Here is a 114,711-nt window from a genome sequence, read left to right as displayed (position 1 = left end):
TCGAGCGGTCGAAGGGGTGGCCGTGGACGAGGACCAGGGGGGCCGGAGGGGTGAGCGGCTGCCGGGAGGAGACGGGGCCCTGTATGGGGCCTTTGTCCTCGTACGCGAGGAAGGGTGCCATGTGGACGACCCTAGGCGGCTCAACTACTCGGTGCAATAAGATCTTTGCTCTCGGTGCAATCCTCAGGGGGACGGACGATGGGTGACTACCGGCGGATCGCCGACCGGATCGCCGACGACATCGCCGAAGGGCGGCTCACGCCGGGCCAACGGCTGCCGCCGCAACGGGTGTTCGCCCGGCGCAGGGGCATCGCCCCGTCGACCGCCGGCCGCGTCTACGGCGAACTGGTGCGGCGCGGGCTGGTCGTCGGCGAGGTCGGACGCGGCACGTTCGTACGGGCCGCTCCGGTGCGCCGGGGCGGGCAGGCGCTCGTCGAGCCCGGCGAGGCCGCCGCACCCGTCAACCTGGAGCTCACCTACCCGACCGTGCCCGGGCAGCCGGAGCTGCTCGCCCCCGTTCTCGCACCGCTGCTGCGGCCCGACGTGCTGGCCGAGGCGCTGTCACCGGCACCGGCCACCGGCACCCCGCAGGCCCGCGCGGCCGCGGCCGCCCTGCTCGCCACCCCGGACTGGCGGCCGGCCCCGGAACGGCTGGTGTTCACCGGCAACGCCCGTCAGGCCATCGCCGCCGCCCTGGCCTCCCTGGTCCGGCCGGGCGGCCGGGTCGGCGTGGAGCAGCTGACGTATCCGCTGGTCAAGGAGATCGCGGGGCGGCTCGGCCTCACGCTGGTGCCGCTCGCCGGGGACGCGGCCGGGCTGCTCCCGGAGGCCGTCGCCGCCGCGCACCGCTCGGCGCCGCTGTCCGCCCTCTACGTGCAGCCGACCCTGCACAACCCGACGTCCCACACCACGGGCCGGCCCCGGCTGCTGCAACTCGCGCAGGTCGTGCGGGACTTGGCACTGCCGGTGGTGGAGGACCGCATCTGGTCCTTCCTCCAGCAGCCCGGTGACGTGCTCGCCGTGCACGCCCCGGCCCTCACCCACGTCGTGGACAGCCTGTCCAAGCGGGTCGCCCCCGGGCTGACGGCCGGTTTCCTCGTGGTGCCGCCGCACCGGGTGCCCGCCGTCGCCGACGCCGTGCGGTCGGGCGGCTGGAGCGCGGGCCGGTTCGCGCTGGAGGCGGCCGTGCGCTGGGCCGCCGAGGGCACCGTGGCGCGGCTGGTGGCGGACAAGCGGGCCCAGGCGGTCCGGCGGCAGCGGATCCTCGCCGAGGAGCTCGCGGGCTTCGCCGTACGGTCCGCCCCGGCGTCCTGCTTCGCCTGGTGGGAGCTGCCCGCGCCCTGGCGCGCCGACACCTTCACGGCCGCCGCCGCGGCCCACGGCATCGCCGTCACGCCCGGGCCGGCCTTCGCCGTCGCCCCCGGGCACACGCCCGACGCCGTCAGACTCGGCCTCGCGTCGGCCGCGGAGCCGGATCTGCGGCGGGCGCTGCGGACGCTCGCGCGGCTCGCCGCGCAGCGCGGCGGGGACCGTACCGGCCCGTGAGCCAGGCGCCGAGCGCGACCGCCAGGCCCAGGGCGCACAGCAGCCAGGACACCGTGCGCAGCGTGGCCGTGAGGGCGTCGTAGACGACGCCCGCCGCCGGGCGGTGCAGCGGGTCGGGCAGGTCGGCGAGGGTCAGGCGGCGGCCGACCGCGACCGCGAGCACCAGCAGCGCGCCGCCCAGGGCCGTGCCGAGCCCCAGGGCGGTCACCGCGCGGCGGCGGCAGGCGGCCAGGGCGATCCCGGCGACGGCCAGGACGGCGGCGGTGAGCGGCAGCCAGAGGGCGGCGGTGTCCAGCACGTGGTACCCCTTGCGCAGGCGGTCCGCCTCCTCGGCCGGGAGCAGCGCGATCCGGGTGTGCGTGACCGGGATGCGGTGGGCGAACGGCACGTGGTCGTCGGTCAGTTGCTGTTTGACGCGGGCGAGGACCGGAGCCGGGTCGACGGTGACCGGGGCGCCGTGCGCGCCGTCGTCGCGCAGGGCGCGCACCACGGCGTCGTGGACGGTCCGGTTCGTCGCGACCCAGGCCGCGCGGAACGTCTCGGTGCGGGTGAAGGAGCGGGCCGCGTCGTGCACGAACGGGGCGAGCGCACCGCGCAGGGACCCGCTGTCGAGGTCGTGCGCGGTCTCCCGCAGGACGCCGTCCCCGAGGGCGTCCGCGACCGCGAGCCGCACGTCCGGGTCGGCGGACAGCGGGGCCATCGCCCGGACGTAACGGCCGGTGTCGGTCAGGCCGTGGGCCGCCCAGGACGCGACCGCACCGAGCGGCAGGAGCAGGCACGCGAGGGCCAGCGCAACGGCCGACAGGGCGTTCCGCAGGCGTGAGGGCGCCTGCGCGGCGGCGGGCGCCCGGTGGGTCTCGGGCACCCTTCCAGGCAAGGCGCCCCCGCCCCGGCCCGCGACCGCTGCACCGGCAGCCGGTCGTGCCCGCCGGGCCGGGACACGGCCCCACCTGCGCGAAGGGGCCCCGGGCGCGCCACCGCCGGGCACACCCGAACGGGTGGCCCGGCGTCGGCCGGAACCGGGACGTCAGCCGCGGGAGGCGGCCATCGGATCCTCACGGGTGAAGAAGCGGTAGAAGTTGATCAGCAGGACGCCCACCCCCGTGACCAGCCCCACGCCGGCGGAGCTGAGCACGGACAGGTTGCTCTGGCTGGCGAGGAAGCCGGCCGCGCAGCCGGCGAACACGAACCACACCCCGGCGTGCGGGATGGGTCCCAGCCGTGCCGACATGCGCCAGACGACGGCGAACACCACGGCGAAGACGAGCGCGGTGACGAAGCCGAACAGCAGGTTCCAGCCGGTGATGGGCCCGCCGAAGCGCCGGTTCGCCGCGGCCCAGAAGCCGTAGATCAGCCCCAGGGCGACGGGCAGTCCCACGTTCATGGCGGCGTGGGTGCGGGCACTGAGCACGTCGGGCCTGCGCCGCTGCCGGGTCATCCTGCGTGGAGCGGGTGCCGCATGAGCCATGAGAGCTCCTCTCTGTCCCTGCCCCTGCCTCCAGGGCACACCGGGGCGCGACCCCGGGCAACTCGGCGGGCGGAGCGCAACGGGATGCGGCGGGTGCGGGGCCGTGATTCGCTGATGCCGTGAGCCGCCAGCGCACGGGGCACGGCCCGTTCGACCGGTACGCCCGGGCCGGCCGCGGGGACGTCGTGCGACGGCAGGAGCTGCTGCGGGTGCGGGGGCGCAGCGTGGCCTGGGTGCCGCCGCTGGTGCTGCTCGTCGCCATCCTGTTCGGCGACTGGAACACCACCGGCGACTTCCGCATGGTCTCCTGGATCGTGCTGGTGCCGGGCATCGCCGCCGCGCTCTGCGGTGTGTGGGGCACGGCCGTGTTCGCGCTGCTCTCCCTGGTCGCCTACGTCCTCGCCGACGGGGCCTGGCCGCACGAGTACCAGGCCGGACCGGCCGACTTCGTCCTCGTGGCCATCGGCGGCGCCCTGGCCGTCCTGGCCTGTGTGGTCCGGGTGCGCGACGAGCACCGCGCGCTGCACCTGGGCGACGTCACCGACACCATCCGCCGCACGGTGCTGCGCCCGCTGCCACCGGGCTGGGGCGGGCTGGACCACGCCGGTGTCTATCTCACCGCCGACGCCCACGCCCGCGTCGGCGGCGACTTCTACGACATCCAGCCCGGCCCGCACGGCACCCGCGTACTGCTCGGCGACGTGCAGGGCAAGGGGCTGGGGGCGGTGGAGGCGGCGGCCGCGCTGCTCGGCACGTTCCGGGAGGCCGCCTACCACGAGGCGGACCTGGTGACGGTCGCCGAGCGGCTGGAGACGCGGATGCTCCGGCACCGCCGGCACACGGTCGCCCTGGGCCGCTCGGACGGCGACCGGTTCGCCACGGCCGTCCTGCTCGGCTTCCCGGACGACGACCCGACGGCCGTGGATCTGATGCTGTTCGGCCACGAGGCGCCGCTCGCCGTCGGCCCGGGCGGGGTCCGCCGCCTGGCGGCCGAGCCCGGGCTGCCGCTCGGCCTGCGGGACCTGGCGCCCGGCCCGCCCCGGGCGCGGCGCGTGCCGGTCACCGCCGGGGAGACGCTGCTGCTGGTGACGGACGGGGTGAGCGAGGCCCGCGACGGCACGGGGGCGTTCTACCGGGCGGCCGAGGAGGTCGCCCGGGCCGTCGCCGAGGACCCGGGCGTCGCCGAGCCCGCCCGGCTCGCCGCGTTCGTCCGCGACGGCACGCTCCGGCACGGCGGCGGCCGCCTCACCGACGACACCACGATCTTCACCGTCCACCGCCGGCCCGCCCCCGAAGTCCCCCGCTCCTGACGTCCCCGGCGGGCGCGGTGGCGGGGGCGTGGGGATGCCCCGGGAGGCGGACGTTCGTGGTCCGCTGCCCCTCCGTGCCGTCGCAGCGGTTACGGTGCTGCCGTAGGCGGGCGACGCGAGGGGGAGGGACGATGCCGGGAACCGTGCTGCTGCTGGCGGCCTCGCCGGTGGGCCGAGGGCGTCTGGTCGACGCCGCCTCCGTGCTTCCCGTCCTCGCGGCCGTGCCGCCCGCCGTGCTGGCCGGCACCGACACCGCCAACGTCGTCGAACTCGCCGACCCGCTGGAGCCGCAGGCCGTCCTCACCCGGCTGCGCGCGGCCGCCGCGTCCCCCGGCCCGCTCACCGTGTACGTCACCGGCCAGCTCCAGCTCGACCGCCGCCAGCGCCTGCCCCACCTGGCGCTGGCCCGCACCACCGCCTCCACGGCCCGCTACACGGCGTTCCCCTGGCACTGGTTCCGCGAGGAACTGCGGCTGCGGCCGGCCGGCGCCACCACCCTCCTGGTCGACCTGCACGCCGACGCCGAGACCTGGGAACTGCTGCACCGCACCCCCCTCGACTCGGGGCGCGGCAACGCCGTCCACGGACGTGTCGCGCCGCCGCCGTCCCGGCGCACGGTCGCGGCACCCGCGTACATGAAGGCCGTCGCGACGATCCTGCGCAGCGGATTCAGGCCGCCCGCCGGGCAGTTGCACGAACAGGCGCTGGCGCGGATCGCGCCGGAGAGCGCGGGCCGGGACCTGGTGCTGGACACGCCCGGCCCGGTCGGCGGGGACCCGCACGCCGCCCTGGCCGCCGCCGTGCAGGCCGGCCGGCACGCCGACGCCGACGCGCTGGCCGCCCGGCACGAGCAGGCCGCCGTCGCCGCACACGGGCCCGCCTCCGAGGAGGCCCTGCACTGGGCCGAGGTCCGGGCCGATGTGGCGATGCTCGCCGGGGACGCCGCCCGCAGCTGCCGCACCTGGCTGACCGTCGCGACCACCCGCCTGAACGCCGGGCAGGCACCCGACGCCCCCGCCGTGGAGTCCGCGGCGGACCGCGCCCACCACCAGTGGGGGCAGATCCGCGACCCGCTCCGCGCCCGCGAACTGGGCCCCGCGCTGGCCGTGCTGCGCAGCCGCGTGCCGGGCCGGCGCGAGGGGGCGCTCGACCATGTGCAGCGCCAGCTGCGGCAGTTGCAGACCCAGCCCTGAGGCCCCGCACGCCGTGTGGGCACGTCACGGGTCTGCCGCCGGGGCCGGGTCGGGTGTCATGATGGCGGGATGACAGAGGGGGACCGAGTGGCTGTCTTAGGCGTACGCGTCCGGCTGGGCGCCGGCGCGACCATGGAGGACGTCAGAGCGCTGCGGGCGTGGCTGGAGCGGGACGAACCGCTGCAGGAGCTGCTCTCCGGCGGGCACCTGCACATCGAGGAGCGGACCACGGCCGACGGGCCGAAGGGACGCCTCGGGCCGGACGTGGAGCTCGTCCTCCGACTGCTCGGCGACGTTGCCACGATCGCGGCGCTGACCGAGTACACCGCCCGTGCGGTGAAGACCTGGAAGAACAACCGCCGCAGGCTCCAGGGCGGCGAACCCGATTCGGACATCCGCCCGTTGGGGCCCGACGGGGAGTAGCCGGGTGAGCCGCTTCGACCCGCGCGGCAGAGCGAACCGGGCGCTGCTGGCCGGCGTGTCCGAGTACGACCACACGGCACCCGACCCCCAGGGGGTCAGCGGACAGCTGCCCGCGGTCCGGCACAACCGCAAGGTGCTGGAGGACGCCCTGCACCGGGGCGGGGTCTTCCGCGCGGGCGAGATACGGGTGCTGGCGTCCCCGGCGCCGGACGACTTCACCGGCGAACTGCGCCGCGCCGTCCGTGAGACCGACGGTGTGCTGCTGCTGTACTTCGCCGGGCACGCCGTCGTCACCGACACCTCCGTGCACCGACTGCACCTGCAGATGCGCACCGCGCGGATGGTCGCGGGCGAGGAACTGCCCGGCGCCGTGAGCTTCGCGGGCGTGCTGGGCGAACTGTGCGCCCCGGAGAGCCGCCCCGAGCGGGTCCTGGTGATCCTGGACTGCTGCTACGCGGGTAACGCCGCCGAGATCTGGCACCGTTTCGAGGCGCCGCAGGAGCGCAAGGAACGGGTCCTGCTGCTGATGAGCGTGCAGCCCAACCGGTACATCCTGGGCGGCGACGCCGACGGCCCGACGCCGTTCACCCACGAGGTGGCGCGCTTCCTCGACGAGGGCGGGGAGGTGTGGCTGTCCACGCTGTATCCGGCGCTGAAGCAGCGGATGGCCGCGGCGGGTTACCGGGCGGAGGACGACGACCTGCAGAAGCCGCAGGCCCTGGCCCCGCCCTGGAACCCGGACGCCGACGTGCTGCTGGCAGCCGGACCGGTCCCCGCACCCCCCATGCCGGACCCGGGCCCCCACCCCGCCCCGGGCCCCGGCCGCGACCCGGGCCCCCACCCCGCCCCCGGCCCCGGCCGCGACCCGGGCCCTGCGGGGCCTCGGCCCACGCCCTGGCCGGTCAGGGCCGCCCGGGCCCTCGCCGGCCGGCTGGGCCGCACCGCGCTCACGCTGCTGCTGGCGCTGCTCGCCACCGGCGCCGGCGGCTACGGCCTCTACGCCCTGATCGGCGACTCCGGACCCTGCGGCCCGGCCCTGGAGCTGCGGCTGCTCGTCGACCCGGACCTGGAGCCGGCGCTGAACGCCGCCCGGGACGACTTCCTCGCGTCCGACGCCAACCGCACGGACGAGGGCTGCCGACGCAGCGGCATCACGGTCTACAGCGCGGCCGCCGCCGACGTGGTGACCGCGCTGGGGAAGCGCACCGACGCCTGGCAGAAGCCCCGCGAGGACGTCAACCCGCAGCGTGACATCGGCCCGCAGCCGGACGTGTGGATCCCCGCCACCCGCGCGACCGCCGAGCGGGCCGTCGTCGACGCCGCGCGGCAGGACCGCGTCTTCGCCGCGCTGGAGCCGGACACCGAGCCGTTCGCGTACTCGCCGATCGTGCTGGCCCTGCCGGACGGCCTCGACACGGGCATCGAGCGGACCGGGCAGTCGGTGACCACCCTGGTCGGCGCCCTGGAGGAGGCGGACCGGGCAGCCGAAGTGCACCGCCCGGACCCGGACTTCACCGACGCGGCCCTGCTGGCGACGGTGGGCCTGTACGGCGAGGACACCCCCGCCCGGGGCGCCGAGCAACTGCTCACGCGCGCCGGACGGCCCGAGCCGTCGGCCGTGCGGCTGCTGTGCACGCTGCCGGACACCGACGCCGTGGACAACCGCAGCGCGGCCCTCGTACCGGAGTTCCTGCTGGAGAGCGGCACCGGCTGCGACTCGGCCACCCGCGTCGCGCGCACCGCCGCCTACCCCGACGACGTGCCCCCGCTGGAGCCCACGTTCGTGCGGGTGCGCTGGGAGGACGGCGACCGGGACGCTCAGGCGCGGGACGACGCGGTCCGCCGCTTCCGGGCCTGGCTGACGGGTGCGGAAGGCCGGGCGGTACTCGGCGAGCAGGGCTTCCGCTCGCCCTCCGGTGCCCACGCGCTCCTCGACCCGGGCCGGGTCCCGGCGGGGTTCACCGCGTCCGTCCGTCCCGTGAAGTCGGCCGAGGCGGCGGCACTGGACCTCACCCTGGAGCGGTACCGCAGGGCCCACGGGAACGGCCGGGTCCTGTTCCTCCTCGACAGCTCCGGCTCGATGGCCCGGGTGTGGAAGGGCCCCAGCGGCGGCCCCGGCATCCTCGGGCAGACGCTGCCGGGGCTCGGCGGGGAGGACGAGTACGGCGTGTGGGCGGTGCACGGCACCGGCCGGAGCACCCACACCCAGGTGCTGGGCTTCGGCACCCACGCCCGCGCCGAGGCCGAGGACAAGCTCGACGCCGCACGCTGGCGGGACGCGGAGGCCGACCCGGCCGCGGCGCTGGCGGACGCCCTGGAGTTCATGCGCGAGCGGGGCAGCGACGACGACCGTCCCCAGCTCATCGTGTACCTCGGCGACGGCGAGGACGACGACCGGCTGACCGGCAAGGCCCTCGCCGACGTCGAGCAGCGGGCCCGCACCGCGGGCGTCCCGGTGGTGATGGCGTCCCTGAACAGCTGGGGCTGCGACCGGGACCGCCCCGCGCGCAGGATCGCCGACGCCGCCCGGGGAAGCTGCCTGGACACCGGTGACGACCTCGTGGCCATGGTGCACGACGAGGTGTCCCGCATCGGATCGGGGGAGGAATGATGGTCCGCCGCGTGACGGCCGCCGCCCTGTCCCTGCTGTCGCTCGTCGCACTCGCCTCCTGCACCGGCGGGGGCGCGCAGGAACAGCCGCCGGAGACCGACCCGCCCCGGATCGTGGTGGCCAGCGGGCAGGACGTCACCGGCAAGAACGGCATCCGCCAGCAGCTCATCGACGTGTGGAACGACCGCCAGGGCGAGCACGGCTACCGGGCCCGGCTCGTCGAACTCCCCGGCTCCGCCGACCAGCAGCGCAGCCAGCTGCTCGGCGCGCTCCAGTCGGGCAGCGCCGAGTACGACGTGGTGAACCTGGACGTGACGTGGGTTCCGGAGTTCGCCGAAGCCGGGGTGATCCGGCCGCTGACCGGTGCGGCCGTCGAGTCGCCCGGGGACATCATCCCGTCCGTGGACAGCACGGCCCACTGGGACGGCAAGCGGTACGCCGTGCCGTTCAACAGCGACGTCGGGCTGCTCTACTACCGCAAGGACCGGCTGCGGGAGATCGGCGCCTCGCGGACCGACCTGAGCGCGGGCGTCACCTGGGACGAGGTACGGGAGTGGATCAGCACCGAACCCCCGGACCCCGCGCCGGAGGACTTCGGGGACGGCTGGACCACCCAGCTCGCTCCCTACGAGGGCCGCACCGTCAACGCGATCGAGGCGTTCGCCTCGGCCACACCGGACTTCGCGCTCACCGACGACCGGGGCCGCTACGCCGCCGACGCCGCACAGCTGACCGCCGGGGTGACCGCACTGCGCGAACGCACCGCCCGGCCCTACACGCTGGAGGAGGCCGCCGAGTCCCGTGAGGCCGAGTCCCTCAGCGCCTTCGCCGAGGGCCGCGCGATCTTCCTGCGGCACTGGCCCTACGTCTATCCGGCGCTGCGCGAGACGTTCGGTGACGACCTCGGCGTGACGCAGCTGCCCGGCAAGGCGGTTCTCGGCGGGCAGAACCTCGCCGTCGCCTCCTCCGCGTCCGAGCGGCGGGCGGCGAAGGCCGCCGAGCTCATCGCGTTCCTCACCGATCCCGACAGTGAACGCTGCCTGCTGCGCGCCGGGTTCGCCGCGACCCGGACCTCCGCCTACCTCGACGCGGGCTCGGCCCCGGAGTGCCGGCACGTCGCCGCCTCCGCGGAGACGCCGTCGGCGTCACCCACCGGCGAGAGCGCCGAGCGCACGGTGCCCGACCTGCTGCCGTCCGGGGGCAGTTACTTCCGCCACGTCCTGCGGCCGGCGCTCCAGGAGGCCGTCCACCGCCCCCGCACCCCGCTGTACGGCGCGGTGACCCAGACCCTCATCACCGGCCTGGACCCCTTGTACGACCGCAAGAAGGAACGCCCCTCCGACGCGGAGATCGGACGCCGCCTCGACGAAGCCCTGCGCGAAATCCTGCCGGACTGACTTATCCGATTCGCGCCACCTGTGCGCAGCCGGGCGATTACTCTCGGCGACGGAACGACAGGAGCGCCCCAGGGCGTTCGGACCCGGGGGTGACCGCTGCATGGCCAACGTCCGCCGACTCGACCCCACCGCGTCGCCGTTGGACTACTTCGGCTCGGAGCTGCGCCGCTGCCGCGAGGCCGCGGGGCTGTCCCAGAAGGAGCTGGGCGACTGCATCTACTGCACGGGCTCGCTGGTGGGCCAGATCGAGACGGCCCACAAGGTCCCGACGAGAGAGTTCGCGGAACGCGCGGACGCGGCCCTGATGACGGACGGCTGCTTCTCCCGGTTGGTGGGGCTGGTGCTGCGCAGCCAGTTGCCTACGTGGTTCCAGCAGTTCGCCGAGCTCGAGGCGCGTGCGGGGTTCATCTCGACCTATCAGGCGCAGGTGATCTACGGGCTTCTGCAGACGGAGGAGTACGCTCGGGCCGTGCTGGCCACCGGCCTGCCGGACAGGCTGGACGAGTTGGTGGCGGCTCGAATGGAGCGTCAGCGCATCCTGTTCCGGGACAAGCCTCCGGTCGCCTGGGTCGTCCTGGACGAGGCAGCCCTGCATCGTCCGATCGGTGGCCGTGAGGTCATGCGCAGGCAACTCGCACACCTGCTGAGCTTCGCCGACCGTCGCTGGGTGCGCATCCAGGTGCTGCCCTTCGACGCGGGGGAGCACGCCAGCCTCATCGGCTCGTTCACCAGCCTGCGCTTCGGAGACGACCCGGAGATCGTCTACACCGAGGACCTCATCTCCGGCCACATGACGGCCAATCCGGACACTGTCAGGGAAGCCGCCTTCCGTTACTGCTCACTTGCAGGCTGCCGCCCTCTCCGTGAAGGATTCGGTGCGACTGATCAGCCGCGTGATGGAGGAGCGTTATGGCGAGCAGCACGGATCTGACCCACGCGCGGTGGCGTAAGTCGTCCTACAGCGGAAACACCGGCGGCGAGTGCGTCGAAGTCGCCGAACTCCCGTCCGCCATGCTGGTGCGCGACTCCAAGGACCCCGGCTTCGGGATCGTCAGCCTTTCCCCGGCGGCCTACGCCGCCTTCATCGCCGCTGTGAAGTCATGACCAGCAGGCCTGAGTTCACCGTAGCGCGCTGGCGCAAGTCGTCCTACAGCGGAAGCAGCGGTGGCGAATGCCTCGAGGTCGCCGAGCTCGGGTCCGTCGTCGCCGTGCGGGACTCCAAGGACCCCGGCGTCGGGATGCTCAGACTGTCACCGGAGGCCTACGCCGCCTTCGTCGGTCACGTCGCTGTGGAGTGACGGCTGGGGGTGGTGCTCCCCCGCCCTCGCCGGGCCCGCGTTCGCGGCCAGCAGCAGCGTGGCCACGGCGACGAGCGCGGCGGTGAAGCCTCGGGCGTACCGCTCGGCGGTGCGTGTGCGTTCGAGCACGGCGACCTCGCAACTGGGGCGGCTCCGGTGACGGCAACGTATTAAGCATGTTCGACAATTCTGCTTAACACTCCGTTTAACCTAGGGGCTGTTCCGGCCGAACGGCAAGAGGCACAAGGGGAGTTGGCGTGGGGGAGCGTGACGACCCGGGGACCATCGGTCGCCGGGTGCAGCGGTTGCGTGTCGAGCGCGGACTGACCCAGCGGCAGCTGGCGGAGCCCGCGTACACGCCCGCCTACATCTCCACCCTGGAGTCCGGCCGGGTGCGCCCCTCCGACGACGCCCTGCGGCATCTCGCCGGCCGGCTCGGTGTCGCGTTCGACGAGCTGGCCACCGGCCACTCCGCCCGCCTCGTGACCGAGCTGCGGCTGCGGCTGACCGAGGCGCAGCGCACCCTCGCCCTGGGCGAGGCCGAGGCGGCGGCGGAGCAGTACACCGGGCTGCTCGCCGAGGCCGAGACGCACGGCCTGCCGGCCGAGCAGTCCGCCGCGCTGCTGGGACTCGGCGAGTGCGCCCTGGAGACGGGCGAGCTGGTGACCGGCCGGGGGTACTTCGAACGGGCCGAGGCCGTCCTGGCCGGTGCCCCGCTGCCCGCCCGGGTACCGGCCCTGCGCGGCCGGGCCGTCGCGCACTACCTCGCCGGTGAACTGCGCTACGCCGTCTACCTGCTGGAGTCGGCCCTGGACGAGCTGAACCGCGGCGGTCTGCACGACCCGGACGCCCTGTTGCTGCTCTACGCCAGCGCCATCGGCCCGTACATGGACATGGGCGCGCACGCCCGGGCCGCCCAGGCCGCCGAGTTCGCCCTGGCGCTCGCCCCGCAGTCCGGCGACCCTGCCCTGGTGGCCCGGATGCACCGGTCGGTGGCCCGCACCCTGGTCGCCGAGGGCCGTTTCGCCGAGGCCGACGCCTCCCTGGCCAAGGCCGCCGAACTGTACCGGGGCCTGCAGATCCGCACCGAGCTCGCCAACTGCCACTGGATGCGCGGCTACGTCTACGCCCAGGACGGCCGGCTGGAGCGGGCGGAGGAGGAACTGCGGGAGGCCCTCGGCATGCTGTCGGCCCGCCGCGCGGCCCTCTACAGCAGTCAGGTCGCCGTGGAACTGGCCGACGTGCTGCACCGGCGCGGCAGGTCCGCGGAGGCCGAGGCCCTGCTGCACGACGTGCTGGAGCACCTGACGTCCGAGCGCGGCGCCGTCCACTCCGCCGCCGCGCACCGGCTGCTCGGCATCATCGCCGAGGACGCCCGCCGCACCGAGGACGCCGAGGAGCACTACGTGCGCGCCCTCAGCCTGCTGGAGCGGGCCGGCGCCGCCGGTGACCTGGCCGACCTGTGCCGGCTGCTCGGCGACCTGCTGCGGCGCACCGGGCGGGTGGAGGCGGCCCTGGACGCGTACCGGACGGGCCTGGGCCACCGTACGGCCCCCGGCACCACCACCCTCGGGCCCGCTCCGGCGCAGCCCCCACTGTGAGGGTTTTGCCCCACCGGCACCGGGTAGTCGGGCCGGGATCGCGGGATGCGCGCACCGGCCCGGTGCCGGCGCGCGCCCGCCCGCGACCCGTCGACGGTGTGTGCCGCGGTGATCGAAGGAGGCGGTGGCCCGTGCGGCCCAGGCACGACCCCCGAGGCGCCCCCGACGGCGAACCGGGCTTCGGCGCGGGCGGTGATCTGGAGGTGGACGGGCTCCAGGCAGTCGACGCGATCGCCCGGGGCGTGCGCGGCGCCGAGCCCGTCGAGGTGCCGGGGCGACTGTGCCGGGTGGCCGTGGAACTGCTGCCGGTGACCGGTGCCAGCGTCTCGCTGCGCAGCGACGGCATGCCGGTCCAGCTCAGTGCCAGCAGCGAGGAGGCCGCGCACCTGGCGCACATCCAGGCCACCCTGGGGGACGGCCCGTGCCAGAGCGCGCTGGAGGACGGGGCGCCCGTGCTCGCCTGCGACCTGACGACCGGCCCGGACGCCGGCCGCTGGCCGGTCTTCGCCCAGCAGGCCACGGCGGCCGGGGTACGCGCGGTCTACGCGGTGCCGCTGGGCAACGAATCGGTGTGCGTCGGCACCCTCGACCTGTACCGCGACCGGCCCGGCGGCCTGTCCGAGCGGCAGCTGCACGTCGCCCGGATCGTGGCCGGGGTCATGACCGTGGCCCTGATGTCCCTGCCCCGCGGGGACGATCCCGAGGTCCCCGACGGTGAGGCCTGGCTGAGCGGGCTCGGCGCGGACCACGACGCGGTCTACCAGGCCGTCGGCATGATCATGGCGCAGCTCGGGGTGTCGGCCGACGAGGCGCTCGCCCGGCTGCGGGCCGACGCCTTCTCGCGCGGCCTCACGGCCCTCGACGCGGCCCGCGACGTGATCACCCACCGCAAACGCTTCGAGCAGGACTGAAGGACCCGCCGGGGGCCTCAGATCTGCGCCCGGCCCGACCTGCCCAGGTCGGCCAGCCGCTGCGCGCCGACCTGCACGGCGTGCCGCGTGACCTCCTCGTACACCTCGCCCAGACCGGCGTTGGTGACGGTGACGGCCTGCTCCCCGACGCGGACGCCCGCGATGTCGAAGGTGAGGTAGGTCAGTTCTCCGTCCTCCGTCTCACCGGCCAGGGTCACCCGCAGGGCCCGGCGGGCGTCCCCGGCCGAGGGCAGCGGCAGTTCGGAGACCTGCACCTCCTGGACGCCGCCGCGCGAGGCCGTCGCCGTGAACCGGCCGCAGCGCTCCGGCAGCGTCCCCAGCCAGTCGAGGGCGCGGTCGGCGTCCGCCGGGCGGTGGACGGCGACCTGGTAGCGCAGCTGGGCGTCGGTCTCGTCGTCGTCGAGCGCCGCCTCCGCGCGCGGGCCCCGGGGGGTGCCGAACAGCTCCTCCGTGTACAGGACGTCCAGCAGCCGCCGGCACTCCGCGTCCTCGGTGGTGCCCTTGAGCACGCCGTCCCGCCACGTCCGGGCGCCCCGCGTCGGCACCCACGGCTCCCCCAGGTCGGCCTCGGTGATCAGCGCGGCCCTGACCAGCGCCGCGGCGGGGTCACCACCGGGGGCGACGGGCTGCTTCCCGGCCGGGGACGCGGTGGTCGCCGACGGCGAGACGGTGAACCACCGGGGCCGCGGTTCCTCCTGGAGCGAGCAGCCGGCCGCGGCCGGCAGGACGGCCAGGGACAGCACGGCGAGCAGGAGGGCACGGGCGGCCGGAGAACGGGTCATCGGGTGCCTCCTGAGGGCGGGCCGGGGCTCGGCCGGGATCTTCGGTGCTCTCACGGCACCATCGCGCCCGCGCGTCCACCAGCGTGACGGTCCGTCCGGGTGAGGGACGGCGTGGGAGAGGCGCGGCGGCGGCACCGGCCCGGAAAACCCCTCGCCCCCGCACCGCCGTGCCTGTTACGTTCGCGCCATGCAGCGCGTCCAGCCGTTCCCGTCCGCCACGACGACGCCGGAGAGTGTCCCGGCGCGCTGACAGCTGACCCAGATGTCCGAAGCCCCGGGGCGAGTGCCCCGGGGCTTCGTCGCGTGGTGCTCGCTCCGCCCCCGACCCGGAGGAGCCCTCGTGCACGACCACCGCCGACTCGGCCGTGAACTGGACCTGTTCGACACCGACCCGCTGATGGGCGCCGGACTGCCGTACTGGCTGCCCGACGGCGCGATCGTGCGGCACACCCTGGAGGAGTACGTCCGCGACGCCGAACGCCGGGCCGGGTACCGGCACGTGTACTCGCCCGTCCTCGGCAAACGGGAGCTGTACGAGATCTCCGGCCACTGGGAGCACTACGGCGACGACATGTTCCCGCCGATGGACCTGGGCGCCGAGCAGATCCTGCTGCGCCCCAGCCTGTGCCCGCACCACGCCCTGATCTACCGCTCCCGCTCCCACAGCTACCGGGAACTGCCTCTGCGCATCGCGGAGTTGGGGGGCATGTACCGCTCCGAACTGTCCGGGGTGCTCGGCGGGCTGACCCGGGTACGGGCCATCACCCTCAACGACGCCCACATCTTCTGCACCCTGGAGCAGGCCGTCGAGGAGGCCCGCGCCGCGCTGGAGCTGATCGCCCGTGCCTACGCCGACCTGGGCATCAGCGCATCCCGCCACCGGCTCTCCCTGCCCGGCGAGGACGGCAAGTACGTGGCCGACCCACAGCTGTGGCGGCGGGCCACCGCCCTGCTCCGCGAGGTCCTGGACGGCTCCGGCATCCCCTACGAGGAGGCCGAGGGCGAAGCCGCCTTCTACGGACCCAAGATCGACGTGCAGATCACCGACCCGGCCGGACGGGAGGCCACCCTGTCCACCGTCCAGATCGACTTCCACCAGCCCGAGCGCTTCGACCTGCACTACATCGGGCCCGACGGCGGCCGGCACCGCCCGGTCATGGTCCACCGGAGCGTCATCGGGAGCATGGAGCGCGCGGTCGCCCACCTGATCGAGGCGCACGGCGGCGCCTTCCCGGTCTGGCTGGCCCCGGTGCAGCTGGTGATCCTGCCCGTCGGGGAGGAACAGGCCGGGCCCGCCCACGAACTGGCCCGCCGCGCCCTCGGCCTGAACCTGCGCGCCGAGGTCGCCGGTCCCGACCGGGGCACCCTCGCCGCGCGCGTCCGCGAGGCGCGGCTGGTGCCGTACCAGGCGGTGATCGGCGCCCGGGAGGCCGCCGCCGGGCTGGTGGCGCCCCGTCTGCGCGACGGCCGCCGCCCCGGCGCCCTGCCCGCCGGGGACCTGCTGCGCCGGATCGCGGAACGGGCCGGGGCGCGCGGGACCGGCCTGTGGGACGGGGATGAGGCGGGCCCCGGACGGTCGTAGGGTCGCCGGTGGAGGCTGGTGCGGTACCAGTGGAAGGAGCCCCGCCGTGACGGACGGTCAGCGCATCCCGGTGATCATCGACTGCGACACCGGCGTCGACGACGCCCTCGCCCTGCTGTTCGCGGTACGGCATCCGGCGCTCGACCTGCGGGCGGTCACCTGCGTGGCCGGGAACACGGACGTCGACGGGGTGGTCCGCAACACCCTGACCGTGCTGGAACGGGCCGGTGCCGGGGACATCCCCGTGGCCCGGGGCGCCGAGCGGCCGCTGATCGAGGCGCCCCGTTCCGCCCGGCACGTGCACGGGCACGACGGCATGGGCGACCTGGGCCTGCCGGCCCCCACCCGCGGGCCCGCCGGCGTCGACGCCGTCACCCTGCTGCGGCGCGAGATCCTCGCCTCCCCGCGGCCGGTCACCCTCGTGCCCACCGCCCCCCTGACCAACATCGCGCTGCTCCTGCGCACCCACCCGGAAGTGGTGCGCAACATCGAGCGGATCGTCTTCATGGGCGGCGCGGCGGCGACCGGCAACGCCACGCCCGTCGCGGAGTTCAACGTCTGGCACGACCCGGAGGCCGCCGCGATCCTGCTCACCGCCGGGGTGCCGATCACCATGTACGGGCTGGACGTGTTCACCCGGGTCGTCGTCCCGGCGGCGGACGTCCGGCGCCTGCGCGCGAGCGGCGAACCGGGCGCGCGGCTGGCCGGCGACCTGCTCGCCCACCGTCCGGCCCACTCCGGCAGCCGCCCCGACGACCCGGACGAGACGGCCGGCGGCCTCGGCGACGCGGGCGCGGTGTGCGCGGTCGCCGACCCGGAGGGCCTGACCACCCACCGCCTCCCGGTGGAGATCTCCCTCGCGCCCGGCCCCACGCGCGGCATGACCGTCGTGGACCGCCGCCCCCGCCCCGGCGAGTCCGAACTGCACGAGGGCATCCGCGAGCAGGCCCTGGTGGACGTCGGCCTGGACGTGGACGTGGAGCGCTACGTGAAGCTGTACCTGGCGACGGTCGAGGGGTGAGGGACGCCCCGGCACCCACACGGTGGTTCCTTTTTCCGGCATTCTGGACAGATTCAATGCTGTCGCCCGTATGCCTGCCAAGGAGACCGCGTGACCGATCGCTCCGCTCCCGACCTGTCGTCCCGCGACCCCTACTGGTGGCGGCAGGCCGTCGTCTACCAGGTCTATCCGCGCAGCTTCGCCGACGCCGACGGTGACGGCCTCGGCGACCTGCGCGGCATCACCCACCGCCTCGGTCATCTCGCCGCCCTCGGCGTGGACGCCCTGTGGCTGAGCCCGTTCTACCCCTCCGAACTCGCCGACGGCGGCTACGACGTCGCCGACCCGCGGGACGTCGACCCGCGGCTGGGCACCCTGGACGACTTCGACACGCTGGTGGCCGAGGCCCACCGGCTCGGCCTGAAGGTCATCGTCGACATCGTCCCCAACCACTCCTCCCACCAGCACGTGTGGTTCCAGGAGGCCCTGCACGCCGGGCCCGGGTCCCCGGCCCGCGACCGGTACGTCTTCCGCGACGGCCGCGGCGAGCACGGCGAGCTGCCGCCCACCGACTGGCAGTCCGTCTTCGGCGGCAGCGCCTGGAAGCGGGTGCCCGACGGACAGTGGTACCTGCACCTGTTCGCCCCCGAACAGCCCGACCTCAACTGGGACAACCCCGAGGTCCGCGCCGACTGCCGCACCACCCTGCGCTTCTGGTCCGACCGCGGGGTCGACGGGTTCCGCATCGATGTCGCCCACGCCCTCGTCAAGGACCTCGCCGAACCGCTGCGCGACCTCGGCCGGCCCGAGCTGAGCCGCGAGCAGGCCCTCACCGCGCTGCCGCCCGGCACGCACCCCTTCTACGACCGCGACGAGGTGCACGAGATCTACCGCGACTGGCGCAAGATCTTCGACTCCTACCGGCCGCCCCGGATGGCCGTCGCGGAGGCCTGGGTGCCGGGAGCACGCCGTGCGCTGTACGCCCGCCCGGACGAGCTGGGCCAGGCGTTCAACTTCGAGTACCTCCAGGCGAACTGGGACGCCGAGGAACTGCGGCGGGTCATCACCGACTCGCTCGACACCGCCCGGGCGGCCGGTGCCTCGGCCACGTGGGTGCTGTCCAACCACGACGTCGTCCGGCACGCCTCCCGCCTGACGCTGCCGCCGGACACCGACCTCAACGCCTGGCTGCTCTCCGGGGGCCACGCACCGGCCGTCGACCGGGAGGCCGGGCTGCGCCGGGCCCGGGCGGCCACGCTGCTGATGCTGGCGCTGCCCGGGTCGGCCTACCTCTACCAGGGTGAGGAACTGGGGCTGCCCGAGGTCGCCGACCTGCCCACCGAGGTGCTCCAGGATCCGATCTGGGAGCAGACGGGCCACGTCCGCAAGGGCCGTGACGGATGCCGGGTGCCGCTGCCGTGGACGACGACCGGGCCGTCGTACGGCTTCGGGCCGGCCGGGGCGTGGCTGCCGCAGCCGGCCGTCTTCGGGGAGCTCGCCGTCGAGGCGCAGGACGGGGCCGAGGGGTCGACGCTGGAGCTGTACCGGACGGCGCTGAAGCTGCGGCGCAAGCTGCTGGAGGGGGAGGAGCTGACGTGGGCTCCGGACGCCCCGGAGGGGGTGCTGCAGTTCGACCGCTGCGAGGGGTGGCGGTGTGTGGCGAACCTGTCCGGGGCGGTGGTGCCGTTGCCGGCCGGTGAGGTGCTGCTGAGCAGCGGGCCGCTGGAGGAGGGGCGGCTGGGGCCGGACACGGTGGTGTGGCTGGGCCGCTGAGCGCTCCGCGGGGTTGGCGGTGAGGGGGTGGGGGTTTGTGCCGTGGCTTGGGTGCGGCGCCGTCGTGGCTGGTCGCGCAGTTCCCCGCGCCCCTGGGGGGCAGCGCCGTGGTGGGTGGTCGCGCAGTTCCCCGCGCCCCTGAGGGGGCAGCGCCGTGGTGGGTGGTCGCGCAGGTCCCCGCGCCCCTGGGTGGTGGGGGAACTGCGTGGTTCAGTAGCGCACCGCTCGGGCTACGACCGTGTTGATCTTTCCGGACAGGTCGTGGGTGCTGCGGGCCGTGGCCGTGGCGGACTCGCCGGGCTGGACGTGGTCGACCGTCACGATGACCGTGTCGTTCACGCGGCCCCCGCCGTCGGTGAAGTTGATCTGGACGGCGTAGGAGCGGGCGCTGTCGTCCGTGTTGGTGACCGTGACCTCGGCGCGGGCGCGGCCGCCGGAGGTGACGGACGGGGCGGCGACCTTCACGTCGCCCTTGGCGTCGACGCCGTCCTGGATGTCGTCGAGGCGGCGTCCGGCCTCCGCCGTCGCCGACTCCACCGCCTCGGTGGCCTGCGAGGCGATCGACCCGACCGCCGACTCGGCCTTGCGGGCGGTGTCCGCGGGACTGTCGCCGCTGCATCCGGCGAGTGCGGCGGCGGCCAGGCCGAGGGCCACGACCGCCCCTCCCGTCGCCCTGCGCGTCCGGTGGCGGGCAGCCATGTCCGTCCTCCCTGGGGTGCGGGGGCGCAGCCGGGAGACCTGCGGGCCTCCCGGTCTCACGGCATCACGTACGTCCGAGGCCGCCGCCGCCGAAGGATCCGCTGGACCCGGGCGACCACCGGCGGGGGTTCTGGTCCTTGCCGGTCCTGGTGCTCGCGCGGTGCAGCTCGTGCGGCATGAGCCGCTGCCCGTCGCGCGTCACGACCGGCATGTCGTCGGGTTCCCGCATCTCCCGCGTCTCGCGGACCGGCCCGGTGTCGGGGAGGTGCGGCTGTTCGTCGGGGGCGGGGTGGTGGGTGTCCTTGTCCATCACCCGCATCCCGACCCGGACGGCCCAGATCAGCGCACAGGCCACGACCAGACCGGCGACGAAGGCGATGGTCACGGCGACCGCGTGATCTGACGACGCCGCCAGCGATTCATACGTTGCCGTATTCATGCTCCGATTATCACTGACGTAATGCGATAAAGCGCCCGGAATGTCCAGCCGCTTCGCGCTGCCCCCGTTCGGATCGTCCCGGGAGGCGCGGGGGCCGCGCGGGTGGCAGATTGCGGCCAGAGGAAGACCGGGCCGGGCCGTCGCGTCCCCGCGTGTGCCGCTCGGGAGCCCGGCCCGGCCTTCCTTCCGACCGGACGTGTGAGCGGCCCGTTCCCTTCGCCGGGAGCGGGCCGTCGTCCGCGCGGGCCCGGCGGGAGCGCGGATCGGCGGGATGCCGTACACGAGCGGCTGGAGTGCCTGCCTGTCGCGACGGCCTATAAGGTCGATCAGCCCTCTGCCGCGGCAAGTGCTGCGCGCTGCTGAGGCTCCGTAGGTGAAGGGGCAGGGGAAGGTCGTGGAACGTCGGACGCCGGCCGAGCAGGCATTGAGCCGTTCACATGTCACGGCTGACGGGGTGCATTTCGACGTTGTCCGCCTGGTGGTCGAGCACTACGCCAGCCGGAGTGCCACATTGACCTACCGGCTGACTGTCACACGTCCGGACCACCCGGCGGAAGACTGGGTGGTCGCCCTGCCCTGGGCCGACAACTCCTGGGCGGACGTTCTCACCTCGCGGGCTCCTTCCCCTGACCGCCTGCAACAACTGGTGCATTTGGTGCGTGCCCATCTGGAAGAGTGGTGGGACACCAAGGGCTACAACCGGCAGTCGGCGAAGCTGGGCCGGCGACTGACCTGACTGTCCGGTGCCGAGCTGCTACCGAGACTCACCGAGTGAGACCACGTCTTATTTGGGAGCGGGCCGTCACCGTTTCGGCTCGGTCCGTGGGTTTGCGGAACCTTTACCCGGGGGCAGGGCGTTGGAGGAGTGCGCGCGCTGAGCGGGTGCGCCAGGTGATGCTGACGAAGACCGAGGTGGCGGCAATGGCAGTGTGGGACCGGCTCAAGGACCAGGCGAAGGCCCTGCAGCAGGGGCAGGCCGGGCGCGGTGCGGCGCCCGCCGGGCACAGCGGCGGGCACAGCGGCGGGACGCGGTCCGGGGGTGGCGGCAAGGCGCAGCTGATCGGCCTGTTCAAGTCGCAGCTCGGCTCGCTGAAGAACGAGCTGAAGAGCGGGGCGTACCGGGACGCGAGCATGGCGATGTGCGCCCTGGTCGCGGCGGCGGACGGGCAGGTGGACCCGTCGGAGCGGCAGCAGGTGGAGTCCATGATCCTCGGCAACGAGGTCCTGCAGAACTTCCCGCCGGAGCAGCTGAGGCAGCGCTTCAACAAGCACGTCGACCAGCTGACGATGAACTTCCAGCACGGTAAGACGGAGGCCATGCAGGAGATCGCCAAGGCCGCGAAGAAGCCCACCGAGGCCCGGGCCGTGGTCCAGACCGGCATGGTCATCGCCGGTGCGGACGGGCACTTCTCCCAGGCCGAGGCGTCGGTCCTGCGCGAGGCCTGCGCGGCGCTGGGGTTGTCCCCGGCCGAGTTCCAGCTCTGACCTCCCGGCAGCTCGGGTGCGGCGGACCGCTCAGGGGGCGCGCAGGGCGTCCACGGCGAGCCGGGCCGCCGTGCCGATCACGGCGTCGGCGGCGGGCAGCAGCGCGGAGGTGCGGGCCGTGCGCGTGAAGACGGCGACGGCGTAGCGGCCCCCGTCGGGGTACTCGACGACGCCGACCTCGTTGCGCACGGTCGGCAGGCTGCCCGTCTTGCCCGCGACGTGCACATCGTCGAAGGGGAAGCCCGAGGCCAGCCGGTGCGGCCACACCTGCAGGCCCAGCACACGCCGTACGGCCGCGCCGTACTCGGGCGGGAACGCCTCGTCGCGCCACACGGCGGCGAGCAGCCGTGTCATGTCGCGCGGCGTGCTGCGGTTGGTGCGGGCGGGGTCCAGGGCGCGCAGCCGCGTGACGACGAGCGGGTCGGCCAGGGCCCGCGCGCCCTCGGGACCGGCGTCCTCCCGGATGGTGGTGAACAGCTCGCCGAAGGTGTGCACGGCGTAGGTGTGCGTCAGGCCGAGGCGGGCCGTGGTGCGGTTGACGGCGTCCAGGCCGACCCGGCCCAGCAGCAGGTCGGCGGCGGCGTTGTCGCTGACGGACATCATCAGGAAGGCCAGATCGCGTACGGACAGCCGGGCGCCGTCGAGCATCGCGGCCAGCCCCGTGGGACCGGCCGTGCGGCCCTGCGGCGGGCACTCGACCTGCTCGGTGAGGTCCAGCAGACCGGCCGCGGCCTGCTCGTACAGCGTGACGAGCAGGCACAGCTTGTGGACGCTGGCCGTGCACACCGGCCGGTCCGCCCCGGCGTCGAGCTGGGCACCGGAGTCGATGTCGAGGGCGTGCAGCCGGCCGCTGACCCCGGCGTCGGCGAAGGCCGCGTGGATGCGGGCGAGGGCGTCGGTCACAGCCAGTACTCCGAGGCCGGGCGCAGGTGCAGAGGGCGGGAGGGCAGATCCGGCAGCGCCCCGGCGGTGGTGCGCAGCGCGTGCGTGGCGGCCTCGGCGAACACGGCCACGGCTGCGTCCCCGCGCCCTTCCGGCCAGGCGACGGAGTGCCGCAGCGCCAGGGGCCTGCCGCTGAGCGGCCGCCACACCACGCCGGGGCCCGTGGTGGAGCCGAGGGCTTCCGCCTCCCGGCCGGTGCGGCCGGTGCCGTGCGGGTCCGCGCCGGCCCCGGGGTCGTGCGCGTCACGCGGGCTGAAGGCCACCGCCTCCGCCGACAGCACCAGGCCGCGTACGAAGCTCGCGCCCTGGGCGTGCCGGACGGCGGGCGGGGTGTAGCCGTTGCGGGCGCAGGTGGTCAGCAGGTCGTCGTGGACGGCGGGGGCTCCGGCGCGGGGGAAGAGGATCAGGTCACAGCCCGTGAGGGAGGCCAGGGGCACCTCGGGCAGTGCGGCGGCGGGCGCGCCGCCGGGCAGCAGGACGCCCAGTTCGCGGCGGAGCACCGGGCCGAGCTCCAGGCCCGAGACGTCACAGGGGTGGTGGATGAGCCCGACGTCCAGCTCGTGCGCGGCGAACCGCTCCAACTGCTGAGCGGTGGGCAGTTCGTGCAGCTCCAGTTCCAGTCCGGAGGCGGCCGCCGCGGAGAAGCGGGACAACAGCGCGGCGACGGTCTCGGCGGAGACGTCGGGCGGCAGCGCGGCCCGCAGCAGGCCCGTCTCGCCGTCGCGGATGCGGCGGGCCGCGGCCATCAGCGCCTCGGAGCGGGCGAGGACCTCCCGGGCCTCGTCGAGCAGCAGCGCCCCGGCCTCGGTGATGGTCACCTGCCGGCTCGTGCGGTCGAAGAGCCGGACGCCGAGGTGGCGCTCCAGACGCTGGATGCGCTGCGACAGCGGTGGCTGGGCCATGCCCAGGCGGGCGGCGGCACGGCCGAAGTGTGACTCTTCTGCAACAGCCACGAAGCACTCCAGGTGCCGCACCAGGTCCACGAACAGCAATCATATCGACTGGATATTGATCCGACATCGATCACAGTCTTGGACAGGATCCCCGGCCGCTGTTGTGGTCTGCGTATGGACACTCATACCGACCACTCCTCCACCGCCCTCACCCCCGGCCGCCCACGTCCGCGGCGCAGGGGCCTGCGCGCCGTCACCGCCGGGGTGGTGGTGCTCGCCGTGACGGCGGGCGGTGCCTGGGCCGCCGGGATCGGGCCCTTCTCCCGGGACACCGGTCCCGACCCGGCCGCGGCCGAGCAGGCCCGCGCGTTCCTCGCCGACTGGGCGGCCGGCCGCGTGCCGGGCGCGGCGGAGCGGACGACCAGCCCGGACGCCGCCCGGCGCGTGCTGGACAGTTTCACGGGCGGTCTGGACATCGACGAGCCCGTGCTCGAAGCGGGGGCCGCGGCCGAGTCCGGGGACGGCACGGTCACCGTCCCCTTCACCGCCCGGATGCCCGTCACCGGCCTCGGCACCTGGACCTACAGATCCGAACTGCCGCTGCGCGAGCAGGAGGACGGCGCCTGGAAGGTCGACTGGAGGCTGTCCGTCGTCCACCCGCGGCTGAGCGGCACCGAGAAGTTCCGGCTCGAACGGGAGGACGGCGAGCCCCCCGAGGTCGCCGACCGGCAGGGCCGCAAACTGACCGCGGACGCGTTCCCCTCCCTGGCGCCGCTGATGACCCGGCTCGGCGGGGGAGGCGGGGACACCGGTGCGCGCGGGGCGATCCGGCTGGTCGACCGGACCACCGGGAAGGTGCGGCGCACGGAGGCCACCTTCGGCGCGAGGACGGTCCGGGCGGACAAGGGCCCGGTCCCGACCACCCTCGACGCCGGCTGGCAGTCCGCCGCCGAGGAGGCCCTCGCCTCCCACGCCGACGGCAGGAACGCCGCGCTCGTCGCCCTGCGCATCGACGACGGCGAGATCCTGGCCGTGGCCAACTCCCCCGCCGGCGGCTTCAACCGCGCCCTCTCCGGCACCTACGCCCCCGGCTCCACCTGGAAGATCGTCACCACGGGCGCCCTGCTGCTGAAGGACGCCGTCGCCCCGGACGACGTGGTGGACTGCCCCAAGTTCCTCACGGTGGGCAAGAAGTTCCAGAACGTGGAGCTCTCCGAGCACCCGGGGGCCACGTTCCGCAAGGACTTCACCGAGTCGTGCAACACCGCGTTCATCAGCCTGCGCGACCGGCTCGGCGACGGGGAACTCGGCGACGTCGCGCGCACGTACTTCGGGGTCGGCCAGCAATGGCACGTCGGGGCGCCCACGTACGACGGGTCCGTGCCGGTGCCGAAGGACGAGACCGAAAAGGCCGCCTCGATGATCGGGCAGGGCCGGGTGCAGGCCAACCCGCTGATCATGGCGTCCGTGACGGCGACGGCCGTGTCGGGCAGGTTCCGCCAGCCCTCGCTCGTCGCCGGCACGCAGGACACGACCAGGACGACACCGCTGCCGCGGGAGGTCGTCGGCCAGCTGCGCGAGATGCTGCGCGCCACCGTCACCGGGGGCACGGCGAAGGTGCTGTCCGGCCTGCCCGGCGAGGTCGGTGCGAAGACCGGCACGGCCGAGGTCTCCGACGACCAGGACAACAACGGCTGGCTCGTCGCCCACCGCGGGAACGTCGCCGTGGCGTGCGTCGTGGAGGAGGGTGTCACCGGCGGCGGATCGGCCGGCCCGATCGTCCGCAGCCTGCTTTCCGCGGCGCCGGGCGACCCGGAGTGATCCGCCCGCCTGCCGCCCGGCGCCCGGAACGGGCCCGTCGGGGCCCCCGAGTGAGGAGAGTCGCCGTATGACCGTCCACCCCTCGCCCTCCCCCTCGCCTCCCCCCTCCTCCCGTCGCGCCTTCCTGGCCGCCGCGGCCCTGCTGCCGCTCGCCGGGTGCGGTGGTGGCGGGGAGCGGGCCCCGGCCCGGCCGGACCCGTCCGCCACGGCCGGCCGCAGCGCCCCCGCGCCGGGCCGCCCCCCGGTCCGCCGGCTGCAACTGGCCGGACTGGAACGCGAGTACGGGGCCCGCGTCGGGGTCTGGGCCCTCGCGACCGGCACCGGCGAGAGCGCCGTCCACCGGGCCGGTGAACGCTTCGCGTTCTGCTCGACCTTCAAGGCCCTGGCCGCGGCGGTGGTCCTGCACCACCGCACCCTGCACGGCCTGGACCGGCGCGTCACCTACACCCGGGCCGACCTGCGCTCCACCACGCCCGTCACCGGCCGGCACGTCGACACCGGCATGACCCTCCGTCAGCTGTGCGACGCGGCCGTCCGCTTCAGCGACGGCACCGCCGGGAACCTGCTGATGCGTGAGATCGGCGGCCCGGCCGCGCTCACCGCCTACCTGCGCCGGCTCGGCGACACCGTCAGCCGCATGGACCACTACGAGCCGGACCTGCACGACGTGCCCCCCGGCGACCCCGGCGACACCACCACCCCGCAGGCGATCGGCACCGACTTCCGGCACCTCCTGCTCGGCACCGCCCTGCCCGCCCGGGAACGCGCCCTGCTCCTGGACTGGCTCTCCCGCAACGCCACCGACGTCGGCGCCCGCCGCATCCGGGCCGGGCTGCCCGCCGGCTGGAAGGCCGCCGACAAGACCGGCACGGGCGACTGGGGCCGCGCCAACGACGTGGCCCTCCTGCACCCGCCGCGCGCCGAACCGCTCGTGCTGGCCGTGCTGACCGACCGGCCGGGCCGCGCCGCCGAGCCCTCGGACGCCCTGGTCGCCGAGGCCACCCGGAGGACCCTCGCCGCCCTGGGGCACTGACCGCCGCCGGGGGCTATAACGGGGCCATGATCTATCACGTCGTACCGCACGCCGTCTGGCACACCGACCCCGGACGGCCGTACGCGCCGGCCTCCCTCGCCGAGGAGGGCTTCGTGCACTGCTCCCCGGACGAGCCGACGACACTGGCCGTGGTCAACGCCTTCTACCGGGACGCGCCCCGGCCGCTGCTGGTGCTCGCCCTGGACGAGACGCGGCTGACCGCGCGGGTGGAGCGGGAGGCCGCCGCACCCGCCCCACCGCCCGGGGTCTCCGGCGACACCCTGTTCCCGCACGTCTTCGGCCCGCTCGACCGGACGGCGGTCGACCACGTCCTCGAAGTGCGGTGGGACGACCAGGGACGGGCGGTGGGGCTGGGTACGACGGCATGATCGGGTGACCGATCATGCATCGCCACAAGGCTGACGACGTCCCCGGCCGTGAGGTCCATGGCGTACTCCAGCCGCTCGGCCCGCTCGTGCCGGACCGGCCGTCGCCGGCGGCCGGTGGCTGCCGTCAGCGTCCCGCGGTCCGCTCCCCGCCCGTGCCCGGGCGTTCCGTCGACGGGACGGGCCGGACCGCCGTGGGAGTGGCGGACGGGGCGCGGGACGGGTCCGCCGGGGTGGGCGGCTCCCCGGGGCCGCGAACGGCGGGGCGGGACGGCACGCGCGATGCGGCCGGACCGCGGGACTCGGCGGGCGCGGCCGAGGTGCGGGGGGCGCGGGACGGGGCGGGTGTCGGGGACGCCGAAGGGCCTGGGGACGCCGAGGGGCCGGGCGGCGTCGTTGCGGGACCGGGCGGCGCCATGGGGATCGTGGCCGGGGCGGCGGGGGCGTCCGGCGACGCGAGGCGCAACGGCAGGGCGATCAGCGCGGCCACCGCGCAGCACACCCCCGCGCCCGCCGCCGTGCGCAGCAGCCGCCGGCGGGCCGCCCTGCGCCGGACCGCGGTGAACCGGCCGGCGGGCGCGCCCAGGTAGTCGGGGGAGGAGGGCCGCAGCAGCACCGCGAGAGGATCGTCGCAGTCGCCCCGCTCGTCGCCCGGGTCGCCGTCACACCGTGTGGTCAAGGCTCCTCCTCAGGTGGACGCGCAGCAGTTCGCGGGCCGCGTGCAGATCGGCCTTGACGGTCCCTTCCCTGCGTCCGGTCAGCACGGACACCTCCCGGATCGGCATGTCAGCGTAGTAGTGCAGCAGGATCGGCACGCGCAGCCGCTCGGGGAGCGACTGCACCAGCATCCGCACCGACGGGTCGGCCTGCTCGGCGTGGGGGCGTACGGCGGCCTCCGTGGTGACGCGGTGCATGGCCCGGCGTTCGCGTTCCCGCTTGCGCCAGTGGTCGCGGACGAGGTTGGCGGCGGTGACGTAGAGGAAGCCGCGGGGCTCCTCCACCTTCGTCCAGCGGGCCCACAGCCGGGTGAAGGCCTCCGAGGCGATCTCGTGGGCCGTCTCGTCGTCGTCGACGAGGCGGCGGCACCAGCCGGCCAGGCGCGGGTAGAGGGCGGCGAACAGGTCGGACGCCGCCGTCTCACGGGACCGTTTCACCGCTCTCCAGGGGTGGGGGACTCGGTGCCGCTCAGTGCCGCGAACACGATCACGTTGTCGGCGTAGCCGTCACCGGTACGCGCGCCGCCGCACGTGATCAGCCGCAGCTCGGGGCGGTCCACGTCGCCGTAGACGTCGTCGGCCGGGAACGCGTTCCTTGAGACGGTCCGGACCGCGGTGACGGCGAACCACGCCGCCGTGCCGTTCTCCAGGCGCGCCACGATCCGCTCGCCCCGGCGCAGCCGGGCCAGGTGCCGGAAGACGCCGTCGCCGTACGGGCCGACCGTGACGTGCCCGAGGATCACCGACGGGCCGGTGCTGCCGGGGGTGGGGGAGTGCCGGTACCAGCCCGCGCGGTCGTGGGCCGTCACCGGTGGCACCTCCACGGTGCCGTCCGCCGCCAGGCCCAGCCGGATCACCGGGGTGTCGACCCCGATCGCCGGGATCCCCAGCCGGACCGGCACGGACCGGGCGAGGGCCCGACGGCGCCCGGCCGGCACCGGCGCGGACCCGCCGCGCCCCCGCGAGCCGGCTTCACCGGGGTCCGCCGGGCGGGACGCGCCGGACCCCGGCCCGCCGCACGCCGTCAGCAGCGACCCCGCGGCAGCGGTCGTGAACGCGCGCCTGGAGAACGCGGTCATGCCCCGCTCGCCCGGCGACGCCGTACGACGACGACCGAGCCGCCGCCGAGGGCGAGCAGAGCGGCGGCACCGGCGCCGACCGCCGTGCCGCCGCTCGCCGGGTCCGGGTCCGCCGCGACCCCGGTGTCGGGCGCGCCGCTCGGCACGACGGGCACCTGCCTGCCGGCCGGGGCCCGGGTCGGCGCGGGCCGCGCCGGGGTGGGGCGGGCCGACTCCGGACGGCTCGCCTCCGGACGGGCCGGCTCCGGGCGGGTCGTCGGCGCGGCGCTCTCGGCGGGCCGTTCCGACGCGGGCACCGGGGTGGGCGTGGCCCCGCCGCCGGCGAACGCGGGCCCCGAGCCCACCACGACGGCGGTGCCCGCGAGGACCAGCAGGCTGAGAACAGTTCGGCGCATGGAATCGCACTCCTTCGTCGGAAACGGTCGTGCGCAGAGACGAGGCACCGAGGAGTGGGGTTGTAAAGGAAAGGCAAAGCCGCCCGCGGGGGACGGGCGGCTCAGGGGTGGTGCCGATGGTTCAGCGCGGGGTCGTGCCGAGGAGGTCGTGCTTCTCGTTCACGCCGTTGCGGAGTTCGGCGAGGGTCGTGCCCGTGGGGGCCTTTCTCGGGGTGACGGGCGGCGGCTGGGTCTCGTCCGCGCAGGTCGTGCCGCGCGGCGGGACGGTGCCGTCGACGAGGTAGCCCGTCACGGCGTCCGTGGCGCAGGCGCTGCGGCCGAACGCGGTGTGCCCCTCGGCCCGGAACGTCAGCAGCCGGCCGTTGTCGAGCTGCCGGGACAGGGCCACGGCGTCCTGGTACGGGGTGTCCGGGTCACCGGTGGTGCCGAGGACCAGGAGGGGAGCGGACCCCTCGGCCCGGAAGGACCCGGCGTAGCGGCTGGGCTTGTCGCCGGTCCACTGGGCGCACGTGGTGGCGTGCTGGTGGTCGTAGAGCGGCGGGCCGTAGGCGAGGGCTGGGCCGAGCAGCGGGGCCGCCTCGGCGTTGCGGGTGACCTGACGCTTCAGCCGGGCCGGGCTGCGCGGGTAGTCCTTGTCGACGCACTCGACCGCGATGTTCGGGTTGAGGAAGTCGTAGCTGGCCGGGGACGGGGGCCGCAGCAGGAAGGACGTGGTGTCCCGCTGCTGGGCCTTGCGCAGGGCCTCGCCGAGGGAGGGCCAGATGACCTTGCCCTCGTTGATGTTGAACATCAGGCGGTAGACGACGGTGTAGCCGTTGGCCTGGCCGCCGTTGGCGGTCGGCACGGGGTTCGCGTCGAGGTCGGCCTTGAGCTTCTCGAACGCGGCCCGCGGGTCGCCGTCGCCGAAGCCGCAGGTGGCCTGGTCCGTCCGGCACCAGTCGAGGAAGCGGCTCATCGCGCCGTCCAGGGCCAGGTACTGGGGGCGGTCGTAGGCGTAGGGCCGGTGCGCGTAGTGCCGCGGGTCGTAGGCGCCGTCGAGCACCAGGGCGCGGACCCGCTCGGGGAACATGGCGGCGTAGACGGTGCCGATGTAACTGCCGAACGAGCGGCCGTAGTAGGTGAGTTGCTCCTCGCCCAGGGCCTGGCGCAGCAGGTCTATGTCGCGTGCGACGTACCCGGTGCCGATGAACGGCCGCAGCTCGCCGGCCCGCTCCTGGCAGGCGCGGTCGAAGGCTGCGCCCTGGCGCACGGCCTCGTCGTAGGCGCCCGGTCCCGGCACGCCCTTGGCGGCCCTGATGGCGGCGGTGTACGTCGCGTCGTCCCAGCACTCCACCTGCGAACTGCGGGCGACGCCCCGTACGTCGTACCCGAAGACGTCGAAGGAGTCCTTCAACCGGCCGGGCAGATCGGCGTAGTTGTTGCGGACGAAGTCGACGCCCGAGTTTCCCGGCCCTCCCGGCTGGAGGAACAGGGTGCCCTTCTTCAGGCCCTGGTCGGGGGCCTTCTTGCGGATCACCGCGAGGGTGAGCTTCCTGCCCTGCGGATCCCGGTAGTCCAGCGGCACTTCGGCGTTCGCGCACTCGAAGCCGCCCTGGCAGTCGGACCAGGTCAGGTTCGGTACGGCGGGCTGCGCCGGGGCCGGGTCCGGCTGAGCGGCCGTCGCCTGGACCCCACTCCCGGCGACGGCGAAGGCGGCCGCGGCGGCCAGGGCGATCCTGAGGCGGGGGACGCGTCTGCGTCCCCCGGGGCCGGAGCGGCCCGTCTTGTGGTCGTGTGTGGTCACTCTTCCTGTTCCCCCTCGGACGGACGCGCCTGCGGGCACGTCCGGATGCCGACGTGTTTCCGCCGCATGTCTAGCCCAATCCGAGCGGGTGCGCGACCGGATCGGGCAACTCCCGCAACGCCATCTGAGCTTTCATCGACCGGAGTTGAGTCGCCGCTCAGCCACGGGGGGACCAAGTCCGGCCGCCGAAGCGGTCGGTGGCCTCCAGCACGGCCCGGGTCGTGCCACCGCCGGACATGCCGTGCCCCTCGTCGCCGATCAGCACCAGCTCGGCGTCCGGCCAGACCTGCGCCAGCCGCCAGGCGACGTCGGCCGGACCGCTGATGTCCAGCCGGCCGTGGATCAGCACGCCCGGGATGCCGGCGAGCTTCCCCGCGTCGCGCAGGAGCGCTCCGTCGTCCAGGAACGCGGCGTGCCGCCAGTAGTGCGTGACGAGCCGGGCGAAGCGCATCCGGAAGCGCGGGTCCTCGAAGCGGGGGTCGGGCCGGTGCCCCGGGTGGGTGGACACGTGCACGTCCTCCCACCGGCACCACTCCCGCGCGGCCCGTTCCCGTACGGCCGGGTCGGGGTCGGCGAGCATCCGGGCGTAGGCGTCCACCAGGCTGCCGTCGCGCTCCGCCTCGGGCACGGCGTCCCGGAACCGGGCCCACTCGGCGGGGAAGATCCGCCCCATGTCCCGTGTCACCCACTCCACTTCACGGCGGGTGGTGTTCGTGACGCTGAACAGCACCATCTCCGAGACGGCCCTCGGGTGCCGCTGGGCGTAGGCGAGGGCGAGGGTCACGCCCCAGGAGCCGCCGAGGACGAGCCAGGTGTCGATGCCGAGATGACGGCGCAGCCGCTCGATGTCGGCGACGAGGTGGGGCGTGGTGTTGGCGGCGAGCGAGGTCGCCGGGTCGGCGGCGTCGGGGGTGCTGCGGCCGCAGCCGCGCTGGTCGAACAGCACGATCCGGTACGTCCGCGGGTCGAACAGCCGGCGCCAGAACGGCCCCGCCCCCGATCCGGGCCCGCCGTGCAGCACGAGGGCGGGCTTGCCCGCGGGGTTGCCGCAGGTCTCCCAGTGGACGAGGTTGCCGTCGCCGACGTCGAGCATGCCCTGCTCGTACGGCTCGACGAGAGGATGGAGCTCCCCGGTCATACCCCTGACCCTCCCGCGCCACGGTTGCTTCCCTGCGTGCGCTCGTCCCAGGCGGGAGGCGTATCGGTTCGTCGCGTCATCGCGGGGAGTCTCCCGCAGCCCGGAGGGGGTGTCGACTCAATTGCCGGCGGTGCGGCCGGGAGACCGGCCGGCCGCGCCCCCTACCCACTTTTTTGTGCGTACTTGGCAGGGCACTGCCGTCCGGGGAGCCTGGTGAGCGGCGGCCACCGGTGGTGAGGGCACGAGGAGGGACGGAGGTGCGCGAAGTTCAGGACACCGGCCGGCCGGCGTCGGTCAGCCGCTCCAGGCGGCGGTGGCCCCAGTCGGCCAACGGGGCCAGCGCATCGGAGAGTTCACGTCCGAACCCGGTCAGGGAGTAGACGGTCTTCGGCGGCAGCACGTCGTACACCTGCCGGTGCACCAGCCCGTCGGCCTCCATCTCCCGCAACGCCTCGGTCAGCACCTTCTCGGTGAGGCCGGGCAACTGGCGGCGCAGTTGTGCCGGCCGGTGCGGGCCCGACTCCAGCAGCCACAGCAGGGCCGTCTTCCACTTGCCGTCGATCACCCCGATCGCGGCGGTCACTCCGCACACGTCCGTGTCCTGGCGTCGTCGCGTCATCCGGACCCCGTTTCCCGTTCCGTTCCGTGATCCCCGAGGAGTTCCTCCGTGTCCACGTACAGCACGTCCGCCTCCCCCGCGCATTCCGGCGCCCGGCCCACCGCACCCGCCACCGTCACGGTCCTCGGTCTCGGGCCGATGGGCCGGGCCCTGGCCGGGGCGCTCCTGGCCGCAGGTCTGCGCACCACCGTCTGGAACCGCACCCCGGGACGCGAGAAGGACCTCGTCGAGCGGGGCGCGCAGAGTGCCGCGTCGGTGGCGGAGGCGGTGGCGGCCAGTGCCGTGACCCTCGTCTGCGTGGTGAACTACGACGCCGTCGACGCCGTCCTGCGCCAGGACGAGGCCGCCGCCGCGCTCCGGGGCCGTACGGTCGTGAACCTGACCGCCGACACCCCGGCCCGGGCCCGCGACACCGCCGCCTGGGCCGCCGCCCACGGCATCCGCTACCTCGACGGCGCGATCATGACGCCGACCGACACCATCGGCACGGCCGACGCGGTCCTGCTGTACAGCGGGCCGTCGGACCTCTACGAGGAAACGGCCTCCGTGCGGCGGGCGCTGGGCGGCAGCCACACCCATCTCGGGGAGGACGTGGGCCGGGCCGCCGCCTACGACATCGCCCTGCTGGACCTCTTCTGGACGGCGATGGCGGGGTACGCCCACGCGGTGGCGGTGGCCCGCGCGGAAGGCGTCACCGCGAGCGAACTGGCGCCCTTCGCCCAGGGGATCGGCGCGATCCTGCCGCCGCTGTTCGCGCAGACCGCCGCGGACGCCGACGCCGGCACCTACAGCGGCGAGGGCAACCCGCTGACCTCGGCCGTGTCGTCGATGGCCCACATCGTGCACGTCTCCGAGTCGCACGGCATCGACGCGGGCGTCATGCGCGCGGCCGAGGGCATGGCCCGCCGCACCATCGGTCTCGGCCACGGCGCGGACGGCTTCCTGCGCATCGCGGAGGTCATCGGGCGCCGGTGACGGCGGACGGGGTCGCCGCCACCGCCCCCTGCACGCCCGGGGCTGTGTGGCCGGCGCCCCCGCGCCACCGCGTGGGCCGAGTCGGCCGGTGTCAGCGGCGGCGGCGCCGGGACGGGCCGCCGCGACGGGCACCCTGGCCGGAGCCGGTGCGGGCGGGGCGGTTCTCGGCGGGCGGCGGGGTGAGGACGACCGGCACGCCGGAGGGCTCCCGCGCGCCGGTGATGCGGCTCAGCTCGGCCTCGTCCGGCCGGACCCGCGTGACCTGCGGGTCGATGCCCGCGTCGGCCATCAGCCGGTTCATCTCGCGCCGCTGGTGCGGCAGGACCAGCGTGACGACCGTGCCGGACTCGCCGGCCCGGGCCGTACGGCCGCCCCGGTGCAGGTAGTCCTTGTGATCGCCGGGCGGGTCGACGTTGACGACCAGGTCGAGGTTGTCGACGTGGATGCCGCGCGCCGCCACGTTGGTCGCCACCAGGACCGTGACGTGCCCGTCCTTGAAGCGCTCCAGGGTCTTGGTGCGCTGGGACTGGGTCTTGCCGCCGTGCAGCGCCGAGGCGCGCACGCCGACCGCCAGCAGCTTCTTCGCCAGCCGGTCGGCGGCGTGCTTGGTGTCCAGGAACATGATCACCCGGCCGTCGCGGGCGGCGATCCGGGTCGTCGTGGCGTGCTTGTCGTCGTCCTCCACGTGCAGCAGGTGGTGCTCCATCGTGCTGACCGCCCCCGCGGACGGGTCGACCGAGTGCACCACCGGGTCCTGCAGGTAGGTCCGGACCAGCTTGTCGACGTTGCGGTCCAGGGTGGCCGAGAACAGCATCCGCTGGCCCCCCGGACGCACCTGGTCCAGCAGCGCGGTGACCTGCGGCATGAAGCCCATGTCGGTCATCTGGTCGGCCTCGTCCAGGACGGTCACGCCGACCTGGTCCAGCCGGCAGTCGCCCCGGTCCAGGAGGTCCTTCAGGCGGCCGGGCGTGGCGACGACGACCTCGGCGCCGGAGCGCAGGGCGTGCGCCTGCCGGCCGATCGACAGACCGCCGACGACCGTGGCGAGCCGCAGGCGCAGCGCGCGGGCGAACGGGGTGAGGGCGTCGGTGACCTGCTGGGCGAGTTCCCGCGTGGGCACCAGGACGAGCGCCAGCGGCTGGCGCGGCTCGGCGCGCCGGCCGTCGAGCCGGGCCAGCAGGGCCAGGCCGAAGGCCAGCGTCTTGCCGGAGCCGGTGCGGCCGCGGCCCAGGACGTCCCGGCCGGCCAGCGAGTTCGGCAGGGTCGCCGCCTGGATCGGGAACGGCTCGGTCATGCCCTCGGCGGCCAGTGCGGTGAGCAGCGGCGCGGGCAGGTCGAGGTCGGCGAACGCCTCGACGGCCGGGAGCGCCGGGGTGACGGTGACGGGCGGGGCGAACTCCCGGCCGGCGGCCGGGCGGCGGCCACCGCCGCCGGAGCGGGGCGCGGGGGCGCGGCCCGGGTTCTTGCGGGTGCGGTGCCCGTGGTCCCGGGAGCGGGAGGGGTTGTTCCTGCGAGCGGTGCGGTCCATGGAAGGCCTTCCTCGATGCGGCACGTATCGGGGAATGCGCGACGGCGCCTGAGGGCCGCGGATTCGCAAGAGCGAGCCGGAACGGACGGAAAAGAACCGGGGCCCGCACCGCAGGGGTGCGGGCCCCGGTCAGGGCATGCGCGTCAGCGTCAGGCGGGAACGATGTTCTCGGCCTGCGGGCCCTTCTGGCCCTGCGTGACGTCGAAGGTCACCTTCTGGCCTTCCTGGAGCTCACGGAAGCCCGAGGTGGCGATGTTCGAGTAGTGGGCGAAGACGTCGGGGCCGCCACCCTCCTGCTCGATGAAGCCGAAGCCCTTTTCCGAGTTGAACCACTTCACGGTGCCGGTAGCCATATGAATCTCCCTTGAGGGGCAGTACTCAGATCCGCACCTCGCGGACCCGTAGTCGCCGAAATGATCACCCTGTGGAGAGATCCGAAAATCCTCGGAAACAAAAAGAGTGCTCGTCGACGGAGGTCGATAGAGCACTCGAAGTCTCTGGGAACCAAAACTGCAACGCCATCGAAGGTAGCACAGGCGTCGGCAGATGGCCCGGGATTGTCGTACCCGAGGCTGATCCGCAGCCCCGCTCCTACTGCGTATCGAGTACCGCGGATTGTCGGCAGCCGCACGACGACGGGACAGCGGGCGGGCGGACACGCTGGGCGGACGATCGACACCGGATGTGGAGACCTGCTGCCGTGGCTGAATTCCTGTATCGCGTGGGCCGTCTGGCCTTCCGGCGACGCTGGTCCGTCGTCCTGGTCTGGGCGGCCGTCCTGGCCGCCGTCGGACTGGGCGCCCTGAAGGCGCCGGGGCCCGCCGAGGAGGAGTTCTCGATGCCCGGCATCGAGTCCCAGCAGGCCTACGACCTGATCGAGGAGCGCTTCCCGGGCACGAGGGCCGACGGCGCGACCGCCCGGGTGGTGTTCACCGCACCGGACGGGCAGAAGGTGACCGCCGCCGGGCACCGGCAGGCCGTCGAGAAGGCCGTGCGCGATCTCGGCGACGGCGCCCAGGTCGCGAGCGCCGTCGACCCGTTCCGGGCCGGGACGGTCAGCCGGGACGGCTCGACCGCCTTCGCCACCGTCACCTACGAGGTCGGGGCCGCCGACCTCACCGACGCCAGCCGCGCCCGGCTGGAACGGGCCGTCGAGCAGGCACGGGACTCGGGGCTGACCGTGGAGGCCGGCGGCGACGCGCTCGCCACCGAGGGCGGGCCGGGCGGCTCCGCCGAGGTGATCGGCGTCGCCATCGCCGCCGTCGTGCTCCTCGTCACCTTCGGCTCCCTGGCCGCCGCCGGGCTGCCGCTGCTGACCGCCGTCGCCGGTGTCGGCGTCAGCATGGCCACGATCCTCGCCCTGTCCGGTGCCCTCGGCCTGTCCACGACGACCGGGACCCTGGCGATGATGCTGGGGCTGGCCGTCGGCATCGACTACGCCCTGTTCGTCGTCTCCCGCTACCGCGAGGAGCGCGCCCGGGGGCGCACCCCGCAGGAGGCCACCGCGACCGCCGTCGGCACGGCCGGCTCGGCCGTGGTGTTCGCCGGCCTGACCGTCGTCATAGCCCTGACCGGGCTGGCCGTGGTCGGCATCCCGATGCTCACCAGGATGGGACTGGCCGCCGCGGGCGCGGTCGTCGTCGGCGTGCTGGTCGCCCTGACGCTCGTCCCGGCGTTCCTCGGCCTGTGGCCCGACGCCGTGCTGAGCCGGCGGACCCGCCGTGACGGCCGCACCGGGCGTGACGGCCGGACCGGGCGTGACGGCCGGACCGGGCGTGACGGCCGGGCGAACGGCGGCACCCGCTGGGCCTCCTTGGTGCTGCGCCGGCCGATACCCGTGCTGCTCCTCGGCGTCGTGGGCCTCGGCGCGCTCGCCCTGCCCGCGGCCGATCTGCAACTCGGCATGCCCGGCGACGAGGCCAAACCCACCTCGGCCACCGAACGACGGGCCTACGACGCGCTCGCCGAAGGCTTCGGGCCGGGCTTCAACGGGCCGCTGACCGTCGTCGTGGACGCCCGGGACGCCGCCGACCCCCAGGGCGCCGCCGCCCGGGTCGCCCGGGAGATCGGCTCCACCGAGGGCGTGGTGACCGTCTCGCCGGCCCGGTTCGACCGGAGCGGGGACACCGCCGTCCTCTCGGTCGTGCCCGCCACCGCGCCGACCGACCGGAGGACCGAGGACCTGGTGACGACGATCCGGGACGAGCGCCCCGGCATCGAGTCCGCCACCGGCGCGAGCTACGAGATCACCGGCACCACCGCCATGAACATCGACATCGCGGCGAAGGTGCAGGCCGCGCTGGTGCCGTACCTGCTGGTCGTGGTGGGGCTGGCGATCGTGCTGCTGATGGTGGTCTTCCGGTCCCTGCTCGTCCCGCTGAAGGCGGCGGTGGGCTTCCTGCTGTCGGTGCTGGCCTCCCTCGGCGTGGTCGTCGTGGTGTTCCAGCAGGGGCACGGCGCCGGGCTCCTCGGCGTGGAGCAGACCGGCCCGATCATGAGCCTGATGCCGATCTTCCTGGTGGGCATCGTCTTCGGCCTGGCGATGGACTACGAGGTGTTCCTCGTCTCACGGATGCGGGAGGCGTACGTGCACGGCGCCTCGCCCGGCCGGGCCGTCACGACCGGCTTCCGGCACAGCGCCCGGGTGGTCGTGGCGGCGGCCCTCATCATGATCGCGGTGTTCGCCGGGTTCGTCGGCGAGAGCGACTCCATGATCAAGATGATCGGTTTCGGGCTCGCCTCGGCCGTCCTCTTCGACGCCTTCGTGGTCCGCATGGCGATCGTGCCGGCCGTCCTGGCCCTGCTCGGCGACAAGGCGTGGTGGCTGCCGACGTGGCTGGACCGGATCCTGCCCCGCGTCGACGTGGAGGGCGAGGCGCTCGGCCGGGCGTCCGCCGGCCCGGCCGCGGACACCGCGCCGGAACCGGAACCGGCGCGCACCTGAAGCCGGCCGGCCGCTCCCGGAGGCCCTGCCCGGGCCGCCCGTGGCGAAGGACACGGGCGGCCCCCGGGCGGCCGCGCCCCCGGACGGCCACGATGGTCGTCGGCCCACCCACCCGGAGAACCCCATGATCCTCACCCCGGAGCGGCGCTACGCGGATCGCCTCGGCGAGTTCACCGACCGCCACGCCTTCCTCGTCGACCTGACGACGGTGCTCGCGCTGATGGGCTGCGCCGCGTACGGCGGCTCGCTCACCCTGCCGGGCACGGCCCCGCCGGACCGGGACGAGGCCGCCACCGTCCTCATGGTCGTCTCCTGCCTGGCCCTGCTGAAGCACCGCGCCTACCCGCGCACCGGCGTCGTCGTCACCACGCTGTGCACGGTCGTCGCGGTCACCTTCGGCTACCTGGTCACCCCGCTGCTGCTGGCACCGGTCATGGCGGCGCTGTACTGGCTGGCCGCCTCCACCGACCCGCGGACCACGCGCGCGTACGGCGTCACCACCATCGTCGCGGTGATCGTGGCCGCCGTGTTCGCCGACTCCATGAACCACCTGTCGCTGCTGCTGCGGACCATCGGCCCGTTCTGCTGGCTGATGCTGCCCCTCGCCGCCGGGCAGGGCACCCAGGCGCGGCGGGCCCACCTCGCGTCCGTGCAGGCCCGGGCCGAGCACGCCGAGCGCACCCGCGAGGAGGAGGCCCGGCTGCGGGTCACCGAGGAGCGGGTGCGCATCGCCCGGGAGCTGCACGACGTCGTCGCCCACCACATGGCCCTGGCCAACGCCCAGGCCGGCACCGCCGCACACCTGGCCCGCACCCACCCCGAGCAGACCCGGAAGATCCTCACCGACCTGACCGGTACGACGTCCTCCGCGCTGCGGGAGCTGAAGGCCGCCCTCGGCCTGCTGCGGGACGACGGCGAGACCTCCGGCCCGGCCGGTCTCGAACCGTCGCCCGGCCTGTCCCGGCTGCCCGAGCTGGTCTCCGCGTTCGAGTCGGCGGGCCTGCGCGTCACCGTCACCACCGACGGCGAGCCGCGGCCGCTGTCCGCGGGCGTGGACCTGACGGCGTACCGGATCGTGCAGGAGGCGCTCACCAACGTCAGCAAGCACGCCGCGGACGACGACGCCCACGTCCGCCTCGCCTACACCGGCTCCCGCCTGCTGATCACCGTCACCAACGAGGGCGCCGGGAGGCCGCAGGCCGGCACGGGACGCGGCTTCGGCCTGGTGGGGATGCGTGAACGCGCCCGGTCCATCGGCGGTGAACTGTGCGCCGGGCCCCGGCCCCAAGGCGGCTTCGAAGTGACCACCGCGCTGCCGCTGCCGCCCGCCGCCCGCCTCCTGGAAGGAACCATCCCCGCATGAGCATCAGGGTGCTGCTCGCCGACGACCAGGCCCTGCTGCGGGCCACCTTCCGGATCCTCGTCGACTCCTGCCCCGACATGGAGGTGGTCGCCGAGGCCTCCGACGGGGCCGAGGCGGTCGAGCTGGCCCGGGCCCACCGGCCGGACATCGTGCTGATGGACATCCGCATGCCGGGCACCGACGGGCTGGCGGCGACCTCCGTGCTGTGCGCGGACCCGGAGCTGTCCGCGACCCGCGTGCTCATCCTGACCACCTTCGAGACCGAGGACTACGTCGCCCAGGCGCTGCGCGCCGGGGCCAGCGGCTTCCTCGGCAAGGACGTCACCGCCGACACCCTGCTGAGCGGCCTGCGCACGGTCGCCTCCGGCGAGGCGTTGCTGTCACCCGGCGCGACCCGCTCGCTCATCACCCGCTTCCTCACGGCCCCCGCCCCCGGCACCCACCTGGCACCCCCCGAGCGCCTGGCCGACCTCACGACGCGCGAACGGGAGGTGATGGCCCTGGCCGCGGAGGGGCGCTCCAACGCCGAGATCGCCGACGACCTGACCGTCAGCCCGCTGACCGTGCGCACGCACGTCCACCGCGCCATGACCAAACTCGGCGCCCGCGACCGCGCCCAACTGGTCGTCATCGCCTACCAGACGGGCCTGGTCCGAGCAGCACCCCCGAGCTGACCGCTCCGGCGTCCTCGCGTAGGCGGTCGGCTGACGGCGCCGGTTCACGCCCGGGGTGCGCGGAAGGCGACCTGGCGGCGGGTGGATGAGGAACGCGCCGGGGGGCGACCTCGGGTGGGGCCGGCGGCAGGGAAGCCGGGGGGAACGTTGCCGGGATCGGGCAATGTCCGCCGGCGCGCCGGCGTGTGAGCATGCGTTCACCACGGGGGAGCGGGACAGGGACCGCACGGGGAGGCGGTGAGCACGCATGGCCTGGTTTCTGGGTCTCGGTGTCACGGGGGTCGTCCTCCTCGTGCTGTCCCTGGTCCTGGACGGAGTGCTCGACGGCTTCCTCAGCGCCGTCGACGCCGTCGACGCGCTCGACGGGCTGCTGTCGCTGCCGGTCGTCGCCGCCTTCGTCTCGATGCTCGGCTTCTCCGGGGCGATCGCGCTGGAGACGACCGGGTGGGGCGTGGCCGGTGCGATCGGGGTCGGCGTACCGGCCGGTGCCGTCACCGGCTGGCTCGCCTACCGCCTCGGGCGGGCGCTGATGGACGACCGGTCCGGCGCGGCACCGCGTGACGACGACCTGGTCGGCGTCTCCGGCTCGGTCGTGACCGCGATCCCGGCCGCCGGCTACGGCGAGGTGCTGGTCCGGCTGTCGGGGCAGCCCGTCAAGCTCGCGGCCCGCAGCGCGGTGCCGATCGCCCGCGGCGCCGAGGTGTGGGTCGAGCAGGCGCTGTCGTCCACCGCGGTGACCGTGCGCGTCGTCGAGCGGTAGACGGGCCCGCTCGCCGGGCGCCGGACGGACCGGCCGCCCGATCCGCGGGCCGGAGGGCCCGCCGTCCTCCGCCGTACCCCACCGCTTCACCCCTAGCGCTTCCTCACACCACCGTCCACACGGGCGGGCCGAAGGGACCCGGAATGAGTTCTGTCGTCATAGCCGTCGCGGGGGTCGTCGTCCTCCTCGTCCTCGTCGCCCTGGTCGTCGTCAGCCGGTACAAGGTCGCCGGGCCCAGCGAGGCGTTCATCGTCACCGGGCGGCGCGGCAAGAAGGCCACCGACCCGGAGACCGGGCGGGTCTTCACCGACAACAGCGGCCAGAAGGTCGTGGTCGGCGGCGGAGTCTTCGTCGTGCCGTTCGTGCAGCAGAAGTTCACCCTCGACCTGTCCTCCCGGCACATCCCCGTCGCCGTGCGCGGCGCGGTCACCCTGCGCGGGGTGAAGGCCAACCTGGAGGGCGTCGCCATCGTCAAGGTCGGCGGCAGCGAGGACTCCATCCGGGCCGCCGCCCAGCGGTTCCTCATGCAGCAGGACGGCATCGTCGGCTTCACCCAGGAGGTGCTGTCCGGCGCCCTGCGCGCGATCGTGGGCCGGATGGCGGTCGAGGACATCATCCGCGACCGGGCCGCCTTCGCCGGGCAGGTCGCCGAGGAGGCCGAGGCCAGCCTGTCGGGGCAGGGCCTCGTCCTGGACGCCTTCCAGATCCAGGACATCACCACCGAGGGCTCCTACCTGGAGGACCTCGGCCGTCCCGAGGCAGCCCGGGCCAAGCAGGAGGCCGACATCGCCGAGGCCGTCGCCCGGCGGGCCGCCGAGCAGGCCCGGCTGAAGGCCGAGGAGGAGATCGCCGTCGCCCAGCGGACGTTCTCCCTGAAGCAGGCGGAGATCAAGGCGGAGACCGACGAGGCAGCCGCCCGTGCCGCCGCGGCCGGGCCCCTGGCCGAGGCGGCCCGGCAGCAGGAGATCCTCACCCAGCAGGAGAAGGTCGCCGAACGGCAGGCCGCGCTGACCGACCGCCAGCTCGACACCCAGGTCCGCAAGCCCGCCGACGCCCAGCGCTACGCCGCCGAGCAGGAGGCCGAGGCCCGGCGCGTGGCCAGGGTCAAGCAGGCCGAGGCCGAGCGGCTGGCCCAGATCGCCGCGGCCCAGGCCGAGGCCGAGCGGGCCCGGCTCACCGGTGAGGGCGAGAAGCAGCGCCGCGGCGCACTGGCCGAGGCCCAGGCCGTGGAGGGCCTCAAGCAGGGCGAGGCCGAGCGGTCCCGGCGCGCGGCGATCGCGGAGGCCGTCCGGCTGGAGGGCGAGGCCGAAGCGGCGGCGACCGGCGCGAGGGGCGCGGCGGAGGCCGAGGCGATGCGCAAGAAGGCCGACGCGTTCGCGCAGTACGGCGACGCGGCCGTCCTGCAGATGCTGGTGGAGGTGCTGCCGCAGGTGGTCGCGAAGGCGTCCGAACCGCTCGCCGCCGTGGACAAGATGACCGTCATCTCCACGGACGGGGCGAGCCAGTTGACGCGCACGGTCGCCGACAACGTGGCGCAGGGCATCGAATTGCTCGGCTCCACCACCGGGGTCGACCTCGCCGAACTGCTCCAGGGCGTCACCCGGAGGGTCAACGGCAGCGCCCAGGCGGTCACCGGCTGAACCGCGGCCACCACGGGGCGCGGAATGAGGCGCCGTCGGCGACCGGCATGCCGGTCGGGGCGGCGCCTCCCGTCCGGCCCGGCCCCGCCCCCTGGCAGAACACCTGAACGATCACTGTCCGTTGACGTGCGCTAGGATTCCGTCACGAGCCTCGTGCTCCGGTGAGCGCCGCCGCGCACAGTCGCCCGGCCGCTCGTTCGTTCGTCGCAAGGTGGTCGCCCGGTCCCGGGCCGGCTGATGAGGGGGCGTGACATGGGTCGTGTGATGCGCGTACGCGTCCACAACGCCGCCCGTGACGGCGTTCCCGATATCGACCGGGCCGTGTGACCCGCCCTTCTCCGGCTGAGGCGCGCACCCCGGTGACGACTGCCGCGGTGATCCGCCCGCTCCGCTGAAACGGCACGGCCCGAACGCCCCAGCGGCTCCACGGACTTGTCCGGCCGGTCCCGGCCCCGCCTCCCGGCCCGGCGTCCCGGACGCCGCCCCCGGTCCCCCGTCACCACCGGCGCCCGGCACACCCCCACCGCTCACCCACCGACGCCCACCGGCCGCAACCCCCGGTCACGCCACCGGCCCGCGGCCGCAACCGCAGCCGCACCGCGGTGGGGTGCGCGACGCCCGGCCCCGCGCCGGGCCCTCGCCACCCGCCCCGGCACAGACGCCGCAGACCCGATCACGGAGGTCAGACGCCCGTGCACGACACCACCGCCATGCTCGTCGAACTCGGCGCCATCATCCTCGCCCTGGGCCTGCTCGGGCGCCTCGCCGGACGCGTGGGCCTCTCGCCCATACCCCTGTACCTGCTGGCCGGACTCGCCTTCGGCCAGGGCGGCATCCTGCCGTTGCAGGCCAGCGAGGAGTTCGTCGCCACCGGCGCCGAGATCGGCGTCATCCTCCTGCTGCTCCTGCTCGGCCTGGAGTACAGCGCCTCCGAGCTCGTCACGACCCTGAAGACGCAGTACCCCTCCGGAGCCGTCGACTTCGTCCTCAACGCCGCCCCGGGCGCCGCCATGGCGTTCCTGCTGGGCTGGGGACCGGTGGCCGCCGTCGCCCTGGCCGGGGTCACCTGGATCTCCTCCTCCGGCGTCATCGCCAAGGTGCTCGGCGACCTGCGCCGGCTCGGCAACCGCGAGACACCCGTCGTCCTCGGCGTGCTGGTCCTGGAGGACCTGGCCATGGCGGTCTACCTGCCGATCCTCACCGCCCTGCTGGCCGGGGTGAGCCTGGCGGGCGGTGCGGTCACCCTGCTCATCTCGCTCGGCACGGTGGGCGCCGTCCTCTACGTGGCGCTGCGTCACGGCCGCCTGGTCAGCCGCGCGGTCTCCTCCGACAACGCCGAGATGCTCCTGCTGGTCGTCCTGGGACTGACCCTCCTCGTGGCGGGCCTCGCCCAGCAGTTGCAGGTCTCCGCCGCCGTCGGCGCGTTCCTGGTCGGCATCGCCCTGTCCGGCGAGGTCGCCGAGGGCGCCAGCAGCCTCCTCACCCCGCTGCGGGACCTGTTCGCCGCGGTGTTCTTCGTCTTCTTCGGCCTGCACACCGACCCCGGCGCCATCCCGCCCGTGCTGGCGCCGGCCCTCGCGCTGGCCGTCGTCACCACCCTGACGAAGATCGCCACCGGTTACTGGGCGGCCCGCCGCGCGGGCGTCTCGGCGCGGGGCCGCTGGCGGGCGGGCGGCACCCTCGTCGCCCGCGGCGAGTTCTCCATCGTCATCGCCGGGCTCGCCGTCGGGGCCGAACCCCGCGTCGGTCCCCTGGCCACCGCCTACGTCCTGATCCTGGTGATCCTCGGTCCGCTCGCGGCCCGCTGGACCGAACCCCTCGCCCTGCGCCTGACCCGCCGCCCGGCCCCTGGGACGGCCGTCGCGACGGCCACACCGGCCGGGGAAGCCGGACCGGCCGGGAAAGCCGGACCCGTCGGGGAAGCCGGACCGGCCGGGAAAGCCGGGCTCGTCGGGGAAGCCGGACCCCCCGGGCCCCCCGGACCCCCCGCAGGGGACGCCGCCACCGGGCCCCGGCCCGGTCACGCCCAGGAGGTCGCGCATGCGCACCGCTGACATCGCACGGCAGGAACTCGCCGCGACCGCCGAGGTCTTCCTCGACGGTTTCGAGGAGATCCTGCGGGACGCCTGTGCCACGGGCCGGCGCCTGACCCGCGAGGAGATCGAGTCGCGCCGGGCCCTCGGTGCCCGGGCGGCCGAGGCCGGGCACGGCTGGCGCGCCCTGGTGCGCGCCCACCTCGCCGTCGGCCGGACCTGCCGTCCCCCGGCCGCCGACCCGGACAGCGTCCTCGCCGTCGTCGAACAGGCGGTGGACGCCTTCGCCGACGGCTACGAACGCGCGCAACGCATCGTCGTACGCAAGGAGGAGGCCGCCCGGCGGGAGTTCATCGACGACCTGCTGCACGGGCGGGGCGACCCGGGCCAGCTGGCCGCGCGCTCCGAGCGGTTCGGGCTGCGCCTGTCCCGCGCCCACGCGGTCGCCGTGGCCGAGGCACCGGAGCCCTGCGACGAGACCGACCCGGTCGCCCGGCAGGTCGCGGGCGAGCTGTTCGCCCGGTTCGAGAACCGCCGCATCCTGTTCACCACCAAGGACGGGCGGATGGTGTGCATCGCACCCGGCGACCAGGAGGACGTCCTCACCCACTTCGCCCGGCTCGTGCACGCCGTCACCGGGGCCGGGCAGGTCGCCCTGGGACGGCCGCGCAAGGGCGCGGTCGGCATCGGTCACAGCTACGAGGAAGCCCTCAACGCCCTGGACGTCGCACAGCGCATGGGCTTCGACGACCCGCTGCTGCGCGCCGCCGACCTGCTGGTCTTCCCCGTCCTCGCCCGGGACCGGCAGGCCCTGATGGACCTGGTCCAGCACACGCTCGGGCCGCTGGAGCGGGCCCGCGGCGGGGCGCGGCCGCTGCTCGACACCCTCAGCGCGTACTTCGACTCCGGGTGCGTGGCCGCGGCGGCCGCCCGGCAGCTGTCGCTGAGCGTGCGCGCGCTGACCTACCGGCTGGAGCGCATCCACAGCCTGACCGGCAACGACGCCACCGACCCCGACCACCGCTACACCCTGCAGACGGCCGTCCTCGGCGCCCGGCTGCTCGACTGGCCGGCCAGGGAGCTGTGGACCGGGACGGTCCCCGAGTCATGACGGCGCGACGGCCGCCGGGCGCGGGACGCCGTGCCGCCGCGCGGCCCGGGGCTGGCCGGTTCGGCCGTTCCCGGGGACCCGCCGTCCTGGCACGCTGGCGAGCACCCGCGAACCGTCCGCCCACGTCCGGCGGACGGGCGGAGGGGACAATTCCCGTGCAGGAGCACCGGAAGGGAGTACCGGCATGATCGAGTGGAAGCCGCTGGGGGCCGGAGCCAGACCCGTGCCGCAGCCCGTGGCCACCCCGCTGGTCTGGGTCGGGGCGGGCGTCGGGGCCCTGCTGCTGGTGGCCGTGCTGAACACGGTGGCCGGGCCGGGCCGTGCGGACCTCGCGCTGGCCGCGCTGTCCCTGCTCGCCGCGGTGCTCGGCCTGTGCGCCCGGTTCACGGCCGCCCCGGGGACGGCCGTCCTGTGCTGGCTGTTCCTCAACGGGTTCGCCATCCCGCCCGCCGGTGTCCTCACCTGGGCCGGGCACCGGGACACCCCCTGGCTGGTCTGCCTGTGCACCGCCGCCCTGGTCGGCACCGGCCTGGCCCGTCTCGTGCACGCCCGGGCCGCCTACCGCCGCCTCGCCCCCGCCCGCCCCGGGCCCGGCGTCCGGGGCGCCGACGGGCCGTACGACGCCTGAGACCGTCCGGGCCGCTGCCCGGACGGCGGGCGCCGCCCAACCGCCTGCCCAGGGCCCACCCGAGCGCGGGAGCGCAGGCCACCGCCCCGTAAAGTGCCTCGGAGTCGTCCACCGAGCCCCGAGGTACCGAGCCGTGACCCGCGAACGCCCCGCCGACCCCGCCGCGCCGGCCGCCGTGACCGTCGTCGGGATCGGCGCCGACGGCTGGGCGGGGCTCCCGGGCGGCTCCCGTGCCGTGCTGCGCGACGCCGAGGTGCTTCTCGGCGGTCCGCGCCAGCTGGACCTGCTGCCGCCCGAGTGCGCCGGTGAACGCGTCGCCTGGCCCTCGCCCCTGCGCCCGGCCGTCCCCGGCCTGCTCGCCGCGCACGCCGGCCGCAGGATCGCCGTACTGGCCAGCGGGGACCCCATGTTCCACGGCATCGGACGCACCCTCACCGAAGTGCACGGGCCCGTCCGCGTGCTGCCGCACCCCTCCTCGGTGTCCCACGCCTGCGCCCGGCTCGGCTGGCCCGTCGAGGACACCGAGGTCGTCACCCTGGTGGGCCGCCCGGCCGCCCGGCTCGCCGCCGCCCTGCACCAGGGGCGGCGGATCCTCGTCCTGAGCGCCGGCGCGGACACCCCGGCCGAGGTCGCCGCCCTGCTGCGGGACCGCGGTTTCGGACCCAGCCGCCTGCGGGTCCTGGAGCAGCTCGGCGGACCGGAGGAGCGGGTGGGCGACGCCGTCACCGCCGACGGCTTCTCCCTCGCGCCCGGCGACCCCCTCAACATCGTCGCCGTGGAGTGCCGCCGCGCCCCGCACGCCCCGCGCCTGGGCGCCGCACCGGGCCTGCCGGACGAGGCGTACGAGCACGACGGGCAGCTGACCAAGCGGCACGTGCGGGCCGTCACCCTGGGCGTTCTCGCCCCGGCCCCCGGGGAGCTGCTCTGGGACGTCGGCGGCGGGTCGGGCTCCATCGCCGTCGAGTGGATGCGCACCCACCCCTCCTGCCGGGCGGTCAGCGTCGAGCGGGACCCGGTGCGGGCCGCGCGCATCGGGCGCAACGCCGAGCGCCTCGGCGTGCCCGCCCTGCGGGTCGTCACCGGCGCCGCCCCGGAGGCACTGGCCGAACTGCCGCGCCCGGACGCGGTGTTCATCGGCGGCGGGCTCACCGCGCCCGGACTCCTCGACGCCTGCTGGGCGGCCCTGCCCGTCGGCGGGCGGCTCGTCGCCAACACCGTGACGCTGGAGTCGGAGGCGCTGCTCGCGGACGCCCGCCGGCGCCACGGCGGCGAGCTGGTGCGGCTCGCCGTGTCCCACGCGGTGCCCGTGGGCGGCTTCACCGGGTGGCGGCAGGCGATGCCGGTGACCCAGTGGGCCGTGCGCAAGGACGCGTAGGAACCCTCCGACCCTTCCAGGAGCAGACAGATGACCGTGTACTTCATCGGTGCCGGCCCCGGCGCCGCCGACCTGATCACGGTGCGCGGCGCCCGCACCCTCGCCGCCTGCCGGGTCTGCCTGTACGCGGGCAGCCTGGTGCCGCGCGAACTGCTGGCCGAATGCCCGCCGGGCGCGCGCCTGGTGGACACCGCGCGGCTCGACCTGGACCAGATCACCGCCGAGCTGGTGCGCGCGCACGAGGAGGGCCACGACGTGGCCCGGCTGCACTCCGGGGACCCGTCGGTGTTCAGCGCGGTCGCCGAGCAGATGCGCCGGCTGGACGCGGCCGGGGTCCCCTACGAGGTGGTGCCCGGCGTGCCCGCCTTCGCCGCCGCGGCGGCCGCACTGAAGCGGGAGCTGACGGTGCCGACCGTCGGCCAGACCGTCATCCTCACCCGGATCGCCCAGCAGGCCACCGCCATGCCCGAGGGCGAGGACCTGGCCACTCTCGGCCGCAGCGGCGCGCTCATCGTGCTGCACCTGGCCGCCCGGTACGTGGACCGCGTCGTGGCGGAGCTGCTCCCGCACTACGGCGCCGACTGCCCCGCCGCCGTCGTCGCCTACGCCTCCCGCCCCGAGGAGCTGGTCCTGCGCGGCACGCTCGACGAGATCGCCGGGCAGGTGAAGGAGGCCGGGGTGCTGCGCACGGCGGTCATCATGGTCGGCCGCACGCTGGGCGCGGAGCACTTCCGCGACAGCCACCTGTACTCCCCGGAACGCGACCGCCACTCCTGCTGAAGCCCCGGCAGCCCAGGCCGCCCGGTGCCCGCCGGGGGGTCAGGACCGGCCGGGGTTCGGACCGGCCGGAGTTCAGGACCGGCCGGGACCCGGGCCCGCCACCTCGCTGCGTCCCACCACCGTGCCGGCCCGGTCGATGCAGATGACGTCCACCGCCACCGGCGCCCCGCGCAGGACGGCCAGTGCCTCGTCGCGGGCCGTCGTCGCGACCAGGTCGCCCAGCGGGACCCCGGCCGCGAGGCACAACTGCAGTGCGGCGAGGCCGGTGTTGGCGTCGGCGACCTGTGCGGCCAGCGCCTCGTCCGCCCCGCCCTCGCGGGCCAGCGACGCCAGGAAGCCCTTGTCGACCTGGGAGCGGGCCGAGTGCAGGTCCAGATGGCCCGCCGCCAGCTTGGACAGCTTGGCGAAGCCGCCGCAGATGGTGAGGTGGTCCACGGGGTGGCGGCGGACGTACTTCAGCACCGCGCCCGCGAAGTCGCCCATGTCCAGCAGCGCGTCCAGCGGCAGCCCGTACTCGGCGACGACCGTCTTCTCCGAGGTCGAGCCCGTGCAGCCCGCCACATGGGTGCGCCCCGCCGCCCGGGCCACGTCCACCCCGCGCCGGATCGAGTCGATCCACGCCGAGCAGGAGTAGGGCACGACGATCCCGGTCGTGCCGAGGATGGACAGCCCGCCCAGGATGCCCAGCCGGGGGTTCCAGGTGGAACGGGCGATCTCCTCACCGTGGTCGACGGAGAGCGTGATCTCCACGTCCCCGGTGCCGCCGTGCCGCCCGGCGACCTCCGCGACGTGGTCGCGCATCATCCGGCGCGGCACCGGGTTCACGGCCGGTTCACCGACCTCCAGCGGCAGGCCCGGACGGGTGACCGTGCCCACCCCGGGGCCCGCCCGGAAGACCACCCCGGACCCCTCGGGCAGCAGCCGCACGGTGGCCCGCACCAGCGCGCCGTGCGTGACGTCCGGGTCGTCACCGGCGTCCTTCACGATCCCCGCCATCGCCGACGCGCCGGTCAGCTCCTCCGCCGCGAGCGCGAACGCCGGGGTCTGCCCCTTCGGCAGGGTGATCGTCACCGGGTCGGGAAACTCGCCGGTGAGCAGGGCGGTGTACGCGGCCGTCGTCGCGGCGGTCGCGCAGGCACCGGTCGTCCAGCCCGGCCGCAGACCGGTGTGCTTGAGTTGGGCGCTGCGACCGCCCTCGGCCTCGCTGGTCATGGCTGGCTCTTCGGAAGGGACCGGACCGTCGTGCACGTACTCATCCTCGGTGGGACCACGGAGGCCCGCCGCCTCGCCGAGCTCCTGGCGGCCGGGGCGCCGCCCGGCACGCGGGTGACGAACTCGCTGGCCGGGCGGGTCGCCACGCCCCGGCTGCCGCCCGGCGAGGTGCGGGTGGGCGGCTTCGGCGGGACCGAAGGGCTCGCAGCATGGCTGCGCGAGCATGAGGTGGACGCGCTCATCGACGCCACGCATCCTTTCGCCGGGACGATCAGTTTCCACGCGGCGCGGGCCGCCGCCACCGCCCATGTTCCCCTGCTCGCGCTCCGGCGTCCCGGCTGGGTCCCCGTGCCGGGCGACGACTGGCACGAGGCCGGTTCCCTCCAGGAGGCCGCGGTGCTGCTGCCGGCGCTGGGCCGGCGGGTCTTCCTCACCACCGGCCGGATGGGCCTGGCCGCCTTCGCCGACCTCGACGGCCCGTGGTTCCTCGTACGGTCCGTCGACCCGCCCGAACCGCCGCACCCGCCCCGCATGGAGGTGCTGCTCGACCGCGGGCCGTTCACCCTGGACGGCGAACGCGAGCTGCTGCGCCGGCACCGCATCGACGTGCTGGTGACGAAGGACAGCGGGGGGACGGCCACGGCCCCGAAACTGACCGCGGCGCGGGAGGCGGGCGTGCCGGTCGTCGTGGTCCGCAGACCACCGGTCCCCGAGGACGTCCCGGTGGTCCCGGACGCCCCCGGGGCGGCCGCCTGGATCACCCGGCTGGCCGGACGGCCGGCCGGCGGCGAGCGATGACGGGATGCGGGACCGGGACGAGCCCGTCGCGTCATCGATGCTTCGCGGGACTGCCATAGCATCTGTGGATGCCATCCTTTCGCGCCCTGCAATGTCTCATCGCCGTGGCGGACACCGGCTCGATCACGCAGGCCGCACTGCTGCTGCATTCCTCGCAACCCGCCGTGTCCCACCAGATCGCGACACTGGAGCGCGAGACCCGCACGGCCCTGCTGCGTCGTGAGGCACGGGGGGTCAGGCTCACCGCCGCGGGACGGGTGGCGGTCGCGGACGCCCGGCGGGCGGTCGAGGCGGCCACGGCCGCCGTCCGGTCGGCGCGGGCGGTGGGGGAGGCCGGGGGCGGGTCACTGCGGATCGGCTGCGCGCAGAGCCTGACGGTCGCCCTGCTCGCTCCCGTGCTTCGCGACTGGCGCCGACGCCACCCGGACGTGGCCGTCTCCCTGCGTGAGCTCACCGTCATGGACGAGGCACTGAAGCTGGTCGAGTCCGACGACGTCGACGTCGCGGTGCTGCCGGACCCCCCGTCCGACCGTTTCCGGGTCACTGCGGTCGCCGAGGAGGAGATCGTGCTGGCCGCGCCCACCAGCCACCCCTTGGCCGAGCGGGCCGCACTGCGGCTGCGGGACCTCGACGGCGCACAGCTCGTGCACTTCACGGCGGACAACGCCCTCGGCGCATGGCTCGACCAGGCCTTCGCCCGGGCCGGTGCCCACCCGGAGGTGGTCATGCGGACGTCCGTCACCGTCGCGGCGCCGCAGCTCGCCGCCGCCGGGCTGGGCGTCGCGGTCTGTCCGGCGAGTGCGGTCGGTGCGGGCTTTCCCGGTGTGGTCCGGTCGTTCTCGCCGCGGTGGACCAGGCAACTGATGGCGGTGACCTCCGCCGAACCCGATCCGCTCGTCGCCCGGTTCATCGCGGGGCTGCGCCGTCGCGGGGTGCGGGTTCCTCGCGGCGTACGGACACAGCTCGACGGGACCGCCGCAGCCGCGGACGAGTGACCCGGGCACCCGCACCGCGGCTCCGGCGAGGCGGCTCCGAGTGCCGGCCACGACCCATCCACACTTCTTATGGCAGACCGTCGATTCATGAATGACTTCGAGGGAACAACCGCCGGACCCTGATCGCTGCACACCACATGGCCTTGCGCCCGCAGCGGGCGGAGGCGTCGTACACGAGAAGGGAGGCTTCCCATGGCACAGGCATTCGTCACGGGTGGCTCGGGTTTCATCGGACGCGCCCTGATCCGCCGGCTCGTCGCAGAAGGCCATACGGTCCGCGCCCTGGTCCGCAGCGAAGCGTCGGCCGACAAGGTCGCGGCCCTCGGCGCGCAGCCGGTGCGGGGCGAGGTGACGGAGGCGGCCGGCTGGCAGGACGCGGTGGCAGGCAGTGAGGTGCTGTTCCATCTCGCCGCCGAGACGGACATCACCGCCGACCGCGAGCGCCAGGAGAAGGTGACGGTCGGTGGCACCCGAGCGGCGGTGGAAGCGGCCCGTGCCGCGGGCGTCGCCACCTTCGTCCACTGCGGCAGCGAGTCCGCGCTCCTGGCCGGCGAACCGCTGCTGGACGTGGACGAGACCGCACCGCTGAGGCCGGACTCCGAAGCCGCCTACTGCGCGGTCAAGGCCATCGCCGAGCAGGTCGTGCTGGACGCCGACGCCCCGGGCTTCACGACCGTCTCCATACGGCCGCGGTTCGTCTGGGGCCCCGGCAGCAGCCTGACCGAGGGCCTGGCCGCCGCCGCCGAGGCCGGGCAGTTCGCCTGGATCGAGGGCGGCCGGCACACCACCGACGTCACGTACGTGGACAACGCCGTCGAGGGCTTGATCCTCGGCTGGCGGCACGGCCGGCCGGGCCAGGCCTACTTCGTCACCGACCAGCACCCGGTGATCCTGCGGGACTTCCTGGAGACGGTCTTCTCGCTCCACGGCGTCGACGTGCCCATTCCCGACATGGACGCCGACACCGCCGCCCAGGTGGTGCCGGTACCCGCCCGGTGGTTCGTCGGGCAGTCGTGCACGCTGCGTACCGACAAAGCCGTGGCCGAGCTGGGGTACCGGCCCGTCGTCGCACAGGCCGCCGGTCTCGCCGCCGTGAAGGAAGCGCTCGCCTCCGACGCCGCGTGAGGGCTGGCGGGGTGACACCTGGTCCTGGTGACCGCCCGGCCGAGTCGGGAGCGCAGATGCAGACGGGAGGACCCGGGTCCCCCACCCGCCCCGAGCCGGATGCGGGCGGGCACGAGAAAGATAGGGTGCGGTCGCGTGATGCGTCTTTCCGTTCTCGGCCCCGTCCGCGCATGGCGGCGGGACGAGGAGATCGACCTCGGATCTCCACAGCAGCGTGGCCTGCTCGCCCTGCTGCTTCTCCACGAGGGGCGCCCGGTGGAGACCGAGGCGATCGTCGAGGCCCTGTGGGGCGAGCAGGGGCCCCGAGGTGCTCGGGGCACCGTGCGCACGTACGTCTATCGTCTGCGCCCGGTCCTTGACGGCGTGGCGGTCATCGAATCGATCGGCAGTGGCTACCGTCTCACGGTGCGTCACGGGACATCCGACCTGAGAAGGTTCCGGGAGCTGACCGCCCAGGCTCACCGGGAGCGCCGCGCCGGCGCCGTGGCGCGTGCCGCCGATCTCCTGCGTCAGGCCCTCGCCACGTGGCAGGGACCGGCCCTGGCCGGTGTCCGGGGCCCCTTCTTCGAACTCGAGCGCGATCGGCTGGGGGAACTGCGGCTGGCTGCCCTGGAGGAGGTGTTCGACCTCGAACTGGAGGCCGGAGGGCATCCTGATCTGACGTCCGAGATCCGGGCGGCCGCGCGAGAGCACCCGCTGCGGGAACGGCTGCACGAGCAGCTCATGCTGTCGCTGTTCCGCGCCGGCCGCCGGGCCGAGGCCCTGGCCGCCTACCAGCACACACGGCGGCTCCTGCGCGAGGAGCTCGGCGTGGACCCCGGGCCCGCACTCCGCTCCCTCCACGACCGCATCCTGCACGACGACGACGATGCGCCCGCCCCCGCGGGCCGTGAGCCGTCCCCGGCCCCAGCGCCGGTTCCGGCTCAGCTCCCGGCGGACCTGGCGGTGTTCACCGGGCGCCGCGCGGAGATCGCGGAACTGTCCCTGATGCTGCGCGACGCCGCGCACGCCCCGGTCATCGGCCTCACCGGCCTGGGCGGGATGGGCAAGACCGCGCTCGCCGTCCACGTCGCACACACCCAGCGCCACCAGTTCCCCGACGGGCAGCTCTTCGCCGACCTCGGCGGATTCGCCGACCCGGCCGGCCCGCTGGACGTGCTCGGCCGGTTCCTGCGGGCGGTCGGGGTGTCCCGGCTGCCGGCGTCGCTGGACGAACGTGCCGCGCTGTGGCGTACGACGGTGTCAGGGCGCCGCCTGCTGATCGTCCTGGACGCGGCGTCCAGCGGTGAGCAGGTGCGTCCCCTGCTTCCGGCCTCCCCGGGCTGCGCCGTCCTCATGACCAGCCCGCGCCGCATCACCGACCTGCCCGGCATCCCCTGGCTGCGCCTCGGCGTCCTGCAGCCCGAGGACGCGTTGCACCTGCTCGCCGCCATCTCCGGCACCCGGCGCGTGTTCGCCGAGCGGGAAGCGGCCAGCCACCTGGTGCAGGCCTGCTCCTACCAGCCGCTCTCGGTGCACGTGGCGGCCGCCCGGCTGGACGCCCGGCCGTCGTGGACGATCGAACAGATCCTGGCCCAGCTCGACGACGACCTGCGCCAGCCGGTCGTCATGCACGAGGACTGCAAAATCGTCGACAGGCCGTTCCGCGAGGCCCAGGCGCGCATGGACACCCGCCACCGCGACGCCTTCCACCTCGCCGCCGTTCCCGACTGCGGCCGGCTGGACGCCGCCATGGCCGCGGCGGTGCTCGACCTGCCGGTCGACGAGGCCACCGCCGTCATGGAAGCCCTCGTGGACGCTCATGTGGTGGAGACCGGTGAGAACGGCGACTACCACTACCTCGGGCTCGTCAAGGCGTTCGCCCGGCGCCAGGCCCTCAACGGGCTGGGACACGAGCACGGCCAGCAGGCGCTGCACCGGCTGCTGCGCCACTGCCTGACCGGCCGGAACACCGTCGGCGAAGAGGACCTGCGCGCGCTGCTGGAACAGATCACCGATCTTCCGGACGCTCTCGCGGAGATGGTGACGCTCTCGCTGCCCTGACCGCGGCCCCGGCCCGTGCGCGAAACGGCCCGTCGACGCGCCGTCGACGCCACGTCGACACGCGTTCGATGCAATGCACGCATGCTCGATTCACTCACGCGCGCCGGTCTGGCAGCGCACATCACCGGGCCCGTCCTCGGGCCGGAGGACGAGGGGTTCGCCGCCGAGTGCGCGCCTTTCAACCTCGCCGTGACCCACCGCCCCTGTGTCGTGGTCGGGGCCGCGAACAGTACCGACGTGCAGGTCGCCGTCCGTTTCGCTGCGCAGCGGCGTCTGCCGGTCGCCGTCATGGCCACCGGCCACCAGGCGACACTCCCGGCCGACGACGCGGTTCTGATCACCACTCACCGCATGGCGCAGGTGAGCGTCGACCCCGAGACCCGCACGGCCCGCGTGGCGGCGGGAGCCCGCTGGCAGCAGGTGATCGACGCGGCGACCCCGCTGGGCCTCGCCCCGCTCAACGGCTCCTCACCGCTCGTGGGAGTCGTCGGTTACACCCTCGGCGGGGGCCTGAGCCCCACCATGGGCCGCGCTCACGGATGGGCGGCCGACCACGTCACCTCCCTGGAGGTCGTGACGGCCGACGGCGGGTTGCGCTTCGTCGACGCCGCGTCGGAACCCGACCTGTTCTGGGCACTGCGCGGCGGCAAGAGCAACTTCGGTGTCGTCACCGCCATGGAGTTCGCCCTCTTCCCCGTGCAGGAGCTGTGGGCGGGCGGACTCTTCTTCGACGGTGCCGACGCAGCAGCCGTCCTGCACGCCTACGCCGAGGTCACGGCCGGGGCCCCGGACGAGTTGAGCTCCTCGATCGCCCTGCTGCGCCTGCCGGCCCTGCCCGGCGTGCCCGCCTTCCTCGCCGACCGCTTCGCCGTGCACGTGCGCCTCTCCCACCTCGGCCCGGCAGCCGAGGCCACCCGGCTGGTCGCGCCGCTGCGGGCGGCCGCACCTGTCCTCGCGGACACCCTGGGCCCCCTGCCGTACGCGTCCTTCGCCCAGATCCACAACGACCCGGTGGATCCGGCGCCGTTCATGGAACGCACCGCGATGCTGCACTCACTGACCGCCGAGACCGTCGAGGAGATCCTGACCGCGGCGGGCCCGACGGCCGACTGCCTGGTGCACTTCGTCGAGTTGCGGCACCTCGGCGGCGCTCTGGCCCGCACCGCTGACAACGCTGTCGGGCACCGGGACGCCCGGTTCGCCCTCTGGGTCGTGGGCGTCGGGGCACCCGACGCCTTCACCGCGATGAATACCTACGCCGATGGGCTGATGCAGCGGATGCGCCCCTGGTCCACCGGCGGCCGCTACCTCAACTTCATGGCCGCCCAGGACACCGGCGTGTCCGACGTGAGCGCGGCCTACGACGAGGCCGACTACCACCGGCTGCGCAGCGTCAAGAGGCGCTTCGACCCGGACAACCTCTTCCGCCTGAACCACAACATCCCCCCCGAGGAACGCCCGATGGCCGACGACCGACTGCAGCTTCTCACCGACCACGCCGCGATCGCCGACGCACTGCACCGCTACACGGCCGGACTCGACCACGGCGACGCCGATCTGCTGGCCTTGTCACTGACCGAGGACGCCACGGTCGACCTGACACCGGCCACGAGCAAGATCGGCCTCGACTTCCCGGTGCTCAAGCCGCGTGACGCCGTCGTGGGAGCCCTCGTCCCGGCAGTCGGCCCGCTCGACACCAGCCACGTGATCAGCAACGTCCGCGCCGACGTGCGCGGCGACACCGCCCACGTGAACTGCTACGCCATGGCTCAGCACTACCTGCCGGGGGAAGGCCCCAAGCCGGACCGGACCCGCCACGCGCTGATGATGAACCGCTACGACGCGGACCTGATCCGCGACGGAGGCACCTGGCGCATCAGCCGGCTGACGATCGACAACGCCTGGTTCGAGGGCGACGAGACCGTCCTGCTGCCCGGCGACTGATCCCGGGGCGAACGGTCACGACCGGGTGGTGCCCCCCAGCCGCAGGGCGCCACCCGGTGCCGCCGGTCCTGCCACCGCTGTCTCCGACGCGGCCGCCCAGCCCGTTCCACGGGACCGCCACCGGCGGCCGACCACACCCGTGCCCTCGATACCCGCACTCCAGCATCCTCTTAGGAGCGTTCCGCGTGTCCACCACCCCCGACGAACCCCGTCCCCCTCGGCACTCACCCCTCGACAGCGTCCAGACCCGACTCGGAGCGCTCCTGCGGGACCTCCGCCACGGCGCGTGGCAGCCGACCCCCGTCGAGCACCGTCTGGCGGAGCTTCTCGCGCAGTCGGCCGCCGGTACCGGGTCGCTCAGCGCGGTCGGCGTCCGGGCCGCGCTGTGGGAGGGCTCGATGGCGGCCGTCCACGAGAACGGCGGACGCTTCGTCACCCTGCTGGCCGACCTGCTGCCGGTGATCGGGCAACCCGGCGCGGCCGCGCTGCACACCGCCGGCCTCGCACTCGACCTCGTCGAGTCCGTCACCCGGGCGGCACCGCGGCGACGAGCCGCGCTCCCGGCGCGAGCCTGCCCCGGTCCGAGCGGGGAGGGGAGCGACCGGCGCGAGGACTCACCGCCTCGTCGCCAGGACGGAAGACGCCTGCGCGTGGACGCGGCACGCAATCACGCCCGGCTGCTGGACGCCGCGGCACGCATTGCGCGGGAGCGCGGGCTGAAGCACCTCACCATGGAGGCGGTCGCCACCACGGCGGGTGTCGGCAAGGGCACCGTCTTCCGGCGGTTCGGCGACCGCGCAGGCCTGTTGCAGGCCCTGCTGCAGCGCTCCGAGGACGCATTCCGGGCCGCTCACCTCAGCGGTCCGGAACAAGCGGACTGCCGCGGCACGGCGATCGAGCAGCTTCGCGCCTTCGGGGTGGCCGCGATACGGCGCTACGCCCGGGAGATGGAGCTGCAGCTGGCCGCCGAGCCCTCCCCCGACCGGCGCTTCCGGCGCCCCTCTCGCCGCATGTACCACGAGCGGATCAGCATTCTGCTGGGCCTGGCCGCACCGGACGCGGACGCCGAACTGCTCGGCCACGCGCTGCTGGGCTATCTGGAGCCCGCCCTCCTGTGGCACCTGAGCGACCAGTGCGACGTACCGATGCGACGGCTGGAGGACGGCTGGCTCGAACTGGTCTCCCGGCTCACCCGGGAACCCCATGGAGGGCAGCACGCGACGGAAGGCGGCCTGCCCGGGCACGGTTCCCGGCCGGACGGTCCGGCGCAGGGGGACGCCCCGCGCCGTCCCGCACGCCCCGCTCAGTCCTCCGGGTAGCGGCGCGGCGTCCAGGTGATCTCCTCGCCGTCGCCCCGGCGCACCACGCGGGTCTGGGTGGAGCCGACCAGCAGGATCGTGCGCATGTCGACCTGCTCCGGGACGAGTTCGCCGAGCCGGACGACGCGGACCTGCTCGCCGGGGCCGCCGACGTCCCGGGCCACGACCACCGGCGTCTGCGCGTCCCGGTACTCCAGCAGCAGGTCGCGTGCCTTGCCCACCTGCCAGGTGCGGCTGCGCGAGCCCGGGTTGTACAGGGCCAGCACCAGATCCGCCGAGGCCGCCGCGCGCAGCCGCTCGGCGATGACCTCCCACGGCTTGAGCCGGTCGGACAGGGAGATCGTGGCGTAGTCGTGGCCGAGCGGCGCCCCGGCCCGGGCCGCGGCGGCGTTCGCCGCGGTCACCCCGGGCAGCACCCGCACCGGCACGTCCGCGTACTCCTTCTGCGACGCGACCTCCAGCACCGCCGTCGCCATCGCGAAGACCCCCGGGTCGCCACCGGAGACCACGGCCACCCGCCGCCCCCGCTGCGCGAGCTGCAGCGCGAACTCGGCGCGCTCGGACTCGACCCGGTTGTCGGAGCCGTGCCGCCGCTGCCCGGCCCGCACCGGCACCCGGTCGAGATAGGTGGTGTAGCCGACGAGGTCGTCGGCGGCGGCGAGCGCACCCCGCGACTCCGGCGTCAGCCACAGCGGCCCGGCCGGCCCGGTGCCCACCACCACGACCTCGCCCCGCTCCCGCGCGACGGGCTCGGCGTCCACCTGGCTCGGCAGCACCGCGACCGAGAAGTACGGCACCGACTCCGGGTCGACGTCGGCCAGTTCGGCCAGCCGCTCCCCACCCATGGTGGCCCGCTCGACGTACCGCGTCTGCTCCAGCCGTCCCGAACTCTCCAGCGCGCGGCGGACCTTGGGGAAGGTGCGGCCGAGCTTCATCACGACCGCCACGTCCGTCGCGGCGAGCCGGGCGGTCAGCTCGTCCTCGGGCAGCGTGCCCGGCAGGATCGTCAGCACCTCCTCGCCCTCGGCCAGCGGCGTGCCCAGCCGGGCCGCGGCGGCGGACACCGAGGTGACACCGGGGATCACCTCGGTGTCGTAACGGTCCACGAGCCGCTTGTGCATGTGCATGTAGGAGCCGTAGAACAGCGGGTCGCCCTCCGCGAGGACCGCGACCGTGCGCCCGGCGTCGAGATGGGCCGCGAGCCGCTCGGACGCCTCCGCGTAGAAGTCGTCCATGGCGCCCTGGTAGCCGCCCGGATGGTCGGTCGTCTCGGTGGTGACCGGGTAGACCAGCTTCTCCTCGATGTGGTCGGCCCGGATGTGCTTCGCCGCGATCGAGCGGGCGATGGACCGCCCGTGCCGGGCGCTGTGATACGCGATCACGTCCGCCCCGGCGATGACCTCGACGGCCCGTACGGTCATCAGGGACGGGTCACCGGGGCCGAGCCCCACCCCGTACAGCTTCCCGCTCACTCTTCCTCACTCGCGATCGCGTTGAGCGCGGCGGCGGCGATGGCGCTGCCTCCGCGACGGCCCCGGACGACCAGGTGCTCCAGGCCGGACGGGTGTGCGGCCAGGGCGTCCTTGGACTCGGCGGCCCCGATGAACCCGACCGGGACACCGATGACCGCGGCGGGCCGGGGCGCCCCCGCGTCGATCATCTCCAGCAGCCGGAACAGCGCGGTGGGCGCGTTGCCCACGGCGACGACCGAGCCCTCCAGCCGGTCCCGCCACAGCTCCATCGCGGCGGCGCTGCGCGTCGTGCCGAGCCGCGCGGCCAGGTCGGGGACCGACGGGTCGGACAGGGTGCACAGCACCTCGTTGCCGGCGGGCAGCCGCTTGCGGGTCACCCCGCTGGCCACCATCTGCACGTCGCAGAGGATCGGCGCCCCGGCGCGCAGCGCCTCCCGGGCCCGGGCCACCACCGCAGGCGAGTAGGCCAGGTCCCGCACCAGGTCGACCATGCCGCAGGCGTGGATCATCCGGACCGCGACCTGGCTGACGTCGGCGGGCAGTCCCGCGAGGTCCGACTCCGCGCGGATGGTGGCGAAGGACTGGCGGTAGATGGCCGCCCCGTCCTTCTCGTAGTCGTACGTGGTCACGGTGGTGTTCTCGCTGCTCTCGGTCGTCGGCATACGGCTCATGGGGTGATCGCCGCCAGTGCGGTGGCGAGGTGGGACGGGTCGTCCAGGGAGGCGGTGCGCGCCGGCCGGCCGGGGGCGACGGCGGACAGCTCGTAGCCGCCGCCGGGCGCGGCCACCACGTCGATCCGGCCGTCCGGCGGGTGCCCGCACCGGCGTTCGCAGCCCGACCAGTACAGGGGGAGGGCGGACCGGCCGGCTGCGGCCAGCGTCTGCGCGGCGTCGGCCCGTACGTCCGCCCGGGACTTGGCGCACCCGGGCCGGCCGATGCACGCGCCCACGCGCAGCCAGGGCGAGCCGGGCTCGGTGACCAGACCGGTGCCCGCCAGGCGGGACAGCGCGGCGGCCGCGTCGCCCGGTCCGGGGGTGGGCACGACCACACCCCGCCACGGCGTGAGCCGCAGCTCCCCGGCGGCGGCCTCCGTCAACTCCCGCCACTGCGCGGCCGTGAGACGGCCGAGCGGGACGTGCACGGACACGGCGGACCCGACGACCCCCGGCGGCGGCCCCGCGCCCTCGGCGGCCTCCCGGACCCCGTCCCGGACCCCGATGCCCGCCCCGGCCAGCCGGTCGCGGACCGCACGCAGCAACCCGCCCCGCCCGCCGGGCAGTTCGTCCACCCGCCACACCCGGGCCCCGCTCTCGCGCACGACCTCGGCGAAGGCCTCCGCCGCGAGCAGCGCGGCGCGCGCCGCGTCGTCCCCGGACACGTACAGCACGTCGTCGCCCGAACCCGGCGCGAGCAGCGCCCCGTCGCCGGGCACCGCCCGCACGGTCACGTCGGCGCCCAGCCCGGCCACGTCCCCGCGCCCGTCGTCCAGGGCGAACAGGAAGCGGCCCGACAGCGCGGTCGCGGACGCGCTCGCGCACAGCGCCGCGTCCAGCTCCGTCAGCCAGGGCCGCACGTCCCGCAGGCCCCGCCCGTCCAGTCCCGACAGCGGTGAGGCGACGACGTTGCGCACCCGCTCGTGCGCGTGGGACGGCAGCAGCCCGGCCGCGTCCAGCAGCCCGGCCAGCTCCGCGCCGCACGCCTCCCGCAGGCCCCGCAGCTGCACGTTGCCGCGCGAGGTGAGGTGCAACTCCCCGTCGCCCAGCCGTCCGGCCGCCTCCGCCAGGGCCCCGGCCTGCGCGACGGTGAGCACCCCGCCGGGCACCCGGACCCGGGCCAGCGCCCCGTCGTCCGCGTCGTGCAGCCGCAGCGTCCCCGGGCATGCGTCACCGCGGGCCCGTGAGGCCGCTGTGGCCTGGGGCGATGGACGAGGGGCAGCCGTGGACATGGCGGCGAGCATACCGACCATCACACCGGCTGTACGCTCTGCCCTTTTCCCCCGCCCCTTACTATGCTCGTCGGCGGATCATCAGGTCCGTCACCACCGCCACCACGGCGACCAGGGGAGGAAGCCCGGTGTGAATCCGGCGCGGTCCCGCCACTGTGAACCCGGCCACAACCCGGGCAAGTCAGGAACTCCCTTCTTCCGGCTCCCCCCTCCGCAGGAGCCGGGACCCCACACCACCACCCGGGGCGCGGACACCCCGAGGAAGGCCGACGCCGCATGATCCTCCTGCTGTCGACGTCCGACACCGACCTGCTCAGCGCCCGAGCGGCGAACGGCCCGGTGCCCTACCGCTTCGCCAACCCCGCCCGGCTGCCCCTGGAGGACCTGCCCGGCCTCCTCGACGGCGTCGACCTGGTCGTCGTCCGCCTCCTCGGCGGCGTCCGCGCCTGGCAGGACGGCCTCGACCTGCTCCTGGCCGACGGCCGCCCGGTGGTCGTCCTCACCGGCGAACAGGCCCCGGACGCCCAGCTGATGGCCGCCTCCACGGTCCCCGTCGGCATCGCCGCCGAGGCGCACGCCTACCTCGCGCACGGCGGCCCGGCCAACCTGGAGCAGCTCGCCCGCTTCCTGTCCGACACGGTCCTGCTCACCGGCCACGGCTTCGAGGCCCCGGCGGCCGCGCCCACCTGGGGCCCGCTGGAGCGCGAGGCCCGCGCCACCGACGGTCCGGCCGTCGCCGTGCTCTACTACCGCGCCCACCACATGAGCGGCAACACCGCGTTCGTCGGCGCCCTGTGCGAGGCGATCGAGGACGCGGGCGGCCGGGCCCTGCCGCTGTACGTGGCGTCCCTGCGGGCGCCCGAGCCCGAACTGGTCGACGCGCTGCGCTCCGCCGACGCCATCGTCACCACCGTCCTCGCCGCCGGCGGCACCAAGCCGGCCGCCGCCTCCGCGGGCGGGGACGACGAGTCCTGGGACGCGGGCGCGCTCGCCGCCCTGGACGTGCCGATCCTGCAGGCCCTGTGCCTGACCGGCTCGCGCGCCGCCTGGGAGGAGAACGACGAGGGCGTCTCCCCGCTCGACGCGGCCACCCAGATCGCCGTCCCCGAGTTCGACGGCCGCCTCATCACCGTCCCGTTCTCCTTCAAGGAGATCGACGCCGACGGCCTGCCCGCCTACGTGCCCGACCCGGAGCGCGCGGCCCGCGTCGCCGGCATCGCCGTACGCCACGCCCGGCTGCGGCACATCCCGGCCGCGGACAAGCGCCTGGCGCTGGTGCTGTCCGCCTACCCGACCAAGCACTCCCGCATCGGCAACGCGGTCGGCCTGGACACCCCCGCCAGCGCGGTCGCGCTGCTGCGCCGGCTGCGGGCGGAGGGCTACGACTTCGGCGACGCCGACATCCCCGGCCTGGTCTCCGGCGACGGCGACGAGCTGATCCGCGCGCTCATCGAGGCCGGGGGCCACGACCAGGAGTGGCTCACCGAGGAACAGCTCGCCCGCAACCCGGTGCGCATCCCCGCCGCCGACTACCGCCGCTGGTTCGCCACGCTGCCCGAGGAGCTGCGCACGGCGGTCGAGGAGCACTGGGGCCCGGCGCCCGGCGAGATGTTCGTCGACCGCAGCAGCAACCCCGAGGGCGACATCGTCCTGGCCGCGCTGCGGTTCGGGAACCTGCTCGTCCTCATCCAGCCCCCGCGCGGCTTCGGCGAGAACCCCATCGCCATCTACCACGACCCGGACCTGCCGCCCTCGCACCACTACCTCGCCGCCTACCGCTGGATCGCGGCCCGCGCCGAGGACGGCGGCTTCGGCGCCGACGCGATGATCCACCTCGGCAAGCACGGCAACCTGGAGTGGCTGCCCGGCAAGAACGCCGGCCTGTCCGCCGCCTGCGGCCCCGACGCGGCCCTCGGCGACCTCCCGCTGATCTACCCGTTCCTGGTCAACGACCCGGGCGAGGGCACCCAGGCCAAGCGCCGCGTGCACGCCACCCTCGTCGACCACCTCGTGCCGCCCATGGCCCGCGCCGACTCCTACGGCGACATCGCCCGCCTGGAGCAACTCCTCGACGAGTACGCCCAGATCTCCGCCATGGACCCGGCCAAGCTCCCCGCGATCCGCGCCCAGATCTGGACCCTCATCCAGGCCGCCCGCCTCGACCACGACCTCGGCCTGGAGGACCGCCCGGACGACGACGGCTTCGACGACTTCCTGCTGCACGTCGACGGCTGGCTGTGCGAGGTCAAGGACGCCCAGATCCGCGACGGCCTGCACGTGCTGGGCAACCCGCCCGCCGGAGCCGACCGCGTCAACCTCGTCCTGGCCATTCTGCGCGCCCGCCAGATCTGGGGCGGCACCACCGCCCTGCCCGGTCTGCGCGAGGCCCTCGGCCTGGACGAGTCCGCCGCGACCCGCACCACCGCCGACCAGGCGGAGGAGCAGGCCCGCGCCCTGGTCCAGGCGATGGAGGACGCGGACTGGGACCCGGCCGCCGTACCCGCGGTGGTGGCGGCCGGAGTCGACGCCGAGCGCGCCGAACAGGTCGCGGCCATCCTGCGGTTCGCGGCCGACGAGGTCGTCCCCCGCCTGTCGGCCACCACCGGCGAGATCGACCACGCCGTGCACGCCCTGAACGGCGGCTTCGTCCCCGCGGGCCCGTCCGGCTCCCCGCTGCGCGGCCTGGTCAACGTCCTGCCGACCGGCCGCAACTTCTACTCCGTCGACCCCAAGGCCGTCCCCTCCCGCCTCGCGTGGGAGACCGGCCAGGCCCTCGCGGACTCCCTCCTGGAGCGCTACCGCACCGACAACGGCGAGTGGCCCACGTCCGTCGGCCTGTCCCTCTGGGGCACCAGCGCGATGCGCACCGCCGGCGACGACGTGGCCGAGGCGCTCGCCCTGCTCGGTGTGCGCCCCGTCTGGGACGACGCCTCCCGCCGGGTCACGGGCCTGGAGGCCGTGCCGTACGAGGAACTGGGCCGCCCGCGCATCGACGTCACGCTGCGCATCTCCGGCTTCTTCCGCGACGCGTTCCCGCACACCGTCGGCCTGCTGGACGACGCGGTCCGGCTGGCCGCCTCGCTGGACGAGCCGGCCGAGGCCAACCACGTGCGCGCCCACGTCCAGGCCGACCTCGCGGACCACGGCGACGAACGCCGCGCCACCACCCGCATCTTCGGCTCCCGCCCCGGCACCTACGGCGCGGGCCTGCTGCAGCTGATCGACTCCCGCGACTGGCGCACCGACGCCGACCTCGCCGAGGTGTACACCGTCTGGGGCGGGTACGCCTACGGCCGTGAACTGGACGGCCGTCCGGCCCGGGAGGAGATGGAGACGGCGTACAAGCGGATCGCGGTCGCGGCGAAGAACACCGACACCCGCGAGCACGACATCGCCGACTCCGACGACTACTTCCAGTACCACGGCGGCATGGTCGCCACGGTCCGCGCCCTGCGCGGTACGGCGCCCGAGGCGTACATCGGCGACTCCACGCGGCCGGAGACGGTCCGCACCCGCACCCTCGTCGAGGAGACGTCGCGCGTCTTCCGCGCGCGGGTCGTCAACCCCAAGTGGATCGAGGCGATGCGCCGCCACGGCTACAAGGGCGCCTTCGAACTCGCCGCCACGGTCGACTACCTCTTCGGCTACGACGCCACGACCGGCGTGGTCGCCGACTGGATGTACGACAAGCTCACCGAGGCGTACGTCCTGGACCCGGCCAACCGCGAGTTCCTCCAGCAGGCCAACCCCTGGGCGCTGCACGGCATCGCCGAGCGGCTGCTGGAGGCGGAGTCGCGCGGCATGTGGGAGAAGCCGGACCCGGCGGTCCTGGACGCGCTGCGCCAGGTGTACCTGGAGACCGAGGGCAACCTGGAGGACGAGGACTGAACCGTCCCGACCGGCAGCCCCGTCGCCCGCGCCGCGCGTCCGCGCAGCGCGGGCGAGCTGCGGTCCGCGCGCGTCAGCGCACGGCCTGCACCGCATAGAGCGCGCCGACCGACGCGGCGAGGGTGCCGAGCAGGAGCCGCAGGAACCGCTCGGGCAGGCGGGGCTGGAGGCGGGCGCCGAGGTAGCCGCCGGTCAGGCCGCCCAGCCCGCAGGCGAACCCGAGCAGCCAGTCGGGCGCGATGTCCTGACCACCGGTCAGCGACAGCAGGGCGTACGTACCGGCGCCCACCAGCGAGGTCACGAAGGTCGCGGCGAGCGCCGCCGGGGCGACCCGGGCCACGGGCATGCCCCGGCCGACCAGCAGCGGCCCCAGCAGGGAACCGCCGCCGATGCCGTACACGCCGCCGACCACGCCGACCGCCACGGCCACCGCGCTCACCGACCGGCCGGACGGTTCCGCGTGCCCGCGCCGGCGGGCCGGGCGCAGCGTGCGCACGACGAGCCACAGCCCGAGGGGGAGCAGCAGCACGGCGACCAGGACCCGGAAGACGACCGGGCCGGGCAGCGCGAAGACGCGGACGAGCGCGCCGAGGACCACCCCCGGCACGGTCCCCGCGACGAGCCGCCGGGTGAGCGGACCGCCGAGCACCCCGTCCCGGCGGTAGCGCAGCAGCGCACCGGGGCCGGCGACGACGTTGTACAGCAGGTTCGTCGGCGTGACCGACGGGCTCGGCACGGCGAGCACGCTGAGCTGCACGGGCAGCAGGAACACCGCCCCGGAGACCCCGACGGGTGCGGTGACCAGCGAGATCACCACACCGGCCGCGAACCCCAGCGCTCCGGTTCCCCACTCCACCGCGCCTCCTCCACCGACCGTGCGGCCCGGGCCGTTCGAGCCGGGCCGCCCGGCCAGTATCCGGCCGCGACCGACTCCGCGCCGCCGCCGGGAGGAGGAGGCGTCGGACGGCGACCGCGTCCAGCGCCGGGTACCACCCGTCGAGCCAGCGGGCTCTCGCGCGCAAAAAAGACAGCCGCGGCCCACTGACGGACCCGTCCGGTCCGTCCGTGACCGCGGCTGCCGGGTGGCGCGGGGGGCGGCCGGTGCCCGGCCTGCGCCCGCCCGCGAAACCCCGGGTCTGCGGGGCGGTGCGTCAGCCGCCCACGTACCAGCTGAAGCCGCCGTTGTTGGCGGCGACCGCCAGCAGGATCAGCCACAGGACGACGTCGACGACACCGAGGATGATGCCGGCCTTCGCCATGCCGGCGCCGTTCTTGACCGACGCCTGGCGGCGGGCGACGGCACCGAAGACGATGGCCAGCGGGCCCAGGATGATGTTCAGGAAGAACAGGCCGACGATGCCGCAGCACAGGCTCGCGATGGCCAGGCCGTTGGTGCGCGATCCGGACGCGGCAGAGGAACCACCGTAAGTCGCCATTGGATACTCCCAGTTGTCGGTTGCACGGACCGAACGGGCCGCACTCTCCTCACTCTTGACGACATCCGAATGCCCCTGTGTGACGGTCCCATGTCCGTGAATCCGCAACTGTGAAGCTCCTGCGCGGTGATGGCGCCCCGCCGCGCCCGCCGCGCCCGTCGCGCTCGGCGCCAGCCAGGTCAGGCGCGGCGGCGCCCGGAGCCGGAGCCCGGTACGCCGCCGTCGAACGACCTCTCGGCGGAGACCCCCGAGGCGCTGACGGCCGAGGCGGTGGGCGGCGGCTCAGTGACCGCCCGTGAGCTCACCGCTCAGCGTGCGGTGCATCCGGGCGCTGGCCTCGTTCAGGCCGGTGATCTCGACCGTCTTGCCGTGCTGGGCGTACTTGGTCTCGACGGCGTCCAGTGCCGCCACCGACGAGGCGTCCCAGATGTGCGCGGCGGACAGGTCGATGACGACCCGGTCGGGATCGGCGGCGTACCGGAAACGGCCGACGAGGTCGTTGGAGGAGGCGAAGAACGGCTCACCGGTGACCCGGTAGACGACGGAGCCGCCGTCGGGGTCGGCGACCGCCGTGACGTCGGCGAACCGGGCGACGCGCCGGGCGAAGACGACCATCGCGGTCACCGAGCCGACGACCCCGAGGCAACTCCCGGCGGCGGGACGGCGTCCCGCACCATGAGGACCTGGGTACCGAGTACGCGGCCGTACCGAGTACGCGGCCGTACCGAGTACGCGACGGAAACGGACTCGGCGGACAGCCGGCGGCCCCGCCCCGGCAACTCTACCCTGACGTTAGGGTAGAGATCGGAGCGGGACCTCCCGGACCGGGGCCGGCCCGGCGAGAGACGAGGAAGGCGCGGCGTGAGCAGCGAGCACATGGGGATCGGCGAGCGCACGCGGATCGGCGAGCACATGCAGATCGGCGAGGTCGCCGCCCGGACCGAGCTGTCGCTGCGCACCATCCGGCACTACGAGGAGACCGGCCTGGTCATCCCCTCCGCCCGCTCCCAGGGCGGATTCCGCCTCTACACCGAGGCCGACGTCGCCCGCCTCATGGTCATCCGCCGCATGAAGCCGCTCGGGTTCACCCTCGACGAGATGCGCGCCCTGCTGGAGGCCACCGACCGCCTCGACTCCGGCGAGGATCTCGACCCGGAGGCGCGCGAAGAACTCCTTGACCGGCTCCGCGGCTACGAACAGGCGGCTGGGCGGAAGGTGGAGGACCTGCGCGTCCAGCTGGCCCGGGCCGAGGACTTCGCCGCGACGCTGGCGGAGCGCCTGACCGCCTCCACAGGCCACTGACGCCCCTCTCGCCTCGCCGATAGCATGTTCGAGCCCGCGATGGCGCCCCCATCGCCTCCCCTCCACTCGGCGGTCCGCACGGACCGGCCGTCGGACCGACAGCAGGAGCAGTGCGCGTGGTTTCGCGAATAGGCGGCACGGCCTCGTCGGCCGGGTGGCGCCACGGACGCGCGGTGCTCTGGGGCGCGGCGGCCGTGGTGGCGCTCGGATTCCTCACCGCACTGGAGATCGCCAGCCGCCGCTACGGCGAACCCGGACCGCTCACCACCCAGGTGAACGCCCTGGTCCTCGCCCCCAAGCCGGGCCCGCTGTACGGCGGCCTGGTGCTGATGATGGTGGTGCTCACCTGGCGGCAGCGGTTCCTGGCGGCCGGCGCGGCGCTCGGCCTCGACGCCGTCCTGCTGCTGGTGCGCTGGGCGGCGGGAGCCGAGGCGCCCGACGGCCACTCCGCCGGCACCGGCGCGCTGTGGGTGATGCTGGCCACGGGGGTCGTCGCCGTCACCCGCCGCACCGGCGAGGAACGCGTCCTGCTCCTGAAGGGCGTGGGGCTGGGCCTGCTGCTGGTCGCCGCCCGCAAGACCGGCGACGCCTGGCTGTTCATCACCGCCAAGACCCGCCCGGCCGTGCTCGACCAGTACGTCGCGACGGCCGACCACGCTCTCGGCAACCCGTCGTGGCTCGCGGGCCGGATCGTCGAGGCGACCCACCCGGTCAGCACACACGTGCTGCAGATGGTCTACGCCCAGCTCGCGGTCGCGGCCGTCGTCGTCGCCGCCTACCAGCTGCGCCACGTCACCGTCGAACGCCGCTTCCCGCGCCACCACCTGGTCCGTACCTTCCTGCTCATCGGCCTCCTCGGGCCCGGCATCTACATGCTCTTCCCGGTCGTCGGACCCGTCTTCGCCTACGGCCCGGGCGCCTCCGGCACGGGCGGCGTCGAGTGGGCCGTGGCCGACCTGTGGCCCCACACCGCACCGCAGCTCACGGCCCCGCACCCCATGACGTACGACGGGATCACCCCGCGCAACTGCATGCCCAGCCTGCACACGGCCTGGGCGGTGGCGATCTTCGTCCACACCCGCAGGGCCCCGCGGCTGCTGCGCTACGCCGGCACGTTCTGGCTGGTCACCACGCTCGCCGCGACCCTCGGCTTCGGCTACCACTACGGTGTCGACCTCATCGCCGGTGTCGTCTTCGCCCTCACGGTGGAGGCGGCACTGCGCGCCACGCGGTACGGCTGGGACCGGCGCGGCATCCAGCTGGTCGCCTACGGCACCGCCGTCTTCGTCGCGCTGCTGCTGTCGTACCGCTACCTGCCGATGCAGCTGGCCCGGTACCCGGAGCTGTCCGGCCCGCTCCTCGTCCTGGCGATGGTCTCGGTCGTCTACGGCTACATCCGCACCACCAGGCAGTGGGACCCGGCCCCCGCCCCGGCCCCGCGCCCGGAACCCCAGCCGGAACCGGCCTGACGCGTCCCGCACTCCTGCCCCGGCTCACGCTGGCCCCAAAAATCGAACACATGATTGAATTCATGGCATGCGAACGTTTCCCGACGACCTCGTCCGGGTGCAGCGGGAGTGGAGCGCCACCTACCGTCAGCTAGCCGACCGCCCCGGCCGCACGGAACTGCGCCGGCGCCTGCACCGCCTCTCGGTCCGGGCGTTCTTCCACCCCTACTGGCGGCAGCGACGCCCCAGCCCCGCCGCCTGGTGGGAACTGCGCGAGCTGGCCCACCGGACCGGGGACACGACCGGCCGGGCCGCCCGATGACGCGCCGGCATGCGGGCGACCACGCCCCGGACGATCCTGAAGACATGGCCGGACCGATCCGGGTGATCGTGCACCCCCCGTCACCCTCCGGGGGCCGGCGCGTGCGCGTGGACGGCGAGATCCTCGGCCTCGCCCACAACCTGGCCGACGTGGCGGAGTTCCTCCGCCGGGCGGGCCTGGACATCGACCCGTCGGACGTGGCCCTGGCCCCGTGGATCGACTGGCGCGGCACGGGCCCGGACGTCTGGGGCCCGGACCCGACAGCCTGAGCCCGCCTGTCCTACGGACGACGAGGGCGGTCGGACTCCCAGGGCAGGAACCCGTTGACGGCATAGCCGGTGATCTTCACCCGCTGCTCCTGGATTTCGATCCGCCGAGCCTGCTCGATGAGCAGCCCGTCGGCGTTCTCGGTCGCGCGGTTGCCCCGCCGCAGCAGCACGACGACGAGCACGACGACGATCCCCGCGAGCCCGCCGAACAGCATGCCGATCTCCAGCACGTCACTCTCCCCCGATCGGTCCGGCGCCGTCCCGTAGGACGACGTAAGGGCTTCCTTCCCCACGGAAGCGACGGCCACTCGGCGGGCAACGGGGGCGCCGGTCGGCCCCTCACCGGACCGAGGGACCGATGGAATCAAGGGGAGTCGTCGACACCGAGATCGGCGCGCATGGCATCCTTCTGCGCCCCCACGCACGGCCAGACCCGCTGGTGCAGTGCGTCCTCCAGGGCCTGGAGCCCGGCCGCCGAACCGGACAGCGCGGGCGCCTGCTGCTTGATCTCGCGGTACGCGGCGTTCAGCCGGTCCTTGGCCGCACCGCAGGCGCGCAGCACGGGTCGGGGCGCGATCATCTGCGCCTCCGAGTAGCGGTCCCGGAAGGTCAACCGGACGGCCTCCAGCTCCGCCAGGGCGGCGTCGGCGTCGCCGTCGTGCCGCAGGGCGTGCAGATAGCTGTTCATGGTGGTCAGGAACTGCCGGGACGCGGTGTTCAGCTCGATGTAACACCGCCGCCGCATCTCCAGGCTCTCGCGCTGCCGTACTTGGGCCTGCTCGGCCCGCAACAGCGCCTCGGCGTGCTGCCGTTCCTCCCGCCGCTGCTCGGCGGCGGCCTGCAACTCGAGCCGCTTGGTGCGATCGGCCCGGTTCTGCGTCAGCAGGGCCGCGCCCAGGGTGCCCATCACACCCACCACCGCCACGACCAGTCCCGCCCAACCCCCGTCCACCTTCCGTGACTTCCACCGACGGCAGCCGCGTCAAACCCGCCGACGCGGCGGAAGCCGAAGAAGTCAGGGGCCGCAGGCCCCGCGGGAGACGGAAGCGGGCACCGGAGCGCGGCTCGGTGCTCCGCCCTCGTCCTCCCACCGCTCCATCTGTGCCCGCGCGGAGGGGTCCGCGCGGGTGCGGCCCGCGCCCCCGGTGGGGGTGACGGTGTCCCGGCCGGGAAGCGGTGGCGCGGGCACGGACCCGGCATCCGCCGTGTGCCGGGCCGTGGCCTCGGCACCCGTCGGCGCCGGGCGTCCGGCGCGTGGTCCGGCCCCGTCGTCGGCGCGGCCGGCGGCCGGACGGCCGGAGAGGAGGCGGCTGTGGGGGTGCGCCGCGATCCTTTCGCCGTGCGCGGTGGTGAGCCGGTGGATCACGTACGCTCCGCCGGCGACGAGCAGGAGCAGAACGGCGAGGGTGAGGGCGATGTTCACGGCGGTCACGGCCTGACGGTCGGCCGGACGCGGGAACCGCCCGGGGGAGACGGGCCCTGCGTGCCACGGGTGTGTGGCACCGGTGGTGCCCCGGCGCCGGGGGTGGCGGCGGTACCCGTGGTGAACAGGAGCAGGACGGCCCTGCACGGGTCCGGTTCCGGCCAGGCGTCGGCGGCGGGGGAGGTGTCGAGGGCCGGGGCCATCGTGTCGGCCTGTCTCCGGAGGCTCCTGCGCTGCGCGGGGCTTCCGGCGGAGTGTCTCGCCGAGGACGAGACCAGCGCGTGAGCCGGTGTGCGACATGCCCTCGGTACCTCCACCGTACTCCCGCGCGCCCCCGTCCGCCGGGGAGCGGACGAGGGGCCCCGCACCCGTTCGCACCGCCCGCCTCCACCGCCCCTGCGGAGGACGGCCGCGGGAGTACGGTGGAGAACACCGAGGGCATGCCGCACACCGGCTCCGACGCCGGTGCCGCCCTCGGCGACCGACGACGCCGGGGCGGCTCCACCTCCCCGGGGCAGGGTGTGCTCATGACCGTGAACGTGCCGGTCGCGCCGACGACCACGGACCTCCCCGGGCGTCCCGTCGGTGCGGGCCGGCCCGCGACGCCGAGGCCCGGCCCGCCGCGGCCCGAACGCGGCTCCTCGCCGAGGGAGGGCCAGCGCGTCCGGGCCCTGACCCGGCGTCAGATCGAGGACCACCTGCAGGAACTGGGCGACCTGTACGCGCAGACGTCCGGCGGCGGCCCTTGGGCGTGGAACCAGGCCCGCGGCGCCTTCCTGCGCCGGCTGGCGGCGGACGTACGGCGGCCGGGGTTCGAGCTGCTGATCGCGGAGACCCCCGCGCTGACCGGATGCGCCTACGGATTCCCCGTACGCGGGGACGGCCCCTGGTGGGAGGGGTTCGACGGGCACCTTCCGGATCTGCTGCGTGGTCCGGCCGCCGGTGGGCGCCTCCTGGTGATCCGCGGGATCCACGTCCCCTCCCGGGTGCGCCGGCAGAACCAGGACCGTGCCTGGAACCTCGCCCGGCGGCTGCAGAGACGGCTGCTCGCCGACCACGGAGCCGACGTGGCCGTCACCCTGGTGAGCCGCTCCGACCACAGGACCGTCGAGGCGTTGCTGTCCTGGGGATGGCGGTACCTCGACGGAGACACACCCGGCACGGCCCCCCACGGCCCGTTCCGCGTCCTGGTCCTCGACACCTGAGGCCGCGTGTCCGACTGGCCGGCCACCTGCCGCCCCTCAGAGCGACGGCAGGCGCAAGGCGAGGAGGGCGACGTCGTCCGTGCTGCCGGGCGGCATTCGGGCCGGCAACCGGTCGCACAGTGTGTCCAGCGGTTCGTGGGCGAGTGCGAGCGCGTGGCGGCGCAGGCGGGCGAGACCGGTGTCCAGGTCGCTGCCGGGGACCTCGATCAGGCCGTCGGTGTAGAGCAGGAGGGTGGAACCCGGCGGCAGGACCTCCGCGGCGCTCGGCCGGCCGGCGCCCGTGTCCACGGAGGCGCCGAGGAGAAGCCCTTGCCCCGTCTCGAGGTACCGCGCCTGTCCGTCAGGGGTCAGCAGGAGGGGCGGCGGATGCCCGGCGCTGGTCCACCGCAGCGTCCACGGGCCGGTGTGCGGGTCGCCCTCGAGCAGGGCGAGCACGAGGGTGGCCATGGGAACCGTGGTGATGGCGGGCATGGCGTCGTCGAGACGGTCCACGACGGCACCGGGCGGGCCGCTGTCGTCCCACGCCAACGACCGCAGGATCCCGTGCAGTTGGGCCATCCCGGCCGCCGCGGTCAGGTCGTGGCCCACGACGTCGCCGATGACCAGCGCGAGCGTGCCGTCCTTCCGCTCGAAGGCGTCGTACCAGTCGCCGCCCACCTGGGATCCGGCCGGGGCGGGCTGGTAGCGGGCGGCCAGCCGCAAACCGCCGGGCTGAGGCAGCGGGGCGAGCAGGTTGCGCTGCATGGCTTCGGCGACGGCGCGCTGCCGGCCGAAGCGGCGGGCGTTGTCGATGACCAGGCCGACCCTGCGGCCGATGTCGCTCACGACGGTCAGGTCGCCGGCGTCGAAGGGATGCGCCGGGTCCGTGCGCGCCAGCGTCAGGGCACCGGTCACCCGCTGCCCGGAGCCCAGCGGCACCGTGACGGCCGACGTCGCGCCGGCGGCCCGCAGGAAGCCGCTGTGGACGGTGGCCAGTGCGGAGGTGACCGGTGCGGCCAGCTCGGCCTCCCCCTGCAGGGCGGGATCACCGCCGTGCAGCACCTGGACGAGCGGGGAGCGGGTCTCCTGCGCCGCGTCCGGAAGACGCTCGTGCCAGTCCTCCTGGGCGAGATCCCGTCCCGCGGGGCCCGTCACGGCCACCCGGTGGACCTGGCCGGAACCGGAACGCAGGTCCACCGCCGCCCAGTCGGCGAGGCGCGGAACCAGCAGACGGCCCAGCCGGGCGAGGGCCTCGTCGGTCTCCAGGGTCTGACCGAGTACATCGGTGATCTCGGCGACCAGGGTCAGCCGCTCGGTGAGGTCCTCCAGGGCACGCGTGTAGGCCGCCCGTTCCCGGCGCGCGCTGCGGTCGCCGGAGGCGTCGTCGAACAGCACGGTCATGCCCATGAAGACGCCGTCGTCCATCAGCGGGGAGGCGGACCAGGAGACAGCGACCAGGCGGCCGTCACCGCGCAGACAGACGCGGCCCTCCTCCCGCGTCTCGGCCCTCTCGGCCACGGCCCGCAGCAGTGTGCACCGTTCCCGGGGAATCCTGCGGCCGTCCGCGTCCCGGTGCAGCAGGTCGTGCGTGTCCTCCCCGATCATCGCCGGGGCGGCACGGCCCAGCAGCCGCTCGGCGGCCGGATTGACCGCGAGGATCCGTCCGGCGGGATCCACGACGATCAGGGCCGTGCCCAGTTGCCCGACGACCCGCTGCCAGAATTCCGGCCCGGCCGCCGTCCCCCGGCGTCCCTCGTCTCCCGCACTCGCCACCGATCCGCCCTCTCCAGTCATGGCAACCCTTGCCGAAGACCGCGGCCGCGGCACCGGACGACACGCCACGGTGGCCGACGGACTCCGTGCGGACCGGGAAGGGTTCCGGAGCAATTGAGCCACGGGAGAGCCGCCGACACGCCGGAGTCGGCCCCACCGGACCCACTCCCGCCGAGGCACCGGCTCCCGGACGCCCGCCACCGTGCCGGTGGCCGGGCGACGGTTCTGACGTCGGACGTGAACGACCTCGGCTCGCTCACTGCCGGACACCCGCGCCCGAACGCGGAGACGATCTGAGCCGCGCCACCGTGCGGCGGCGATGCCCGCCGTACGGACTCGGCCCCGGGACAACGTTCTCCCGCCCAACGGGCAGGGTCGGTCACGCCCGAGCAGGGCTGGTCCCGCGTGGCCCGGGAAACAACTGAGGCCCAGGTCTTCGACCTGGGCCTTCTTCATGGAGCGGGTGACGAGAATCGAACTCGCGCTCTCAGCTTGGGAAGCTGATGTTCTACCATTAAACTACACCCGCGCAAGACGCCGACCGGGTCGGTGTCCGAGCGATCGCCACTTTACCTCATGTCAGGCCCCCGGTGTTGATGCCGCGGGGCCTGAGGCCGTTTCAGGCATGGGATGCGGCTGCGGGGGAACCGAGTTGGGGCGTACGGTGGTGCGGTCGAAGAGGGCCTCGGCGGCACCGGAGTGCCGCCTGGAGGGCCGTCCCTTTGATCCCGTACTGTGGCTTTTGTCGTCAGGTGAGCAGCAGCCCGACGCGGCTCTTGGGGAAGGGACTCTTGGACTTGATGGAGCGCACCGTCGTCCGTTGTGCCGATGGGCACGTGTTCAGCACCGCTTCGTTCCCGATGCAGCAGGCCGAGCGACTCGGCCCCGGCCGGCTGCTCCGTTGCCCGCGCTGTGCGCGGCTCCGGAGCGTCGTGCCGGTGACCCTGCAGAAGCAGTAGCCCGGCGGAGCGCAGGCGTAGCGGACATAGCGGATATAGCAGGCATACAGCAGTACACAGGCGCGTGGAGTCGTCCGGTTGCGGGCGCTCCGCGCGCCTTGCGTATCCTCGGGGCGTGCTTCTCTCAGACAAGGACATCCGGGCCGAGATCGACGCCGGGCGGGTGCGTATCGATCCGTATGACGACGCGATGGTGCAGCCGTCGAGCATCGATGTGCGGCTGGACCGCTACTTCCGGGTGTTCGAGAACCACCGTCACCCTCACATCGACCCGGCCATCGAGCAGGCCGATCTGACCCGGCTCGTGGAGCCGGAGGGGGACGAGCCGTTCATCCTGCACCCCGGCGAGTTCGTCCTCGCCAGCACCTACGAGGTCATCACCCTCCCCGACGACCTCGCCTCCCGGCTGGAGGGCAAGAGCTCGCTGGGGCGGCTGGGCCTCGTGACCCACTCCACCGCCGGCTTCATCGACCCCGGCTTCAGCGGGCACGTCACCCTCGAGCTGTCCAACCTCGCCACCCTGCCCATCAAGCTCTGGCCGGGCATGAAGATCGGGCAGCTGTGCATGTTCCGGCTGACCTCGCCCGCCGACTTCCCGTACGGCAGCGAGCGGTACGGGTCGCGGTACCAGGGGCAGCGGGGGCCGACCGCCTCCCGGTCGTTCCTGAACTTCCACCGGACCCAGGTGTGAGCCGACCGGTGATGAGCGACGCTGGCAAGAGGACGGGCGAGGGGATACCGGCATGAGTGACGTACGCGAGAACCTGACCTACGAGAAGTTCGGCGTCGCAGTGCGCGAGCTGGCGCAGACCATCGCCGACGACGGCTACGAGCCCGACATCGTGCTCAGCATCGCCCGCGGCGGCGTCTTCGTGGCCGGCGGTCTCGCCTACGCCCTGGACTGCAAGAACATCCACCTGGTCAACGTGGAGTTCTACACGGGTGTCGGCACCACCCTGGAGATGCCGGTCATGCTGGCGCCCGTGCCGAACGTGATCGACTTCTCGCGGAAGAAGGTGCTGATCACCGACGACGTCGCCGACACCGGCAAGACGCTCAAGCTGGTGCGCGACTTCTGCCTCGACACCGTCGCCGAGGTGCGCAGCGCCGTCGTCTACGAGAAGTCGCAGTCGCTGGTGAAGTGCGAGTACGTCTGGAAGCGCACCGACGAGTGGATCAACTTCCCGTGGAGTGTCTTGCCTCCCGTGCACAAGTCGGGCGAGGCGCCGAAGGAGAACAAGGAAGCGCTCTGACCTGCTCCCATTGCGGGGGCGGGAGTACTCGCTGCGATCCCTGCACGGACTTCGAGGGCGGCGGCACAGGAGTGTCGGACGGCGAGATGGTCCCAGGGCGCATCCTTCAGGGCATCCCCCGGGATTCCCGGTCCCGGGCACGGGTGGGCGTGGCCCCCAGTCGCCTGGGGGCTGTTCGCGCCATGGCTTCCGAGGACGGTGCCCGTGCCGAGCCGGTTGCTGCACCTCCGCGAACCACGAACGGCGCATTCCAGCAACCCGCCCTGGCCTGCAGCGATTCCGGGTGCCACTGATAACATCCGCGCACTTGTGCGAGGGATGTGCGTTCCTTCGCGGGGAGGGGAAACCACGTGGGCCTTCACGCCCTCAGACGCGGCCGTCTGGTCACGGCAGTCACCGTCGTGGCGCTCGCCGTCGGCGGAGCCACCGTCCATCCGCTGATCACGGCAGCACCGAGCAGCGCCGCGACGCTCGCCCCCTGGGGTACACCGGCATCGATCACCGGCACCGAGGTCAGCGCATCGGTGACGGAACTTGTCACCGCAGCCGACGGCTCGGCCGTGGCCGTCTGGAATCAGTTCACCGGTGTGAACAGCAACGAGCGGAAGCTGTACGCCGCCGTGCGCCCGGCGGGCAGCGACACCTGGGGAACTCCGGCCCTGCTGGCGACGACTCCGACCGAAGGAGGGGCCGTCAAACTGCACGCCTCCGCGGACGGCACGGTCACCGCCCTGTGGGTGGAGTTTCCCCACGAGACCTCGCCAGGGGCGGGTGAGCTGAATGTCCGGCTCGTCACCTCGGTACTACCGGCCGACCGCTCCGCCTGGTCCGCCCCCGTCGAGCTGGTGGGCACCGACGCGGCCTGGACCGACGGCGGCATCGACCTCGCCGAGGCGCCCGACGGCTCACTCACCGCGGTCTGGGGGACCAGGGCGACAGCCACCAGCAAGCTCGAGGTCAGCACCGCAACCCGAGGACCGGACCGCACCTGGTCCGAGCCCGAGCAGATCAGCACCGCCGTAGCGGACGGGGCTGACATGGCCGCGAACCCGAGCGTGGCCGTCGCCGCCGACGGCACGGCCGTCGTCGTCTACGAGCAGTGGGCCGGCGGCGTCTCCTCGCTGCGCTCGGTGTCCAGGAAGGCAGGGTCCCCCTCGTGGACGGATCCGTCCACGGTGACCGGTGCGTATCAGTCGGTTTCCCAGCCCGAAGTGGCGGCTGCGGACGACGGCTCGCTGACCCTTGCCTGGGCGGGACGCACCGACGAGTCGGAGCCGGAGACCCTCCATACCGCCACCCGCGCTGCTTCGGACGGCACCTGGTCGGCCGTCCAGACAGTGGCCAACACGGACGACCTGGCCGGCACACCCGAGCCACTGATCGCCCCGAACGGCGAGGTGACCCTCGTCTGGGTCGACTACACCACCACCTTCGGCATGCGCACCGCCACTCGCGGCACCAGCGGAACCTGGTCGGCCGTACGAACCTTGTCGACCGGTTACGTGCCCGAGCAGTACGACGTCGCGATCGGCGACGACGGCACCGTCCGCGCCCTGTGGACCCAGACGGGTGGTGGCGGGCGCGTCCTGATGGAGTCCGCGCGCAGCGACGGCGCGTGGAGCACCGCCACCCAGCTCCCGGGATCCGCCAACGCCTACGTCCGCGGCCAGGTCTCCGCCGGACCGGACGGCGGCGCGACCGCCGTGTGGTCCGGCGCCGCCAACAGCAGCAGCGTCGACCGGCTCTACGGGTCCCGAACCACCTGGCCGGCGCTCGCCGTCAGCGGATCCGAGGTCCCAGCGACCGCCGCCCTCACGGGCACCTCTGCCTCCAGTAAGGCCTGGGCCCCGGCCTGGCAGCTCAACCGGCCCACCTCGTCGTGGTCGCTGACCCTGACCGACGCGGCGGGCAGGACCGTGCGGACCCTCACGGGTACCGCCGACGGGCTAAAGGTTGCGGCGAGCTGGAACGGCCGCACCAGCAGCGGAGGCTACGCCCCCAACGGTTCACTGACCTGGACACTGCGCGCAAACCAGGTGGGCGCCACCACTGCGGCGAAGCTGGCCTCCGGCACGGTCACCGTCACCGGCGGCGCCGCCGTCGCCCGTGACTTCGGTGGCACCACGGCCACCCCCGACGGCACCGGTGATCTGCTCACCCTCAATTCCTCGGGCGCTCTGACCTACCAGCTCGGCAAGCGCACCACCGGAACGTTCTCCGGGAAGGTCAGCGGCAGCGGCTGGACCACCTCCGTCAAGGCCGTTCCCGTCGGGGACCTCAGCGATGACCGCTGCAACGATGTTCTCGTGCGCCTGGGCAGCGGCTCGCTCCGCCTCTACAAGCCGGGCTGCGGCAAAGCCGTCACCCCGACGACGTCGTACACCTCACTCGGCACGGGCTGGGACCAGTACAACGTCCTCACCTCGCCCGGGGATGTCTCCGGCGACGGCCGGCCCGACCTGATCGCCCGCAGTTCCTCCACAGGAGCCGTCTACCTCTACAAGGGGACGAGCTCCGGCACCCTGTCCGCACGCGTCAAGCTGTACGCGGACTGGTCCGCCTACAAGAAGGTCGTCGGCGTCGGGGACCTGAACGGCGACGGGGTCGGCGACCTCCTTGCCCAGACGGGCACCAACGACCTGTACCGCTACACCGGCACCGGCACCGGCACGTTCAAGGCCCGTGTGAAGGTGTTCACCGCGTGGGGCGGCTCGTACAACACGGTCGTCGGCGTCGGCGACATCACCGGCGACGGCAAGGCCGACCTCGTCTCACGCGACAGTGCCGGCAACGTCTACCGGAACAACGGCGACGGCAAGGGATCGTTCGGGTCCCGTACGCAGATCGCCACGGGCTGGTCCGGCTACAAGTCCCTCTCCTGAGCCGCCCGTGGTGCGGCGGGCCGGGCAGGTGCTCGACGCCTGAGCGGGGCCCGACGGCCCAGGACGCGGAAGGGGCTCCCCTCGGGGAGCCCCTTCCTGTGTGCCGCGCAGGTCTCAGACCGTGCCCAGCTTCACGATCGACAGCAGGGCGATCAGCTGGATCGCCGACGCGCCGAGCGCCTTCGGCCAGGGCAGGTCGTGGGAGCGGCTCACCATGAGCGTGAGCAGCAGGCCGCCCGCGACCCAGGTGGCCCAGCCCAGCAGCTGAACGAACGTCGCGTCGCCGCCGGCGAACATCGCGAAGACCAGGCGCGGCGCGTCCGTGAGGGACATGATCAGCATGGACAGGCCGACCGTGGGCTGCCAGGCCCCGTCGCCGCCGAGCTGGCGGGCCAGGGTGTGGGTGACCACGCCCAGGACGAAGGCGCTGAGCACCATCGCGACGGCCGTCGTCAGCACGATGGGGATGGCGTTCGACAGGGTCGCGTTGATCGCGTCCTCGCGGGCGCCGTCGAAGCCGAAGACCGCGAGCAGGCCGTAGAGGAACGTCACGATGAGGGCCGGGCCCCACATCGAGTAGTCCCGCATCTGCAGGAAGGTCGGGTTCGGGGCGAGGACGATCCCCTTCAGCAGGGCCTTCCAGTGCAGGCGCGGGCCGACCGGGCCGGGCGGCGGGGCCGCCGAGCCGGCGCGGTAGGTGTCGCCCTGGGTGTAGGGGTCCTCGCCGACGGAGAAGGCCTGGGTGTGGCCCGGGTTGTTGGCCGCGTACGGGTCCTGCGGGCCCTGGGGGCCGGGCGGGTACGCGCCGTCGCCGAAGTACTCCGGCTCGCCGCCCTGCCCGCCGTAACCGCCGCCCTGCCCGCCGTAACCGCCGCCGTGGCCGGCGTTCGGCTGCGGCCAGCCCGGGCCGCCGCCGCTGCCGCCGCCGTACGGGGGCTGCTGCGGGTACGGCTGCTGCGGCGCCTGCGGGTAGCCGTAGGACGGCCCCTGCGGCGGCTGCTGCCCGTACGGAGGGTTGTGCGGTCGCGTCTGAGGAGCGCCGTTGTTACGGCCGCGTCCGATCCTGAATCCAGCCACGTCTTCGAACGTACCTGGTCCCGCGCGGTGGCGTGCCGGGCCCGGGGTTCCGGGCCCGGCTTTGCGGCCGAGCTGTGACATCCCTTAAGGGGCAGGGGCCTTGGCCGTCGGTGGGGCGTCGGGGTTCCGCCGTACGGGGGTCGCCCGACGCCCGCCGGTGTGGGCTAGAGCATGTCCTGGCCGAGCCTCAGGTAGCCGGTCGTGGACATGCCGAAGGAGGCGGGGCCGAAGCTGACCGCGTTCTTCGTGGTGATGCCTGAAGCGGATCCGCGCAGGCTGTGGACCGCGCCGGAGGGGTGGTTCTCGCCGTCGGAGCCGATCGACAGGTCGGCCTTGCCGTCGCCGGTGAGGTCGGACAGGCGGACGGCGGAGCCGAAGCGGTCGGCGGACTCGGCGGTGCCGGGGACGCCCTCGGTGTTCTGCGTGAACGACCGGGCGCCGGTGCCGGTCAGGCCGGCCGCCGAGCCGCGCAGCACCGTGACGCTGCCGGCGATCTTCGCCGAGCCGACGGTCTCGTGGATCGTGCCGACGGCCAGGTCTCCGTAGCCGTCGCCGTTCACGTCGCCGACGGAGAGGTCGTTGCCGAACCAGTCGTCCTCCTCGTCGGCGCCCGGGACCCCGGCGGTGGCCTGGTTGATCGTGGTCTGCGGGCGGCTGCGGACGCCGTCGGCGCCGCCGGGCCAGACGCTGACCGAGCCGCCGAGGCTGCGGCCGTCACCGCCGTAGGCCGCGGTGACCACGTCGGCGAAGCCGTCCTTGTTCAGGTCGCCGACCGCGGCCACCTCCCAGCCGCCGCTGACCAGGAACGTCTGCTCGGTGAGGCCGGAGGCGGCGCCCAGGTAGACGAAGCTGCCGTCCTCGTACGTCGACGCCCTGCTGCCGGTGGCGACCAGGTCGTCCGTGCCGTCGCCGTCGACGTCCCCGGCGGCGAGGTGCTGGGCGCCGCGGATGCTGTTGCCGGGCTGGAGGCCGGTGGCGAGCTCGTACCGGGCCGTCGAGCCCGAGGTCCTGGTGAAGCCGCGGTGGATCCAGACGTCGCTGCCGGTGCTGCCGGTCGCGAGGTCGGGGCGGTGGTCGCCGTCGAAGTCGCCGACGGCCAGGGACATGCCGTACTCGTCGTGGGCCGCCACGGCCGGGTCGGGGACGCTCTTGCCCCCGGACAGGCCGTCCTTGCCGCCCCAGACCACGGTGACGGAGCCGCCGTCCGCGTCCGGACCGACGTCCTCGCCGACGCTGCCGATCACGAGGTCGGCGTAGCCGTCGGCGTTGAGGTCGCCGGAGGCGAGGGCCTTGCCGAAGCGGTCGCCCTGCTCGGCGGTGCCGGGGATGCCGGCGGTGTTCTGGGTGAGGACGGTGCGCCGGGCGGCGCTGATGCCGTTCGCCGACCCGTAGGTGACGACCACCGCACCGGCGTCGGTCCTGCCGCCGACGGGGGTGTAGGGGGCGGCGGTGGCCAGGTCGCGGAAGCCGTCGCCGTTGAAGTCGTCGGCGTACTCGGCGGGGGCGGCGGAGGCCGGTCCGGCGAGGAGCACCGGAGTGAGTCCGGCCGCCAGCAGGGTGGCGGCCAGGGCGGCTGCTGTCTGCCTGCGCATGCGTGACCTTCCTGGTAGGGGAGTGGGTGCCCCGGGGCTGGGCGCGTTGCGTGCGGTCAGGAGTTGAGGGCCGTGCCGTAGCCCGGGGTGCCGGCCGTGGAGACGCCGGTCGTGGCCGGGCCGAAGCTCGTCGAGCCGGACGTCGCCGGGCCGGTGGCCGTGGCGCGCAGGAACCACACCGCGCCGTCGCCGGAGTTCTCGCCCGGCGCCGCGACCGAGAGGTCGGCACGGCGGTCGCCGGTGACGTCGGTGAGCGTGACCCGCTCGCCGAACCGGTCGCCCGGCTCCGAACTCCCGGGGACGCCCGAGGTGTTCTGCGTGTACGACACGGAGCCCTTGGTGGCGAGGCCGGACGGCGAGCCGTACAGCACGGTGACGGCGCCGGCGGAGTCGTTCTCGCCCGCGGTGCCGACCACCAGGTCGGCGTGGCCGTCGCCGTTCACGTCACCGAGCGCCACGTCGCTGCCGAACCGGTCGCCCTTCTCCGCGGCGCCCGGCACGCCCGGGGTGGCCTGCGTCAGGACGAGCGGCGCGCGGCCGGTGCCGGGGCCTTCGGGTCCGCCGTAGACGACGGTGACCTTGCCGCCGAGGGCGCCGCCCGGGTCGGCGGAGGTCTCGCGGTCGTTGCCCACGACGATGTCGGCGTGACCGTCCCGGTCGATGTCGCCCACGGTGGAGACGAACCCGCCGGGCAGCTTCTGCAGCCAGTCGTTGTAGTTGCCGATCTTCAGGTCGGCGAGGCCGGTGGCCGCGGCACCGTCGTGCGCGGTGCGGCCGTGCACCACCACGCGGGGGTGGCCGTCGCCGGTGACGTCCCCGGAGGAGAGGTGGGTGACGCCCGTGGAGGAGGACCACCAGGAGTTGCGGCCGCCCGAGGCGCCGGCGGGTGAACCGGTCTTCGTGATCGGCCCGTTGACCAGGGTGAGGGTGACCGGGCCGGTGGATCCGGACGCGACGTCGAGGTCGCCGTCGTCGTCGAAGTCGCCCACGGCCAGGGTCCGGCCGTAGCGGTCGTAGTCGGTGTCGAACGGGCTGTACAGCGAACGGGCGCCGCTCAGACCGGACTTGGATCCCCAGACGATGGTGACGGTGCCGTTGTTGGTGTCGTAGGAGTCCTCGCCGGGGACGCCGACCAGCAGGTCGGCGTAGCCGTCGGAGTCGAGGTCCGCGGAGGCCAGGGCCGAGCCGAAGGCGTCGTCGGCCTCGGCGGTGCCGGGGATGCCGGCGGTGTTCTGGGTGAGCAGGGTGCGCGTCGCGGTCCCCGGCCCGCCGGTGGTGCCGTAGACGACGCTGACCGCGCCCGCCTTGGCCTCGCCGGAGACGGTGGCGCCGGGTGCGCCGATCGCGAGGTCGGCGCGGCCGTCGCCGTTGAAGTCCCAGGGGGCGGCGGCCGGGGCGGCGTGCGCGGTAGCGGTGAGGGCGAGCGGGGTGAGGGCGGCCGCGAGCGCGGCGGCGGCGATACGGGTGCGCATGGGGATCACGGCCTCGCTGGGAAGTCGTCGGGACAGGGGGGTCACGGGGCGAGGACGGAACCGAGGCCGGCGTAGCCCTTCAGGCCGGCAGCGGTGGCCGTGATGCCCTGGGCGCCGCTCGTGGTCGGACCGGAGGCCGAGCCGCGCAGCGTCCACAGGCCGCCCGTGTCGTTCTCGCCGCTGACGCCGACGGCCAGGTCCGCCTTGCCGTCCTTGGTCACGTCGGTGAGTCCGAGCGACGAGCCGAAGCGGTCCCCGGTCTCGGCGGATCCGGGCACCCCGGCGGTGTCCTGGGTGTACGACTTCACGCCGGTGGCCGTCCTCAGGCCGGAGGCGGAGCCGAACAGCACGGTGACCGAGCCCGCGTCCCGTGCCGAGCCGACGTCCTCGCCGGGCGCGGAGACCACGACGTCGGCGTAGCCGTCGCCGTTGACGTCGCCGGTGCTCACCGCCGAGCCGAAGGCGTCGTCGGCCTCGCCCACGCCGGGCACACCCGCCGTGTCCTGGTGGACGACGGTCGGCTGCTGCGCCGGGTCGGGGCCGTTCGGGCCGCCGTACCAGACGGTGATCCGGCCGCCCAGGTGGCCACCGGGCGTGAGGTCGGACGAGTCGCCGAGGACGAGGTCGCCGAAGCCGTCGTGGTTGATGTCGCCGATCGCACCGGCGTAGCCGTCCGCCGTCGTCAGCTCGGCCATCTTGTACGTCATGCCGGTCCACCGGAACCAGTTGATCTGGCCGCTGGTGTCGCCGTCCACGTTGAACGGGTAGACGCGCTCGGCCGCGCCGTCACCGGTGAGGTCGCCCGCGATCACCTCGAACGTGGTGCCGACCTCGCCGACGCGGACGTGGCTCACCGGGCCCCCGGTGCGTGTGAAGGGACCGTTGTAGAGGCGGGTGTGGGTCTGGCCGGTGAGGGTGACGTCCGTGTCGCCGTCGCCGTCGAAGTCGCCGGTGGCGATGCCCCGGGAAAAGTTGCCGTACTCCGAGAGCGTGCTCGGCTGCGGCAGGCTCTTGCCGCTGGTCAGGCCGGACTTGCCGCCCCACAGGACCGTGCCGGAGCCGACGCCGTCGCGGTCGCCGACGCTCTCGTTGGAGGCGCCGACCACGAGGTCGGAGTAGCCGTCCCGGTCCAGGTCGCCGGCGGCGAGCGCCGAGCCGAACAGGTCGGCCGGCTCGGCGGTGCCGGGTACGCCCGCGGAGTTCTGGGTGATGACGGCCTTGCGGGCGGCCGAGACGCCGGACGACGAGCCGTACAGCACGACGACGGCACCCGCGCAGGAGGCGGAACCGACGTCGGCGCACGGGGCACCGACCGCGAAGTCGCGGTACCCGTCGCCGTTGAAGTCCCCGGAGAGCCGGGAGGGGGCGGCCGAGGCGGGGCCGGCGGTGGTGAGGAGACCGGTGGTGAGGGCGGCGGCCAGCAGGAGGGTGCGCTTGCGCAAGGGGAGTGCTCCGGTGAGGAAGGGGCCGGACCTGGACGGCCCGGCCCCGGAGGGGTGAACGGGGTGCTCAGTCGCCGAAGTTCGCGCCGAAGTTCGGGTAGCCGGTCGTGGAGACGCCCGAGGCGCCGGGACCGACCGCCCGCGAACCGGTCGCGGTGATCTTCGTGCCGGTGGACGGCAGGTAGAGGACCGAGCCGTCGCCGGCGTTCTCGAACGAGCCGGCCAGCAGGTCGGCGCGGCCGTCACCGGTGACGTCGTCGAGCTTGACGTCGAGGCCGAGCATGTCGCCCTTCTCGTCCGAGCCGGGGACGCCCGCGGTGCTCTGGGCGAACGACTGGGCGCCGGAGGCCGTGTTGATGCCGGAGTCCGAGCCGTACAGCACCACCAGCTGCCCGGTGTCGGTGACGGAGCCGATGTTCTCGCCCGCGACGCCGATCACGAGGTCCTGCTTGCCGTCGCCGTTGACGTCGCCCAGGTCCAGCTCGTAGCCGAAGTAGTCGTTCTTCTCCGAACTGCCGGGGACGTTCCCGGTGTTCTGCGTGATGCCGGTGGTGGAGCCGACGCCGTCGGCGGCGCCGTAGGTGATCCACACCTTGCCGCCGTCGGCGGCACCGGGGAACTCCACGCCGTCGTCGGCCTTGTTCCAGTACATGCCGCTGACGATGTCGCCGAAGCCGTCGCCGTTGATGTCGCCGACGCCGGTGATGGGGCCGGCCTTCAGCTGCCGGGCGCCGGAGGCGGACAGGCCCGTGCTCGTGCCCATCAGCAGGTAGTTGGCGTTCCAGTACTGGCCGGTCTCCGTCTCGAAGCCGTCGACGACGAGGTCGGTCCGGTGGTCGCCGTTGACGTCGCCGGCGGTGAGGTTGATCGCCCCGCCCCCGGTGTCCACGGGCGCCTTCACCGAGGCGCGGCCCTCGATCGCGGTGCCGGTGGCGCTGATGCCGCCCTTGAGCACGTAGACGACGTTGGAGGTCGTGCCGACGGCCAGGTCCGCCCTGCCGTCGCCGTCGAAGTCGCCGGCGGCGAGCTTCCTGCCCCAGCGGTCGTGCTTGGTGGGGGCCGCGTCCGGGATGGTGACGCCCTTGCCGGTGATGCCCTGCGCCGAGCCCCACAGGACCGCGACGGTGCCGCCGTCCTTGTCGCTGCCGACGTCCTCCATGGGGGCGGAGACGGCGAGGTCGTCGTAGCCGTCGCCGTTGAAGTCGGCGTACGCGGTGTCGGTGCCGAACACGTCACCGGCCTCGGCGCTGCCCGGGGTGCCGGTGGTGTTCTGGCTGATCACGGACCGCTTCGCGGAGGTCACGCCGCTCTTCGTGCCGTACAGGACGACGACCTGCCCGGCGTCCTTCGTGCCGCTCACGTACGCGCCGACGGCGGAGAACGCCACGTCGCCGATGCCGTCGTGGTTGAAGTCGGCCTGCGGGGTGTGCGTCGAGTCGGCGGCGGCCGCGGTACCGGCGCCGGCGGTCAGCAGTGTGCCGGTCAGCGCCGCGGCGGCGGCCGTCGCGAGGGCGAGGCGCAGGCGGGGGCGCAGGCCGAGGCGCTGGGACGGGTGCGGGCGCCCGGCGGGGCGCTCGTGCTGGTGCATGCGAGGTCTCCTGCTGCATGCGGGGGATGTCTGGCCGACATCCGCAGTCGATGTGGGGCCGGTTCCGTCCGGTTCGCCGGGAGTTGTCCGGGCGTTCACGGGCGGTCGGCGATCAAGAGACCTGCGCGGGGGCGTAAGGGTTGTACGTGAGTTCGGTGAATTTTCGATCTCTGGGGTGACGCCGGCCGCCCCCTGGGGGCACGGACGCCCGCGGCCCGGCCGGTCGAAGGGCCGGGAGACGCGCAGGCCCCGTCGCAGGAGGCCCCGCCGTCCAGGGCGGGGCCTCCTCGTCGCTCCCGTCGCTCCCGGCCGTCCGCGGCCCAGGAACGCCGACACCCCCCGCCCGAGGACCGGGCAGGGGGTGTTCGACGTGAGGTGGGGCCGGGAATTACTTCACCGGCTCCGGCGTCGGTGTGTTCTCGGGGTCCGACGTGCCCGCCGGCGGCTCGCCGTCGTCGCCGTCGGAGTCGTCCGGACCGTCCTCCGCAGCCTCCGCCGGGACCGGCGTCTTCACCGAGTCCAGCAGCAGCTGGGCGACGTCGACGACCGTGATCGACTCCTTCGCCTTGCCGTCGTTCTTCTTGCCGTTGACCGAGTCGGTCAGCATGACCAGGCAGAACGGGCAGGCCGTCGAGACGATGTCGGGGTTGACCGACAGGGCCTCGTCCACGCGCTCGTTGTTGATGCGCTTGCCGATGCGCTCTTCCATCCACATCCGCGCACCGCCCGCGCCGCAGCAGAAGCCCCGCTCCTTGTGGCGGTGCATCTCCTCGTTGCGGACGCCGGGGACGGCGGCGATGATCTCGCGCGGCGGCGTGTAGATCTTGTTGTGGCGGCCCAGGTAGCACGGGTCGTGGTACGTGATGATGCCCTCGACCGGCGTCACCGGGATGAGCCTGCCCTCGTCCACCAGGTGCTGCAGCAGCTGTGTGTGGTGGATGACCTCGTAGTCGCCGCCGAGCTGCGGGTACTCGTTGCCGATCGTGTTCAGGCAGTGCGGGCAGGTCGCGACGATCTTCTTGGCCGACTTGGGCTTCGCCGACTCGGGGACGACCTTGCCCTCGTCGTCCATCTCCTCGCCGAACGCCATGTTCAGCGCCATGACGTTCTCCATGCCGAGCTCCTGGAACAGGGGCTCGTTGCCCAGGCGGCGGGCGGAGTCACCGGTGCACTTCTCGTCGCCGCCCATGATCGCGAACTTGACGCCCGCGATGTGCAGCAGCTCCGCGAAGGCCTTCGTGGTCTTCTTGGCGCGGTCCTCCAGGGCGCCGGCGCAGCCGACCCAGTACAGGTACTCGACCTCGGTCAGGTCCTCGATGTCCTTGCCGACGACCGGGACCTCGAAGTCGACCTCCTTGAGCCACTCCAGGCGCTGCTTCTTCGCCAGGCCCCAGGGGTTGCCCTTCTTCTCCAGGTTCTTGAGCATCGTGCCCGCCTCGGACGGGAACGCCGACTCGATCATCACCTGGTAGCGGCGCATGTCGACGATGTGGTCGACGTGCTCGATGTCCACCGGGCACTGCTCGACGCAGGCACCGCAGGTGGTGCAGGACCACAGGACGTCCGGGTCGATGACGCCGTTGTCCTCCAGCGTGCCGACCAGCGGACGCTCGGCCTCCGCCAGGGCGGCGGCGGGCACGTCCTTCAGCTGCTCCTCGGACGCCTTCTCCTCGCCCTCCATCGTCTTGCCGCCGCCGGCCAGCAGGTAGGGCGCCTTGGCGTGCGCGTGGTCGCGCAGCGACATGATCAGCAGCTTGGGGGAGAGGGGCTTGCCCGTGTTCCAGGCGGGGCACTGCGACTGGCAGCGGCCGCACTCGGTGCAGGTGGAGAAGTCCAGCAGGCCCTTCCAGGAGAACTGCTCGACCTGCGAGACGCCGAAGACGTCGTCGTCGCCCGGGTCGGTGAAGTCGATCGGCTTGCCGCCCGAGGTCATGGGCTGCAGCGCGCCGAGGGCCGTGCCGCCGCTCGCCTCGCGCTTGAACCAGATGTTCGGGAACGCCAGGAAGCGGTGCCAGGCCACGCCCATGTTGGTGTTGAGCGACACCACGATCATCCAGACGAACGAGGTGCCGATCTTGATCATGGCGACCAGGTAGACCAGGTTCTGCAGCGCCGTGACCGACAGGCCCTTGAAGGCCAGGACCAGGGGGTACGAGGCGAAGTAGGAGGCCTCGTAGTGGTCGACGTGGTGGAGCGCGCCCTCCAGGCCCCGCAGGACGTAGATCGCCAGGCCGATGGTGAGGATGACGTACTCGACGAAGTACGCCTGGCCGGCCTTCGAGCCCGCGAAGCGGGACTTGCGGCCGGGCCGGTTCGGCAGGTTCGCCAGGCGGATCGCGATGAGCACCGCGATGCCCAGGACCGTCATCACGCCGATGAACTCGATGTAGAGCTCGAACGGCAGGAACGTGCCGATGACCGGGAGCACCCAGTCGGCCTGGAACAGCTGGCCGAAGGCCTGGGCCAGGGTCGGCGGCAGCGTCAGGAAGCCGATCGCGACGAACCAGTGCGCGACGCCGACGATGCCCCACCGGTTCATCCGCGTATGGCCGAGGAACTCCTTCACCAGCGTGACGCTGCGCTGGTAGGGGTTGTCGGTCCGGGTACCGGCCGGGACCGGCTGGCCCAGTTTGAAGTACCGGACGAACTGGCCGATCGCGCGTGCGAGCAGCGCGACGCCGACCACGGTCAGAACCAGCGACACGATGATCGCGGCGAGTTGCATGGGGGCTCCTCGGGCCTGCGAGGGGTTTCGTCGGGGTGACCTGTCGTTCTTCAGGCCTACCCGAAATTACTAAGCGGTAACTTATGCAGTCCGTCTGAGACTACCCCTATCTTCCGCCGCACTGTAGCCGGGTGGGCAGTGATCTGAATCGCTGAGGGTTGCCTCAGGAGCGGTGCGGAATCCGGTCCCGATCCGCTCGTGTTATTCGTACCGAATTGTCATAGTGACGCCTAACTTATATCCGTGCTCTACGGGATCGTCGCCGCCGCCACCGCCCTGCTGCTCACCGCGCTGCTCGCGGCCGCCCTGCGGGTGCCCGCCCGGCGGCTGCGCCTGATCGAGCGGCGGTCCCGGCGCGAGGTGCCGCTGTCCGGCGGAGTGGCCGTCGTCGCGGTCACCGGGACGGTGGTGGCGGTGAAGGACTGGTCGTCGGCCGGGACCGGGGCCGGCGGTCTGCTCGCCGCCGGTGGCGCGGTGGCGCTCCTCGGGCTCGCCGACGACGTCTGGCGGCTGCGGCGCCGGGTGCTGGCCGGCGGTACCGCGGTCGCGGCCCTGTGTGTCGCGCCGTACGCGGAGGCGGGCGTGGCGACGGGACTGCTCGGCGCCCTGTGCGTCGTCGGGGTGACGCTGGGCTTCCGGGGGCTCGACCACGCCGACGGGCTGGCCGGGGTGGTCGGGGTGGTCGCCGCCTTCGGGGCGGCCGCCTGCGCCGCCGTCGACGTCATGGACGGAATCGCCGGGCTGCTGAGCGTGCTGGCCGCCGCGCTGACCGGGTTCCTGCTGCACAACTGGCACCCGGCCCGTGCGGGGCTCGGCAGTTGCGGGTCCATGGCGGCCGGGTTCGTGATCGCCGCCGGCGCCGTGCAGGTCCGGGCCGGATTCGGCCTGCCGGAGAGCGCCGGGGTGGTGTTCGCGCTGAGTGCCCTGGCGGGCGCCGACGTCGTCCTGGTGCTGCTGTCGCGGCGGCTGGCCGGGCGGGCCCCGGGGCGGAGCGGGCCGGACCACCTCGCCCACCGGCTGCGACGGCTCGGGCTGACCGTGCCGGGAGTCACCCTGCTGCTCGGCGCCCTCGCGTTCTGCGGGGTGCTCGCGGGGGTACTCGTCCATGCCGGGTGGGTCGGGGCGGATGCCCTGTGGTGGGTGGCGGGAGCGGCTCTCCTGGTCGCGTTCGCTCTTTCGCGTGTCCCTGTGTACGCCCCTCGACGCAGCGTATCGCCGCAGGTCGGAGCGCCGTTGCGCGTAAGGAACGGATAAGAGTTGAGCCAGCTCGACTCAGCTCTGTTGACCGGTCGCGGGCCGTCGTGCACACTTGAGTCCGTTGCACTCAAGTCAGCTGGAGGAACCAACCATGGCACGTGCGGTCGGCATCGACCTGGGCACGACTAACTCCGTCGTCAGCGTTCTGGAGGGCGGCGAGCCCACCGTCATCACCAACGCCGAGGGCGCCAGGACCACGCCGTCCGTCGTCGCCTTCGCCAAGAACGGTGAGGTGCTCGTCGGCGAGGTCGCCAAGCGCCAGGCGGTCACGAACGTGGACCGGACCATCCGGTCCGTCAAGCGCCACATGGGCACCGACTGGAAGATCGAGCTCGACGGCAAGCCCTTCAACCCGCAGCAGATCAGCGCCTTCGTGCTGCAGAAGCTGAAGCGGGACGCCGAGGCGTACCTGGGCGAGAAGGTGACCGACGCGGTCATCACCGTCCCGGCGTACTTCAACGACTCCGAGCGCCAGGCCACCAAGGAGGCCGGCGAGATCGCCGGTCTGAACGTCCTGCGCATCGTCAACGAGCCCACCGCGGCCGCCCTGGCGTACGGCCTCGACAAGGACGACCAGACCATCCTGGTCTTCGACCTCGGTGGCGGTACGTTCGACGTCTCGCTGCTGGAGATCGGCGACGGCGTCGTCGAGGTGAAGGCCACCAACGGTGACAACCACCTCGGTGGTGACGACTGGGACCAGCGCGTCGTCGACTACCTCGTCCAGCAGTTCCAGTCCGGCCACGGCGTGGACCTGGGCAAGGACAAGATGGCCCTGCAGCGTCTGCGCGAGGCCGCCGAGAAGGCGAAGATCGAGCTGTCCTCGTCCACCGAGACCTCGATCAACCTCCCCTACATCACCGCCTCGGCCGAGGGCCCCCTGCACCTCGACGAGAAGCTGACCCGCGCCCAGTTCCAGCAGCTGACCGCGGACCTCCTGGAGCGCTGCAAGACGCCGTTCCACAACGTCATCAAGGACGCCGGCATCTCCATCAGCGAGATCGACCACGTCGTCCTGGTCGGCGGCTCGACCCGCATGCCCGCCGTCGCCGAGCTCGTCAAGGAGCTGACCGGCGGCAAGGACGCCAACAAGGGCGTGAACCCGGACGAGGTCGTCGCCATCGGCGCCGCCCTGCAGGCCGGTGTCCTCAAGGGCGAGGTCAAGGACGTCCTGCTCCTCGACGTCACCCCGCTGTCCCTCGGCATCGAGACCAAGGGCGGCATCATGACCAAGCTCATCGAGCGGAACACGACGATCCCGACCAAGCGGTCCGAGATCTTCACCACCGCCGAGGACAACCAGCCGTCCGTGCAGATCCAGGTCTACCAGGGCGAGCGCGAGATCGCGGCGTACAACAAGAAGCTCGGGATGTTCGAGCTGACCGGTCTGCCGCCGGCGCCCCGCGGCGTCCCGCAGATCGAGGTGTCCTTCGACATCGACGCCAACGGCATCATGCACGTGACCGCGAAGGACCTGGGCACGGGCAAGGAGCAGAAGATGACCGTCACCGGCGGCTCCTCGCTGCCGAAGGACGAGGTCGACCGCATGCGCCAGGAGGCCGAGCAGTACGCGGAGGAGGACCACAAGCGCCGCGAGGCCGCCGAGACCCGCAACCAGGGCGAGCAGCTCGTCTACCAGACCGAGAAGTTCCTCAAGGACAACGAGGACAAGGTCCCGGGCGAGATCAAGACCGAGGTCGAGGAGGCCGTCGCCGAGCTGAAGGAGAAGCTCAAGGGCGAGGACTCCGCCGAGATCCGCACCGCCACCGAGAAGGTCGCGGCCGTCTCGCAGAAGCTCGGCCAGGCCATGTACGCGGACGCGGGCGCCGCCCAGGCCGCCGGCGGTCCCGCCGGTGACGCGGGCGCGGCCGGTGGCGCCAAGGCCGACGACGACGTCGTCGACGCCGAGATCGTCGACGAGGACCGCAAGGACGGTGCCGCGTGACGGAGGAGACCCCGGGCTTCGACGAGCAGCAGCCCGACGTCCCTTCCGGCGCGACCTCCGACGACGCCGAGCCGAAGGCCGCCTCCTCCTCCGCGGAGGAGGGGGCGGCCCCGGCCGGGGACACGGGCCAGGACGTGGCCCTGGTGGCCCAGCTGGACCAGGCCCGCTCCGCGCTCACCGAGCGCACCGCGGACCTCCAGCGCCTCCAGGCCGAGTTCCAGAACTACCGCCGCCGGGTCGAGCGCGACCGGATCGCGGTCAAGGAGATCGCCATCGCGAACCTCCTGACCGAGCTCCTGCCCGTGCTCGACGACATCGGCCGCGCGCGCGAACACGGCGAGCTGGTGGGCGGCTTCAAGTCCGTCGCCGAGTCGCTGGAGAGCACCGCGGCGAAGATGGGCCTGCAGCAGTTCGGCAAGGAGGGCGAGCCCTTCGACCCGACGATCCACGAAGCGCTGATGCACAGCTACGCCCCGGACGTCACCGAGACGACCTGCGTGGCGATCCTGCAGCCCGGGTACCGGATCGGCGAGCGCACCATCCGCCCCGCGCGGGTGGCGGTGGCCGAACCCCAGCCGGGGGCGCAGACGGTCAAGGCGGAGGAGTCCGCCGACGCCGACGACAAGGAGAGCGGTGGCCCGGACGAGGGCTGACGTCACGTACGAAGGGAAGGAGGGGCGTCGAGGATGAGCACCAAGGACTTCATCGAGAAGGACTACTACAAGGTCCTCGGCGTCCCCAAGGACGCCACCGAGGCCGAGATCAAGAAGGCGTACCGGAAGCTCGCCCGCGAGTTCCACCCGGACGCCAACAAGGGCAACGTCAAGGCGGAGGAGCGCTTCAAGGAGATCTCCGAAGCCAACGACGTCCTCGGCGACCCCAAGAAGCGCAAGGAGTACGACGAGGCACGCGCCCTCTTCGGCAACGGCGGGTTCCGCCCGGGGCCGGGCGGCGCGGGCGGCTCCTTCAACTTCGACCTGGGCGACCTCTTCGGGGGCGCCCAGGGCGGGCAGGGCGCCGGCGGGTTCGGCGGCGGACTCGGTGACGTCTTCGGGGGCCTGTTCAACCGCGGCGGCGCGGGCACGGGGACGCGCACCCAGCCCCGGCGCGGCCAGGACATCGAGTCCGAGGTGACCCTCACCTTCACCGAGGCGATCGAGGGCGCGACCGTCCCGCTGCGGATGTCCTCGCAGTCGCCCTGCAAGGCCTGTTCGGGCACCGGCGACAAGAACGGCACACCGCGCGTGTGCCCGACCTGCGTCGGCACCGGGCAGGTCGCCCGGGGCAGCGGCGGCGGGTTCTCCCTCACCGACCCCTGCCCCGACTGCAAGGGCCGCGGCCTGATCGCCGAGACACCCTGCGACGTCTGCAAGGGCAGCGGCCGGGCCAAGTCCTCGCGGACGATGCAGGTGCGCATCCCCGCGGGCGTCAGCGACGGCCAGCGGATCCGGCTGCGCGGCAAGGGCGCGCCGGGCGAGCGCGGCGGGCCGGCGGGCGACCTCTACGTGGTCGTGCACGTCGACTCCCACCCGGTGTTCGGCCGCAAGGACGACAACCTCACCGTCACCGTCCCGGTCACCTTCACCGAGGCGGCCCTCGGCGGCGAGGTCCGGGTGCCGACGCTGGGCGGCCCGCCGGTCACGCTGAAGCTGCCCCCCGGCACGCCGAACGGTCGTACGATGCGCGCCCGGGGCAAGGGGGCGGTCCGCAAGGACGGCACCCGCGGCGACCTCCTGGTCACCGTCGAGGTGAGTGTCCCGAAGGACCTGACGGGGAAGGCTCGTGACGCGCTCGAGGCGTATCGCGAGGCGACCGCGGAGGAGGATCCGCGGGCGGAGCTGTTCCAGGCCGCGAAGGGAGCATGAGCAGATGGACGGTCGTCGGCGCAACCCGTATGAACTGACCGAGGAGACCCCGGTCTACGTCATCTCGGTGGCGGCCCAGCTGTCCGGCCTGCACCCGCAGACCCTGCGCCAGTACGACCGGCTGGGTCTGGTCTCCCCGGACCGCACCGCGGGCCGGGGCCGGCGCTACTCGGCCCGCGACATCGAACTGCTGCGCACCGTCCAGCAGTTGTCGCAGGACGAGGGCATCAACCTGGCCGGAATCAAGCGCATCATCGAACTGGAGAACCAGGTCGCCGCGCTCCAGGCCCGGGTCGCCGAGATGCAGGACGCGCTCGACGGCGCGGCGGCGGCCATGCGCCAGCGCGAGGCGGCGGTGCACGCCTCCTACCGCCGTGACCTGGTGCCCTACCAGGAGGTGCAGCAGACCAGCGCCCTGGTGGTGTGGCGGCCGAAGCGGCAGCAGCAGACCGACTGAGGCGGCCGCGCCCGCGGAAGCACGGCGATGGGGCCGGGAGTTGACTCCCGGCCCCTTTCGCGCGCCTTGGGGGGTTTTCGCCCGGTCTCCCGTCGATGACCGTGTGGTGCAGGGCACTTGGAGATGATTCCGCAGAGTCTTCACAACTGCTGCGGAGCGTGGTGTTGCCATCTCGTTAAGTGGTTCCGCTTGACGCTGGGGGCGCGTCGGCGTTGGCTTTTCAGTCACATGGGCCACAAAGCTGTGCCCACGTCCGAATCACACGCGAAGTGAGCTTCCCGATGCGTCGTATCGCCATATCCGTGGCAGCCGCCACGATGTCCGTCACGCTGGCCGGTTGCGGCGTGCTCAACGCGAGCGGGAGCAGTGACGACGCGAGCCCGGCCAAGGGCGACGACATCACCGTGGGCCTGCTGCTGCCGGAGAAGGCGAACACCCGGTACGAGAACTTCGACTACCCCATCATCAAGCGGAAGGTCGAGTCCCTCACCAACGACAAGGGCCGCGTCGAGTACGCGAACGCCGAGGCCAGCGCGGACAAGCAGGCCGGCCAGCTGCAGCAGATGATCGACGACCGGGTCGACGTGATCCTGCTGGACGCGGTGGACTCGCACGCCATCGCCAGTGGCGTGAAGAAGGCCAAGGAGGCCGGCATTCCGGTCATCGCGTACGACCGGCTGGCCGAGGGCCCGATCGACGCGTACATCTCCTTCGACAACGAACTCGTGGGCGAGGTGCAGGGGCGCACCCTGCTGGAGGCCATCGGCGAGGACGTGAGCCTGTCCGACAAGATCGTGATGATGAACGGCTCGCCGACGGACCCGAACGCCAAGCAGTTCAAGGCCGGCGCCCTGTCCGAGCTGAACGGCAAGGTCACGATCGCGAAGTCCTACGACACCACGGACTGGAAGCCGGAGAACGCCCAGGCGAACATGGCCAAGGCCATCGCCGCCATCGGCAAGGGCAACATCGCCGCCGTCTACTCGGCCAACGACGGCATGGCCGGCGGCATCGTCAACGCCCTGGAGGCCGCCGGCGTGACCAAGCTGCCGCCCATCACCGGGCAGGACGCGGAACTGGCCGCGGTGCAGCGGATCGTCTCCGGCGAGCAGTACATGAGCGTGTACAAGTCGTACCCGCAGGAGGCCGAGAACGCCGCGGAGATGGCGGTCGCGAAGGTCCAGGGCCGGGACATCCAGTTCGCCGCCCTCACCCGGGACCGGGTCGACAGCCCCACGGACAAGGGCATTCCGGCCCAGCTCGTGCCGGTGGTCGCGCTCACCAAGGAGAACATCCAGGACACGGTCGTCGCCGATGACATCTACAAGCTGTCCGACATCTGCACGGCGAAGTACAAGGCGGACTGCGCGGCGGCGGGCCTGAAGTAGGCGGCCCGCCCCGGCCGCCGTCCTCGGCGGCGCCCGGACCCCGTGGCAGAACACCACCTCCCCCGCACGGTCGGCGGCGGCTCCGCTCGGCACGAACCGGTGCCCCGCAGGCCCGTCGCCGACGGCCGTCCCCGGCGTTGAAGCGGGCCGTCAACGGGCATGCGGATACCGGATTCAAACGGGTGGAAACGAATCGCCGCCGGGACGGAGCCGTGTTGCGGAGCACCGTCCGGCCGCGCATAGTTGCCGCTGCGGCGAGACGCGAAACCGGGGGTGGGATGGGCGATGGCCGGGCACGGGGCGGAGCAGCATCCACATGGTGCCGACCGACTGTGCGAGGCCGGGGATCGCGTGTATTCCCGGGCCGTACGGCGGGGCCGGGTGCCGCGCCGGGACGCGGAACCGGTTCCCTGTCTGCTGGAACTCGCCCTGCTGCATCCCGACCCGGACGACATGGACTGGCTGGTGCCGACCTCCCCGCAGGAGGTCATGACCCGGCTGCTGCGCGGGATGTACGACGAGGTCAGCGCGAACCAGCGCCGGGTGGGCTCGGCCGTGGCCGCCGTCGAGTGGTACGCCGGACTCGGCCGTCAGGTCCGGCCCGCCCCGTCGGCCGGTGAGGGCTCGGCGATCCGGGTCCTCGACGGACTCGCCCGCATCCAGGCGGCGATGGACGAGGCGACCGAGGCCTGCACGACCGAGGTGCTCACCGTCCAGCCCGGCGGCATCCGGCGCGAGGCGGAGCTCTCCGAGGGCCTGCACCGGGCGCTGGCGCTGCGCGGCAGGGGCGTGCGGATGCGGGACCTGTACACGCACGTCGCCCGGCACGGGCAGGGCCTGCTGACGTATCTGGAGATCATGGGCGACGCCGTGGAGGCGCGCACGCTGGACGAGGTCATCGACCGGCTGATCCTGTTCGACCGGACGGTGGCGTTCGTGCCCGCCAACAGCGACCGCACGATGGCCCTGGAGCTGCGGCACCCCGCGCTCGTCGCCTACCTCGTGACGGTCTTCGAACGGCTCTGGCGCCTGGCGATCCCGCTGACCGCGCCGCTGCCCGACACGGGCATCGAGGGCATCTCCCACCGCGAGCAGTCCATCGCGGCGCTGCTGGCGGAGGGGCACCAGGACGCGGTCATCGCGGAGCGGCTGGGCATCAGCGTGCGCACGTGCCGGGCGCACATCGCGCGTCTGTCGGAGACGCTGGGGGCGGCCAGCCGGACGCAGCTGGGCGTGCGCATCGCCCAGGCGGGCCTGGACGGGCCGCGGGCGGGCGCCTCGCCGACGCTCAGTGCTCCCGGTCGAGGATCCCGGACCGCCCGATGAGGTAGCCGAGCTGGGCCCTGCTCCGGCTCCCCAGGGCCGCGGCGAGCTTGGCGATGTGGACCCGGGCGGTACGGACGTTCATCCCGAGCCGCTCGGCGATCACGGTGTCGGTGTGCCCCTCCACGAGCAGCGCGGCGATGGCGTGCTGCCGGGGGGTGACATCGCCGGGGGAGGGTTCGGGGGCGGCTTGCGGGTGCATGGGTGTCGCGAGTCGCCAGAAGCGGTCGAACGTGGTCGTGAAGTGGCTGATGAGGGCGGGGTGGCGGACTTCCAGGGCGAGGCCCGCGTCCTTGTCGGCGGGGATGAAGGCGACCGAGCCGTCGACGACGATGAGGCGGTCGGTGACCTCGTCCAGCGTGCGGGCCTCGACGTCCCCGTGCAGTCGCTCGTAGCGGGCCAGAGCGATGGGCACATGACGGATCGTGTGCGGGTAGAGCGTGCGGATGCGGCCGCCTCGGTCCAGCAGGGCCTGGTCGCGGGCGAGAGCGACGGGGTGGGTCGCCTGTCCGCGCTGGTCGCTGTAGTGCGTGTTGGGCTGGATGCAGAGCAGTTCCCTCGTCGCGTCGGCCATGGCCTCGGTGATGGCCCGGTTGATGCGCTCCGAGCCGCTGAGGAGGGTCAGCGAAGGAGTCTCCCCCGTACCGGCGGAGGCGGTGCCGATCCGCATCAGCGGCTGGAACAGCTCGGCGAGCCTCTCCTCGCGCAGGCGCTCCCGGGCGATCCGGTGCTCGGAGACCCGCAGCAGGCGGTGCAGCGCGACAGCCGGCGCAGCGGGATCCAGCCGGCCCGGATCGTCGGCCGCCGGGTGCAGCAGACCGAAGTCGATCAGACACGGAGCCGTGAGGGCTTCTCCGGCGGGAACGCACCCCTCCCGCAGAGCGCGTGCGTACAACTCCGTTCCCGCCGGGCACAACTCGTCGTCGTCATGCGCCCGGTGCACCGAGGAGCTCAACCGCCGAGGCCTTCCTCGTCCTGGTTCAGGATGCCCGACTGGGCGATCAGGTAGCCGAGTTGGGCTCGGCTGCCGCTGCCGAGGGCGGACGCCAGCTTGGCGATGTGGGCCCGGCAGGTGCGCACGTTCATGCCGAGCCGTCGTGCGATGGCCTCGTCGACGTGTCCTTCGACGAGGAGCTTGGCGATGGAGTACTGGATCTCCGTGATGCCGTCGCGGGAGGTCCCGTACGGTGTGCCGGTGCTGAGCGGTACCGATCGGTCCCACAAGTACTCGAAGAGCTTGATGAGGTAGCGGACCAGACCGGGGTGGCGCAGTTCCAGGGCGACCTGCTGGTCGTCGCGGGCGGGGATGAAGGCGACGGACTCGTCACAGATGATCAGCCGCTCGACGAGTTCGTCGATGGTCCGGTACTCCGCCTTGCCGTTGGAGAGCTGTGCGGCGTAGGCCAGTTGCTCGGGGTTGTAGCGGGCGGTGTGCTGGTACAGGGTGCGGATGCGCACACCACGTTCGATCAGCGGCCGGTCGCGCTCCAGTCCGAGCAGGAGGCTGCGCTCCGACATCCGGTCGGTGGGCTGGACGGTCAGCATCTCCGTCTGGCACTGCAAAGTGGCCATGTTGAGCGCTGCGTTGATTCGCTCGCCGCCTTCCAGGACAGTGATGGAGTCACTGGTGGCGGTCAGCTGGGTACCCAGGGCCATGAACGGCTCGAAGGTCTCGGTCAGGCCGGTCGCCAGCCGCCGGCGGTCGGCTATCTCCTGCTCCAGCGGGTTGAGCTGCCGTGACAGGGCGACCGCGGGTGGGACCGGCCGCAGCCAGCCCGGGTCGTCCGGGTCGGGGTGGAGCAGGGCGAACTCGATCAGGCACGGAGCCGGTGCCACGTCCTCGCGTGCGATGCGTCCGGCGCGCAGTGCGGTGGCATACAGACGGCCGCCCTCATCGCACCAGTGGGTCATCGCATGGGGATGTGTCTCCTTAGTCCGATTTGATGTCAAATCTCCACCCCCCAGGGTCCTGAACATGCAGGAACATGATGCATCGATTGTGTGGCCATGACGTGCCCGAATGAGCCATCGTCGTACTCGACGGGGGAAAAGGGGACCTTCAAGTGAGGACGAAGCCGACTATGCGTAACAGAATGCTTCGCTCGGTGCTTGTCGTTGCCTTCTCCGCCGTTGCAGCCCTCGGCGCGCTGAGTGGCTTCTCCGATGTGAAGGACGATGCCCGGGCCAACAGCAGCTGGCCGTCCGTCGCCGTGAACAGTGCTCACGGAGCGGAGAACAGCAGCTGGCCGAGTCCCGGGTCCGACGGGGCCGGGGGCTGATCGTGACCACTCCACCCGACGACCGCTCCTTCCGTCGTGAGATGGCCACCGCCTACCGCTCCGGCTGGCACTTCATCGACCTGGTCACCGCCATCCCCCACAGCGGTGACTCCCTGATGGTGACCGTGTTCGGAGAGCCGGTCGTCGTCACGCGGGACGAGGACGGAGACGTGCGGGCCTACCGGTGCCTGCGGCGGCCCCGGGGGGCGCCGCAGCCCGTCCGGTGCGCCGTACGGTACGGAATGATCTTTGTGAACCTGGACCAGCGGGACCACCAGCAGGTGGAGGCCGACTCCCCTGTCCCGCGGACCATCTCTGCCACCCCCCGCAGTGCCTGACGCGATTCCCCCGTCGTAACAGATCGCTCAGGTGCTTCCCCCCGCAGCGGCGTCACCGTGACCTGAACACGGTGACGCCGCTGCAGTTTTCCGGGACATGTCCGGGTATCGCCGCCGCCGTGACGCCTCGCGCGGTGGCCGGATCCGGCCGGTGTCCGCTGCGGGACGTCCCCGTGTCTCAACCCCGCCCCATCGCCCGCGTCAGCCGGATCTCGATGACCACCCGGGCCGGGTTGGGCGACGGCGTCCTGCCGTAGCGCTCCGCGTAACGCCGCTCCGCCTCCGCGACCCGCTCCGGTTCCCGGCGCACGACGGCCCGGCCCTCCAGCGTCGCCCAGCGGCGGCCCTCCAGCTGGCAGACCGCGACGGCGGCGCCCTCCTCGCCCGCGGCCAGCACGTTGCGCACCTTCGTGCTCGCCCCGTTGGCGATCACCCGAGCCAGACGGGCCTCGGGATCGTATGTGACCCCGACGGGTACTACGTGCGGTGTGCCGTCCGGGCGGGGAGTCGTCAGGGTGCACACGTGCCGTTCCCGCCAGAAGCCGAGGTACGACGGGTCGGGAGCGCCCGGATCGACGGAGTACTTGGTCGCCATGCACGGAACTTAGCGCTCCGACACTCCCGGGATCGGCCTTGAGTGGAATAGACTCAACTTTGTGGACGTTGGCTCAGTCAGTACGGACTGCCCGTGGAGACGTCGCACACCGCTGCACGCAAGGAGGAGAACGCGAACGTGGACGCCGAGCTGACCAACCGGAGCCGGGACGCGATCAACGCTGCCAGCAACCGGGCCGTGACCGAGGGACACCCCGACTTCACCCCCGCCCACCTGCTCCTCGCGCTGCTCCAGGGGCAGGACAACGAGAACATCACCGACCTGCTCTCCGCGGTCGACGCCGACCAGGCGGCCGTGCGCGCCGGGGCCGAACGCGTGCTCGCCGGACTGCCCAGCGTCACCGGGTCGACCGTGGCGCCGCCCCAGCCCAACCGCGAGATGCTCGCCGTCGTCGCCGACGCGCAGTCCCGCGCCAAGGAACTGGGCGACGAGTACCTGTCCACCGAGCACCTGCTGATCGGCATCGCCGCCAAGGGCGGCGCGGCCGGCGAGGTGCTCACCCGCCAGGGCGCCGACGCCAGGAAGCTGCAGGCCGCCTTCCAGAAGACACGAGGACAACGCCGCGTGACCACCGCCGACCCCGAGGGCCAGTACAAGGCCCTGGAGAAGTTCGGGACCGACTTCACCGCCGCCGCACGCGAGGGGAAGCTCGACCCGGTCATCGGCCGCGACCAGGAGATCCGCCGCGTGGTGCAGGTGCTGTCGCGGCGCACCAAGAACAACCCGGTGCTGATCGGTGAGCCCGGCGTCGGCAAGACCGCCGTCGTGGAGGGGCTCGCCCAGCGGATCGTCAAGGGCGACGTCCCCGAGTCGCTGAAGGACAAGCGGCTCGTCGCGCTCGACCTCGGCGCGATGGTCGCGGGCGCCAAGTACCGGGGCGAGTTCGAGGAGCGGCTGAAGACCGTGCTCGCGGAGATCAAGGACTCCGACGGGCAGATCATCACCTTCATCGACGAGCTGCACACCGTCGTGGGCGCCGGCGCCGGCGGCGACTCCGCCATGGACGCCGGGAACATGCTGAAGCCGATGCTCGCCCGCGGTGAGCTGCGCATGGTCGGCGCGACGACCCTCGACGAGTACCGCGAGCGGATCGAGAAGGACCCCGCCCTGGAGCGCCGGTTCCAGCAGGTGCTGGTCGCCGAGCCGACCGTCGAGGACTCCATCGCGATCCTGCGCGGACTGAAGGGCCGCTACGAGGCCCACCACAAGGTGCAGATCGCCGACAGCGCGCTGGTGGCCGCCGCCACCCTCTCCGACCGGTACATCACCTCCCGCTTCCTGCCCGACAAGGCCATCGACCTCGTCGACGAGGCGGCCTCGCGCCTGCGCATGGAGATCGACTCCTCGCCCGTCGAGATCGACGAGCTCCAGCGCGCCGTCGACCGGCTGAAGATGGAGGAGCTGGCGATCGGCAAGGAGACCGACGCCGCCTCCCGCGAACGGCTGGAGAAGCTGCGCCGCGACCTCGCCGACAAGGAGGAGGAGCTGCGCGGCCTGACCGCCCGGTGGGAGAAGGAGAAGCAGTCCCTCAACCGCGTCGGCGAGCTGAAGGAGAAGCTCGACGAACTGCGCGGCCAGGCCGAGCGCGCCCAGCGCGACGGCGACTTCGACACCGCCAGCAAGCTGCTGTACGGCGAGATCCCCACCCTGGAGCGGGACCTGGAGGCCGCCTCCGAGGCCGAGGAGGAGGTGGCCCGGGACACCATGGTCAAGGAGGAGGTCGGCGCCGACGACATTGCCGACGTCGTCGCCTCCTGGACCGGCATCCCCGCCGGGCGGCTGCTGGAGGGCGAGACGCAGAAGCTGCTGCGCATGGAGGACGAGCTGGGCAAGCGGCTCATCGGCCAGGCCGAGGCCGTGCGCGCGGTGTCCGACGCCGTACGCCGCTCCCGCGCCGGGATCGCCGACCCCGACCGCCCCACCGGTTCCTTCCTCTTCCTCGGCCCGACGGGCGTCGGCAAGACCGAACTGGCCAAGGCCCTCGCCGACTTCCTCTTCGACGACGAGCGCGCGATGGTCCGCATCGACATGTCGGAGTACAGCGAGAAGCACAGCGTCTCCCGGCTGGTCGGCGCCCCGCCCGGGTACGTCGGCTACGAGGAGGGCGGCCAGCTGACCGAGGCCGTGCGCAGGCGGCCGTACTCGGTGGTCCTGCTGGACGAGGTGGAGAAGGCCCACCCCGAGGTCTTCGACATCCTGCTCCAGGTGCTCGACGACGGGCGCCTCACCGACGGGCAGGGCCGCACGGTCGACTTCCGCAACACCATCCTGGTGCTGACCTCCAACCTCGGCAGCCAGTTCCTGGTCGACCCGCTGACCAGCGAGACGGAGAAGAAGGAGCAGGTGCTGGAGGTGGTCCGGGCCTCCTTCAAGCCGGAGTTCCTCAACCGGCTGGACGACCTGGTCGTGTTCTCGGCGCTGACCAAGCCCGAGCTGGAGCGCATCGCCAAGCTCCAGATCGACCGCCTGGCCAGGCGCCTGGCCGAGCGGCGCCTGAACCTCGACATCACGCCCGAGGCCCTGGCGTGGCTCGCCGAGGAGGGCCTGGACCCGGCGTACGGGGCCCGGCCGCTGCGGCGGCTCGTGCAGTCCGCCATCGGCGACCGGCTCGCCAAGGAGATCCTGTCCGGGGAGATCAAGGACGGCGACACCGTCCGGGTGGACCGCTTCGAGGACGGCCTCCTCGTGGGACCGGCCACCACCGGCAAGACGCTGTAGGAACGGGCCCGATGCCGGGCCTCACATCGTGAACGCCGAGAAGCGCACCAGCGCCGTCTCGGCGTTCTCGTTCTCCACGCGCACCTGCACGACGTGCGCCCCGGCCGTGCCGGGCAGCCCGTTCTCCCGGGTCACGTCCAGACAGAGGGCGCCGCACACGCCCCCGCCCGCGCGGGGCTGCGGCGCGTCCGGGTACGTCGCGCGCAGCCAGCCGCGCACGTCCGCGCGGGGCATGCGCAGCACCGCGCTGTAGGAGGTGTCGATGCCGCGCTGCACCGTGCAGTCGCGTACGGTCGCGCCCCGCGGGCGTTCGGCGGCCCCGAAGGCCAGGGCCTCGGCGCAGGGGACCCCGGCCGCGGCGCCCGTACGCCCACCGCCCTCGTCGCCGGAGGAGGCCCACAGGACGGCACCCGCGACGAGCGCCCCGAGGACGATCACCGGCACCGCAAGGATCGGCAGGAGCAGCTCCCACCTGGTACGGCCTCGCTCCGGTGCCGCCACGGCCACCGCCCCCTTCCTCCGCCACCCGGGAGGACGGTGCCGCGGGGGCGATGGTTGTCCGGTGCCCCGGCGGGTGACCGGATCGTGTCAGCCGAGGGCTGACAGGGCCTGTCGGGGCTTGCCACCCCCCTCCCCGCATGGGGGAGGATGGCGGGATCCGTACGAAGGGAAAATCACGGTGACCATCGACCCGTCCTCGATTCCGAACTTCGGGGGCCAGCCCGAGCCGCAGCCGCAAGGACCGGCGGGCCCCGTCGTCCCGGATCAGGACCTCGTGAAGCAGCTCCTCGACCAGATGGAGCTCAAGTACGTCGTCGACGACGAGGGAGACCTCGCGGCGCCGTGGGAGCAGTTCCGCACCTACTTCATGTTCCGTGGAGAGGGAGACCAGCAGGTCTTCTCCGTGCGGACCTTCTACGACCGGCCCCACGAGATCGAGGCCAAGCCGCAGATCCTGGAGTCCATCGACGACTGGAACCGCCGCACCCTGTGGCCCAAGGTCTACAGCCACACGCACGACGACGGCACGGTCCGCCTGATCGGCGAGGCCCAGATGCTGATCGGCATGGGCGTCAGCCTGGAGCACTTCGTCTCCTCGACGGTCAGCTGGGTCCGCGCCGCGATCGAGTTCGACAAGTGGCTCGTCGAGCAGCTCGGCCTGGAGCAGGAGATCGACGAGGCGGACAAGCCCGGGGACGACGAGCAGTAGTCCCGCAGGTGGCCTCTCACGGCGCGTCGGCACGCACGAACCGTGCGCGCCGCACGCGCCGTCCGCCTTTCCGCACCCCGTCCCGCAGAGCGGCGGTCAGTGGGCGAACGCCTTGCGGAGCCGTTGCGCCGCTTCCGTCAACACCTCGGGGCGTTTGCAGAAGGCGAAGCGGACGAACGGGGCGCCCTCCTCGCGGTGGTCGTAGAAGACCGCGTTCGGGATGGCGACGACGCCCGCGCGTTCCGGCAGGGCGCGGCAGAAGGCGAAGCCGTCGCTCTCGCCGAGGGGGCGGACGTCGGTGGTGACGAAGTAGGTGCCCGAGGGGCGGAAGACCCGGAAGCCGGCCTCCTCCAGTCCTGCCGCCAGCAGGTTCCGCTTGGCCAGCATGTCGGCGCGGAAGTCCGTGAAGTACGACTCGGGCAGCGACAGCGCCTCGGCGATCGCGTACTGCAGCGGCCCCGCCGAGACGTAGGTCAGGTACTGCTTGGCCGAGCGCACCGCCGTGACCAGGTCCGGGGCCGCCGTCACCCAGCCGACCTTCCAGCCGGTGAACGAGTAGGTCTTGCCGCTGCTGGAGATGGTCACCGTGCGCTCGCGCATCCCCGGGAACGTCGCCAGCGGCACGTGCTCGGCGTCGTCGAAGACCAGGTGCTCGTACACCTCGTCGGTCACCACCAGCAGATCCCGCTCGACCGCCAGCTCGGCGATCGCGGCCAGCTCCGCGCGGGTGAGGACCGTGCCGGTCGGGTTGTGCGGCGTGTTGACCAGCAGCAGCCGGGTGCGGTCGGTGACGGCGTCGCGCAGCTCGTCCAGGTCCAGGCGGAAACGGCCCTCCTCGAGGTCGGCGCGCAGGGTGACCGGCACCCGGCGCCCGCCCGCCATCGCGATGCACGCCGCGTAGGAGTCGTAGTACGGCTCCAGGGCGACCACCTCGTCGCCCGGTTCCACCAGGGCCAGCAGGGCGGCCGCGATGGCCTCGGTGGCGCCCGCGGTGACCAGGACCTCGGTGTCCGGGTCGAGGGACAGGCCGTAGCGGCGCTGCTGGTGGGCGGTGATCGCGGTGCGCAGCTCGGGAACGCCGGGACCGGGCGGGTACTGGTTGCCGCGGCCGTCGCGCAGGGCCCGCACGGCCGCCTCCCTGATCTCCTCGGGGCCGTCGGTGTCCGGGAAGCCCTGACCGAGGTTGATGGCCCCGGTGCTCAGGGCCAGGGCCGACATCTCGGCGAAGATCGTCGTCCCGAACTCGGCGAGCCGGCGGTTGAGGAGGGGGCGCGCGCTGGAGGTCATGCCGGCCATCCTGCGCCGAAGCTCTGGAGTTCCTCAACTCTGCTTTGGCGCGCGCGGGGGACGGGCATCTCCCGGTCACGCAAGAGCGAGGCGCCCACGGGGGGCCGCTTCGGGGGAAACGGAAGGAGGGGTGACGCCATGTTCGTCGGCATCATCCTGGCGGTGATCGCGATCCTGTTCGTGGGGGCGCTGGTGTCGCTCGCCCGCCGGGGCGGCTCCCGCCGCCCGGCGGCGGCGCGGACGGGCGGCAGATCGTCCCGCGACAGCGGCAGCACGAGCTGGTGGGCGGGCGGGGGAGACTCCGGCTCGTCCGGCGGTGGCGACAGCCACCACGGGGGAAGCTCCTGCGGCGGAGGCTCGTCCTGCGGAGGCGGGTCGTCCTGCGGCGGAGGCGGTGGCTGCGGCGGCGGCGGAGGCAGCTGACCGAGGCCGGCGGCACCCTCCGGGAGGGAGTATCCGGCCACGGCCACCGCACGCGGGGCCCGCACCTGGGGCGGGCCCCGCGTCGTCGCGTCCGGCCGTCGCCGCGGCGCGCACAGGCGGCGCACGCCTCCCGCCCGGCCGCTCCCCGTACGACGGATGCCTCGAACCTCTGACCTCGTGCGTCACATGCGAGCGCGCTGCCCCGTCCGTCCCCGGGACCGACCGGGCACGCGGGCACGGGCTCTTCGCCACCGCCTCGGCAACTACGGCTCCCGGCCGGTGACTTCGGCCGGTCGCCGGGACGCACGGGCGCCCGTCCCCACCCGCTGTGTGCCCGGAGGCGTCACGCACCGGCGCACGCCTCCCCGGCCCGGGCGCACGCCGTGGTTGAACAGGTGACCAGAGGAGCCCTCTGAGGGATGGAAACCCTCCGAACTTGGGTAAAAACGCTGTGACGGGGGCACGGTTCGTGATTCCCTCTGAATCAACCGACGCACCTCTCGGACGTTCTGCGGACACCTCCCAGTAACCGGCCGACCGCGCCGGCCGGGCCGACATCCTCCGGTGCGTCCGGGGCGCCACGGACCCAACTCCCCTCCTCGCTCTCCTTGTGTGCTTGCGGAGCCGATCGATGCTCACGACCCTGAACACCTCCTACACCGACACGCGCGCGGACGATCTCGCCTGGGCCCTGGGGCGCGAGCCGCTCCCGGCGCTGGCCACGCTCGACCTCGAACTGACGGGCATAAAACTGCAGTTGAGGCTGCTCGGCGCGTCGCACCAGGTCGTACTGGAGGAGCAGGGCGGCATCCGCTCGGAGACGGTGGCCTGCATCCCGGGCAGCAGCGCCCCGCTCCCGCTCGGCGTCGCCAAGCGGGTGGGCGACTGGGAGTACGAGTTCGCGGCCCGGGTGGAGGTCCTCTCGCCCGGCTCCTTCGCGGGCCGGGCCCAGGAACTGCTCGACCTGGTCTCCGACCACCCGCACGGTCTCGCCGGTGTCTTCCCGGGCAGCCCCCACGCCTTCACCGCACTGCTCGCTCAGCACCACGAGGGGCAGGTGCACTGGCGGACCTGGCACGCCTATCCGCAGGAGGGGCAACTGGTGGCGACCCGGACCCGGGTGGGGGTGCGCAACCGGGCGGCCGTCCCCGTCCTGTGACGCCCGCCGGCGGGAGGGGCGAGGAGTCACCGGTCGCGCCGAAACGGATCTCGTACCGTCGGGCGGCCGCCGTAAACCAGCACCACTCCTGTGGGTGACGATCCCCTGTCGGTGCGTGACGTAACGTCGCAGGGTGATCGAGCCGCCCGCGCCCGCCCCGCCCGCTTCCCGGCCGCCCCGGAGCGACTCGGGCGGCCCGGCGGGCGGCCCTCAGCACGTATCGGGCGGCCCGGCCGACCCGATGCCGCTGCCCGTGCGTCCCGGCACCGGACGGTTCCTGGTCCTCGCGGGCGTGTTCGTCTGTGCGGCCTGCGGACTCGTGTACGAGCTGGAACTGGTCGCCGTGGCCTCGTACTTGATGGGCGACTCCGTCACGCAGGCCTCCGTCGTGCTGTCCGTCATGGTCTTCGCCATGGGCCTCGGCTCCCTCGCCGCCAAACGGCTGCGCGGGCTGGCCGCGGCCGGGTTCGGCGCCGTCGAGGCCCTCCTGGCCCTGGTCGGCGGCTCCAGCGCCCTGGCGCTGTACGCGGTGTTCGCCTGGACCGGTGACGGGGGCGGCATGGAGGGCGAAGGCGCGACGACGCGCGGGCTCCTGGTCGCCTTCTCGCTCGCCACCGGGCTGCTCATCGGCGCCGAGATCCCGCTGCTGATGGAGCTGATCCAGCGCATCCGCCGCCAGGACCCGGGCGGCGCGGTCGCCGACCTGTTCGCCGCGGACTACGTCGGCGCCCTCGTCGGCGGACTGGCGTTCCCCTTCCTGCTGCTGCCCCGCCTCGGGCAGCTGACCGGCGCGCTCCTGACCGGTGCCGTCAACGCCGTGGTCGGCTGCGCCCTGGTGTGCGGCCTGTTCCGGCGGGACCTGAGCGGGCGCGCCCGCCGGCTGCTGCTGCTCGCCAACGTCCTCGTCCTCGCGCTCCTCGCCACCGCGGCCCTCCTCGCCGACGACTTCGAACGGGCAGCACGGCACGCGGTGTACGGCGCGGACGTACGGGTAGCCCTGCGCAGCGGCGTGCAGGAGATCGTCGTGGCCGGCGGCACCGGCGGGCGGCCCCTGCACCTGTTCCTCGACGGGCGGCTGCGGGCCGGCGGGCCCGACGGGCGGCGCCGGCACGAGGCCCTGGTCCATCCGGCCATGGCCGGGCCGCACGCGCGCGTGCTCGTCCTCGGCGGCGGGGACGGCCTGGCCGTCCGCGAGGTGCTGCGCCACCGGGGGGTGGAGCGGATCGACGTCGTCGAGGCCGACGCGGAGGTGGTCCGGCTCGCCCGCACCGACCCGGGCCTGTCCGCGCTGAACCGGCACGCCTTCGGCGACCGCCGCGTGCACGTGACGATCGACGACGCCTTCGGCCGGCTGCGCGCCCTGCCCCCGGAGGCGTACGACGTGATCGTCTGCGACCTGCCGGACCCGGAGCTCACGCCCGGCACGAAGCTGTACTCGCAGGAGTTCTACGGCCTGGCACGGCGCGCCCTGGCCCCCGGTGGCCGGCTGGTCGTGCACGCCGGGGGCGTCGCGGCCGGCCCGCGCGTCTTCTGGACCGTCGAGGCGTCCGTCCGCGCCGCCGGCCTGCGCACCGCCCCCTACGGCGTGAGCGCGCCCCGACCCGGCCGGGACGCACGCCCCGGCCGCTCCCGGCCCCCGGGCGACCACGGTTTCGTCCTGGCCGCCCGGGCACAGCCACGGCCGCGGATCGACCCGGCGGGGCCGCGGCCCGCCGCCCTGACACCGGCCGCGCTGCGGACGGGGACCCGACAGGTCCGCGCGACGCGGATCGGCGGCCTGCCGGCCTCCACCCTGCTGCATCCCCGGTACTGACGGGACGCGGGCGGCGGCCCGCGAAGGAGGGGCGCGAGCATACGCCCGGTGGGGGTGGATCGGGTGTGAATCCCTCAGCCGGGGGTGCGATCCGGGCCGTGCTGGGTAGAGTCCGTCGACATGGAGCACGAGGTGTTCGTTCCGGTCCCGGCCGAGCGGCTCAGGGGGGTGCTGGACGACCCCGCGCGGGTCGCCCGGGCCGTTCCCGGGCTCCAGCAGGACGCGGGCGCCGAGCCCGTCGCCGGCCGGCTGAAGGTCCGGGTCGGGAGCCACTCCGTCACCTACCGCGGTGCCGTCCGGCTGTCCCGGCGCGAGGACGGTTCGTACACCGCCGACGGGCAGGCCGAGGAGGCGCGCGGCAGCGGTTCCGTCACGCTCGCGCTGCGGATCGCCCTGCGGGAGTCGGAGGACGGCTGCACGGTCGTCTTCGACGGCACGGCGACCGCGGACGGCCGCATCAAGGACCTCCCGGCGGACGCGGTGGACAGTGCCGTCACCCGGCTGCTGAACCGTTTCGCGGAGCATCTGGCCGGGGCCGCCCCCGAGCCGGCGGCCGAGGCCGGGCCGACGACACCGCCCGCCACGCAGGACTTCGAACCCCGCGCCACGACCGACCACGAGACGACCCCCGACGCGGACGACCCGCCCCCGCCCCCCGCGGCGTCCGGGAAAACCCCCGCGACCCCGGAGGACACCGCGACCCCGGAGGACACCGGGGCCGGAAACGGCGACGGCGAGCCCGCCGGGCCCGGTCTCACCGAGGAACCCCGCCCCGCCTTCGGCGCCGGCCTCCCGCCCTCCGCCGCCGAACCGCCCGTGCAGGACGACGAGGACGACGAGGACGACGACGACGAGGACGGCATGGCCGAGGCGGCCCACGCCCGCCGGACCATGATCGGTCGCAGTGCCGAGGAGGTGGACCACGCCCCGCCGCGCGGCCGGTACGCCCCCGTGCCCGCCCCGCAGACCGTGTCGCCCCCGGCCCCGCTGCGCTGGGCGGCCCCGGCGGCGGCCCTCGCCCTGGCCTCGGCCGTCGTCGCGGTCCGGGCCCTGCGCCGCCGCCGCTGAACCCCGGCGGGCCGCGGACACCCGTCCACGGGCCGGGCCCTCTTGATCCACCCCAGTAGGGTCGTCCCGTGAGCGACGAAGAGATCACGCTGACCGCGGGTGACGCGGAGGCGACGGTGCAGCCGGGCAACGGCGGCCGGATCGGTGGGCTGCGCATCGGCGGTACGGAACTGCTGCGCCAGGGCGAGCGGTTCGGCTGCTTCCCGATGGTGCCGTGGTGCGGACGCACCCGCGACGGCCGCTTCCTCGACGGCGCCGAGGTGCGGCAGCTACCGCTCAACGCCCCGCCCCACGCCATCCACGGCACCGTCCGCGACACCGCCTGGCGCACCGCCCGCCGGACCGCGTCCGAGGCCGTCATCACCTGCGAACTCACCGACCCCTGGCCGCACCCGGGCCGCGTCACCCAGGTCGTCGCCCTCACCGCGGACTCCCTGACGCTGACGATCTCGGTGGAGACGTACGAGTCGTCCTTCCCGGCGCAGATCGGCTGGCACCCCTGGTTCAACCGCAACCTCGGCGGCGAGGACGTGACCCTCGACTTCGCCCCCGCCTGGCAGGAGGAGCGCGGCGACGACCACCTGCCCACCGGCAACCGCCTCGACCCGAAGCCCGGGCCCTGGGACGACTGCTTCGGCATGCCCGGTGGCGTCGAGGCCACCCTGACCTGGCCGGGGCAGCTGGAGCTGACCGTGTCCAGCCGGGCGGAGTGGGTCGTCGTCTACGACGAGCAGCGCGAGGCGGTGTGCGTCGAGCCGCAGACCGGTCCGCCCAACGGGCTCAACACCCTGCCGCGCCTGGTCACGCCCCTGGAGCCGCTGGAGGCCACCACGACCTGGAGCTGGCGCCGCCTCTAAGCTGGGCGGCATGACGGACACACGCGGCGCGCTGCTGCAGCAGATCAAGGACAAGGCCGTGGTGCACGGCAAGGTGACCCTGTCGTCGGGTCTCGAGGCCGACTACTACGTGGACCTGCGCCGCGTCACCCTCGACGGCGAGGCCGCCCCGCTGGTCGGGCAGGTGCTGCTGGACCTGACCGCGGAGCTGGACTTCGACGCCGTCGGCGGGCTGACCATGGGCGCGGACCCGGTCGCCGCCGCGATGCTGCACGCGGCCGCCGCCCGCGGGAAGCGCCTGGACGCCTTCGTCGTGCGCAAGGCCGCCAAGGCGCACGGTCTGCAGCGCCGCGTCGAGGGCCCGGACATCGCCGGCCGCCGCGTGCTGGTCGTCGAGGACACCTCCACCACCGGCGGCTCCCCGCTCACCGCCGTCGAGGCCGTGCGCGAGGCCGGGGCCGAGGTCGTCGCCGTCGCGACCATCGTCGACCGGGCGACCGGTGCCGCGGAGAAGATCCGGGAGGGCGCCGGTGTGCCGTACCTCTTCGCGTTCTCCAAGGACGAGCTGGGCCTGGACTGACCAGGGCGTGGACAGCGACCTGGACCTCCCGGCCGAGTCTGGAAAGATGGGGCCGACGATGACGTCGCACCCCAAGGTCTAGGTCAGGGCCGTTAGACACAGCAGTACGTCAACCCGCAGATACAAGGAGCGGACGCATGCCCATCGCAACTCCCGAGGTCTACAACGAGATGCTGGACCGGGCGAAGGCAGGAAAGTTCGCCTACCCGGCCATCAACGTGACCTCCACCCAGACCCTCCACGCGGCCCTGCGCGGGTTCGCCGAGGCGGAGAGCGACGGCATCGTCCAGATCTCCACGGGTGGCGCCGAGTTCCTTGGCGGCCAGTACAGCAAGGACATGGTCACCGGCGCCGTCGCCCTGGCCGAGTTCGCGCACATCGTCGCCGAGAAGTACCCGGTGAACATCGCGCTGCACACCGACCACTGCCCCAAGGACAAGCTCGACGGGTACGTACGCCCGCTGCTGGCGCTGTCCAAGAAGCGGGTCGACGCCGGCCTGGCCCCCCTGTTCCAGTCGCACATGTGGGACGGCTCCGCCGAGACCCTCGCCGACAACCTCTCCATCGCGCAGGAGCTGCTGGAGCAGGCCCGCGCCGCGAAGATCATCCTCGAGGTGGAGATCACCCCCACCGGTGGCGAGGAGGACGGCGTCACCCACGAGATCAACGACTCCCTCTACACCACGGTCGACGACGCGATCCGCACCGCCGAGGCCCTGGGCCTGGGCGAGAAGGGCCGCTACCTGCTCGCCGCGTCCTTCGGCAACGTGCACGGCGTGTACAAGCCGGGCAACGTCGTCCTGCGCCCCGAACTGCTCAAGGAGCTGAACGAGGGCGTCGCCGCCAAGTACGGCAAGGGCTCCCCGTTCGACTTCGTCTTCCACGGCGGCTCCGGCTCCACGGAGGAGGAGATCCGCACCGCGCTGGAGAACGGCGTCGTGAAGATGAACATCGACACGGACACCCAGTACGCGTTCACGCGCCCGGTCGCGGACCACATGTTCCGCAACTACGACGGTGTCCTGAAGGTCGACGGCGAGGTCGGCAACAAGAAGACCTACGACCCGCGCACCTGGGGCAAGCTGGCCGAGGCCTCCATGGCCGCCCGCGTGGTCGAGGCCTGCGGCCACCTGCGCTCGACCGGCACGAAGATCAAGTAGTTCCCGGTCCCGCTCGCGTCGAGCCCGGCACCTCCTGAGGTGCCGGGCTCTTCCGTATGCTCCTATGCTCCCTGCATGCCCGATGTCCGGCTGGCCTCACCGCAGGGCAAGTGGGTCCTGCTCACCACCGTGCTCGGCTCCGGCATGGCGATGCTGGACTCGACCGTCGTCAACGTCGCGCTGCCGCGCATCGGCCGCGACCTCGACGCGGACCTGGCCGTCCTGCAGTGGACGGTCAACGCGTACATGGTCACGCTCGCCGGGCTGATTCTGCTGGGCGGGGCGCTCGGGGACCGGTTCGGGCGGCGGAAGGTGTTCGTCGTCGGCGTGGTGTGGTTCGCGGCGGCGTCGCTGCTGTGCGGGATCGCGCCGAACGCGGGTGTGCTGATCGCCGCGCGGGCCCTGCAGGGGGTGGGCGGCGCGCTCCTGACGCCCGGGTCGCTGGCGCTGATCCAGGCGTCCTTCCACCCCGACGACCGGGGGCGGGCCGTGGGGCTGTGGTCCGGGTTCGGCGGGGTCGGCGCGGCCGTCGGGCCGTTCGTCGGGGGCTGGCTGGTGGACGGGCCGGGCTGGCGCTGGGTGTTCCTGCTGAACGTGCCGCTGGCGCTGGTGTGCGTGCCGGTGGCCCTGCGGCACGTCCCCGAGTCGGGCGGCGGCCCCGCCCGCCCGGAGGGCGCCGGGGGAGGGCGGGCACACGGGCGGTTCGACGTGGCGGGGGCGGTGCTCGGGGCGCTGGCGCTCGCGCTGGTGACGTACGCGCTGATCAAGGCCCCGGAGGGCGGCGCGGTGGTGGTGGTCTCCGGGGCGGCCGGGGTGGGCGCGGCCGTCGCGTTCGTCGTGACCGAGCGGCGCCGGCCGGATCCGATGCTGCCGCCGGACATCTTCGCGTCCCGGCAGTTCACGGCCGTCAACCTGGTGACGCTGTGCGTGTACGCGGCCCTCGGCGGCTTCTTCTTCCTCGCCGCGCTCCAGCTCCAGGTCGTCGTGGGCTACTCGGCCCTCGCCGCCGGTACGGCCCTGCTGCCGACGACCGTGCTGATGCTGCTGCTGTCCGCGCGCTCCGGGGAACTGGCCGACCGCATCGGGCCGCGGATCCCGCTGACGGTGGGGCCGCTGCTGTGCGCGGCCGGGATGCTGCTGATGCTGCGGGCCGGGCCGGGGGCGTCGTACGTCCGCGACGTGCTGCCCGCGCTGCTGGTGCTCGGGCTGGGGATGGTGACGCTGGTGGCACCGCTGACGGCGGCGGTCCTCGGGTCGGTGAGCGTGGCCCGGGCCGGGCTGGCGTCCGGCGTCAACAACGCGGCGGCCCGTGCGGCGGGGCTGGTCGCGGTGGCGGCGCTGCCGCTGCTCACGGGGATGGGCGAGGAGGCGTACCGGGAGCCGGAGGCCTTCGACGCGGCCTTCGGGCGGGCGATGGGGTGGTGCGCGGGTGCGCTCGTGGCGGGCGCGGTGGTGGCCGCCGCGGCGGTACGCAGGCCGCCGCCGGGGTGCCGGCGACCGGAGTGCCTGCGACACGGCGGAGTCACGGCACCGCCGCTGGAGGGCGAGCCGGTGAGGAAGCGGCTGGGGTAGGGCCGGGGGGCGACCTTCCCCGCGGGCCCGCTGCCCGCTGCCCGTCGCCCACGGCCCCCGGCACGTCGCACGGCGGCCTGCGACCTGCGGCACGTCGCACGGCCAGCGGCCCGGTCGCCCGCGGCTTGCGGCACGTTGCACGGCGGCCCGCGGCCCGGCCGCCCGCCACCCGCGGTGCGCGGCTTGCGGCGCGTCGTGCGGGCCGGACCGGCCAGCGGCCCGCCGTCGGTTGCCCCCGGCCTGCGGCCTGCGGCACGGCGCATTGCGGCCTGCGGCCCGGCCGGCCGCCCGCCACCCGCGGTGCGCGGCTTGCGGCGCGTCGTGCGGGCCGGACCGGCCAGCGGCCCGCCGTCGGTTGCCCCCGGCCTGCGGCCT

Annotated in this window: 100 protein-coding genes, 1 tRNA gene, 2 pseudogenes and 1 riboswitch (1 of these 104 only partly in view); of the genes and pseudogenes, 63 read left to right on the top strand and 40 right to left on the bottom strand. The window is 73.8% G+C overall.

The genetic code is table 11. The features are described from left to right. Positions 1-121, bottom strand: the 5' portion of a protein-coding gene (locus ACZ4M5_RS22200; RefSeq protein ID WP_467739323.1) for an alpha/beta fold hydrolase. 722 nt of this gene lie to the left of the window's left edge; 121 of the gene's 843 nt are visible here — the first part of the coding sequence; its start codon is at positions 119-121; its stop codon lies beyond the left edge, outside the window. Positions 122-198: 77 nt separating this feature from the next. On the opposite strand from ACZ4M5_RS22200, the gene ACZ4M5_RS22195 reads away from it, so the two are divergent. Then, positions 199-1,545, top strand: a complete 1,347-nt coding sequence (locus tag ACZ4M5_RS22195; protein ID WP_467739321.1) for an aminotransferase-like domain-containing protein — start codon at positions 199-201, stop codon at positions 1,543-1,545. On the opposite strand, the gene ACZ4M5_RS22190 is transcribed toward ACZ4M5_RS22195, so the two are convergent. Beyond that, positions 1,442-2,410 (bottom strand): hypothetical protein, encoded by a 969-nt coding sequence (locus ACZ4M5_RS22190; protein ID WP_467739319.1) that lies wholly within the window; start codon positions 2,408-2,410, stop codon positions 1,442-1,444. The two genes, ACZ4M5_RS22195 and ACZ4M5_RS22190, sit on opposite strands and share 104 nt — an antisense overlap. A gap of 162 nt (positions 2,411-2,572) precedes the next feature. Continuing rightward, positions 2,573-3,013 (bottom strand): hypothetical protein, encoded by a 441-nt coding sequence (locus ACZ4M5_RS22185; protein ID WP_467739317.1) that lies wholly within the window; start codon positions 3,011-3,013, stop codon positions 2,573-2,575. A 119-nt stretch (positions 3,014-3,132) separates the two neighbouring features. Here ACZ4M5_RS22185 and ACZ4M5_RS22180 point away from each other — a divergent pair, with 119 nt between their 5' ends. The 10 genes and pseudogenes from ACZ4M5_RS22180 (at position 3,133) to ACZ4M5_RS22135 (ending at position 13,757) form a co-directional block, all read left to right on the top strand. Beyond that, the gene (locus tag ACZ4M5_RS22180) at positions 3,133-4,323 is read left to right on the top strand and encodes a PP2C family protein-serine/threonine phosphatase (RefSeq protein ID WP_467739315.1); all 1,191 of its coding nucleotides are present in this window, start codon (positions 3,133-3,135) and stop codon (positions 4,321-4,323) included. 131 nt (positions 4,324-4,454) lie between these two features. Further along, positions 4,455-5,516 carry a hypothetical protein gene (locus tag ACZ4M5_RS22175; RefSeq protein WP_467739313.1) on the top strand — a complete coding sequence of 354 codons (1,062 nt, stop codon included), beginning with the start codon at positions 4,455-4,457 and terminating at the stop codon, positions 5,514-5,516. A gap of 87 nt (positions 5,517-5,603) precedes the next feature. Continuing rightward, positions 5,604-5,939 (top strand): hypothetical protein, encoded by a 336-nt coding sequence (locus ACZ4M5_RS22170; protein ID WP_467739311.1) that lies wholly within the window; start codon positions 5,604-5,606, stop codon positions 5,937-5,939. 4 nt (positions 5,940-5,943) lie between these two features. Continuing rightward, positions 5,944-8,550, top strand: coding sequence for a hypothetical protein (locus ACZ4M5_RS22165; protein WP_467739309.1), 2,607 nt, complete (start codon positions 5,944-5,946; stop codon positions 8,548-8,550). Then, the gene (locus ACZ4M5_RS22160; protein ID WP_467739476.1) at positions 8,550-9,947 is read left to right on the top strand and encodes an extracellular solute-binding protein; all 1,398 of its coding nucleotides are present in this window, start codon (positions 8,550-8,552) and stop codon (positions 9,945-9,947) included. Before ACZ4M5_RS22165 ends, ACZ4M5_RS22160 begins: the two co-directional genes overlap by 1 nt. 100 nt (positions 9,948-10,047) lie before the next feature. After that, positions 10,048-10,897: pseudogene (locus tag ACZ4M5_RS22155) on the top strand (helix-turn-helix domain-containing protein). Then, positions 10,857-11,051: a DUF397 domain-containing protein gene (locus tag ACZ4M5_RS22150; RefSeq protein ID WP_467739307.1), complete on the top strand. Its 195-nt coding sequence runs from the start codon at positions 10,857-10,859 to the stop codon at positions 11,049-11,051. The pseudogene ACZ4M5_RS22155 and the gene ACZ4M5_RS22150 overlap by 41 nt, the downstream one beginning before the upstream one ends. Continuing rightward, positions 11,048-11,245: a DUF397 domain-containing protein gene (locus ACZ4M5_RS22145; protein WP_467739305.1), complete on the top strand. Its 198-nt coding sequence runs from the start codon at positions 11,048-11,050 to the stop codon at positions 11,243-11,245. Before ACZ4M5_RS22150 ends, ACZ4M5_RS22145 begins: the two co-directional genes overlap by 4 nt. A 257-nt stretch (positions 11,246-11,502) precedes the next feature. Then, positions 11,503-12,846: a helix-turn-helix domain-containing protein gene (locus ACZ4M5_RS22140; protein WP_467739303.1), complete on the top strand. Its 1,344-nt coding sequence runs from the start codon at positions 11,503-11,505 to the stop codon at positions 12,844-12,846. A gap of 131 nt (positions 12,847-12,977) precedes the next feature. Next, complete coding sequence (locus tag ACZ4M5_RS22135) at positions 12,978-13,757, top strand: GAF and ANTAR domain-containing protein (RefSeq protein ID WP_467739301.1); 780 nt, start codon at positions 12,978-12,980, stop codon at positions 13,755-13,757. Between the two features lie 17 nt (positions 13,758-13,774). On the opposite strand, the gene ACZ4M5_RS22130 is transcribed toward ACZ4M5_RS22135, so the two are convergent. Then, positions 13,775-14,560 carry a hypothetical protein gene (locus ACZ4M5_RS22130; RefSeq protein ID WP_467739299.1) on the bottom strand — a complete coding sequence of 262 codons (786 nt, stop codon included), beginning with the start codon at positions 14,558-14,560 and terminating at the stop codon, positions 13,775-13,777. Between the two features lie 340 nt (positions 14,561-14,900). Between ACZ4M5_RS22130 and thrS the strand changes: the two genes are divergently transcribed. The 3 genes from thrS to ACZ4M5_RS22115 all read left to right on the top strand — a co-directional run bounded on the left by thrS (position 14,901) and on the right by ACZ4M5_RS22115 (position 18,915). Next, positions 14,901-16,142, top strand: coding sequence for a threonine--tRNA ligase (gene thrS, locus ACZ4M5_RS22125; protein WP_467739297.1), 1,242 nt, complete (start codon positions 14,901-14,903; stop codon positions 16,140-16,142). Between the two features lie 46 nt (positions 16,143-16,188). Continuing rightward, positions 16,189-17,163 (top strand): nucleoside hydrolase, encoded by a 975-nt coding sequence (locus ACZ4M5_RS22120; protein ID WP_467739295.1) that lies wholly within the window; start codon positions 16,189-16,191, stop codon positions 17,161-17,163. A 90-nt stretch (positions 17,164-17,253) separates the two neighbouring features. Beyond that, complete coding sequence (locus tag ACZ4M5_RS22115; protein ID WP_467739293.1) at positions 17,254-18,915, top strand: glycoside hydrolase family 13 protein; 1,662 nt, start codon at positions 17,254-17,256, stop codon at positions 18,913-18,915. A gap of 210 nt (positions 18,916-19,125) precedes the next feature. Here ACZ4M5_RS22115 and ACZ4M5_RS22110 read toward each other — a convergent pair whose 3' ends face one another. Beyond that, positions 19,126-19,614, bottom strand: coding sequence for a hypothetical protein (locus tag ACZ4M5_RS22110; RefSeq protein WP_467739291.1), 489 nt, complete (start codon positions 19,612-19,614; stop codon positions 19,126-19,128). 64 nt (positions 19,615-19,678) lie between these two features. Then, entirely contained in the window at positions 19,679-20,053 is a 375-nt protein-coding gene (locus tag ACZ4M5_RS22105; RefSeq protein ID WP_467739289.1) for a DUF6479 family protein, read from the bottom strand. Between the two features lie 394 nt (positions 20,054-20,447). On the opposite strand from ACZ4M5_RS22105, the gene ACZ4M5_RS22100 reads away from it, so the two are divergent. Continuing rightward, complete coding sequence (locus tag ACZ4M5_RS22100) at positions 20,448-20,789, top strand: hypothetical protein (protein WP_467739287.1); 342 nt, start codon at positions 20,448-20,450, stop codon at positions 20,787-20,789. A 185-nt stretch (positions 20,790-20,974) separates the two neighbouring features. Next, positions 20,975-21,538 (top strand): tellurite resistance TerB family protein, encoded by a 564-nt coding sequence (locus ACZ4M5_RS22095; protein WP_467739285.1) that lies wholly within the window; start codon positions 20,975-20,977, stop codon positions 21,536-21,538. 30 nt (positions 21,539-21,568) lie between these two features. Here the strand turns inward: ACZ4M5_RS22095 and ACZ4M5_RS22090 are convergent, their stop codons facing one another. After that, a complete protein-coding gene (locus ACZ4M5_RS22090; protein ID WP_467739283.1) occupies positions 21,569-22,441 on the bottom strand; it encodes a serine hydrolase in 873 nt (290 codons plus the stop codon). Continuing rightward, positions 22,438-23,433: a LysR family transcriptional regulator gene (locus ACZ4M5_RS22085; RefSeq protein WP_467739281.1), complete on the bottom strand. Its 996-nt coding sequence runs from the start codon at positions 23,431-23,433 to the stop codon at positions 22,438-22,440. The genes ACZ4M5_RS22090 and ACZ4M5_RS22085 overlap by 4 nt, the downstream gene beginning before the upstream one ends. 114 nt (positions 23,434-23,547) lie before the next feature. Between ACZ4M5_RS22085 and ACZ4M5_RS22080 the strand changes: the two genes are divergently transcribed. The 3 genes from ACZ4M5_RS22080 (at position 23,548) to ACZ4M5_RS22070 (ending at position 26,616) form a co-directional block, all read left to right on the top strand. After that, positions 23,548-25,194, top strand: a complete 1,647-nt coding sequence (locus tag ACZ4M5_RS22080) for a penicillin-binding transpeptidase domain-containing protein (protein WP_467739279.1) — start codon at positions 23,548-23,550, stop codon at positions 25,192-25,194. Between the two features lie 67 nt (positions 25,195-25,261). Further along, on the top strand, positions 25,262-26,227 hold the full coding sequence (gene bla / locus ACZ4M5_RS22075) for a class A beta-lactamase (RefSeq protein ID WP_467739277.1): 966 nt from the start codon (positions 25,262-25,264) through the stop codon (positions 26,225-26,227). A 26-nt stretch (positions 26,228-26,253) separates the two neighbouring features. Next, positions 26,254-26,616 (top strand): DUF952 domain-containing protein, encoded by a 363-nt coding sequence (locus tag ACZ4M5_RS22070; RefSeq protein ID WP_467739275.1) that lies wholly within the window; start codon positions 26,254-26,256, stop codon positions 26,614-26,616. 124 nt (positions 26,617-26,740) lie between these two features. Here the strand turns inward: ACZ4M5_RS22070 and ACZ4M5_RS22065 are convergent, their stop codons facing one another. From ACZ4M5_RS22065 to ACZ4M5_RS22035, 7 genes are all read right to left on the bottom strand, one after another. Continuing rightward, positions 26,741-27,292, bottom strand: coding sequence for a hypothetical protein (locus ACZ4M5_RS22065; protein ID WP_467739273.1), 552 nt, complete (start codon positions 27,290-27,292; stop codon positions 26,741-26,743). Continuing rightward, positions 27,276-27,767 (bottom strand): RNA polymerase sigma factor, encoded by a 492-nt coding sequence (locus ACZ4M5_RS22060; RefSeq protein WP_467739271.1) that lies wholly within the window; start codon positions 27,765-27,767, stop codon positions 27,276-27,278. The genes ACZ4M5_RS22065 and ACZ4M5_RS22060 overlap by 17 nt, the downstream gene beginning before the upstream one ends. Continuing rightward, complete coding sequence (locus tag ACZ4M5_RS22055; protein ID WP_467739269.1) at positions 27,764-28,408, bottom strand: class F sortase; 645 nt, start codon at positions 28,406-28,408, stop codon at positions 27,764-27,766. The genes ACZ4M5_RS22060 and ACZ4M5_RS22055 overlap by 4 nt, the downstream gene beginning before the upstream one ends. After that, on the bottom strand, positions 28,405-28,803 hold the full coding sequence (locus ACZ4M5_RS22050) for a sortase-dependent protein (RefSeq protein ID WP_467739267.1): 399 nt from the start codon (positions 28,801-28,803) through the stop codon (positions 28,405-28,407). Before ACZ4M5_RS22050 ends, ACZ4M5_RS22055 begins: the two co-directional genes overlap by 4 nt. Positions 28,804-28,924: 121 nt before the next feature. Next, positions 28,925-30,586: an alpha/beta hydrolase gene (locus ACZ4M5_RS22045; RefSeq protein ID WP_467739265.1), complete on the bottom strand. Its 1,662-nt coding sequence runs from the start codon at positions 30,584-30,586 to the stop codon at positions 28,925-28,927. A gap of 157 nt (positions 30,587-30,743) precedes the next feature. Next, positions 30,744-31,724, bottom strand: a complete 981-nt coding sequence (pip, locus tag ACZ4M5_RS22040; RefSeq protein ID WP_467739263.1) for a prolyl aminopeptidase — start codon at positions 31,722-31,724, stop codon at positions 30,744-30,746. A gap of 268 nt (positions 31,725-31,992) precedes the next feature. Next, a complete protein-coding gene (locus tag ACZ4M5_RS22035; RefSeq protein ID WP_467739261.1) occupies positions 31,993-32,343 on the bottom strand; it encodes a winged helix-turn-helix transcriptional regulator in 351 nt (116 codons plus the stop codon). Positions 32,344-32,391: 48 nt separating this feature from the next. Between ACZ4M5_RS22035 and ACZ4M5_RS22030 the strand changes: the two genes are divergently transcribed. Next, complete coding sequence (locus ACZ4M5_RS22030; RefSeq protein WP_467739259.1) at positions 32,392-33,318, top strand: NAD(P)-dependent oxidoreductase; 927 nt, start codon at positions 32,392-32,394, stop codon at positions 33,316-33,318. Positions 33,319-33,409: 91 nt separating this feature from the next. On the opposite strand, the gene ACZ4M5_RS22025 is transcribed toward ACZ4M5_RS22030, so the two are convergent. Together ACZ4M5_RS22025 and ACZ4M5_RS22020 are read right to left on the bottom strand one after the other, a co-directional pair. After that, a complete protein-coding gene (locus ACZ4M5_RS22025) occupies positions 33,410-34,846 on the bottom strand; it encodes a DEAD/DEAH box helicase (RefSeq protein ID WP_467739257.1) in 1,437 nt (478 codons plus the stop codon). Between the two features lie 149 nt (positions 34,847-34,995). Next, positions 34,996-35,199 (bottom strand): cold-shock protein, encoded by a 204-nt coding sequence (locus ACZ4M5_RS22020; protein WP_003991681.1) that lies wholly within the window; start codon positions 35,197-35,199, stop codon positions 34,996-34,998. Positions 35,200-35,546: 347 nt separating this feature from the next. Between ACZ4M5_RS22020 and ACZ4M5_RS22015 the strand changes: the two genes are divergently transcribed. From ACZ4M5_RS22015 to cobM, 10 genes are all read left to right on the top strand, one after another. Further along, the gene (locus tag ACZ4M5_RS22015) at positions 35,547-37,790 is read left to right on the top strand and encodes an MMPL family transporter (protein ID WP_467739254.1); all 2,244 of its coding nucleotides are present in this window, start codon (positions 35,547-35,549) and stop codon (positions 37,788-37,790) included. A 124-nt stretch (positions 37,791-37,914) separates the two neighbouring features. Then, positions 37,915-39,153: a sensor histidine kinase gene (locus ACZ4M5_RS22010; RefSeq protein WP_467739252.1), complete on the top strand. Its 1,239-nt coding sequence runs from the start codon at positions 37,915-37,917 to the stop codon at positions 39,151-39,153. Then, positions 39,150-39,827: a response regulator transcription factor gene (locus ACZ4M5_RS22005; RefSeq protein WP_467739250.1), complete on the top strand. Its 678-nt coding sequence runs from the start codon at positions 39,150-39,152 to the stop codon at positions 39,825-39,827. The genes ACZ4M5_RS22010 and ACZ4M5_RS22005 overlap by 4 nt, the downstream gene beginning before the upstream one ends. A gap of 247 nt (positions 39,828-40,074) precedes the next feature. Beyond that, positions 40,075-40,587, top strand: a complete 513-nt coding sequence (locus tag ACZ4M5_RS22000) for a hypothetical protein (protein ID WP_467739248.1) — start codon at positions 40,075-40,077, stop codon at positions 40,585-40,587. Positions 40,588-40,730: 143 nt separating this feature from the next. Next, positions 40,731-42,227, top strand: a complete 1,497-nt coding sequence (locus ACZ4M5_RS21995; RefSeq protein WP_467739246.1) for an SPFH domain-containing protein — start codon at positions 40,731-40,733, stop codon at positions 42,225-42,227. 692 nt (positions 42,228-42,919) lie between these two features. Continuing rightward, on the top strand, positions 42,920-44,281 hold the full coding sequence (locus ACZ4M5_RS21990) for a cation:proton antiporter (RefSeq protein WP_467739244.1): 1,362 nt from the start codon (positions 42,920-42,922) through the stop codon (positions 44,279-44,281). Further along, positions 44,268-45,371 (top strand): PucR family transcriptional regulator, encoded by a 1,104-nt coding sequence (locus ACZ4M5_RS21985; RefSeq protein WP_467739242.1) that lies wholly within the window; start codon positions 44,268-44,270, stop codon positions 45,369-45,371. The genes ACZ4M5_RS21990 and ACZ4M5_RS21985 overlap by 14 nt, the downstream gene beginning before the upstream one ends. 184 nt (positions 45,372-45,555) lie before the next feature. Next, positions 45,556-45,999 carry a hypothetical protein gene (locus tag ACZ4M5_RS21980; RefSeq protein ID WP_467739240.1) on the top strand — a complete coding sequence of 148 codons (444 nt, stop codon included), beginning with the start codon at positions 45,556-45,558 and terminating at the stop codon, positions 45,997-45,999. Between the two features lie 175 nt (positions 46,000-46,174). Further along, positions 46,175-47,374 (top strand): precorrin-6y C5,15-methyltransferase (decarboxylating) subunit CbiE, encoded by a 1,200-nt coding sequence (gene cbiE, locus ACZ4M5_RS21975; RefSeq protein WP_467739474.1) that lies wholly within the window; start codon positions 46,175-46,177, stop codon positions 47,372-47,374. 30 nt (positions 47,375-47,404) lie between these two features. After that, the gene (cobM, locus tag ACZ4M5_RS21970; RefSeq protein WP_369196736.1) at positions 47,405-48,154 is read left to right on the top strand and encodes a precorrin-4 C(11)-methyltransferase; all 750 of its coding nucleotides are present in this window, start codon (positions 47,405-47,407) and stop codon (positions 48,152-48,154) included. A 72-nt stretch (positions 48,155-48,226) separates the two neighbouring features. Here cobM and ACZ4M5_RS21965 read toward each other — a convergent pair whose 3' ends face one another. Then, positions 48,227-49,366: a cobalt-precorrin-5B (C(1))-methyltransferase gene (locus tag ACZ4M5_RS21965; RefSeq protein WP_467739238.1), complete on the bottom strand. Its 1,140-nt coding sequence runs from the start codon at positions 49,364-49,366 to the stop codon at positions 48,227-48,229. Between the two features lie 30 nt (positions 49,367-49,396). Here ACZ4M5_RS21965 and ACZ4M5_RS21960 point away from each other — a divergent pair, with 30 nt between their 5' ends. From ACZ4M5_RS21960 to ACZ4M5_RS21935, 6 genes are all read left to right on the top strand, one after another. Then, positions 49,397-50,164 (top strand): cobalt-precorrin-6A reductase, encoded by a 768-nt coding sequence (locus tag ACZ4M5_RS21960; RefSeq protein ID WP_467739236.1) that lies wholly within the window; start codon positions 49,397-49,399, stop codon positions 50,162-50,164. A gap of 68 nt (positions 50,165-50,232) precedes the next feature. Further along, positions 50,233-51,159, top strand: coding sequence for a LysR family transcriptional regulator (locus ACZ4M5_RS21955; protein ID WP_467739234.1), 927 nt, complete (start codon positions 50,233-50,235; stop codon positions 51,157-51,159). 192 nt (positions 51,160-51,351) lie between these two features. Next, positions 51,352-52,284 (top strand): NAD-dependent epimerase/dehydratase family protein, encoded by a 933-nt coding sequence (locus ACZ4M5_RS21950; RefSeq protein WP_467739232.1) that lies wholly within the window; start codon positions 51,352-51,354, stop codon positions 52,282-52,284. Between the two features lie 138 nt (positions 52,285-52,422). Further along, positions 52,423-54,327, top strand: coding sequence for an AfsR/SARP family transcriptional regulator (locus tag ACZ4M5_RS21945; RefSeq protein ID WP_467739230.1), 1,905 nt, complete (start codon positions 52,423-52,425; stop codon positions 54,325-54,327). A gap of 81 nt (positions 54,328-54,408) precedes the next feature. Continuing rightward, a complete protein-coding gene (locus ACZ4M5_RS21940; RefSeq protein ID WP_467739228.1) occupies positions 54,409-56,271 on the top strand; it encodes a nuclear transport factor 2 family protein in 1,863 nt (620 codons plus the stop codon). Positions 56,272-56,456: 185 nt separating this feature from the next. Next, positions 56,457-57,590 carry a TetR/AcrR family transcriptional regulator gene (locus ACZ4M5_RS21935; RefSeq protein ID WP_467739226.1) on the top strand — a complete coding sequence of 378 codons (1,134 nt, stop codon included), beginning with the start codon at positions 56,457-56,459 and terminating at the stop codon, positions 57,588-57,590. On the opposite strand, the gene ACZ4M5_RS21930 is transcribed toward ACZ4M5_RS21935, so the two are convergent. The 3 genes from ACZ4M5_RS21930 to cobG are packed head-to-tail and all read right to left on the bottom strand — an operon-like array spanning position 57,575 to position 61,019. Beyond that, a complete protein-coding gene (locus ACZ4M5_RS21930) occupies positions 57,575-59,062 on the bottom strand; it encodes a precorrin-2 C(20)-methyltransferase (protein ID WP_467739224.1) in 1,488 nt (495 codons plus the stop codon). The genes ACZ4M5_RS21935 and ACZ4M5_RS21930 overlap by 16 nt on opposite strands. Continuing rightward, complete coding sequence (locus tag ACZ4M5_RS21925; protein ID WP_467739222.1) at positions 59,059-59,733, bottom strand: precorrin-8X methylmutase; 675 nt, start codon at positions 59,731-59,733, stop codon at positions 59,059-59,061. The genes ACZ4M5_RS21930 and ACZ4M5_RS21925 overlap by 4 nt, the downstream gene beginning before the upstream one ends. Further along, complete coding sequence (gene cobG / locus ACZ4M5_RS21920) at positions 59,730-61,019, bottom strand: precorrin-3B synthase (RefSeq protein ID WP_467739472.1); 1,290 nt, start codon at positions 61,017-61,019, stop codon at positions 59,730-59,732. Before cobG ends, ACZ4M5_RS21925 begins: the two co-directional genes overlap by 4 nt. A gap of 64 nt (positions 61,020-61,083) precedes the next feature. Next, a riboswitch (cobalamin riboswitch) is annotated at positions 61,084-61,218 on the top strand. A gap of 65 nt (positions 61,219-61,283) precedes the next feature. Between cobG and cobN the strand changes: the two genes are divergently transcribed. Beyond that, the gene (gene cobN, locus ACZ4M5_RS21915) at positions 61,284-64,895 is read left to right on the top strand and encodes a cobaltochelatase subunit CobN (protein ID WP_467739220.1); all 3,612 of its coding nucleotides are present in this window, start codon (positions 61,284-61,286) and stop codon (positions 64,893-64,895) included. Positions 64,896-64,968: 73 nt separating this feature from the next. Here cobN and ACZ4M5_RS21910 read toward each other — a convergent pair whose 3' ends face one another. The 3 genes and pseudogenes from ACZ4M5_RS21910 to ACZ4M5_RS21900 all read right to left on the bottom strand — a co-directional run. After that, entirely contained in the window at positions 64,969-65,751 is a 783-nt protein-coding gene (locus tag ACZ4M5_RS21910) for a TSUP family transporter (protein WP_467739218.1), read from the bottom strand. A 295-nt stretch (positions 65,752-66,046) separates the two neighbouring features. Continuing rightward, positions 66,047-66,331 carry a DUF4190 domain-containing protein gene (locus tag ACZ4M5_RS21905; protein WP_467739216.1) on the bottom strand — a complete coding sequence of 95 codons (285 nt, stop codon included), beginning with the start codon at positions 66,329-66,331 and terminating at the stop codon, positions 66,047-66,049. A 282-nt stretch (positions 66,332-66,613) separates the two neighbouring features. Beyond that, a pseudogene (locus tag ACZ4M5_RS21900) lies at positions 66,614-66,967 on the bottom strand (STAS domain-containing protein); the annotation flags it as partial. A 276-nt stretch (positions 66,968-67,243) separates the two neighbouring features. Between ACZ4M5_RS21900 and ACZ4M5_RS21895 the strand changes: the two are divergent. The 4 genes from ACZ4M5_RS21895 to ACZ4M5_RS21880 all read left to right on the top strand — a co-directional run bounded on the left by ACZ4M5_RS21895 (position 67,244) and on the right by ACZ4M5_RS21880 (position 69,672). Beyond that, positions 67,244-67,633 (top strand): MerR family transcriptional regulator, encoded by a 390-nt coding sequence (locus tag ACZ4M5_RS21895; RefSeq protein WP_467739470.1) that lies wholly within the window; start codon positions 67,244-67,246, stop codon positions 67,631-67,633. A 173-nt stretch (positions 67,634-67,806) separates the two neighbouring features. Next, positions 67,807-69,102 (top strand): DUF5933 domain-containing protein, encoded by a 1,296-nt coding sequence (locus ACZ4M5_RS21890; RefSeq protein ID WP_467739468.1) that lies wholly within the window; start codon positions 67,807-67,809, stop codon positions 69,100-69,102. A 67-nt stretch (positions 69,103-69,169) separates the two neighbouring features. Further along, complete coding sequence (locus ACZ4M5_RS21885; RefSeq protein ID WP_467739214.1) at positions 69,170-69,403, top strand: hypothetical protein; 234 nt, start codon at positions 69,170-69,172, stop codon at positions 69,401-69,403. Positions 69,404-69,447: 44 nt separating this feature from the next. Further along, positions 69,448-69,672 carry a hypothetical protein gene (locus ACZ4M5_RS21880; RefSeq protein ID WP_467739212.1) on the top strand — a complete coding sequence of 75 codons (225 nt, stop codon included), beginning with the start codon at positions 69,448-69,450 and terminating at the stop codon, positions 69,670-69,672. Between the two features lie 11 nt (positions 69,673-69,683). On the opposite strand, the gene ACZ4M5_RS21875 is transcribed toward ACZ4M5_RS21880, so the two are convergent. The 3 genes from ACZ4M5_RS21875 to ACZ4M5_RS21865 all read right to left on the bottom strand — a co-directional run bounded on the left by ACZ4M5_RS21875 (position 69,684) and on the right by ACZ4M5_RS21865 (position 71,104). Then, positions 69,684-69,902, bottom strand: coding sequence for a hypothetical protein (locus ACZ4M5_RS21875; RefSeq protein WP_467739210.1), 219 nt, complete (start codon positions 69,900-69,902; stop codon positions 69,684-69,686). A gap of 134 nt (positions 69,903-70,036) precedes the next feature. Then, entirely contained in the window at positions 70,037-70,624 is a 588-nt protein-coding gene (locus ACZ4M5_RS21870; RefSeq protein ID WP_467739208.1) for a hypothetical protein, read from the bottom strand. A 63-nt stretch (positions 70,625-70,687) separates the two neighbouring features. Then, the gene (locus ACZ4M5_RS21865; RefSeq protein ID WP_467739206.1) at positions 70,688-71,104 is read right to left on the bottom strand and encodes a hypothetical protein; all 417 of its coding nucleotides are present in this window, start codon (positions 71,102-71,104) and stop codon (positions 70,688-70,690) included. Between the two features lie 413 nt (positions 71,105-71,517). Between ACZ4M5_RS21865 and ACZ4M5_RS21860 the strand changes: the two genes are divergently transcribed. Continuing rightward, a complete protein-coding gene (locus ACZ4M5_RS21860; protein ID WP_467739204.1) occupies positions 71,518-72,300 on the top strand; it encodes a hypothetical protein in 783 nt (260 codons plus the stop codon). Positions 72,301-72,336: 36 nt separating this feature from the next. Here ACZ4M5_RS21860 and ACZ4M5_RS21855 read toward each other — a convergent pair whose 3' ends face one another. Together ACZ4M5_RS21855 and ACZ4M5_RS21850 are read right to left on the bottom strand one after the other, a co-directional pair. Then, a complete protein-coding gene (locus ACZ4M5_RS21855) occupies positions 72,337-74,073 on the bottom strand; it encodes a SpoIIE family protein phosphatase (RefSeq protein ID WP_467739202.1) in 1,737 nt (578 codons plus the stop codon). A 434-nt stretch (positions 74,074-74,507) separates the two neighbouring features. Beyond that, positions 74,508-74,581, bottom strand: a tRNA-Gly gene (locus tag ACZ4M5_RS21850). Positions 74,582-75,126: 545 nt separating this feature from the next. Here ACZ4M5_RS21850 and dcd point away from each other — a divergent pair. The 3 genes from dcd (at position 75,127) to ACZ4M5_RS21835 (ending at position 79,146) form a co-directional block, all read left to right on the top strand. After that, entirely contained in the window at positions 75,127-75,702 is a 576-nt protein-coding gene (dcd, locus tag ACZ4M5_RS21845; RefSeq protein WP_333932072.1) for a dCTP deaminase, read from the top strand. A 52-nt stretch (positions 75,703-75,754) separates the two neighbouring features. Continuing rightward, on the top strand, positions 75,755-76,264 hold the full coding sequence (locus ACZ4M5_RS21840; protein ID WP_467739199.1) for a phosphoribosyltransferase: 510 nt from the start codon (positions 75,755-75,757) through the stop codon (positions 76,262-76,264). Between the two features lie 350 nt (positions 76,265-76,614). After that, positions 76,615-79,146 (top strand): FG-GAP-like repeat-containing protein, encoded by a 2,532-nt coding sequence (locus ACZ4M5_RS21835; protein ID WP_467739197.1) that lies wholly within the window; start codon positions 76,615-76,617, stop codon positions 79,144-79,146. Positions 79,147-79,260: 114 nt separating this feature from the next. On the opposite strand, the gene ACZ4M5_RS21830 is transcribed toward ACZ4M5_RS21835, so the two are convergent. The 6 genes from ACZ4M5_RS21830 to ACZ4M5_RS21805 form a co-directional block, all read right to left on the bottom strand. Next, a complete protein-coding gene (locus tag ACZ4M5_RS21830) occupies positions 79,261-80,304 on the bottom strand; it encodes a Yip1 family protein (RefSeq protein ID WP_467739195.1) in 1,044 nt (347 codons plus the stop codon). 83 nt (positions 80,305-80,387) lie between these two features. Beyond that, complete coding sequence (locus ACZ4M5_RS21825) at positions 80,388-81,815, bottom strand: FG-GAP-like repeat-containing protein (protein WP_467739193.1); 1,428 nt, start codon at positions 81,813-81,815, stop codon at positions 80,388-80,390. A gap of 56 nt (positions 81,816-81,871) precedes the next feature. Further along, positions 81,872-83,287 (bottom strand): hypothetical protein, encoded by a 1,416-nt coding sequence (locus ACZ4M5_RS21820; protein ID WP_467739191.1) that lies wholly within the window; start codon positions 83,285-83,287, stop codon positions 81,872-81,874. 41 nt (positions 83,288-83,328) lie between these two features. Further along, entirely contained in the window at positions 83,329-84,729 is a 1,401-nt protein-coding gene (locus tag ACZ4M5_RS21815; protein WP_467739189.1) for an FG-GAP-like repeat-containing protein, read from the bottom strand. 67 nt (positions 84,730-84,796) lie between these two features. After that, positions 84,797-86,317, bottom strand: a complete 1,521-nt coding sequence (locus ACZ4M5_RS21810; RefSeq protein ID WP_467739187.1) for an FG-GAP-like repeat-containing protein — start codon at positions 86,315-86,317, stop codon at positions 84,797-84,799. Between the two features lie 388 nt (positions 86,318-86,705). After that, positions 86,706-89,042, bottom strand: a complete 2,337-nt coding sequence (locus tag ACZ4M5_RS21805; protein ID WP_467739185.1) for a (Fe-S)-binding protein — start codon at positions 89,040-89,042, stop codon at positions 86,706-86,708. A gap of 243 nt (positions 89,043-89,285) precedes the next feature. Between ACZ4M5_RS21805 and ACZ4M5_RS21800 the strand changes: the two genes are divergently transcribed. From ACZ4M5_RS21800 to ACZ4M5_RS21770, 7 genes are all read left to right on the top strand, one after another. Continuing rightward, positions 89,286-90,296: an MraY family glycosyltransferase gene (locus ACZ4M5_RS21800; protein WP_467739183.1), complete on the top strand. Its 1,011-nt coding sequence runs from the start codon at positions 89,286-89,288 to the stop codon at positions 90,294-90,296. A gap of 94 nt (positions 90,297-90,390) precedes the next feature. Then, positions 90,391-92,244, top strand: coding sequence for a molecular chaperone DnaK (gene dnaK / locus ACZ4M5_RS21795; protein WP_467739181.1), 1,854 nt, complete (start codon positions 90,391-90,393; stop codon positions 92,242-92,244). Further along, positions 92,241-92,897, top strand: coding sequence for a nucleotide exchange factor GrpE (grpE, locus tag ACZ4M5_RS21790; protein ID WP_467739179.1), 657 nt, complete (start codon positions 92,241-92,243; stop codon positions 92,895-92,897). Before dnaK ends, grpE begins: the two co-directional genes overlap by 4 nt. A 33-nt stretch (positions 92,898-92,930) precedes the next feature. Further along, positions 92,931-94,109 (top strand): molecular chaperone DnaJ, encoded by a 1,179-nt coding sequence (gene dnaJ / locus ACZ4M5_RS21785; protein WP_467739177.1) that lies wholly within the window; start codon positions 92,931-92,933, stop codon positions 94,107-94,109. A 4-nt stretch (positions 94,110-94,113) separates the two neighbouring features. Continuing rightward, the gene (locus ACZ4M5_RS21780; RefSeq protein ID WP_467739175.1) at positions 94,114-94,566 is read left to right on the top strand and encodes a heat shock protein transcriptional repressor HspR; all 453 of its coding nucleotides are present in this window, start codon (positions 94,114-94,116) and stop codon (positions 94,564-94,566) included. Between the two features lie 281 nt (positions 94,567-94,847). Beyond that, positions 94,848-95,954, top strand: coding sequence for a sugar ABC transporter substrate-binding protein (locus tag ACZ4M5_RS21775; RefSeq protein ID WP_467739173.1), 1,107 nt, complete (start codon positions 94,848-94,850; stop codon positions 95,952-95,954). A gap of 285 nt (positions 95,955-96,239) precedes the next feature. After that, the gene (locus ACZ4M5_RS21770; RefSeq protein WP_398109015.1) at positions 96,240-97,280 is read left to right on the top strand and encodes a helix-turn-helix transcriptional regulator; all 1,041 of its coding nucleotides are present in this window, start codon (positions 96,240-96,242) and stop codon (positions 97,278-97,280) included. On the opposite strand, the gene ACZ4M5_RS21765 is transcribed toward ACZ4M5_RS21770, so the two are convergent. Together ACZ4M5_RS21765 and ACZ4M5_RS21760 are read right to left on the bottom strand one after the other, a co-directional pair. Beyond that, on the bottom strand, positions 97,243-98,232 hold the full coding sequence (locus tag ACZ4M5_RS21765) for a helix-turn-helix transcriptional regulator (protein ID WP_467739171.1): 990 nt from the start codon (positions 98,230-98,232) through the stop codon (positions 97,243-97,245). The genes ACZ4M5_RS21770 and ACZ4M5_RS21765 overlap by 38 nt on opposite strands. Continuing rightward, entirely contained in the window at positions 98,229-99,188 is a 960-nt protein-coding gene (locus ACZ4M5_RS21760; RefSeq protein WP_398109013.1) for a helix-turn-helix transcriptional regulator, read from the bottom strand. Before ACZ4M5_RS21760 ends, ACZ4M5_RS21765 begins: the two co-directional genes overlap by 4 nt. Positions 99,189-99,558: 370 nt before the next feature. On the opposite strand from ACZ4M5_RS21760, the gene ACZ4M5_RS21755 reads away from it, so the two are divergent. Next, a complete protein-coding gene (locus ACZ4M5_RS21755) occupies positions 99,559-99,894 on the top strand; it encodes a Rieske (2Fe-2S) protein (protein ID WP_094054633.1) in 336 nt (111 codons plus the stop codon). A 178-nt stretch (positions 99,895-100,072) separates the two neighbouring features. Here the strand turns inward: ACZ4M5_RS21755 and ACZ4M5_RS21750 are convergent, their stop codons facing one another. Further along, positions 100,073-100,489 (bottom strand): pyridoxamine 5'-phosphate oxidase family protein, encoded by a 417-nt coding sequence (locus tag ACZ4M5_RS21750; protein ID WP_467739168.1) that lies wholly within the window; start codon positions 100,487-100,489, stop codon positions 100,073-100,075. Positions 100,490-100,627: 138 nt separating this feature from the next. Between ACZ4M5_RS21750 and clpB the strand changes: the two genes are divergently transcribed. Then, entirely contained in the window at positions 100,628-103,228 is a 2,601-nt protein-coding gene (gene clpB, locus ACZ4M5_RS21745) for an ATP-dependent chaperone ClpB (protein WP_467739466.1), read from the top strand. Positions 103,229-103,249: 21 nt separating this feature from the next. Here the strand turns inward: clpB and ACZ4M5_RS21740 are convergent, their stop codons facing one another. Further along, a complete protein-coding gene (locus tag ACZ4M5_RS21740) occupies positions 103,250-103,735 on the bottom strand; it encodes a hypothetical protein (RefSeq protein WP_467739166.1) in 486 nt (161 codons plus the stop codon). A gap of 172 nt (positions 103,736-103,907) precedes the next feature. Here ACZ4M5_RS21740 and ACZ4M5_RS21735 point away from each other — a divergent pair, with 172 nt between their 5' ends. Next, entirely contained in the window at positions 103,908-104,438 is a 531-nt protein-coding gene (locus tag ACZ4M5_RS21735; RefSeq protein WP_398109009.1) for a YbjN domain-containing protein, read from the top strand. A 96-nt stretch (positions 104,439-104,534) separates the two neighbouring features. On the opposite strand, the gene ACZ4M5_RS21730 is transcribed toward ACZ4M5_RS21735, so the two are convergent. Then, positions 104,535-105,734, bottom strand: a complete 1,200-nt coding sequence (locus ACZ4M5_RS21730; RefSeq protein WP_467739163.1) for a pyridoxal phosphate-dependent aminotransferase — start codon at positions 105,732-105,734, stop codon at positions 104,535-104,537. A gap of 129 nt (positions 105,735-105,863) precedes the next feature. On the opposite strand from ACZ4M5_RS21730, the gene ACZ4M5_RS21725 reads away from it, so the two are divergent. From ACZ4M5_RS21725 to ACZ4M5_RS21690, 8 genes are all read left to right on the top strand, one after another. Continuing rightward, positions 105,864-106,148 (top strand): hypothetical protein, encoded by a 285-nt coding sequence (locus ACZ4M5_RS21725; RefSeq protein ID WP_467739161.1) that lies wholly within the window; start codon positions 105,864-105,866, stop codon positions 106,146-106,148. 631 nt (positions 106,149-106,779) lie between these two features. After that, a complete protein-coding gene (locus ACZ4M5_RS21720; protein WP_467739159.1) occupies positions 106,780-107,307 on the top strand; it encodes a DUF2617 family protein in 528 nt (175 codons plus the stop codon). Between the two features lie 133 nt (positions 107,308-107,440). Beyond that, positions 107,441-109,120 (top strand): polyamine aminopropyltransferase, encoded by a 1,680-nt coding sequence (locus ACZ4M5_RS21715; RefSeq protein ID WP_467739157.1) that lies wholly within the window; start codon positions 107,441-107,443, stop codon positions 109,118-109,120. Positions 109,121-109,240: 120 nt separating this feature from the next. Next, positions 109,241-110,188 (top strand): SRPBCC domain-containing protein, encoded by a 948-nt coding sequence (locus tag ACZ4M5_RS21710; protein WP_467739155.1) that lies wholly within the window; start codon positions 109,241-109,243, stop codon positions 110,186-110,188. 68 nt (positions 110,189-110,256) lie between these two features. Further along, positions 110,257-111,045 (top strand): aldose epimerase family protein, encoded by a 789-nt coding sequence (locus tag ACZ4M5_RS21705; RefSeq protein ID WP_467739153.1) that lies wholly within the window; start codon positions 110,257-110,259, stop codon positions 111,043-111,045. Between the two features lie 10 nt (positions 111,046-111,055). Then, on the top strand, positions 111,056-111,604 hold the full coding sequence (gene pyrE / locus ACZ4M5_RS21700) for an orotate phosphoribosyltransferase (RefSeq protein ID WP_467739151.1): 549 nt from the start codon (positions 111,056-111,058) through the stop codon (positions 111,602-111,604). Positions 111,605-111,741: 137 nt separating this feature from the next. Further along, entirely contained in the window at positions 111,742-112,764 is a 1,023-nt protein-coding gene (fbaA, locus tag ACZ4M5_RS21695) for a class II fructose-bisphosphate aldolase (RefSeq protein ID WP_467739149.1), read from the top strand. A gap of 75 nt (positions 112,765-112,839) precedes the next feature. Then, the gene (locus tag ACZ4M5_RS21690; protein ID WP_467739147.1) at positions 112,840-114,336 is read left to right on the top strand and encodes an MFS transporter; all 1,497 of its coding nucleotides are present in this window, start codon (positions 112,840-112,842) and stop codon (positions 114,334-114,336) included. The last annotated feature ends 375 nt before the right edge of the window (positions 114,337-114,711 follow it).

Source organism: Streptomyces sp. NPDC026246, from assembly GCF_055567995.1.
The sequence above is the reverse complement of the archived record's forward strand: the minus strand, read 5'-3'. Positions and strand labels throughout refer to the sequence as shown.

Excerpts from the sequence above, each read along its gene's own strand:
- ACZ4M5_RS22195 (WP_467739321.1), top strand. The coding sequence starts at position 199 with ATGGGTGACTACCGGCGGATCGCCGACCGGATCGCCGACGACATCGCC.
- ACZ4M5_RS22185 (WP_467739317.1), bottom strand. The coding sequence starts at position 3,013 with ATGGCTCATGCGGCACCCGCTCCACGCAGGATGACCCGGCAGCGGCGC.
- ACZ4M5_RS22175 (WP_467739313.1), top strand. The coding sequence starts at position 4,455 with ATGCCGGGAACCGTGCTGCTGCTGGCGGCCTCGCCGGTGGGCCGAGGG.
- ACZ4M5_RS22160 (WP_467739476.1), top strand. The coding sequence starts at position 8,550 with ATGGTCCGCCGCGTGACGGCCGCCGCCCTGTCCCTGCTGTCGCTCGTC.
- ACZ4M5_RS22150 (WP_467739307.1), top strand. The coding sequence starts at position 10,857 with ATGGCGAGCAGCACGGATCTGACCCACGCGCGGTGGCGTAAGTCGTCC.
- ACZ4M5_RS22145 (WP_467739305.1), top strand. The coding sequence starts at position 11,048 with ATGACCAGCAGGCCTGAGTTCACCGTAGCGCGCTGGCGCAAGTCGTCC.
- ACZ4M5_RS22130 (WP_467739299.1), bottom strand. The coding sequence starts at position 14,560 with ATGACCCGTTCTCCGGCCGCCCGTGCCCTCCTGCTCGCCGTGCTGTCC.
- ACZ4M5_RS22110 (WP_467739291.1), bottom strand. The coding sequence starts at position 19,614 with ATGGCTGCCCGCCACCGGACGCGCAGGGCGACGGGAGGGGCGGTCGTG.
- ACZ4M5_RS22105 (WP_467739289.1), bottom strand. The coding sequence starts at position 20,053 with ATGAATACGGCAACGTATGAATCGCTGGCGGCGTCGTCAGATCACGCG.
- ACZ4M5_RS22095 (WP_467739285.1), top strand. The coding sequence starts at position 20,975 with ATGGCAGTGTGGGACCGGCTCAAGGACCAGGCGAAGGCCCTGCAGCAG.
- ACZ4M5_RS22080 (WP_467739279.1), top strand. The coding sequence starts at position 23,548 with ATGGACACTCATACCGACCACTCCTCCACCGCCCTCACCCCCGGCCGC.
- bla (WP_467739277.1), top strand. The coding sequence starts at position 25,262 with ATGACCGTCCACCCCTCGCCCTCCCCCTCGCCTCCCCCCTCCTCCCGT.
- ACZ4M5_RS22070 (WP_467739275.1), top strand. The coding sequence starts at position 26,254 with ATGATCTATCACGTCGTACCGCACGCCGTCTGGCACACCGACCCCGGA.
- ACZ4M5_RS22055 (WP_467739269.1), bottom strand. The coding sequence starts at position 28,408 with ATGACCGCGTTCTCCAGGCGCGCGTTCACGACCGCTGCCGCGGGGTCG.
- ACZ4M5_RS22050 (WP_467739267.1), bottom strand. The coding sequence starts at position 28,803 with ATGCGCCGAACTGTTCTCAGCCTGCTGGTCCTCGCGGGCACCGCCGTC.
- pip (WP_467739263.1), bottom strand. The coding sequence starts at position 31,724 with ATGACCGGGGAGCTCCATCCTCTCGTCGAGCCGTACGAGCAGGGCATG.
- ACZ4M5_RS22035 (WP_467739261.1), bottom strand. The coding sequence starts at position 32,343 with ATGACGCGACGACGCCAGGACACGGACGTGTGCGGAGTGACCGCCGCG.
- ACZ4M5_RS22025 (WP_467739257.1), bottom strand. The coding sequence starts at position 34,846 with ATGGACCGCACCGCTCGCAGGAACAACCCCTCCCGCTCCCGGGACCAC.
- ACZ4M5_RS22020 (WP_003991681.1), bottom strand. The coding sequence starts at position 35,199 with ATGGCTACCGGCACCGTGAAGTGGTTCAACTCGGAAAAGGGCTTCGGC.
- ACZ4M5_RS22010 (WP_467739252.1), top strand. The coding sequence starts at position 37,915 with ATGATCCTCACCCCGGAGCGGCGCTACGCGGATCGCCTCGGCGAGTTC.
- ACZ4M5_RS22005 (WP_467739250.1), top strand. The coding sequence starts at position 39,150 with ATGAGCATCAGGGTGCTGCTCGCCGACGACCAGGCCCTGCTGCGGGCC.
- ACZ4M5_RS22000 (WP_467739248.1), top strand. The coding sequence starts at position 40,075 with ATGGCCTGGTTTCTGGGTCTCGGTGTCACGGGGGTCGTCCTCCTCGTG.
- ACZ4M5_RS21995 (WP_467739246.1), top strand. The coding sequence starts at position 40,731 with ATGAGTTCTGTCGTCATAGCCGTCGCGGGGGTCGTCGTCCTCCTCGTC.
- ACZ4M5_RS21985 (WP_467739242.1), top strand. The coding sequence starts at position 44,268 with ATGCGCACCGCTGACATCGCACGGCAGGAACTCGCCGCGACCGCCGAG.
- ACZ4M5_RS21980 (WP_467739240.1), top strand. The coding sequence starts at position 45,556 with ATGATCGAGTGGAAGCCGCTGGGGGCCGGAGCCAGACCCGTGCCGCAG.
- cobM (WP_369196736.1), top strand. The coding sequence starts at position 47,405 with ATGACCGTGTACTTCATCGGTGCCGGCCCCGGCGCCGCCGACCTGATC.
- ACZ4M5_RS21965 (WP_467739238.1), bottom strand. The coding sequence starts at position 49,366 with ATGACCAGCGAGGCCGAGGGCGGTCGCAGCGCCCAACTCAAGCACACC.
- ACZ4M5_RS21955 (WP_467739234.1), top strand. The coding sequence starts at position 50,233 with ATGCCATCCTTTCGCGCCCTGCAATGTCTCATCGCCGTGGCGGACACC.
- ACZ4M5_RS21950 (WP_467739232.1), top strand. The coding sequence starts at position 51,352 with ATGGCACAGGCATTCGTCACGGGTGGCTCGGGTTTCATCGGACGCGCC.
- ACZ4M5_RS21945 (WP_467739230.1), top strand. The coding sequence starts at position 52,423 with ATGCGTCTTTCCGTTCTCGGCCCCGTCCGCGCATGGCGGCGGGACGAG.
- ACZ4M5_RS21940 (WP_467739228.1), top strand. The coding sequence starts at position 54,409 with ATGCTCGATTCACTCACGCGCGCCGGTCTGGCAGCGCACATCACCGGG.
- ACZ4M5_RS21925 (WP_467739222.1), bottom strand. The coding sequence starts at position 59,733 with ATGAGCCGTATGCCGACGACCGAGAGCAGCGAGAACACCACCGTGACC.
- cobG (WP_467739472.1), bottom strand. The coding sequence starts at position 61,019 with ATGCTCGCCGCCATGTCCACGGCTGCCCCTCGTCCATCGCCCCAGGCC.
- cobN (WP_467739220.1), top strand. The coding sequence starts at position 61,284 with ATGATCCTCCTGCTGTCGACGTCCGACACCGACCTGCTCAGCGCCCGA.
- ACZ4M5_RS21905 (WP_467739216.1), bottom strand. The coding sequence starts at position 66,331 with ATGGCGACTTACGGTGGTTCCTCTGCCGCGTCCGGATCGCGCACCAAC.
- ACZ4M5_RS21895 (WP_467739470.1), top strand. The coding sequence starts at position 67,244 with ATGCAGATCGGCGAGGTCGCCGCCCGGACCGAGCTGTCGCTGCGCACC.
- ACZ4M5_RS21885 (WP_467739214.1), top strand. The coding sequence starts at position 69,170 with ATGCGAACGTTTCCCGACGACCTCGTCCGGGTGCAGCGGGAGTGGAGC.
- ACZ4M5_RS21880 (WP_467739212.1), top strand. The coding sequence starts at position 69,448 with ATGGCCGGACCGATCCGGGTGATCGTGCACCCCCCGTCACCCTCCGGG.
- ACZ4M5_RS21855 (WP_467739202.1), bottom strand. The coding sequence starts at position 74,073 with ATGACTGGAGAGGGCGGATCGGTGGCGAGTGCGGGAGACGAGGGACGC.
- ACZ4M5_RS21840 (WP_467739199.1), top strand. The coding sequence starts at position 75,755 with ATGAGTGACGTACGCGAGAACCTGACCTACGAGAAGTTCGGCGTCGCA.
- ACZ4M5_RS21830 (WP_467739195.1), bottom strand. The coding sequence starts at position 80,304 with ATGTCACAGCTCGGCCGCAAAGCCGGGCCCGGAACCCCGGGCCCGGCA.
- ACZ4M5_RS21825 (WP_467739193.1), bottom strand. The coding sequence starts at position 81,815 with ATGCGCAGGCAGACAGCAGCCGCCCTGGCCGCCACCCTGCTGGCGGCC.
- ACZ4M5_RS21820 (WP_467739191.1), bottom strand. The coding sequence starts at position 83,287 with ATGCGCACCCGTATCGCCGCCGCCGCGCTCGCGGCCGCCCTCACCCCG.
- ACZ4M5_RS21810 (WP_467739187.1), bottom strand. The coding sequence starts at position 86,317 with ATGCACCAGCACGAGCGCCCCGCCGGGCGCCCGCACCCGTCCCAGCGC.
- ACZ4M5_RS21805 (WP_467739185.1), bottom strand. The coding sequence starts at position 89,042 with ATGCAACTCGCCGCGATCATCGTGTCGCTGGTTCTGACCGTGGTCGGC.
- dnaK (WP_467739181.1), top strand. The coding sequence starts at position 90,391 with ATGGCACGTGCGGTCGGCATCGACCTGGGCACGACTAACTCCGTCGTC.
- dnaJ (WP_467739177.1), top strand. The coding sequence starts at position 92,931 with ATGAGCACCAAGGACTTCATCGAGAAGGACTACTACAAGGTCCTCGGC.
- ACZ4M5_RS21780 (WP_467739175.1), top strand. The coding sequence starts at position 94,114 with ATGGACGGTCGTCGGCGCAACCCGTATGAACTGACCGAGGAGACCCCG.
- ACZ4M5_RS21775 (WP_467739173.1), top strand. The coding sequence starts at position 94,848 with ATGCGTCGTATCGCCATATCCGTGGCAGCCGCCACGATGTCCGTCACG.
- ACZ4M5_RS21770 (WP_398109015.1), top strand. The coding sequence starts at position 96,240 with ATGGCCGGGCACGGGGCGGAGCAGCATCCACATGGTGCCGACCGACTG.
- ACZ4M5_RS21760 (WP_398109013.1), bottom strand. The coding sequence starts at position 99,188 with ATGACCCACTGGTGCGATGAGGGCGGCCGTCTGTATGCCACCGCACTG.
- ACZ4M5_RS21750 (WP_467739168.1), bottom strand. The coding sequence starts at position 100,489 with ATGGCGACCAAGTACTCCGTCGATCCGGGCGCTCCCGACCCGTCGTAC.
- ACZ4M5_RS21730 (WP_467739163.1), bottom strand. The coding sequence starts at position 105,734 with ATGGCCGGCATGACCTCCAGCGCGCGCCCCCTCCTCAACCGCCGGCTC.
- ACZ4M5_RS21725 (WP_467739161.1), top strand. The coding sequence starts at position 105,864 with ATGTTCGTCGGCATCATCCTGGCGGTGATCGCGATCCTGTTCGTGGGG.
- ACZ4M5_RS21720 (WP_467739159.1), top strand. The coding sequence starts at position 106,780 with ATGCTCACGACCCTGAACACCTCCTACACCGACACGCGCGCGGACGAT.
- ACZ4M5_RS21710 (WP_467739155.1), top strand. The coding sequence starts at position 109,241 with ATGGAGCACGAGGTGTTCGTTCCGGTCCCGGCCGAGCGGCTCAGGGGG.
- pyrE (WP_467739151.1), top strand. The coding sequence starts at position 111,056 with ATGACGGACACACGCGGCGCGCTGCTGCAGCAGATCAAGGACAAGGCC.
- fbaA (WP_467739149.1), top strand. The coding sequence starts at position 111,742 with ATGCCCATCGCAACTCCCGAGGTCTACAACGAGATGCTGGACCGGGCG.
- ACZ4M5_RS21690 (WP_467739147.1), top strand. The coding sequence starts at position 112,840 with ATGCCCGATGTCCGGCTGGCCTCACCGCAGGGCAAGTGGGTCCTGCTC.